This window comes from Herbidospora daliensis (genome assembly GCF_001570585.1).
Taxonomy (GTDB): Bacteria; Actinomycetota; Actinomycetes; order Streptosporangiales; family Streptosporangiaceae; genus Herbidospora; species Herbidospora daliensis.
This window is the reverse complement of the sequence record NZ_BBXF01000002.1, coordinates 736,201-848,121: the sequence shown is the minus strand read 5'-3', so window position 1 is coordinate 848,121 and position 111,921 is coordinate 736,201. Positions and strand designations below refer to the sequence as shown.

Annotated in this window: 109 protein-coding genes (1 of these 109 only partly in view); 55 read left to right on the top strand and 54 right to left on the bottom strand. The window is 71.0% G+C overall.

What is annotated here, in order from left to right; translation table 11 throughout:
* A protein-coding gene (locus AW274_RS10385) for an ATP-binding protein (RefSeq protein WP_063813211.1) crosses the window boundary here: on the bottom strand, positions 1-1,553 show its 5' portion. The gene continues 10 nt to the left of window position 1, outside the view; only the first 1,553 of its 1,563 coding nucleotides appear in the window; it begins with the start codon at positions 1,551-1,553; its stop codon lies beyond the left edge, outside the window.
* A gap of 142 nt (positions 1,554-1,695) precedes the next feature.
* Here AW274_RS10385 and AW274_RS10380 point away from each other — a divergent pair, with 142 nt between their 5' ends.
* From AW274_RS10380 to AW274_RS10370, 3 genes are read left to right on the top strand one after another with little or no spacing between them, the layout of a single operon-like run.
* Complete coding sequence (locus AW274_RS10380) at positions 1,696-2,658, top strand: tripartite tricarboxylate transporter substrate binding protein (protein ID WP_198169122.1); 963 nt, start codon at positions 1,696-1,698, stop codon at positions 2,656-2,658.
* Positions 2,658-3,140 carry a tripartite tricarboxylate transporter TctB family protein gene (locus AW274_RS10375; protein ID WP_062430830.1) on the top strand — a complete coding sequence of 161 codons (483 nt, stop codon included), beginning with the start codon at positions 2,658-2,660 and terminating at the stop codon, positions 3,138-3,140. Before AW274_RS10380 ends, AW274_RS10375 begins: the two co-directional genes overlap by 1 nt.
* Position 3,141: 1 nt before the next feature.
* The gene (locus tag AW274_RS10370) at positions 3,142-4,641 is read left to right on the top strand and encodes a tripartite tricarboxylate transporter permease (protein WP_062430829.1); all 1,500 of its coding nucleotides are present in this window, start codon (positions 3,142-3,144) and stop codon (positions 4,639-4,641) included.
* Here AW274_RS10370 and AW274_RS10365 read toward each other — a convergent pair.
* Positions 4,620-5,546: a TetR/AcrR family transcriptional regulator gene (locus AW274_RS10365; protein WP_062430828.1), complete on the bottom strand. Its 927-nt coding sequence runs from the start codon at positions 5,544-5,546 to the stop codon at positions 4,620-4,622. The genes AW274_RS10370 and AW274_RS10365 overlap by 22 nt on opposite strands.
* A gap of 92 nt (positions 5,547-5,638) precedes the next feature.
* Here AW274_RS10365 and AW274_RS10360 point away from each other — a divergent pair, with 92 nt between their 5' ends.
* Positions 5,639-6,769: a cytochrome P450 gene (locus AW274_RS10360; protein WP_062430827.1), complete on the top strand. Its 1,131-nt coding sequence runs from the start codon at positions 5,639-5,641 to the stop codon at positions 6,767-6,769.
* On the opposite strand, the gene AW274_RS10355 is transcribed toward AW274_RS10360, so the two are convergent.
* Both AW274_RS10355 and AW274_RS10350 read right to left on the bottom strand, forming a co-directional pair.
* Entirely contained in the window at positions 6,766-7,053 is a 288-nt protein-coding gene (locus tag AW274_RS10355; RefSeq protein WP_062430826.1) for a hypothetical protein, read from the bottom strand. The genes AW274_RS10360 and AW274_RS10355 overlap by 4 nt on opposite strands.
* On the bottom strand, positions 7,050-7,442 hold the full coding sequence (locus tag AW274_RS10350) for a hypothetical protein (RefSeq protein ID WP_198169121.1): 393 nt from the start codon (positions 7,440-7,442) through the stop codon (positions 7,050-7,052). Before AW274_RS10350 ends, AW274_RS10355 begins: the two co-directional genes overlap by 4 nt.
* 54 nt (positions 7,443-7,496) lie before the next feature.
* On the opposite strand from AW274_RS10350, the gene rraA reads away from it, so the two are divergent.
* Genes rraA through AW274_RS10335 form a run of 3 tightly spaced genes read left to right on the top strand, consistent with a single transcriptional unit; the run spans position 7,497 to position 8,901 of the window.
* Positions 7,497-7,973, top strand: coding sequence for a ribonuclease E activity regulator RraA (gene rraA, locus AW274_RS10345; protein ID WP_062430825.1), 477 nt, complete (start codon positions 7,497-7,499; stop codon positions 7,971-7,973).
* A gap of 5 nt (positions 7,974-7,978) precedes the next feature.
* Positions 7,979-8,470 (top strand): DinB family protein, encoded by a 492-nt coding sequence (locus AW274_RS10340; protein WP_157519984.1) that lies wholly within the window; start codon positions 7,979-7,981, stop codon positions 8,468-8,470.
* Positions 8,471-8,526: 56 nt separating this feature from the next.
* On the top strand, positions 8,527-8,901 hold the full coding sequence (locus AW274_RS10335; protein WP_062430823.1) for a DUF2255 family protein: 375 nt from the start codon (positions 8,527-8,529) through the stop codon (positions 8,899-8,901).
* Here the strand turns inward: AW274_RS10335 and AW274_RS41890 are convergent.
* Entirely contained in the window at positions 8,898-10,175 is a 1,278-nt protein-coding gene (locus AW274_RS41890; RefSeq protein ID WP_232320058.1) for a C40 family peptidase, read from the bottom strand. The genes AW274_RS10335 and AW274_RS41890 overlap by 4 nt on opposite strands.
* Positions 10,176-10,357: 182 nt before the next feature.
* Between AW274_RS41890 and AW274_RS10325 the strand changes: the two genes are divergently transcribed.
* Positions 10,358-10,732, top strand: coding sequence for a DoxX family protein (locus tag AW274_RS10325; protein ID WP_062430821.1), 375 nt, complete (start codon positions 10,358-10,360; stop codon positions 10,730-10,732).
* Between the two features lies 1 nt (position 10,733).
* Here the strand turns inward: AW274_RS10325 and AW274_RS10320 are convergent, their stop codons facing one another.
* Complete coding sequence (locus AW274_RS10320) at positions 10,734-11,525, bottom strand: alpha/beta hydrolase (RefSeq protein WP_062430820.1); 792 nt, start codon at positions 11,523-11,525, stop codon at positions 10,734-10,736.
* A 113-nt stretch (positions 11,526-11,638) separates the two neighbouring features.
* Entirely contained in the window at positions 11,639-12,367 is a 729-nt protein-coding gene (locus AW274_RS10315) for an alpha/beta fold hydrolase (RefSeq protein ID WP_198169120.1), read from the bottom strand.
* 96 nt (positions 12,368-12,463) lie between these two features.
* Here AW274_RS10315 and AW274_RS10310 point away from each other — a divergent pair, with 96 nt between their 5' ends.
* Complete coding sequence (locus tag AW274_RS10310; RefSeq protein WP_062430818.1) at positions 12,464-15,070, top strand: AAA family ATPase; 2,607 nt, start codon at positions 12,464-12,466, stop codon at positions 15,068-15,070.
* On the opposite strand, the gene AW274_RS10305 is transcribed toward AW274_RS10310, so the two are convergent.
* Positions 15,007-15,642, bottom strand: a complete 636-nt coding sequence (locus tag AW274_RS10305) for a phosphatase PAP2 family protein (RefSeq protein ID WP_198169119.1) — start codon at positions 15,640-15,642, stop codon at positions 15,007-15,009. The two genes, AW274_RS10310 and AW274_RS10305, sit on opposite strands and share 64 nt — an antisense overlap.
* 90 nt (positions 15,643-15,732) lie before the next feature.
* Between AW274_RS10305 and AW274_RS10300 the strand changes: the two genes are divergently transcribed.
* Positions 15,733-16,962 carry a sensor histidine kinase gene (locus tag AW274_RS10300; protein WP_062430816.1) on the top strand — a complete coding sequence of 410 codons (1,230 nt, stop codon included), beginning with the start codon at positions 15,733-15,735 and terminating at the stop codon, positions 16,960-16,962.
* 1 nt (position 16,963) lies between these two features.
* On the opposite strand, the gene AW274_RS10295 is transcribed toward AW274_RS10300, so the two are convergent.
* A complete protein-coding gene (locus AW274_RS10295) occupies positions 16,964-17,647 on the bottom strand; it encodes a response regulator transcription factor (RefSeq protein ID WP_062430815.1) in 684 nt (227 codons plus the stop codon).
* 82 nt (positions 17,648-17,729) lie between these two features.
* Between AW274_RS10295 and AW274_RS10290 the strand changes: the two genes are divergently transcribed.
* Genes AW274_RS10290 through AW274_RS10280 form a run of 3 tightly spaced genes read left to right on the top strand, consistent with a single transcriptional unit; the run spans position 17,730 to position 20,574 of the window.
* On the top strand, positions 17,730-18,752 hold the full coding sequence (locus AW274_RS10290; protein ID WP_083973970.1) for a sensor histidine kinase: 1,023 nt from the start codon (positions 17,730-17,732) through the stop codon (positions 18,750-18,752).
* Entirely contained in the window at positions 18,749-19,417 is a 669-nt protein-coding gene (locus tag AW274_RS10285) for a response regulator (protein ID WP_062430813.1), read from the top strand. The genes AW274_RS10290 and AW274_RS10285 overlap by 4 nt, the downstream gene beginning before the upstream one ends.
* 32 nt (positions 19,418-19,449) lie before the next feature.
* Positions 19,450-20,574, top strand: a complete 1,125-nt coding sequence (locus AW274_RS10280; protein ID WP_062430812.1) for an alpha/beta hydrolase — start codon at positions 19,450-19,452, stop codon at positions 20,572-20,574.
* A 74-nt stretch (positions 20,575-20,648) separates the two neighbouring features.
* On the opposite strand, the gene AW274_RS10275 is transcribed toward AW274_RS10280, so the two are convergent.
* The 3 genes from AW274_RS10275 to AW274_RS10265 are packed head-to-tail and all read right to left on the bottom strand — an operon-like array spanning position 20,649 to position 23,183.
* Entirely contained in the window at positions 20,649-21,401 is a 753-nt protein-coding gene (locus tag AW274_RS10275) for a hypothetical protein (protein WP_062430811.1), read from the bottom strand.
* Positions 21,402-21,432: 31 nt separating this feature from the next.
* Positions 21,433-22,521 carry a sensor histidine kinase gene (locus AW274_RS10270; protein WP_063813207.1) on the bottom strand — a complete coding sequence of 363 codons (1,089 nt, stop codon included), beginning with the start codon at positions 22,519-22,521 and terminating at the stop codon, positions 21,433-21,435.
* Positions 22,522-22,535: 14 nt separating this feature from the next.
* The gene (locus tag AW274_RS10265; RefSeq protein ID WP_062430810.1) at positions 22,536-23,183 is read right to left on the bottom strand and encodes a response regulator transcription factor; all 648 of its coding nucleotides are present in this window, start codon (positions 23,181-23,183) and stop codon (positions 22,536-22,538) included.
* Between the two features lie 88 nt (positions 23,184-23,271).
* Between AW274_RS10265 and AW274_RS10260 the strand changes: the two genes are divergently transcribed.
* Together AW274_RS10260 and AW274_RS10255 are read left to right on the top strand one after the other, a co-directional pair.
* Positions 23,272-24,621: an MBOAT family O-acyltransferase gene (locus AW274_RS10260; RefSeq protein WP_062430809.1), complete on the top strand. Its 1,350-nt coding sequence runs from the start codon at positions 23,272-23,274 to the stop codon at positions 24,619-24,621.
* An 11-nt stretch (positions 24,622-24,632) separates the two neighbouring features.
* On the top strand, positions 24,633-25,604 hold the full coding sequence (locus tag AW274_RS10255) for an alginate O-acetyltransferase AlgX-related protein (protein WP_062430808.1): 972 nt from the start codon (positions 24,633-24,635) through the stop codon (positions 25,602-25,604).
* Positions 25,605-25,690: 86 nt separating this feature from the next.
* On the opposite strand, the gene AW274_RS10250 is transcribed toward AW274_RS10255, so the two are convergent.
* From AW274_RS10250 to AW274_RS10200, 11 genes are all read right to left on the bottom strand, one after another.
* Entirely contained in the window at positions 25,691-26,425 is a 735-nt protein-coding gene (locus AW274_RS10250) for a hypothetical protein (protein WP_157519982.1), read from the bottom strand.
* A gap of 151 nt (positions 26,426-26,576) precedes the next feature.
* Positions 26,577-27,293 carry a DUF1684 domain-containing protein gene (locus AW274_RS10245; protein WP_062430806.1) on the bottom strand — a complete coding sequence of 239 codons (717 nt, stop codon included), beginning with the start codon at positions 27,291-27,293 and terminating at the stop codon, positions 26,577-26,579.
* A complete protein-coding gene (locus AW274_RS10240) occupies positions 27,290-28,405 on the bottom strand; it encodes an LLM class flavin-dependent oxidoreductase (RefSeq protein WP_062430805.1) in 1,116 nt (371 codons plus the stop codon). Before AW274_RS10240 ends, AW274_RS10245 begins: the two co-directional genes overlap by 4 nt.
* Positions 28,402-29,436 carry an LLM class flavin-dependent oxidoreductase gene (locus tag AW274_RS10235; protein ID WP_062430804.1) on the bottom strand — a complete coding sequence of 345 codons (1,035 nt, stop codon included), beginning with the start codon at positions 29,434-29,436 and terminating at the stop codon, positions 28,402-28,404. Before AW274_RS10235 ends, AW274_RS10240 begins: the two co-directional genes overlap by 4 nt.
* Entirely contained in the window at positions 29,433-30,512 is a 1,080-nt protein-coding gene (locus AW274_RS10230) for an LLM class flavin-dependent oxidoreductase (protein WP_062430803.1), read from the bottom strand. The genes AW274_RS10235 and AW274_RS10230 overlap by 4 nt, the downstream gene beginning before the upstream one ends.
* Positions 30,509-31,831, bottom strand: coding sequence for an NtaA/DmoA family FMN-dependent monooxygenase (locus AW274_RS10225; RefSeq protein WP_063813205.1), 1,323 nt, complete (start codon positions 31,829-31,831; stop codon positions 30,509-30,511). The genes AW274_RS10230 and AW274_RS10225 overlap by 4 nt, the downstream gene beginning before the upstream one ends.
* Entirely contained in the window at positions 31,752-33,329 is a 1,578-nt protein-coding gene (locus AW274_RS10220) for a dipeptide ABC transporter ATP-binding protein (protein WP_062430802.1), read from the bottom strand. The genes AW274_RS10225 and AW274_RS10220 overlap by 80 nt, the downstream gene beginning before the upstream one ends.
* Positions 33,326-34,108, bottom strand: a complete 783-nt coding sequence (locus tag AW274_RS10215) for an ABC transporter permease (protein ID WP_062430801.1) — start codon at positions 34,106-34,108, stop codon at positions 33,326-33,328. The genes AW274_RS10220 and AW274_RS10215 overlap by 4 nt, the downstream gene beginning before the upstream one ends.
* Positions 34,105-35,028, bottom strand: coding sequence for an ABC transporter permease (locus AW274_RS10210; RefSeq protein ID WP_062430800.1), 924 nt, complete (start codon positions 35,026-35,028; stop codon positions 34,105-34,107). The genes AW274_RS10215 and AW274_RS10210 overlap by 4 nt, the downstream gene beginning before the upstream one ends.
* Positions 35,025-36,659 (bottom strand): ABC transporter substrate-binding protein, encoded by a 1,635-nt coding sequence (locus tag AW274_RS10205; RefSeq protein WP_062431859.1) that lies wholly within the window; start codon positions 36,657-36,659, stop codon positions 35,025-35,027. The genes AW274_RS10210 and AW274_RS10205 overlap by 4 nt, the downstream gene beginning before the upstream one ends.
* Before the next feature lie 67 nt (positions 36,660-36,726).
* The gene (locus AW274_RS10200; RefSeq protein WP_062430799.1) at positions 36,727-37,497 is read right to left on the bottom strand and encodes an SDR family NAD(P)-dependent oxidoreductase; all 771 of its coding nucleotides are present in this window, start codon (positions 37,495-37,497) and stop codon (positions 36,727-36,729) included.
* A gap of 89 nt (positions 37,498-37,586) precedes the next feature.
* Between AW274_RS10200 and AW274_RS10195 the strand changes: the two genes are divergently transcribed.
* From AW274_RS10195 to AW274_RS10185, 3 genes are all read left to right on the top strand, one after another.
* Positions 37,587-38,159: a TetR/AcrR family transcriptional regulator gene (locus AW274_RS10195; protein WP_062430798.1), complete on the top strand. Its 573-nt coding sequence runs from the start codon at positions 37,587-37,589 to the stop codon at positions 38,157-38,159.
* 115 nt (positions 38,160-38,274) lie between these two features.
* Positions 38,275-39,036, top strand: a complete 762-nt coding sequence (locus AW274_RS10190) for a hypothetical protein (protein WP_157519980.1) — start codon at positions 38,275-38,277, stop codon at positions 39,034-39,036.
* A 91-nt stretch (positions 39,037-39,127) separates the two neighbouring features.
* A complete protein-coding gene (locus tag AW274_RS10185) occupies positions 39,128-40,795 on the top strand; it encodes a choice-of-anchor P family protein (protein ID WP_157519978.1) in 1,668 nt (555 codons plus the stop codon).
* 58 nt (positions 40,796-40,853) lie between these two features.
* Here the strand turns inward: AW274_RS10185 and xynA are convergent, their stop codons facing one another.
* The 6 genes from xynA to AW274_RS10160 all read right to left on the bottom strand — a co-directional run bounded on the left by xynA (position 40,854) and on the right by AW274_RS10160 (position 47,540).
* Positions 40,854-41,780, bottom strand: a complete 927-nt coding sequence (gene xynA, locus AW274_RS10180; RefSeq protein ID WP_439648755.1) for an endo-1,4-beta-xylanase XynA — start codon at positions 41,778-41,780, stop codon at positions 40,854-40,856.
* Positions 41,781-42,118: 338 nt separating this feature from the next.
* Positions 42,119-42,910, bottom strand: a complete 792-nt coding sequence (locus AW274_RS10175) for an alpha/beta hydrolase (RefSeq protein ID WP_062430794.1) — start codon at positions 42,908-42,910, stop codon at positions 42,119-42,121.
* A complete protein-coding gene (locus AW274_RS10170) occupies positions 42,907-43,728 on the bottom strand; it encodes an alpha/beta fold hydrolase (RefSeq protein WP_062430793.1) in 822 nt (273 codons plus the stop codon). The genes AW274_RS10175 and AW274_RS10170 overlap by 4 nt, the downstream gene beginning before the upstream one ends.
* Positions 43,729-43,782: 54 nt before the next feature.
* Positions 43,783-46,500: a helix-turn-helix transcriptional regulator gene (locus AW274_RS10165; protein WP_062430792.1), complete on the bottom strand. Its 2,718-nt coding sequence runs from the start codon at positions 46,498-46,500 to the stop codon at positions 43,783-43,785.
* A gap of 7 nt (positions 46,501-46,507) precedes the next feature.
* Positions 46,508-46,663, bottom strand: a complete 156-nt coding sequence (locus AW274_RS40145; protein ID WP_157519976.1) for a hypothetical protein — start codon at positions 46,661-46,663, stop codon at positions 46,508-46,510.
* Positions 46,664-46,682: 19 nt separating this feature from the next.
* Positions 46,683-47,540, bottom strand: a complete 858-nt coding sequence (locus tag AW274_RS10160) for a hypothetical protein (protein ID WP_062430791.1) — start codon at positions 47,538-47,540, stop codon at positions 46,683-46,685.
* A gap of 292 nt (positions 47,541-47,832) precedes the next feature.
* Here AW274_RS10160 and AW274_RS10155 point away from each other — a divergent pair, with 292 nt between their 5' ends.
* From AW274_RS10155 to AW274_RS38595, 3 genes are all read left to right on the top strand, one after another.
* Positions 47,833-48,774: an SDR family NAD(P)-dependent oxidoreductase gene (locus AW274_RS10155; protein WP_062430790.1), complete on the top strand. Its 942-nt coding sequence runs from the start codon at positions 47,833-47,835 to the stop codon at positions 48,772-48,774.
* 70 nt (positions 48,775-48,844) lie between these two features.
* A complete protein-coding gene (locus tag AW274_RS10150; protein ID WP_062430789.1) occupies positions 48,845-50,122 on the top strand; it encodes an esterase-like activity of phytase family protein in 1,278 nt (425 codons plus the stop codon).
* 197 nt (positions 50,123-50,319) lie between these two features.
* Complete coding sequence (locus AW274_RS38595) at positions 50,320-55,947, top strand: ThuA domain-containing protein (RefSeq protein WP_198169118.1); 5,628 nt, start codon at positions 50,320-50,322, stop codon at positions 55,945-55,947.
* A gap of 40 nt (positions 55,948-55,987) precedes the next feature.
* Here the strand turns inward: AW274_RS38595 and AW274_RS10140 are convergent, their stop codons facing one another.
* Complete coding sequence (locus AW274_RS10140) at positions 55,988-57,172, bottom strand: ROK family transcriptional regulator (RefSeq protein WP_062430788.1); 1,185 nt, start codon at positions 57,170-57,172, stop codon at positions 55,988-55,990.
* 131 nt (positions 57,173-57,303) lie between these two features.
* On the opposite strand from AW274_RS10140, the gene AW274_RS10135 reads away from it, so the two are divergent.
* The 9 genes from AW274_RS10135 to AW274_RS10095 all read left to right on the top strand — a co-directional run bounded on the left by AW274_RS10135 (position 57,304) and on the right by AW274_RS10095 (position 66,411).
* The gene (locus AW274_RS10135; protein ID WP_198169117.1) at positions 57,304-60,114 is read left to right on the top strand and encodes a PQQ-dependent sugar dehydrogenase; all 2,811 of its coding nucleotides are present in this window, start codon (positions 57,304-57,306) and stop codon (positions 60,112-60,114) included.
* Positions 60,114-62,216, top strand: coding sequence for a ThuA domain-containing protein (locus AW274_RS10130; RefSeq protein ID WP_157519974.1), 2,103 nt, complete (start codon positions 60,114-60,116; stop codon positions 62,214-62,216). Before AW274_RS10135 ends, AW274_RS10130 begins: the two co-directional genes overlap by 1 nt.
* A 234-nt stretch (positions 62,217-62,450) precedes the next feature.
* A complete protein-coding gene (locus tag AW274_RS10125) occupies positions 62,451-63,203 on the top strand; it encodes an SDR family oxidoreductase (RefSeq protein WP_062430786.1) in 753 nt (250 codons plus the stop codon).
* Positions 63,204-63,207: 4 nt separating this feature from the next.
* Positions 63,208-63,591, top strand: coding sequence for a cupin domain-containing protein (locus tag AW274_RS10120; RefSeq protein ID WP_062430785.1), 384 nt, complete (start codon positions 63,208-63,210; stop codon positions 63,589-63,591).
* Positions 63,588-63,776, top strand: coding sequence for a hypothetical protein (locus AW274_RS10115; RefSeq protein WP_062430784.1), 189 nt, complete (start codon positions 63,588-63,590; stop codon positions 63,774-63,776). The genes AW274_RS10120 and AW274_RS10115 overlap by 4 nt, the downstream gene beginning before the upstream one ends.
* Positions 63,773-64,471: an alpha/beta fold hydrolase gene (locus tag AW274_RS10110; protein ID WP_062430783.1), complete on the top strand. Its 699-nt coding sequence runs from the start codon at positions 63,773-63,775 to the stop codon at positions 64,469-64,471. The genes AW274_RS10115 and AW274_RS10110 overlap by 4 nt, the downstream gene beginning before the upstream one ends.
* A 10-nt stretch (positions 64,472-64,481) precedes the next feature.
* On the top strand, positions 64,482-65,351 hold the full coding sequence (locus AW274_RS10105) for an RNA polymerase sigma-70 factor (protein ID WP_198169116.1): 870 nt from the start codon (positions 64,482-64,484) through the stop codon (positions 65,349-65,351).
* Positions 65,348-65,980 carry a sigma factor gene (locus tag AW274_RS40140; RefSeq protein WP_062430781.1) on the top strand — a complete coding sequence of 211 codons (633 nt, stop codon included), beginning with the start codon at positions 65,348-65,350 and terminating at the stop codon, positions 65,978-65,980. The genes AW274_RS10105 and AW274_RS40140 overlap by 4 nt, the downstream gene beginning before the upstream one ends.
* Positions 65,977-66,411, top strand: coding sequence for an Ohr family peroxiredoxin (locus AW274_RS10095; RefSeq protein WP_083973965.1), 435 nt, complete (start codon positions 65,977-65,979; stop codon positions 66,409-66,411). The genes AW274_RS40140 and AW274_RS10095 overlap by 4 nt, the downstream gene beginning before the upstream one ends.
* On the opposite strand, the gene AW274_RS10090 is transcribed toward AW274_RS10095, so the two are convergent.
* Both AW274_RS10090 and AW274_RS10085 read right to left on the bottom strand, forming a co-directional pair.
* Positions 66,383-67,564, bottom strand: a complete 1,182-nt coding sequence (locus AW274_RS10090; RefSeq protein ID WP_062430779.1) for an ROK family protein — start codon at positions 67,562-67,564, stop codon at positions 66,383-66,385. The genes AW274_RS10095 and AW274_RS10090 overlap by 29 nt on opposite strands.
* 9 nt (positions 67,565-67,573) lie before the next feature.
* The gene (locus tag AW274_RS10085) at positions 67,574-68,041 is read right to left on the bottom strand and encodes a lamin tail domain-containing protein (RefSeq protein ID WP_062430778.1); all 468 of its coding nucleotides are present in this window, start codon (positions 68,039-68,041) and stop codon (positions 67,574-67,576) included.
* Between the two features lie 130 nt (positions 68,042-68,171).
* On the opposite strand from AW274_RS10085, the gene AW274_RS10080 reads away from it, so the two are divergent.
* Genes AW274_RS10080 through AW274_RS10070 form a run of 3 tightly spaced genes read left to right on the top strand, consistent with a single transcriptional unit; the run spans position 68,172 to position 69,911 of the window.
* The gene (locus AW274_RS10080) at positions 68,172-68,633 is read left to right on the top strand and encodes a PPOX class F420-dependent oxidoreductase (protein ID WP_062430777.1); all 462 of its coding nucleotides are present in this window, start codon (positions 68,172-68,174) and stop codon (positions 68,631-68,633) included.
* A gap of 35 nt (positions 68,634-68,668) precedes the next feature.
* The gene (locus AW274_RS10075; protein WP_062430776.1) at positions 68,669-69,331 is read left to right on the top strand and encodes a DUF6461 domain-containing protein; all 663 of its coding nucleotides are present in this window, start codon (positions 68,669-68,671) and stop codon (positions 69,329-69,331) included.
* The gene (locus AW274_RS10070; protein ID WP_062430775.1) at positions 69,318-69,911 is read left to right on the top strand and encodes a DUF6461 domain-containing protein; all 594 of its coding nucleotides are present in this window, start codon (positions 69,318-69,320) and stop codon (positions 69,909-69,911) included. The genes AW274_RS10075 and AW274_RS10070 overlap by 14 nt, the downstream gene beginning before the upstream one ends.
* A 6-nt stretch (positions 69,912-69,917) precedes the next feature.
* On the opposite strand, the gene AW274_RS10065 is transcribed toward AW274_RS10070, so the two are convergent.
* The 4 genes from AW274_RS10065 to AW274_RS10050 form a co-directional block, all read right to left on the bottom strand.
* Entirely contained in the window at positions 69,918-71,312 is a 1,395-nt protein-coding gene (locus AW274_RS10065; RefSeq protein ID WP_062430774.1) for an MDR family MFS transporter, read from the bottom strand.
* A 268-nt stretch (positions 71,313-71,580) separates the two neighbouring features.
* On the bottom strand, positions 71,581-72,153 hold the full coding sequence (locus tag AW274_RS10060; RefSeq protein ID WP_062430773.1) for a hypothetical protein: 573 nt from the start codon (positions 72,151-72,153) through the stop codon (positions 71,581-71,583).
* Positions 72,150-72,845, bottom strand: a complete 696-nt coding sequence (locus AW274_RS10055) for an ABC transporter permease (protein WP_062430772.1) — start codon at positions 72,843-72,845, stop codon at positions 72,150-72,152. The genes AW274_RS10060 and AW274_RS10055 overlap by 4 nt, the downstream gene beginning before the upstream one ends.
* The gene (locus AW274_RS10050; RefSeq protein ID WP_062431857.1) at positions 72,842-73,546 is read right to left on the bottom strand and encodes an ABC transporter ATP-binding protein; all 705 of its coding nucleotides are present in this window, start codon (positions 73,544-73,546) and stop codon (positions 72,842-72,844) included. The genes AW274_RS10055 and AW274_RS10050 overlap by 4 nt, the downstream gene beginning before the upstream one ends.
* A gap of 111 nt (positions 73,547-73,657) precedes the next feature.
* Here AW274_RS10050 and AW274_RS10045 point away from each other — a divergent pair, with 111 nt between their 5' ends.
* The 7 genes from AW274_RS10045 (at position 73,658) to AW274_RS10015 (ending at position 82,436) form a co-directional block, all read left to right on the top strand.
* Entirely contained in the window at positions 73,658-74,476 is an 819-nt protein-coding gene (locus AW274_RS10045; RefSeq protein ID WP_062430771.1) for a sensor histidine kinase, read from the top strand.
* Positions 74,473-75,111, top strand: a complete 639-nt coding sequence (locus AW274_RS10040; protein WP_062430770.1) for a response regulator — start codon at positions 74,473-74,475, stop codon at positions 75,109-75,111. Before AW274_RS10045 ends, AW274_RS10040 begins: the two co-directional genes overlap by 4 nt.
* A 200-nt stretch (positions 75,112-75,311) precedes the next feature.
* Positions 75,312-75,401, top strand: a complete 90-nt coding sequence (gene kdpF / locus AW274_RS10035; protein WP_034385538.1) for a K(+)-transporting ATPase subunit F — start codon at positions 75,312-75,314, stop codon at positions 75,399-75,401.
* A 1-nt stretch (position 75,402) separates the two neighbouring features.
* Complete coding sequence (kdpA, locus tag AW274_RS10030; RefSeq protein WP_062430769.1) at positions 75,403-77,049, top strand: potassium-transporting ATPase subunit KdpA; 1,647 nt, start codon at positions 75,403-75,405, stop codon at positions 77,047-77,049.
* The gene (gene kdpB, locus AW274_RS10025; RefSeq protein ID WP_062430768.1) at positions 77,049-79,103 is read left to right on the top strand and encodes a potassium-transporting ATPase subunit KdpB; all 2,055 of its coding nucleotides are present in this window, start codon (positions 77,049-77,051) and stop codon (positions 79,101-79,103) included. Before kdpA ends, kdpB begins: the two co-directional genes overlap by 1 nt.
* The gene (locus tag AW274_RS10020) at positions 79,103-79,918 is read left to right on the top strand and encodes a potassium-transporting ATPase subunit C (protein ID WP_062430767.1); all 816 of its coding nucleotides are present in this window, start codon (positions 79,103-79,105) and stop codon (positions 79,916-79,918) included. The genes kdpB and AW274_RS10020 overlap by 1 nt, the downstream gene beginning before the upstream one ends.
* A gap of 4 nt (positions 79,919-79,922) precedes the next feature.
* Positions 79,923-82,436: a DUF4118 domain-containing protein gene (locus tag AW274_RS10015; protein ID WP_062430766.1), complete on the top strand. Its 2,514-nt coding sequence runs from the start codon at positions 79,923-79,925 to the stop codon at positions 82,434-82,436.
* On the opposite strand, the gene AW274_RS10010 is transcribed toward AW274_RS10015, so the two are convergent.
* Entirely contained in the window at positions 82,400-82,828 is a 429-nt protein-coding gene (locus AW274_RS10010; RefSeq protein WP_062430765.1) for a hypothetical protein, read from the bottom strand. The genes AW274_RS10015 and AW274_RS10010 overlap by 37 nt on opposite strands.
* A gap of 184 nt (positions 82,829-83,012) precedes the next feature.
* Between AW274_RS10010 and AW274_RS10005 the strand changes: the two genes are divergently transcribed.
* Entirely contained in the window at positions 83,013-86,003 is a 2,991-nt protein-coding gene (locus tag AW274_RS10005; protein ID WP_062430764.1) for a glycosyl hydrolase 115 family protein, read from the top strand.
* Positions 86,004-86,048: 45 nt separating this feature from the next.
* Here the strand turns inward: AW274_RS10005 and AW274_RS10000 are convergent, their stop codons facing one another.
* Positions 86,049-86,936: an LLM class flavin-dependent oxidoreductase gene (locus tag AW274_RS10000; protein WP_062430763.1), complete on the bottom strand. Its 888-nt coding sequence runs from the start codon at positions 86,934-86,936 to the stop codon at positions 86,049-86,051.
* Positions 86,933-88,999, bottom strand: a complete 2,067-nt coding sequence (locus tag AW274_RS09995; RefSeq protein ID WP_062430762.1) for an LLM class flavin-dependent oxidoreductase — start codon at positions 88,997-88,999, stop codon at positions 86,933-86,935. Before AW274_RS09995 ends, AW274_RS10000 begins: the two co-directional genes overlap by 4 nt.
* A 70-nt stretch (positions 89,000-89,069) precedes the next feature.
* Here AW274_RS09995 and AW274_RS09990 point away from each other — a divergent pair, with 70 nt between their 5' ends.
* Positions 89,070-89,525 (top strand): MarR family winged helix-turn-helix transcriptional regulator, encoded by a 456-nt coding sequence (locus tag AW274_RS09990; RefSeq protein ID WP_062430761.1) that lies wholly within the window; start codon positions 89,070-89,072, stop codon positions 89,523-89,525.
* A 92-nt stretch (positions 89,526-89,617) separates the two neighbouring features.
* Positions 89,618-90,562 carry a WD40 repeat domain-containing protein gene (locus AW274_RS09985; protein WP_062430760.1) on the top strand — a complete coding sequence of 315 codons (945 nt, stop codon included), beginning with the start codon at positions 89,618-89,620 and terminating at the stop codon, positions 90,560-90,562.
* Here AW274_RS09985 and AW274_RS09980 read toward each other — a convergent pair.
* Complete coding sequence (locus AW274_RS09980) at positions 90,559-90,912, bottom strand: hypothetical protein (protein ID WP_198169115.1); 354 nt, start codon at positions 90,910-90,912, stop codon at positions 90,559-90,561. The two genes, AW274_RS09985 and AW274_RS09980, sit on opposite strands and share 4 nt — an antisense overlap.
* A gap of 208 nt (positions 90,913-91,120) precedes the next feature.
* Here AW274_RS09980 and AW274_RS09975 point away from each other — a divergent pair, with 208 nt between their 5' ends.
* On the top strand, positions 91,121-91,471 hold the full coding sequence (locus AW274_RS09975; RefSeq protein ID WP_062430758.1) for a hypothetical protein: 351 nt from the start codon (positions 91,121-91,123) through the stop codon (positions 91,469-91,471).
* 71 nt (positions 91,472-91,542) lie between these two features.
* On the opposite strand, the gene AW274_RS09970 is transcribed toward AW274_RS09975, so the two are convergent.
* The 4 genes from AW274_RS09970 to AW274_RS09955 are packed head-to-tail and all read right to left on the bottom strand — an operon-like array spanning position 91,543 to position 93,081.
* The gene (locus tag AW274_RS09970; RefSeq protein WP_062430757.1) at positions 91,543-91,908 is read right to left on the bottom strand and encodes a hypothetical protein; all 366 of its coding nucleotides are present in this window, start codon (positions 91,906-91,908) and stop codon (positions 91,543-91,545) included.
* An 18-nt stretch (positions 91,909-91,926) separates the two neighbouring features.
* Positions 91,927-92,190, bottom strand: a complete 264-nt coding sequence (locus tag AW274_RS09965) for a DUF4235 domain-containing protein (RefSeq protein WP_062341199.1) — start codon at positions 92,188-92,190, stop codon at positions 91,927-91,929.
* A gap of 42 nt (positions 92,191-92,232) precedes the next feature.
* The gene (locus AW274_RS09960) at positions 92,233-92,475 is read right to left on the bottom strand and encodes a DUF2188 domain-containing protein (protein ID WP_062430756.1); all 243 of its coding nucleotides are present in this window, start codon (positions 92,473-92,475) and stop codon (positions 92,233-92,235) included.
* Positions 92,476-92,526: 51 nt separating this feature from the next.
* A complete protein-coding gene (locus AW274_RS09955) occupies positions 92,527-93,081 on the bottom strand; it encodes a hemerythrin domain-containing protein (RefSeq protein WP_062430755.1) in 555 nt (184 codons plus the stop codon).
* Positions 93,082-93,218: 137 nt separating this feature from the next.
* Between AW274_RS09955 and AW274_RS09950 the strand changes: the two genes are divergently transcribed.
* The 8 genes from AW274_RS09950 (at position 93,219) to AW274_RS09915 (ending at position 100,203) form a co-directional block, all read left to right on the top strand.
* Positions 93,219-93,440, top strand: coding sequence for a hypothetical protein (locus AW274_RS09950; RefSeq protein ID WP_062430754.1), 222 nt, complete (start codon positions 93,219-93,221; stop codon positions 93,438-93,440).
* A gap of 45 nt (positions 93,441-93,485) precedes the next feature.
* Positions 93,486-94,721, top strand: coding sequence for a PP2C family protein-serine/threonine phosphatase (locus AW274_RS09945; protein WP_062430753.1), 1,236 nt, complete (start codon positions 93,486-93,488; stop codon positions 94,719-94,721).
* 13 nt (positions 94,722-94,734) lie between these two features.
* Positions 94,735-95,349 carry a dihydrofolate reductase family protein gene (locus tag AW274_RS09940; protein ID WP_062430752.1) on the top strand — a complete coding sequence of 205 codons (615 nt, stop codon included), beginning with the start codon at positions 94,735-94,737 and terminating at the stop codon, positions 95,347-95,349.
* Between the two features lie 119 nt (positions 95,350-95,468).
* Positions 95,469-97,709, top strand: coding sequence for an esterase-like activity of phytase family protein (locus AW274_RS09935; RefSeq protein ID WP_198169114.1), 2,241 nt, complete (start codon positions 95,469-95,471; stop codon positions 97,707-97,709).
* Positions 97,710-97,803: 94 nt separating this feature from the next.
* On the top strand, positions 97,804-98,328 hold the full coding sequence (locus AW274_RS09930) for a sigma-70 family RNA polymerase sigma factor (protein ID WP_083974255.1): 525 nt from the start codon (positions 97,804-97,806) through the stop codon (positions 98,326-98,328).
* Positions 98,325-98,909 (top strand): permease-like cell division protein FtsX, encoded by a 585-nt coding sequence (locus tag AW274_RS09925; protein ID WP_062430751.1) that lies wholly within the window; start codon positions 98,325-98,327, stop codon positions 98,907-98,909. The genes AW274_RS09930 and AW274_RS09925 overlap by 4 nt, the downstream gene beginning before the upstream one ends.
* A 23-nt stretch (positions 98,910-98,932) precedes the next feature.
* Positions 98,933-99,301, top strand: a complete 369-nt coding sequence (locus tag AW274_RS09920; protein ID WP_062430750.1) for a VOC family protein — start codon at positions 98,933-98,935, stop codon at positions 99,299-99,301.
* Positions 99,302-99,342: 41 nt separating this feature from the next.
* Positions 99,343-100,203 (top strand): isocitrate lyase/PEP mutase family protein, encoded by an 861-nt coding sequence (locus AW274_RS09915; RefSeq protein ID WP_062430749.1) that lies wholly within the window; start codon positions 99,343-99,345, stop codon positions 100,201-100,203.
* Here the strand turns inward: AW274_RS09915 and AW274_RS09910 are convergent.
* Positions 100,200-101,267 carry a sensor histidine kinase gene (locus tag AW274_RS09910; RefSeq protein ID WP_083973962.1) on the bottom strand — a complete coding sequence of 356 codons (1,068 nt, stop codon included), beginning with the start codon at positions 101,265-101,267 and terminating at the stop codon, positions 100,200-100,202. The two genes, AW274_RS09915 and AW274_RS09910, sit on opposite strands and share 4 nt — an antisense overlap.
* A complete protein-coding gene (locus tag AW274_RS09905) occupies positions 101,260-101,931 on the bottom strand; it encodes a response regulator transcription factor (protein WP_062430747.1) in 672 nt (223 codons plus the stop codon). The genes AW274_RS09910 and AW274_RS09905 overlap by 8 nt, the downstream gene beginning before the upstream one ends.
* An 87-nt stretch (positions 101,932-102,018) precedes the next feature.
* On the opposite strand from AW274_RS09905, the gene AW274_RS09900 reads away from it, so the two are divergent.
* Together AW274_RS09900 and AW274_RS09895 are read left to right on the top strand one after the other, a co-directional pair.
* Positions 102,019-102,492 carry a M15 family metallopeptidase gene (locus AW274_RS09900; RefSeq protein ID WP_083973961.1) on the top strand — a complete coding sequence of 158 codons (474 nt, stop codon included), beginning with the start codon at positions 102,019-102,021 and terminating at the stop codon, positions 102,490-102,492.
* Positions 102,441-103,466 (top strand): endonuclease/exonuclease/phosphatase family protein, encoded by a 1,026-nt coding sequence (locus tag AW274_RS09895; protein ID WP_157520241.1) that lies wholly within the window; start codon positions 102,441-102,443, stop codon positions 103,464-103,466. The genes AW274_RS09900 and AW274_RS09895 overlap by 52 nt, the downstream gene beginning before the upstream one ends.
* Here the strand turns inward: AW274_RS09895 and AW274_RS09890 are convergent.
* Entirely contained in the window at positions 103,442-103,882 is a 441-nt protein-coding gene (locus AW274_RS09890) for an MEKHLA domain-containing protein (RefSeq protein ID WP_062430744.1), read from the bottom strand. The two genes, AW274_RS09895 and AW274_RS09890, sit on opposite strands and share 25 nt — an antisense overlap.
* 274 nt (positions 103,883-104,156) lie before the next feature.
* Here AW274_RS09890 and AW274_RS09885 point away from each other — a divergent pair, with 274 nt between their 5' ends.
* Positions 104,157-105,533, top strand: a complete 1,377-nt coding sequence (locus tag AW274_RS09885; protein ID WP_062430743.1) for an extracellular catalytic domain type 1 short-chain-length polyhydroxyalkanoate depolymerase — start codon at positions 104,157-104,159, stop codon at positions 105,531-105,533.
* Positions 105,534-105,539: 6 nt separating this feature from the next.
* On the opposite strand, the gene AW274_RS09880 is transcribed toward AW274_RS09885, so the two are convergent.
* The 7 genes from AW274_RS09880 to AW274_RS09850 are packed head-to-tail and all read right to left on the bottom strand — an operon-like array spanning position 105,540 to position 111,891.
* Positions 105,540-106,139 carry a DUF1775 domain-containing protein gene (locus AW274_RS09880; protein WP_062430742.1) on the bottom strand — a complete coding sequence of 200 codons (600 nt, stop codon included), beginning with the start codon at positions 106,137-106,139 and terminating at the stop codon, positions 105,540-105,542.
* On the bottom strand, positions 106,136-107,827 hold the full coding sequence (locus tag AW274_RS09875) for a copper resistance protein CopC (protein WP_062430741.1): 1,692 nt from the start codon (positions 107,825-107,827) through the stop codon (positions 106,136-106,138). Before AW274_RS09875 ends, AW274_RS09880 begins: the two co-directional genes overlap by 4 nt.
* The gene (locus AW274_RS09870) at positions 107,824-108,543 is read right to left on the bottom strand and encodes a YcnI family copper-binding membrane protein (protein ID WP_062430740.1); all 720 of its coding nucleotides are present in this window, start codon (positions 108,541-108,543) and stop codon (positions 107,824-107,826) included. The genes AW274_RS09875 and AW274_RS09870 overlap by 4 nt, the downstream gene beginning before the upstream one ends.
* Positions 108,544-108,603: 60 nt before the next feature.
* Positions 108,604-109,080, bottom strand: coding sequence for a hypothetical protein (locus tag AW274_RS09865; RefSeq protein WP_157519970.1), 477 nt, complete (start codon positions 109,078-109,080; stop codon positions 108,604-108,606).
* Between the two features lie 41 nt (positions 109,081-109,121).
* On the bottom strand, positions 109,122-109,904 hold the full coding sequence (locus AW274_RS09860) for an ABC transporter ATP-binding protein (protein ID WP_062430738.1): 783 nt from the start codon (positions 109,902-109,904) through the stop codon (positions 109,122-109,124).
* Positions 109,901-110,920 (bottom strand): FecCD family ABC transporter permease, encoded by a 1,020-nt coding sequence (locus AW274_RS09855; RefSeq protein ID WP_062430737.1) that lies wholly within the window; start codon positions 110,918-110,920, stop codon positions 109,901-109,903. Before AW274_RS09855 ends, AW274_RS09860 begins: the two co-directional genes overlap by 4 nt.
* Positions 110,917-111,891, bottom strand: coding sequence for an ABC transporter substrate-binding protein (locus AW274_RS09850; RefSeq protein WP_083973958.1), 975 nt, complete (start codon positions 111,889-111,891; stop codon positions 110,917-110,919). Before AW274_RS09850 ends, AW274_RS09855 begins: the two co-directional genes overlap by 4 nt.
* Positions 111,892-111,921: the final 30 nt, after the last annotated feature.

Sequence of the window (111,921 nt, the reverse complement as noted above, 5' to 3'; positions counted from 1 at the left end):
CGCCTCGGCAGGAACGCGGTGAAGACGGCGCCGCGCTCGTTGTGCACCTTTACCCAGCCGCCGCGACGTAGGCAGGCCTGCCGCGTCAGCGCGAGGCCCAGGCCGCGCGGGCCCGACTGGGCGGCCTTGGTGGTGAAGCCCTCCCTGAAGACCTCTTCGGCCAGGTCGGCCGCTATGCCGGGGCCGTCGTCGCCGACCCGCACGTGCAGGCCCTCCTCGGTCGTCCGGACGCAGACCTCGACCGTGCCGCCCGTGTCGTCGAGGGCGTCGAGGGCGTTCGCGACCAGGTTGCCGACGACGAGGACGGCGTCGTGGGGGTCGCCCAGGGTGCCCTCGTCGACGCGGGCGTCGTCGGCCAGGCGCAGGGCCGCGCCGCGTTCGGCCGCCTGGGCCGACTTGGCCAGCAGCAGGGCCGCCAGGGTCGGGTCCTTCACGTGTTCGCGGATGTCGGCGGCGTACTGGCCGCCGGCCGATTCGGTGATGTAGCGGACGGCCATCTCCTGTTCGCCCAGTTCCAGCAGGCCGACCACGGTGTGCATGCGGTTGGCGAACTCGTGGGCCTGGGCGCGCAGCATGTCGGTGGTGTTGCTGGCCTCGTCCAGCTGATGGGAGAGGCGGATCAGCTCGGTGCGGTCGCGCAGCGTCACCACCCAGCCGCGGTGCTGGCCGCGCACCTCGACGGGGGTGCGGTTGAGCACGAGGGTGCGGCCGTGGCGCAGCACGATCCGGTCGTCGCCGACGTCGTCGCCGGCCATGACGTCGCGGAGGCGGTCGTTGGACGGCAGGTCGTCGAGGGAGCCCGGGACGTCGCCGAGGAGTTCCTGCGCGGCGTCGTTGATCAAGGTCATCCGGCCGTCGAGGTCGAGGGCGACCACGCCCTCCTTCACGCCGTGCAGCACGCCCTCACGCTGTTCGAGCAGGCCGGCGATCTCCTTGGGCTCCAGGCCGAAGGTCTGGCGGCGCACCCGCCGGGTGATGAACGCCGCCGCGGCCGAGCCCAGGACCACCACGCCGAAGACCGTCCAGATGAGCGGCGGGAGGGCGTCGCCCAGTTCGGCGGCGACCGTCTGCTCCAGTATCCCGACGCTGGCCAGGCCGATGACCTGGCCGTCGAGGCCGAAGATCGGGGCCTTGCCGCGGACCGAGGTGCCGAGGGTGCCGGTCTGCACGCCGGTCCACTCCTCGCCCGTCTTCATCACCTCGCTGCCGTCGGTCGACAACTTCTGGCCGATCAGGGCGGCGTTCGGGTGGGCGTAGCGGATCTCGTCGCGGTTGGCGATGACGACGTAGTCGGCGCCGGTGGCCTTCTGCACGCTCAGCGCGATCGGCTGGAGCGTCTGCTCCGGGTGGGGGTCGTCGAACGCCTCCCGGACGCCGGGCAGCCCGGCCACCGACTCGGCGATGGCGAGGGCCCGCTGCTCGTGCTGCTCGTTGAGCTGGCGGCGGGTGTGGCCGACCCAGACGGTCGCGGTGCCGACGACCGTGAGCAGCACGATCACCATCTGGAGGACGAAGAGCTGGGTGCCCAATGAGGCGTTGAGCAGCCGTTTCACGCGTTCACTATAGGTGCGGGCGCCGAAATCCGGGTCGTGACCAATACGACCTATATGACGTCAATCACATAAAGGATCGACGGATCGTGCGGGTTCGCTCAGCATCCTCACCACGTTCAGGTAGACGGTGTAGGAGTCGGCGATGCGACTGAAACTGATATTGGCGGCGGCTCTGCTCACCGCCGCCACGGCATGCGGTGCGGGCTCGTCCGGCGGCGGGACCTCGGCTCTCAAGATCATGGCGCCGGCCGCGCCGGGCGGCGGATGGGACACCACGTCCCGGACCGCCGAGCAGGCGTTCAAGTCGGCCGACCCGAACCTCAAGGTCGAGGTCTACAACGTGCCCGGCGCCGGCGGCACGATCGGCCTCACCCAGCTCGTCGGGGAGAAGGGCAACGGCAACCTGCTCATGACGATGGGCCTGGTCATGGTGGGCGCCATCGAGCAGAACAAGTCCCAGGTCACCCTGGCCGAGACGACGCCGATCGCCAAGCTGACCGAGGAGTACGAGATCGTCGTCGTCCCGGCGAACTCGCCCTTCCAGAACCTGCGCGACCTGGCCGCCGCCTGGCAGGCCGACCCCGCGAAGGTCGCCGTGGCCGGCGGTTCGGCCGGCGGCACCGACCACATCCTGGCCGGGCTGATGGCCAAGGCCGCCGGGGTCGACCCGAAGCTGGTCAACTACATCGCCCACTCGGGCGGCGGCGAGGCGCTGAACTCGCTGCTCGGCGGCAAGGTCGCGATCGGCATCTCGGGCATCGGCGAGTTCGCCGAGCACGTGAAGTCGGGCAAGCTGCGCGCCCTGGGCGTCTCGTCGCCCGCGCGTCTCGAGAGCATCGACGCGCCGACGCTGAAGGAGGGCGGGCTCGACGTCGAACTCGCCAACTGGCGCGGGTTCGTGGCCCCGGGCGGGCTCGACGACGCCGCCAAGCAGTCGCTCACCGACCTGGTCACCAAGATGCACGACTCGGCGGCGTGGAAGGACGCGGTGGCCAAGAACGGCTGGAGCGACGTCTTCCAGACCGGGCAGCCGTTCGCCGACTACCTGGCGGCCGAGGAGACCCGGGTGAAGGGCATCATCGCCGAGATGGGGCTCGTGTCCTGATGCGGTGGAAGAACCCGGAACTGCTGCTCGCGGGGGCCGTGCTGGCCCTGGGCGTGTTCGTCATCGTCGGCACCGCCGACGTGACGGCGGCGGCGTCGACGCTCGGGCTGGGACCGCGGTTCTTCCCGATCATCGTCGGCTCCGCCATGATCGCGACCGGCGTGTTCTACGTGGTCGACGTGCTGCGCGGCGGTCAGGGCGACCCGGAGGAGAGCGAGGACGTCGACCCGTCGGCGACCTCCGACAAGAAGTCGGTCGCCCTGATCAGCGTGATCTTCCTGGCGTTCGCCGTGTCGGTCGACCTGCTGGGCTGGATCATCGCGGGGGCGTTGTTGTTCTTCGGGGTGTCGTGGGTGCTCGGGGCCGAGAACCGGCTCCGGGCCGGGGCGCTGGCGATCGTGCTGGCCGTGGCGTCCTACCTGGCCTTCGTGAAGGGCCTGGGCGTCACGCTGCCCGGCGGGCCGCTGGAGGGGCTGATCTGAGATGGACTCCTTCCAGCTCCTGCTCGACGGCTTCGCCACGGCGTTCACGCCGGTCAATCTCCTGTACGCCCTCGTCGGCGTCACCCTCGGCACGCTCGTGGGCGTGCTCCCCGGCATCGGCCCCGCGATGACCGTGGCGCTGCTCCTGCCGATCACCTTCAACGTGCCGCCGGCCAGCGCGTTCATCATGTTCGCCGGGATCTACTACGGCGGCATGTACGGCGGTTCGACCACGTCGATCCTGCTGAACACGCCGGGCGAGAGCTCGTCCATGATCACGGCTCTCGAAGGCAACAAGATGGCCCGCCGGGGCCGCGCCGCCCAGGCGCTGGCCACGGCGGCGATCGGTTCGTTCGTCGCCGGTACGATCGCCACCGCCCTCCTGGTGGTGGCGGCCCCGCTCGTGGTCGACTTCGCGATCTCCTTCGGCCCGGAGGACTACTTCGCGCTGGCGATCCTGGCCTTCACGGCCGTGTCGTCGGTGTTGTCGCGGTCGGTCGTGCGGGGTCTGGCGTCGCTCGGCATCGGCCTGGTCATCGGCCTGATCGGCATCGACCAGCAGACCGGCCAGGCCCGGCTCACCCTGGGCATCCCGCAGCTGCTCGACGGCGTCGACGTCGTCGTGGTGGCCGTGGGCCTCTTCGCACTCGGCGAGGTCCTGTACGTCGCCTCCCGGCTCCGCCACGGCCACCCCGAGGTGATCCCGGTGGGCCGCGCCTTCATGGGCCGCTCCGACTGGGCCCGGTCGTGGAGGCCGTGGCTGCGGGGCACCGCGCTGGGCTTCCCCTTCGGCGCGCTGCCCGGCGGCGGGGCCGAGATCCCGACCTTCCTGTCGTACTCGGTGGAGAAGCGCCTGGCCAAGGGCCGGGAGTTCGGCGAGGGCGCGATCGAGGGCGTGGCCGGGCCCGAGGCGGCCAACAACGCCTCGGCGGCCGGCACCCTGGTGCCGCTGCTGACCCTGGGCCTGCCGACGTCGGCCACCGCGGCGATCCTGCTGGCCGCCTTCCAGCAGTACGGCCTGCAGCCCGGACCGCAGCTCTTCGACCACAACCCGGCCCTGGTCTGGGGCATGATCGCGTCGCTGTTCGTCGGCAACGCGATGCTGCTGGTGCTGAACCTGCCGCTGGCCCCCCTGTGGGCCCGGGTGCTGCACATCCCCCGGCCCTACCTCTACGCGGGCATCCTGCTGTTCGCCGCCCTGGGCGTCTACGCGCTCAACGCGTCGTGGGTGGACCTGGTGGTCCTCTACGTGCTGGGCCTGATCGGCTTCGCGATGCGCCGCTTCGGCCTGCCGCTCGCCCCGGCGGTGATCGGCCTGATCCTCGGGCCGATGGCCGAGATCCAGCTCAGGCGCGCCCTCGCGATCGGGGCGGGCGACGCGACGGTGCTGGTGACCAGCCCGATCGCGGCCGTCCTGCTGATCCTGTCGGCGCTGATCCTGGGCGTCCCCCTGGCCCGCCGTCTGCTGGCGAGACGGCGTCAGGTCGACGCGACGGCGTGACAGGAGCCGAAACCCTCGGCCCTGGCCACGATGCGGCCGTTCGCGACCCGGACGGCCGTCTCCGTCGTGTCTCCTCCCGGCGGCCCGTAGAGCACCCGCAACGACGGCGCCGCCCCGAGGGGCCGCAAGCAGTTGACGGTGTCGCCGATGACGAGCTCGGCCAGCAGCGCCAGTTCGTCGCCGGCCGCCAGGATGAGGGTCACGTCGTCCGGCGTGGCCCTCATCGCCTCTTCCACGGCCGACACGCGGTGGGGCGCGAGGGTGACGACGACCCCCTCGGGCAGGCCGCCGGCCGGTTCGTCGACCACGTCGACCTGGGCCGCGAACGCCAGGTGGGGCGGCGGCCAGGAGTCGTCGAGGTCGAGGGCGGCGAGGTGCTCGCAGGCGCGGACCACGTCGAACAGGTCGGCGAAACCGCTGAACTGGCCGGCGCCGTGGAGGATCGTGAGGGCCTGCTCCGCGACGCGGACCTGACGGCCGGCGGCGGGGTCGAGGCGTTCGAGGGTCAGCCCGAGCAGGATCGCGCTCAACTTCACCAGCTGGGCGAATGGCTTGCGGGTCGTCTCGTCGGCCATGACCTCGGGCAGCAGGTCGCGGCCCAGCCAGGGCTCGGAGCTGATCGGCACGCCGGTCAGCCAGGCGCGGGCGAAGGCGCGGAGGGCCTCGGCCCGGGTGGTCGCGGGGTCGGCGGTGACGACCGGACGCCCGGCGGCCAGCACGGCGAAGTAGAGCGCCCGTTTGCCGGGGAAGTTGGAGTAGACCGCGCCTCGGGTGAGCTCGGCCCGCTCGGCGATGTTGTCGATCTTCGCGTCGCGGAAGCCGTACAGGAGGAATTCGGCCCGCGCGGCGGCGAGCACCTTCTCGCGGGTGAGCCGTTGGTGCTCCACACGGGACAACCGCGCCATTTCGCCTCCGCCTTGCCGGATCTACCCGGCCAGAATAGCGTCGCCATCCAGATGTTCTCATCATCTGAGTTCCGAAAACATCCGGAGAGCCGATGTACGAGATCGACCTCGCCGCCACCATGGGCGACCCCTTCGGCGTCTACGGCCAGGCCAGGGAGGCGGGCCCGCTCGCGGTCCTGCGTATGCCCGGCGCGCCGGAGTGGATGGTGGTCACCCGCTACGACGACATCCGGGCGGCGCTCTCCGATCCCCGGCTGGAGATCCGGTCGGACAGCTTCATGCGTCCCGAGGTGCCCGACGACTGCCTGCCGTACATGCGGACCATGAGCGAGATGAACGGCGCCGAGCACGCCCGCCTGCGCAAGGCCGCCACCCCGGCCTTCACCCCGCGCCGGGCCGAGGCGTTCCGCGCCCGGATCACCCGGATCGTCGCCGGGCTGCTCGGCCCGCTCGACGGCGAGACCGACCTGATCCCCGCCTTCACCCGCCCGCTGCCCATGGACGTCATCTGCACCCTGGTCGGCGTCCCCGACGACGACCGCGAGCGGTGGCGCGCCTACGGCCGGGTGGTCGACACGCCCGGCGGCCCCGGCTTCGCCGAAGCGATCCCCGGCATCATGGCCGGGGCGAAGGCGGCGGTGGCCCGGCGGCGCGCCGAACCGGGCGACGACCTGCTGTCTGATCTGGTGGCCTCGGAGCTGACCGACCAGGAGCTGGTGACCCTGGTCTGGCACCTGATCCTGGCCGGTCAGACCCCCACGAACCTCATCGCCAACGCGGCGCTGGCCCTGCTCACCCACCCGGAGCAGCTGGCCCTGCTGCGTGACAAGCCCGAGCTGATGCCGCGCGCGGTCGAGGAGCTGACCCGCTTCTGCGGCCCGACGTTGTTGTCGATCCCCCGCTACGCCCGCGAGCCCATGGAGCTGTGCGGCGTCGAGATCGCCGCCGGCACCCCGGTGACCTGCGCGCTCGCGGGCGGCAACCGCGACCCGAGGGTGTTCGAGGCCCCCGACGAGCTCGACGTCACCCGCGACCGCGCCCCGCACCTGGGCTTCGCGCACGGCCCGCACTTCTGCGTCGGCGCCGCCATCGCGCGGGTGACGACCCAGGTCGCGCTGACCGAACTGCTCAGGCGCGACCTGGAGCTGGCCGCCGACCCGGCGACCCTGCGCACCCCCGACCCGGGCACCTACCGGCTGACCTCGCTGCCGGTCAGGCTCTAGCGTTTCCGCTTGCCGCCGATCACGATGATCTTCTGCCGGCCGTCGGCGAAGTTCGAGGCGACCGACGCGTTGACGCTGTTGGCCGACCCGTTCACGTTGGAGAAGTTGCCGCTGTTCACGCCGTTCTTGCGATTGCGGTAATTGCCGCTGTTGTAGCTGTTGCCGACGTTGGTGATGGCGCCGCGGTCCTTGGTGACGTTGGTGATGCCGGCCGACGCGATCGGCCCCGGGCCGCCCCCGGCCATCAGGGCCGGGACGATGGCCAGCGTCGCGATGATCATCATCTGCGCTCCCCGATCTTCGTCTTCTGCGGCCCGTTGGCGAGGTTGGCGCTGTTGGCGGAGTTGTTGCTGCTGGTCGACCCGTTGGCGTTGGAGAAGTTCCCGCTGTTCACCGGGTTCCCCTTGTTGAAGTAGTTCCCGCTGTCGGTCGAGTTCCCGCTCGCGATGGCGCCGTTCACGCAGAGCGTCGGCGAGTTGTCGACCGGCGAGTTGTAGTTGATCAGCCGGTTGCCGCAGACGAGGCTCGGCACCAGCCCGACCACCGTGCCGAGGTCGGCTCCGACGAGCCCGCCCAGCAGCGAGCCGTCGGGGTCGGCATGGGCGGCGGGCGCGCTCAACGCCACACCGCCGGCGGCCACGAGGGCCACGAGAGCCCGGAGCAAGAACCTCATGGTCCGGCACCCTAGTGACCGGACGATGACCGAGGGTGACGGCATGCGAGGATCATGCACATGTCCACCGCCGATCTTTACGACGAGCATGGCGAGGCCCTGCAGTCGTGCAGCCTCCAGTTCCGTCAGTACGGCTCCCGCCGCGCCTTCCACGGCACGATCACGACGCTCCGCTGCCACGAGGACAACGCGCTGCTCAAGTCGATCCTGGAGGAGCCCGGCAACGGCCGCGCCCTGGTCGTCGACGGCGGCGGCTCCCTGGAGGCCGCCCTGCTGGGCGACGTGATCGCCGGCACGGCCGCCGCCAACGGCTGGGCGGGCGTGGTCGTCAACGGCGCCGTCCGCGACGTCGTCGCCCTCGCGGCCATCGACCTGGGCGTCAAGGCCCTGGGCAGCAACCCGCGCAAGAGCCACAAACACGGCCTCGGCACCCGCGACGTCGCCGTCATCTTCGGCGGCGTCATGTTCCACCCGGGCGCCACGATCTACAGCGACGACGACGGCATTCTCGTGACCACCCGAGGAAGATGACCGACATGACCACAGACCAGGAACGCGCCGACCTCCTCGAGTCCCTCGCCGCGCAGCGCCGTTTCCTCCGCCACGCCGCCACCGGCCTCACCGACGAGCAGGCCCGCCTCCGCCCCACGGCGAGCGACCTTTGCCTCGGCGGCATCGTCAAGCACGTCACCCTGATGGAGGCCGGCTGGGCCCGTTTCGCCTCGGGCGGCGCGGCCGCGATGCAGGCCGTCCAGGTCGACTGGGCCAGCCAGTTCCGCATGGAGGACGACGAGAACCTCGACGACCTGCTCGCCATCTGGGAGGGCACCGCCGCCGCGACCGACGAACTGGTCCGCACCCTCGACCTGGACCTGGTCCACGAACTGCCCAAGGCACCGTGGTTCCCGCCGGGCGCGACCCGCTCGGCCCGCCGCGCCTTCATCCACCTGGTCGGCGAGATCGCCCAGCACGCGGGCCACGCCGACATCATCCGCGAGTCGATCGACGGCCAGAAGACGATGGGCTGACCGGCGTCGGCGAGCCTCCGGCCCAGGTCGGGTGTCGCGTCAGAGCATTGACGACCATGACATGGACTCAGGCCGAGCTCACCGCCATCGCAGAGGCCGAGGAGCTCGAGATCTCGCCTCAGCGAACCGACGGCAGCTTTCTCAAGCCCGTCACCGTCTGGGTCGTGCGGCACGACGACGACCTCTACGTCCGCTCCTACAAGGGTGAGGACGGGCGGTGGTTCCGGGCCGCGCGGGAGCGGAGCGAGGGGCACGTCTCCGCCGGCGGGGTGGGCAAGGACGTGCGGTTCGTGCCGGAGGACGACTCGATGGTCAACGACGGGATCGACCTGGCGTACCGGATGAAGTATCGCGACCAAGATCCGGCCTACGTCGATCCGATGGTCGCCGGGCCGGCGAAGGCGACGACCATCCGGCTCGTGCCCCGTTAGGCCGCGACGCGGTAGAAGCCCGGCAGGCGGTCTCTGCTCACGTCGATCGGGTCGACCCTGATGACCGTGCCGGTGCGCAGGGCGTTGATGACCTTGCCGTCGCCGATGAAGACGGCCACGTGGCGGGTGTCCGACGGGCCGCGGCCGTAGAAGACGAGGTCTCCGGGGCGGCCCGTCGCCGACCTGGTCAGCTTCCTGAGCTGGCCGTTGGTGTTCTCGCCGCCCAGGACGTCGCGGCCGTAGGCCAGGTGGTAGACCCAGCGGGCGAAGCCCGAGCAGTCGACGCCGAAGGTGACGTTCGCGCGGCACGGGAGCGGGCCGGAGTACCAGTTGCAGGTGCCGAACGACGGGCCGGGGGCCGAGCCGTGGCCGCCGCCCCACGCGTAGGGGACGAAGCCGCCGGCCCAGCCCTGCATGGCCTGGCCGTCCTTGATGGCGGTGGCGATCTTCACGATCTCCGAGCCGGGGGTCGGCTCGGGCGGGGCGCAGTCGGCGGCCGTCGTGACGGCGTTGCCCATGAAGCCGTCGGTGCCGAAGGTGAAGACGGCGCCGTCGCCGGCCGCGAGGGTGTAGCCCTCGGCGGTGGCCGCCGCGACGCCGATGATCGGTTCGGCCAGCCGCAGGGGCGCCGCCGAACCGTGGAAGGCGGCTCCGGCCAGCGCGAACACCGCGCCGTCGGCCCCCGCGAGGACCAGCCCGGCGCCCGCCGAGGTCGCGGAGACGATGGGCGCCTTCAGGTCTGAGGGCTTTTTCGGTACGGCCGCCGCGTCCCCGTAGGCCCAGACCGAGCCGTCGGCGGCGACGAGCCAGTAGCCCTTCCCCGACGCGGTCGCCACGATGTCGACGACCGCGTGCTTGCGGGCCGTGCGGCTGCCGTCGGGGGCGACCACGGTGCCGTCGGCGGTGGTCAGCCAGAGGCCGGTCTCGGTCCGCGTCGACCCGACGACCGGTGAGGTGAGCGCGGGCGCGGCGGTGCGGGCGGGCTTCGCGTCGCCGTACGCCCACACGGTGCCGTCGGCCGCGGCGAGCCAGTAGCCCTCGCCCGACGCGGTCGCCTCGATCGCCACCGCGGGCTTGCCCGGGAAGCCGAACAGCTTCGCGGTGCCGTACGCGTGCACGCGGCCGTCGCGGCCGGCCAGCCAGTAGCCGCCGTCGACGGACGTGATGCCCGCGATCTCGCCCGGCGGGCAGTCGTCGGCCGGCGCGGCGGCGCGGGCCGGGACCGCCACGAACGTGGCGAGCAGCAGGACACAGGCGAGCACGATCCTTCGCATGAAGCGGAGCATGCCGGGCCATCACCGGCCTTAAGGGTCACTGGTGACGATTGGTATGACAGGGAACCCGGCAGCCGCGCCACGACGTCTGATCCGGGTGCGCCTAGGGCATGCCCGCCTCGACGCCCCGTGTGAAGGGGGACTAGGTTTCGGTTGAATCTTCAAGTCACAAAGGAAGCTCCATGAACATAGCCCTCTGGGTCGTCACGGCCCTCCTCGCCCTCACCTTCCTCGGCGCGGGCGCGATGAAGATCGGCCGCCCGAAGGAGGAGCTGGCGAAGTCGGGCCTCGCGTGGACCGAGGACTTCACGGCCGGTCAGGTCAAGGCGATCGGCGTGGTCGAGGGGCTGGGGGCGTTCGGGCTGGTGCTGCCGGGGGTGACCGGGATCGCGCCGATCCTCGTCCCGATCGCGGCGGCCGGGCTGGCCGTGGCCATGGCGGGCGCGGTGCTCGTGCACGTGCGCCGCAAGGAGCTGCCGCAGGCCATCCCGGCGACCGTTCTGCTGGTGCTGACGGTGTTCGTCGCGTGGGGCCGCTTCGGGCCCTATCCGCTCTGATTCACTTGGCGTGCTTGAGCGCCCACTCCAGGACGTAGTCGGCGATCCCCTCCCAGCCGGGGGCGGCGGGCAGCAGGTGCGGGTAGCCCTCGTAGTGCTTTACCTCGGTGATCGTGTCGGACTTGTAGTGCTTGGCGTTGGAGTTCTGGATGGCCGGGGGCATGATGTGGTCTTCGCCGGCTGAGACGAAGAGCAGGGGCGCCCGGTCGTCGTTGTGGTAGTCGACGGCGACGGCCTGTTTGCCGGGCTGGAAGTTGGCCAGCACGCTGTCCCACAGGATGCGGCCCGACACCGGGATGGCGTAGCGCTCGTACAGGGCGCGGGACTCGTCTTCGGGGAAGGTGTTGGTGAAGGCGTACTTCCACTGGTCGTACTCGATCGGCACGGCCTTGTGGTGGTTGGCCGGGCTCTTCAACACCGGGAAGGTCGACTTCACCTGGGTCAGCGGGACGACCCGCACGCCCTCGGTGGGGGCGGAGTTGAGCGCGACGCCGGCCGCGCCGTAGCCGTGGTCGAGCAGGATCTGGGTGAACGCGCCGCCGGCCGAGTGGCCGATGATGATCGGCTGCTCGTCGAGGTCGCCGATGACCTTCTCCAGCTTCTCGATGATCTGCGGGACGCGCAGGTCGACGATCGGCGTCGGGTCGGCGCGCAGCGCCTCGACCTCCACCTCGAAGCCCGGGTAGCCGGGGGCCAGGACGCGGAAGCCCTTGGCCTCGTAGTGTGTGATCCAGTGCTCCCAGGAGCGGGGCGTGACCCAGAAGCCGTGGACGAGGACGATGGTGTTCGTCATTTCGGGGTTCCCTTCGCCGGTCGGGCTGACGTCTACGAAGTTAGGCCGGGGCGTTTCCGGCGGAATCTGTCAGATGACTGCATCCGCGTACTGATGGGACAATCGGCGGGTGGTCACGCCAGGAAGGCCAGCACCTGTTCGTTCCACTGCTCGCCGTGCGTGAGCGGAGCCCCGTGGGGGGCGTCGGCGATGGTCAGCAGGGTCGCGCCCGGCACCCGCTGCTCCTCGGCGGGCACGAACGCGTCCGCCTCCCCCGTCACGACCAGGGTCGGCGCGTCGAGCCGCTTCAGGTCGGGCTCCGGGTCGGCGTCCCGCCAGGCCAGCAGCGCGTCGGCGGTGCCCTTCGGCGACGCCTCCGAGGCGTGTCTCAGCAGGTAGCGGCGGGTCTGCTCGTCGAGCGCCTGGTCTCCGTCCACGGCGAACATGCGCAGCAGCACGTCGTCGAGCATGGGCAGGCGGTGCCGCACGGCGGCGTGCAGGTCGGCCGCGAGCGGGTCGGGGAACAACACCGGGCTCGCCAGCACGAGACGGCGCACCCGCGCCGGAGCCGAGACGGCGTAGCCCACGGCCTCGGCCGCGCCGGTCGAGAAGCCGACCAGCGACACCCGGTCGAGCCCCAGCGTGTCGACCAGCACGCCCAGGTCGGCGAGGAGGGTCGGCGGGTCGTAGCCGTCCCAGGGTTGCGACGACCGGCCGAAGCCGCGCCGGTCGTACGCGATGACCCGCTTCCCGGCCGCCACGAACGGCCCGGTCTGGGCCTCCCAGAAGCGGTGCGACAGCGGCCAGCCGTGGATCAGCACGACCGGCTCCCCCTCGCCGAAGTCCTCATAGAAGAGGCGCACGTCGGAACCCACTCGTAGCCAGGACATTCGACCAGCGTTCCCGTCCGGGCCGGCGCTGCAATCAGTCAATTGACTGCACCTCGGAGGAGACGCGCGATGGACCTGATCGGCCGGGAGCGGGAGCTGGCCGTCCTCCGGGGCGCGATCGACCGCGCGCCGGGGGTGCTGCCCAACGTCGTGCTGCACGGCGATCCGGGGGTGGGCAAGTCGGTGCTGCTGGAGGCGGCGCTGGCGTACGCGCGCTGCCGCGGGATGACGATCCTGGGCGGCACCGGGTTCGAGAGCGAGGCCCAGCTCGCCTTCGCCGGGCTGCACCAGCTGTTCGCGCCGGTGATGCACCACCTCGACCGGATCGAGCCGTTCCACCAGGACGTGCTGCGCCGGGTGCTCGGCCTGCGCGAGGGCCCGGCCCCCGACCGGCTGGCGATCTCGGTCGCGTCGCTGGCCGTGCTGGCGGCGGTGGCGCAGGACGGGCCGGTGCTGGTCGCCGTCGAGGACGCCCACTGGGTCGACCATCCGACGCGTGAGGTGATGATGTTCATCCTCATGCGGCTGCGCGCCCACGACCTGCGCGCGATCTTCGCCCGCCGGCCCCTGACCGCGACCGAGCGGGTGACGCCCGGCATCAACATGGTCGAGGTCGGCCCGCTCGACGACGAGGCGTCGGGCCGGCTGCTCGACCTGCTCCACCCGGGGCTGCCCGAGTCGGTACGGGCGCGGGTGCTGGCCGAGGCGGCCGGCAACCCGCTGGCGATCACCGAGTTGCCGCAGACGTCGGTCGGGGTGGAGCTGCTGCCGAGCGGCGCGCCGCTGCGCACCCGGCTGGAGACGGCGTTCGCGGGCCGGGTGTTGTCGCTGGAGCCGAGGGTGCGTACGACCCTGCTGGTCACCGCCCTCGACGGCGACCGGCTGGAGCACCGGGCCGAGTTGTCGCCCCACGACCTCGTCGAGGTCGAGCGGCTCGGGCTGGTCACGCGCGACTCGACGCCGTCGGGCATGCGGTTCCGGCATCCGCTCGTCCGGTCGGCGATCATCAACACGGCCGCGCCCGACGAGACCCGGCGGGCCCACGCGGCGCTCGCCGACCAGCACCGCTCCGACCCCGAACGCCGGATGTGGCACCTGGCCGCCGCCGCCGTCGAGCCCGACGAGCACCTGGCGGCCGAGATCGAGGCGGCCGCCCGCGCGGTCAGCCTGCGCGGCGGCTCCGGCCTGGCGGTGAAGGCTTTGCAGCGGGCCGCCGAGCTGACCCCCGACCCGGCCGCGAAGGCGGCCCGGCTGGCCCACGCCGCCGAACTGGCCGGGGAGTCGGGGCAGCTCGGCCTGGCGCAGGAGCTGCTCGACGAGGCCCATCGCGGCGACCCGGCCCGCGCGCTGGTCACCCGCGCCCAGATCCTCCTGCTGCGCGACGGCGACCTCGACGCGGCCCGCCGCCTGCTGCGCGGCTCCCCGGGCGCGGGCCCGCTGGTACGGGTGATGGCCGCCTCCTACGCCCAGGACGCCGACCACTGGGCCGAGGTGAGCGACGCCGTGGCGGGCTGCGACGACGACCACGTGCGGCTGCTGCACGACGTGCTGCGCGGCGACGGCACGGCGGGCCGGGTCAGGTCGGCCTTCGACACGCTGCCCGCCGACACCCCGCCCGGCCGGATCGCGGCGCTCTGCCGGGCGGCCACCCATCTCGACCTGCTGCCCGAATACCGCGACCGGATCAGGGCCCTGATCGACGGCGAGACCGGCCAGGGCGCGGTGACCCACGCGGCGAGCGGCTACTGGCTGGCCGCCCACGACCACTTCCTGGCCGGTCGGTGGGACGCCGCCGAGAGCGCCGCCAACGACGGCCTCGACCTGTGCGTCCGGCACGACCTCGAACTGCTCGCCCACGACCTGCGGTGCAGCCTGGGCTGGATCGCCGCCGGGCGCGGCGACGTCGACAGCGCCCGCGAGTACGCCCGCACGGTCGACCACTGGGCCGCCCCGCGCGGGTGCGCGCTGCACCTGTCCCTGTCGGCCCGCAACCTGGCGCTGGCCGCGATGGCACATGGCGACTACGAGACGGCGTACACGCACTGGACCGCGGTCAGCCGCCCGGGAGAGATCGACCCCTTCGTCGCCTACGCCCCCTGGGCGGTGTTCGAGCTCGTCGAGTCGGCCGTGCGGACCGGGCGTCTGGAGGAGGCCAGGGCCCACGTCGCGGCGGCCTCGGCGCTGACCGACCGGGCGCCCCGGTTGCGGCTGCACGTGCTGGCCGCCCAGGCGCTGGTCGCGCCGGACGACGAGGCGGTGGCCCGGTTCCGGGCGGCGCTGACCCTGCCGCGGACCGAGCGGTGGCCGTTCGACCACGCGCGGGTGCGGCTGGCCCTCGGTGAGCTGCTGCGGCGGCGGCACCAGCCGGGCGAGGCCCGGCCCGAGTTGCGCCGGGCGGCCGACCTGTTCGCCGGGATCGGCGCGACGGCCTGGCGGCAACGGGCCGAGCAGGAGCTCCGGGCGACCGGCGTGGCGGTGACGCAGACGCCGAACGCGGCCCACGGGCTGACCGCGCAGCAGCTGGAGGTGGCCCAGCTGGCGGCGTCGGGGCTGAGCAACAAGGAGATCGGCGAACGCCTCTTCCTGTCGCCGCGCACCGTCAGCGCGCACCTCTACCGCATCTTCCCCAGGCTGGGGATAACCTCGCGGGCGGCCCTGCGCGACGCCCTGGGATGACCCGGCCCGCCGTTGAGCACGATGACCGACGACGCCGCCACCGCGACGACCGCCGCCAGCACGTCGGTGGGATAGTGCACGCCGAGATAGACGCGGGCCAGCATCTGCCCCGCCACGAGCACCATTCCGACCGCGACGACCCACCGCCGCCCGACCAGTACCCAGGCGGCGACCGCGACGGCGGCCGTCAGGCAGACGTGCCCCGACGGGAAGCTCGTGTCGCCCATGTCGCCGAGCATCGAGAAGCCGACCGGCGGCCGGGGCCGGTCGAAGAGGATCTTCAGCAGCGCCCCGAGCCCCCACCCGGCCAGCACCACCAGAAGCGCCCGCACCGCCTCGGGTGTGCGTACGACCAGGGCGAACACCCCCATGGCGAGCGAGATGACGACCCCCGCCTCGGTGCCGAAGAGCAGGTTCAGGAGCAGGGCGACCCCGGTGAGGAACGGGTTCCTCGCGTCGTGGACGATCTGGGCCAGCGCCCCGTCGACGGCCGTCCAGGCCGGGATCTCGGCGACGATTCCGAGCACCGTCACGAGAACCAGCAGGGGCAGCCCGACGACAAACCTGATCACCATTTCACGCTAGGGATGACCTGGTCAGCGGCCGATGAGGGTTTGGTTAACCCTCCGTTCACTTTCTCTACCAGCTGGGACGATACCGGCATGACGCCCGAAGGGACCCCGCTGCGGCAGCGCGCGCTCGCCGCGATCCTCGGGGTGACCGCCCTCGCGATCGTGTTGTTCGCGGTGCCGCTCGCGGTGCTGACGAACGACCGCTACCACGACCGGACCGCCTCCGACCTGGCCCGCAGCGCCTCCCGGCACGCCACCGCCCTCCGCGACGACCCGACGGTGCTGCCCCGCGAGGACGACGAGGACATCCTCATCGGCCTCTACTCGAAGGAGGGCCGGCTCACGGCCGGGGCCGGCCCGGCGACCTCGCCCCTGGCGGCCCGCACCGTCCGCGACGGCCTGCCCCACCAGGGCGAGGAGGGCGCCGACTACGTCGCGGCGGCCCCGATCCCTTCGGGGACCGGCGTGGTCAGGGTGGCGACCCCGGCGGAGGAGGTCGACGAGGAGGTGTACGAAGCCTGGCAGCTCATCGCGATCCTCGCGCTGGCCGCGCTGGGCGTCGGCGCGGCCGTGGCCATCTACCTGTCGCGGCGGCTGGCGATCCCCCTCGAACGGCTCACCGGCGCCGCGCAGGCCCTCGGCGACGGCGACTTCACCGTACGGGCCCCCAAATCGGGTGTCCTGGAGGTCGACCAGGCGGGCGAGGCCCTCGCGGCCACGGCCGGGCGGCTCGGCGAGGTGCTGGCCCGGGAGCGGGCGTTCAGCGGCGAGGTGTCCCACCAGCTCCGGACCGGTGTGACCGGCCTGATGCTGGGCCTGGAGTCGGCGCTCGACCGGCCCTCGCCCGAGAAGGTGGCCAAGGCCATGGCGCGGGCCGAACGGCTGCAGACCATCATCGAAGACCTCGTCACCCTCTCCCGCGACAGCGGCCACACCCCGCTCGACCTGCCGGTCCTGATCGCGGAGATCCGGGCCGACTGGGAGGAGGTGACGATCCGCGTCGACGACGACCTCCCGGAGGTGACGGCCTCGACGGCGGCGGTCCGGCAGATCCTGCTCGTCCTGCTCGACAACGCCCGCCGCCACGGCGCGGGCCAGATCGCCCTGACCGTGACCGACGTCGGGGCGGGCATCGCGCTGAACGTGTCGGACGAGGGCGAGGGCGTGCCCGAGGGCCGCGACATCTTCGGCCGCATCCCGCGCGACGGCCACGGCATCGGCCTGGGCCTGGCCCGCTCGCTGGCCGAGGCCGAAGGCGGCCGGCTGATCCTGCGGCGCGACCGCCCGCCGACCTTCAGCCTCCTGCTGCCGAGCCGCTGAGTCAGGGCTCCATGCGGTAGCCGCGCCCCCGGACCGTCGTGATGCGGGGCGCCCTGCCGCCGGGCTCCTCCAGCTTGCGGCGCAGCGCGAACACGTGGACGTCGAGGGTCTTGGTCGAGCCGAACCAGTTCTCGTCCCAGACGCGGTCCATCAGCTCCTCGCGCGTGACGACCTCGCCGGGCTGCCCGGCCAGCACCGCGAGCAGGTCGAACTCCTTGGGCCGCAGCGACAGCTCGATCCCGTCGAGGTAGGCCCGCCGGGCCGCCACGTCGAGCCGCAGCCCGCCGACCGACAGGGCCCGTCCCGGCGACACCACCGCCTGCCGCCGCAGGTGGGCGCGCAACCGGGCCATCAGCTCGGCCAGCCGGAACGGCTTGGTCAGGTAGTCGTCGGCCCCGGCGTCGAGGGCGACCACCACGTCGAGCTCCTCGGTCCGGGCGGTCAGTACGACGATCACCGCCTCGGGCGCGGCCAGCCGCAACTTCCGGCAGACCACCACGCCGTCGACGTCGGGCAGCCCGAGGTCGAGCAGCACCAGGTCGGGCGCCCCGTCGTGGGCGGCCTCGATGGCCGCCCGCCCGGTGACCGCCAGTACGGGGACATAGCCGTTGACGCCGAGGGCCTCGACCAGTTCGGTCCCGATGACCGGGTCGTCCTCGACGACGAGGACCTTCGCAGCTGCCACCCGTTCATCCTGCCGGATCACTCCCACCACCCCTACCTGAGAGTGACGCGGACCAGCCGCCGCTCTTCCTACCGTTGGAGCCATGAGGTTCGGACCGCTTCCCCGCGCACTGGTCGTCGTGGCCGCCGTGCTCCTGGCCATGACGGGCGACGACCAGCTCGCCCAGATCGTGGCCGTCGTGCACGCCGCGATGCTGGTCGCGGCCCTGTGGTGGCCGGTGCCCGCCTGGGCCGCGTCGAGCGTGCTGCTCGTCTGGGTGCAGCTCACCCATCCGCCGGGCTCCAACGACACGATGTACGGATGGCTCGTGCAGGCCGGGATCGTGCTGCTGCTGGCCCTGAATCTCGACACCGGGAAGACCGCCCTGTTCACCGCGGCCGGCGTGCTGCCGGTCCTGCCCGGCGGCCCGGTCGCCGTGGTCGCGGTCGCGGGGGCCGGGGCGGCCGGGTGGCTGATCCGCAGCCGCCGGGACGCTCAGGCCGCCCTCGCCGAGGAACGAGGTGAGCGGGCCCTGCTCGAAGAGCGCGCCCGGATCGCCCGGGAGCTCCACGACGTGGTCGCCCACCACATGTCGGTGATCGCGATCCAGGCGGACGCGGGCCCCCACCGGGTCGCCGACCCGCCGCCGGAGCTGACCGAGGCGTTCGCCACGATCCGGTCCACCGCGCTGGAGGGGCTGGGTGAGCTGCGCCGACTGCTCGGCGTGTTGCGGGCCGAACCCGGCGTCGCCCCGCAGCCGTCGCTGGCCGACCTCGACCGGCTGGCCTCGGGCGCCACTCTGGAGACCACCGGCGACCTGGCGAACGTCCCGCGCGGGGTGGGGCTGAACGCGTACCGGATCGTGCAGGAGGCGCTGACCAACACGATGCGGCACGCGCCCGGCGCGGCCGTCACGGTGCGGGTCGTCCGCGACGACCGCGAGCTCCGGATCGGCGTCGTGAACGCCCGCCCGCAGGACGGGCCCAGGGCCTCGGCCGGGGCCGGGCACGGCATCCTGGGCATGCGGGAGCGCGCGGCCATGCTGGGCGGCACCCTCACCACCGGCCCCACCGCCGACGGCGGCTTCGCCGTCAGCGCCGTGTTGCCCCTCACGGAGACGTCATGACCATCCGCGTGCTCATCGCCGACGACCAGGCCATGGTCAGGGAGGGCTTCTCCATCCTGCTCGGCGTCCAGCCGGGGATCGAGGTGGTCGGCACGGCCGTCGACGGGGCCGACGCCGTGGCCAAGGCCGCCGAGCTGGCGCCCGACGTGATCGTCATGGACGTCCGGATGCCCGGCGTGAACGGCATCGAGGCCACCCGGGAGATCACCCGCACCCTCCCGGCCCGCGTGCTCATCCTCACCACGTTCGACCTCGACGAGTACGTCTACGAGGCGCTGCGCGCCGGAGCCGGCGGCTTCCTGCTGAAAGACGCCTCGGGCGACCGGCTCGCCGAGGCGGTCAGGGTCGTCGCGGCGGGCGACGCGCTGCTCGCGCCGACCGTGACCCGCCGCCTGATCAGCCAGTTCGCCCGGCAGGGCGGGGTCCCGCTGCCCGACGTCAGCGAACGGATCGCCGGCCTGACCGAACGGGAGACCGAGGTGCTGGTCCTGGTCGCCCGGGGCCTGTCGAACACCGAGATCGCCGCCGCCATCCACGTGGCCGAGCAGACCGTCAAGTCCCACGTCGGCCGCATCCTGTCCAAGCTCCACCTGCGCGACCGCACCCAGGCGGCCGTCTTCGCCTATGAGACCGGCCTGGTCACCCCCGGCCGGATGACCTTCTAAGGAACCCCCTCATGACAAGAGTTCTCTTTCGCATGCTCAGAATCCTGATCGCCCTCGTGGCCTCGCTGCTCGCCTTCGTGGCCGGGGCGCTCGTCCTCGGCGGCTACGTGCCCGCGATCCCGAAGGCCGGCGTCATCGGCCCGGTCCTGACCGGCCAGTATCCGCTGCACGTCGCCCTGATCGGGCTGGCCGGCCTGCTGCTCGGGCTGCTGGCGCTGCGGCTGGGCCTGCGGCGGTGGGGCCGCGTGCTGACCGTGGTCACCTCGGTCGCCACCGCCGGGGCGGTCGTCGTGGCGGGCCTGCAGGCCAAGGCGGCCTACGAGGCCGGGACCGACGTCCAGTGGGCGGAGATGTTCACCCAGATCGCCTACCCCGGCGCGAAGCCCGACGTCACCGAGACGTTCACCGCCGACCTGCAGGCCGACGTCTACCTGCCGCGCGGCGCCTCGGCCAGGACCCCGGCGATCGTGCTCGCCCACGCGGGCGGCTTCCACACCTTCGACCGCGCCGACCTGCGCGGCACCGGCCGCTGGCTGGCCGACCACGGCGTGGCCGCCGTCGCCGTCGACTACCGCCTGTCCGCCCCGGGCGCGCCCACCTGGGACAGGGCCCCGCAGGACTTCGTCTGCGCCCTGGCCTGGACCCGCGCCAACGCGGCCCGCTTCAACCTCGACGTCGACCGGTTGTCGATGGGCGGCATGTCAGCCGGTGGCGGCCTGGCCCTGAACGCCGCCTATCGTCTGCGGGCCGGGGAGATCACGTCGAGCTGCGGCGACGTCCCGCCGCCTCCGGCGAGCGTGGTCGGGTTCTACCCGGTCACGGACGTGTCGGAGATGTGGACCCGGAACATCGACGGCAGCCGGAACGCCGCGGTGCTCTACACCGGCGGCAGCCCGTCGGAGTTCCCCGGCCGCTACCGCGAGGTCTCCCCGAAGACGTTCGCCCGGCCGGGCCTCATGCCGACCCTCCTGGTCGTCGGAGACCGGGACCGCAGCGCCCGCCCCCAGGACGTGACCGCCTTCGCCCGGCTGCTGGAGGACCACGGCGTCCCGGTGACGACGGAGATTTTGCCGTTCGCCGAGCACGCCCCCGACGACGCCTACGGCAGCCTGCCCGCCCAGCACAGCCGCCGGATCCTCCTGGACTTCCTTTTATAGAGTTATTGATTTGGTTACCATACAAACTAAGGCGTAAGGCCCCGCCGCACGCTCCCCGGCGGGGCCTTTACACGTCACTCGTTCGGCAGCAGATACCGCCACGACAACACGAACACGCCCGCCTTCGTCTCGAAGATCGGCAGCCCGGCGTCCGGGACCGGCGGCGCGACCTTGACCAGAGCCGGGACCTCCGCCCCCGTCAGGTCCTTCTGCCACACCGGGTCGATCTGCCCCGACGGCTCCGGCACGCCCGCCGGCCACGGGGTGCGCTTGCCCTCGGCGGTCGGCACCGACTCGGCGGCCAGCCGGATGCGGTCGGCGGTGTAGGGCTCCTTCTTCTCGGCGGCCTTGGCGGCCAGGCCGTCGAAGAGCTTCTTGGCGTCGACGAGCTCCTTGGGGTAGAAGTCGGCGACCTGGTCGAGCGCCTCGGCCTTGACCTCGATCATCTTGCCGTCGTCACCCACGACGCCCAGCACCGTCGCCGGGATGTCGGTCACCATCGGCGCGCCCGGCTTCGGCGTGGCGGTGGGGGGCTGCCCGGTCAGGTACTTCTTCAACGCGTCCACGGTCTGGGTGACCTCGGCCGCGGAAATGGTCATCTTGTACGCCGCGTCGGCGATCACCAGGCCGTCGCCGTAGACGACGACCCGGGGGGCGCGCAGCACGTTCGTGCTGGCGGTGACGAACCCGCCTTCGGCCCGCAGCACCGCGACCGGCGTGGCCGGCGCGTTCTGCTCCGGCTCGGCCGCGGTCGCGGCGAGTTCGCCGCCGCCACAGGCCGTGACCAGCGACAACAGGGCCACCAGCAGGGTGGTTCTCAGTCTCATGCCCCAGAGACGTAAGGCCGGTCGTGGTGGTTCACCGGGTCCGCGGCAGCCGTACGGTGACCGCGAGCCCGCCGTCCTCCCTGGGCCGCGCGGCGACCGTGCCGCCGTGGGCGGTGGTGATGGCCCGCACGATCGACAGGCCGAGCCCGGTGCCGCGCTCCGACCGGCGCCGGAACGGCTGGAAGATCGTCTCGACCTCGTACGCCGGCACGACCGGGCCGGTGTTCTCGACGGTCAGCTCGACCTCGGCGCCGGCCGCCCGCGTCGTCAACCACGCCCGCCCGCCGGGGGCGTTGTGCCTGACGGCGTTCTCGAACAGGTTCTGCACCAGCCGCTCCACCAGCACCGGATCGCCCTCAGTCGGCGCTTCGGCCACCTCGTGGACGACCGTCACCTCGCGGTCGAGGGCCTCGGCCGCGCCCAGGTCGACGACGTGGTCGACCACGTCGGCCAGGTCGAACGCGGTCGTGTCGGTCAGCGCCTGCTCCCCCTGCGCGAGCGCGAGCAGCCCGTCGATGAGCCGTTCGTGCCGTTCGTTGACGACCAGCAGCGACTCGCCCAGCCGCACCACCTCGTCACCGGCCCCGGCGCGGCGGACGGCCACGTCGACGAGGGTCCGGTTGACGGTGAGCGGGGTGCGCAGCTCGTGGGAGGCGTTGGCGATGAAGCGGCGCTGGCCGTCCTGGGCGCGGACCAGCCGCCCGAGCACGCCGTCGAAGATGTCGGCCAGCTGCCGGATCTCGTCGTCGGGGCCGTCGTAGCCGATGCGTTCGGTCAGGTCGTGGCTGAGCGCCACCCGCCGCGCCGCGACGGTCACCCGGCGGGCGGGGCGCAGCGCCCACCCGGCCGCCTGCCAGCCGGCCGCCGCCGCGATCAGGGTCGCGGCCAGCACGACCAGGCCGCCGAAGCCGCGCACCCGCTCCTGGGTCTGCTCCAGATAGACGCGCTTGACCGCCTGCTCGTAGAGGCCCGACAACGACGGGCCGCCGCCGTCGGAGGAGAAGACCAGCGTCGTCGTCTCCTGCGGCAGCGGGCCCATCGTGCTCTGCACGACGAGGAACACGCAGGTCAGCAGGGCCGCGCCGATGAGCAGCATCACCCCGCCGAACAGCAGCGCCATGCGGGCCCTGATGCTCAGGGCAGGCGGTAGCCGACGCCGGGCACGGTCTCGATGACCGCCGGTTCGCCCAGCTTGCGGCGGAGTTTCATCATCGTGGTCCGCACCGTGTTGGTGAACGGGTCGGTCTGTTCGTCCCACACCTTCTCCAGGAGTTCCTCGGCCGACACCACGCCGCCACGCGCCCGCAGCAGCACGGCCAGCACGCCGTACTCCTTGCGCGCAAGCGGCACGTACCGCCCGCCCCGGAACACCTGCCGGTGGGCCGAGTCGAGGCTCAGATCGCCGCGCCGCAACACCGGCGGGTCGGCGGGGCCCGAACGGCGGCCGAGGGCGCGCACCCGGGCCACCAGTTCGGCGAACGCGAACGGTTTCGGCAGGTAGTCGTCGGCTCCCAGGGCGAGCCCGGCGATCCGGTCGTGGACGCCGCCCAGCGCGGTCAGCATCAGCACCCGCACGCTCCCGGCGACCGCGCGGCAGATCTCGTCGCCGTGCACGTCCGGCAGGTCGCGGTCGAGCACCAGCACGTCGTAGTCGCGGGCGGCGAGCAGGGTCAGCGCGGCGGCCCCGGTGTAGGCGACGTCGGCGGTCATCGACTCGGCGGCCAATCCGGCCACGACGGCGTCGGCGATCATTCGTTCGTCTTCGGCGACCAGCACCCGCATTCGGCCCAGGATGTCAGAAGGCGAATAACGGGGGCATAACCGATTCTCGTCACGCCGCCCCTACGAGAATGCTGGTGGACTCCCGGCGATGTCATTCGCCTCACCACTGTTCCTGTGGTTCTTCATGCCGGCCACCCTGGTGGCCTATTGGCTGCTGCCCAAGTTCAGGAACGGCGTCGTCGCGGTGGCCAGCCTGGTTTTCTACGCGTGGGGCGCGGGGGCGTACACGCTGCTGCTCTTATCGGCCATCGCGGTGAACTACGCCGCGGGCCGGGTGCTCGACCGGATCGAACCCCACCGCGCGGCCGTGCTCGTCGCGGCCGTCACGTGGAACCTGTCGATTCTGGCGATCTGGAAGTACGCCGGATTCGCCACCGAGCAGATCCGCGCCCTCGGCATGGAGGGCGTGCCACTCGTCGAACTGGCGCTGCCGATCGGCATCTCGTTCTTCACCTTCCATCACATCTCCTATGTCGTGGACGTCTACCGGCGCAGCACGCCGGCGCAGACCAGCGTGGTCGGGTTCGTGACGTACATCGCGATGTTCCCGCAGCTCGTGGCCGGTCCGATCGTCAGATATCACGAGATCTCGGGGCAGCTCTCGAAGCCCGTGGAGGGCGGGCTCGCGGCCGGCTTCCCCCGGTTCGCGCTCGGGCTGGCGAAGAAGGTGGTCATCGCCGACTCGCTCGCGCCGATCGCCGACGCCGCGTTCGCGCCCGGCGCGGAGATGTCGACCGCGACGGCCTGGGTGGGCGCGCTGGCGTACACACTGCAGATCTATTTCGATTTCTCCGGCTACTCGGACATGGCGATCGGCCTCGGCCTGATGATCGGATTCCGGCTTCCGGAGAACTTCGACCGGCCCTATTCCGCGCATTCGATAACCGAATTCTGGCGTCGCTGGCACATGTCGTTGTCGAGATGGTTCCGCGACTACGTCTACATTCCGCTCGGCGGCAACCGGCACGGCCCGTGGAAGACCTATCGCAATCTGCTCACCATTTTCGTGTTGTGCGGCCTGTGGCACGGCGCCGACTGGACCTTCCTCGTCTGGGGCCTCTATCACGGCTTTCTGCTGATCGCCGAACGCCTGCTGCGTTTTCCGCCGGGCCGCGCGATCACGTTCCTGCTGGTCGTCTTCGGCTGGGTGCCGTTCCGCGCCGAGAGCCTGCCGGCCGCCTGGAACATGCTCGGCGCGATGGTGACCTGGCGGCCCGGCCCGCTCGACGAGTTCGTCGCCCACGCCGCCAACCCGCAACGTCTGGCCGTCTTCGCCTTGGCCCTGCTGATCGTCTTCCTGCCCGCCCGCCCGCTCGGCCCGCTCGTCGCGACCGGCCCGCGCCCGCTCCGCGCGGCCCTGATCTGGCTGGCCGCCCCCTACGCCGCCCTGCTGGTCGCCGCCGGCACCTTCAGCCCGTTCCTCTACTACCAGTTCTGAGGTGGACGCCCATGCGAACCCGCCTGGCCGCACTGCTGTTCTTCTTCCTCCCGGCCGTCGCCTTCGCCGCCGGCGCCCGCGCCGTGGAGATGGAGAACAAGCCGCTGCCCCCGCTGCCCGCCCTGGACGGCGACTGGACCGGTTGGGCCACCGCCCACCTCCCGTTACGCGACCAGGCGGTACGCGCCAACGTCGCCCTGACCGAAGCGGTGTTCGGCCACGCCCCCGCCTACGGTCACGGCTACCCGAAGGTCATCGAGGGCGAGCAGGGCTGGCTCTACTTCGGCGACGACGTGACCGAAGCCTGCGAGCAGGAACGCCCGATCGGCGAGACGATGGAGGCGCTGCGCCGCCTGGCCGAACGCGTCGAGGCGGCCGGCAAACGCTTCGTCCTCACCGTCGCCCCCGACAAGACGACGATCTCCCCGCAGTGGCTCCCAGCGCGTTTCCCCGGCCAGAAGTGCCTCCACGCGCACAAAGCCGAATTCTGGGCCGCCCTCGAAAAAGCCGATCTCCCCGGGTACGTCGACCTGCGCACCCCCTTGGAACGACTCCAGCAGACCACGGGGCGACCGGCGTACTGGCGCACCGACAGCCACTGGACCGACCGCGCCGCCGCGACCTACGCCGCCGAGTTGGCCCACGCCCTGGATCCGGCCCTGGCGGCCGACACCCGGTTGCGATTCACCGGCCGCGCACCCCGCGAGGGAGACCTGGGCGTGCTGCTCGGCGCCCCCCGCGAGGAGACGATCGACCGCTACCGGCTCGACCGGGCGGGCGCGGCACGGTACGAACCGAAGACGGTGCTGATCGGCGACTCGTTCACCCGCAACTCGATGCCCTGGCTGACGCCGTACTTCGCCGACCTGTCCTACCAGCGCAACGACGGCCCGGTGACGTGGGCCGACGCCGAAACGGTGATCGTGGAGATAGTGGAACGGCATCTGGTCGGCGGCACGTCAGCGATGCTCGGCCCGGACTAGGGCCTGTTTCTTGGGTCAGGTGCGGAGCCGGCTCGGCCCCACGCGAACCGGCCGCTCCGACGTACCGGACCCGGCCGTCGTCGCCGTCACACGTCAGCCGAGTCGATCACCTGGTCAGCCGGCGGCGCGGTGACGACCAGGGGGAACCCCCAGTCGAGGAAGCGGGTGTCGTAGCTGTGGCCCATCTTCGGCTCCCGGCCATAGACGAGGTCCGTGGTCCGGAGCCGGGTGGGCAGGCCCGTGGCGTCGGTCCAGAGCGACCAGTGGATCTCGTCTTTCACGTCACCGGTGGGAGGAAGCCCCAGCCGCTTGTGGCTCACGACGCCGCGATAGACATACCCGCCGGAAACGGCCTTGCCGGTGACCCCGCGCAGCAGAATGCGCAGAACACGTTCATCGAACACGTTGATCGCCTGATCGCTGAAAACCGCGACCTCCGGCGCCTTCCAGTCCCACCGGATCCACGACTTGCCGTCGGGGAGACTGCCGGGCGGTTCATGCGTGTACGTGACCCCGCCGACGTGCGTGGTGTCGTCCCAATCGGCCCCGCCAAGAGCGGTCCGCCAGGAGCTTTCCGGAACGAGAATGGAGTAAATGGTGGCGTCGTAGGCGACCGGCCCCTTCGGGCTCAGTTGCACCCGACCGCGTGTGCGGGCCGCAGCGGTGGAGCGTGTCCCGTCGATCATCGCGGTGAGCTCGGAGATCCGCACCCCGTGCCCCTGACGCAACTGCTTCTGCACGGCCCGCACGGGGTCGGGCGGCCGGGTCTGCGTGACCGCCGCAGCGGGCGCGGCCACCCCACCGGCCAGCAGCGCGGCCACGACCAAAGCCAACGATCGCCTCATCACGACTCCGTCCATCCCAGAAGACGTGGCCATCGTCGCAAGCGGCGATAACGAAAGCGATCAGCATCGGCCTCGAACCAGCTGCACGAGTTCCGGGCGGCGGCCGCATCCTCCTCGGGGCTCCGATCTAAGAACCTAGGCGCTTCTCCCCTGCGGTCACCCGTACGTCGAGGCGGTTGCCGGGAGGGGGGAAGAAGCAGAGGAAGTGGTCGGTCAGGGCGCACGGCGGCAGGTGCGCCCTGTTGAAGTCGGCCTCCAGGCTTCCGTCCGGGCCCGGTGACGGCAGTGGCAGGGTGCGGAAGCGGTAGGTCTCCTCGCCGTTCGTCAGGTCGCCGAACTGGGCCGACAGGCCGGTCGTGGTCTCGGTGACCGCGAGGGTGCGGCTGCCGCCCGGGAGGTCGATCACCACGTCGCCGATCAGGAGGAGGTCGCGGTCGCGGCCGTCGGCGGTGGGGACCGTCTCCGGGCGGGTCTCGCCGTAGGTGCGGAAGACGGCCGGGCGGATCCACGCCGGGTCGTGGTCGTAGGACTCGATGCCCTGGAAGGCGCGCAGGGTCTCGGCGTCGGGGTCCCAGGTGCGGATCACCGGGAGGCCGTCCCGGACGAGGGCCTGGATCTTGACGCGGCCGTAGCGGAGGGCCGACGCGTCCGGGGTGATGACGACCGGGCCGGTGACCGGCTCGCCGTCGATGGTCAGGCCGTCGTCGAGGCCGGCCTTCAGTTCGACGCCGCCGCCGGCCGGGGTCCACACGCCGGGCAGGCCCGGGACGACGGTCTCGCCGTCGATCCAGGTCGTGCCCGTCAGGGTGAGCAGGTCGCGGACTTCGTCCTCGCGGGTGGTCATGAGAGCTCCTTCCAGGCCCGGCCGAGCAGTTCGGCCGAGCGGACGCGGTCGGCGTGGTCGTGGGTGATGGTGGTGACGAGCAGTTCGTCGGCGCCGGTGACGTCGCGGAGCACGCGCAGGCGGTCGGCCACCTGGGCGGGCGTGCCGACGAACTGGGTGTCGACGCGGTCGGCGACCAGGTCGCGGTCTTCGGGCGTCCACTCGTGCGCGAGCGCCTCCTCGGGCGTGGGGAAGGGGATCGCGCCCTGTCCGGTACGGATGCTGCGCACCCACAGGCCGTAAGGTGCGGCGATGCGCTTCGCCTCCGCCTCCGTATCGGCCACGACGACGTCGGCCGACACCATCACGTGGGGCTTCGGGTGCAGGTCGGAGGGCTTGAAGGCGTCGCGGTAGGCGTCCACGGCCTCCAGCACCGCCGACGGGGCGACGTGGTAGTTGGCCGCGAACGGCAGGCCGCGTTCGGCCGCGACCTGGGCGCTCTGGCCGCCGCTGCTGCCGAGGATCCACAACTCCAGGTCCGCGCCCTCGCCCGGGTTCACGTGGGCCTCGACGCCTTCGGCCGACCGGTAGGAGCCGGCGATGAACGCCCTGATGTCGTCCACCTGCTCGGCGAAGTCGGGCGACTGCGCGCCGGGCTGCTGGAGCAGCTGCGCCCACAGGGTGAAGATCGACTTGTCGGCGATGGAGGCGAACGAGAACGGCTTGGGGATCAGCAGGCCGTCGACCACCCGCGCCTCCTGGGGTGGTGGCGGCGGCGCGTCCTTGAACTCCTTGGCGCGCTGGCCCGACCGGCCCAGCCCCAGGTCGATGCGGCCCGGGTGGAGCGCGTCGAGGGTGCCGAACTGCTCGACGACGCCGAGCGCGGTCTGGTGGCCGAGCTGCACCGCGCCCGAGCCCACGCGGATGGTGCTGGTCGCGGCGGCGACCGCGCCGATCAGCACCGCCGGGGCGGAGCTCGCTACGCCCGGGGTGAAGTGGTGTTCGGCCAGCCAGTAGCGGTGGTAGCCGGCCGCCTCCGCCGCGCGGGCGAGGTCGAGGGTGTCGGCGAGGGCCTGCCGGGCGTCGCCGCCGGAGACGATCGGGGCCAGGTCGAGGATGGACAGCCGGGTCATGCGAGCCCTCCCAGGGGTCTGCTGGGGATGTCGGCGCGGAGCACGGGCGCGATCTCCGCTTGGAACAGTTCGAGCGAGGCGCGGTGCTTCGCGGCGGGCAGCCCGTCGGCCTCGGCCGAGATGTGCATCACCTCGTGGCCGAGCCGGTCGTGGTAGCGGTGGACCTTGTCGACGATCTGCTGGGGGCTGCCGACCAGGATCGAGCTGCGCTCGATGGCGTCCTCCAGGCTGTGGAAGACCGGGTCGAGGCCGCGCTGGGCGAAGAACTTCAGCCGCGCGTCGAAGATCGGCCGGTACGTCTCGATCGCGTCCTGCGACTTCGGGGCGCCGTAGTAGCCGGCCGTGCCGGCGCCGACCACGGCGTCCTTCGGGTCGTGGCCGTGGTGCTCCCAGCGTTCCCGGTAGTGGGCGACGAGGTCGGCGTACGGCTCGACCGGGTTCGAGACGTTCGCGGAGAACAGCGGGTCGCCGTAGGAGGCGGCCAGGTCGACCGACTCGCGGCTGGTGGCGCTGCCGTGCCAGACCCTGACCGGCCGCTGGAACGGGCGGGGCAGCACCTCGGCGTCGACGAGCGGCGGACGGAACCGGCCCGACCAGGTCACCCGATCTTCCCGCCAGAGGCGGCGGAACAGTTCGTAGCCCTCGCGGTTGCGGTCCCACTGGTCGGCCTCGGTGACGTGGAACAGTTCGGCCTGCGCGGTGCCGTTGCCCTTGCCGATGATCAGTTCCAGCCGGCCACCCGACAGGTGGTCGAGGGTGGAGTAGTCCTCGAACGCCCTGACCGGGTCGAGCAGCGCGAGCGTGGTGACGGCGGTGAACAACCGGATCGTCGACGTCTTGGCGGCGATGTGGCTCAGCACGACCGTCGGCGACGACGACAGGAACGGGCGTTCGTGGCGTTCCCCGAACGCGAACCCGTCGAAGCCCAGTTCCTCGGCCACGACCGCGCTGTCGACGATCTCGCGGAACCGCCGCTCGACCGGAATGCCGGGGTCGGTGTGGAAGCCCAGCGTGAGGGCGAGGAACTTCACGACACCCTCGCGTACCGGCTGGCCGGACGGCCGAGCCCGAGACGTCCACGCAGGTCGGGGGCCTCGTACGCGGTCCGGAACGCCCCCCGCGCCTGGAGCTCGGGCACCAGGCCCCGGGTGATGGCGGTCAGGTCGTGCGGCAGCACGCCCGGACGCAGCCGGTAGCCCTCGAAGCCCCAGTCGAGCAGCAGGTCGGCGAGTTCGGCGGGGGTGCCCTCGAAGACGTGGGCGTCCGACTCCAGCGGCGCGCCGTCGAGGTCGTCGAGGCGGGCCTTGTGGTCGCCGAGGAAGACGACCAGGTCGGCGAAGACCTTCAGACCGGGGTTGAGCTCCCTGACCTCCCCGGCGATCCGGCGGGCGTCGTCGCGGTCGGCCGGGGTGACGTACAGGACGTCGGCGTTCGCGGCGGCGAACTCGTAGGGCGTGGTCGAGTGGCCCAGCGCGGTGACGAGCGGCTGGCCCTGGGGCGGGCGCGGGGTGATCGACGGGCCCTTGACCGAGAAGAACTCACCCTGGAAGTCGATGTAGTGCAGCCGGTCGCGGTCGATGAAGCGGCCGGTCGCGGCGTCGCGGATCTCGGCGTCGTCCTCCCAGCTGTCCCAGAGGCGGCGCACCACCTCGACGGCGTCGGCCGCCTCACGGAACAGGGCGTCCAGGTCCGGGACCTCCCGGCGGCCGAAATGGGCCGCCTCGTCGGGACGCCCGGACACACGCGGACGCCAGCCCGCGCGGCCCTTGCTGGCGTAGTCGAGCGAGGCGATGCCGATCGCCACGTGGAACGGCTCGGTGTGGGTCACGCTGGTCGTCGGGATCAGGCCGATCTTCGAGGTCAGCGGCGCGACCGCTGCGGCCAGCAGCACGGCGTCGAGCCGCCCGAGCACCTGGTCGTGCCGGGACGACTGCAGGCTGAGGGAGTCTTCGAAGGTGACCCAGTCGAGCAGGCCGCGTTCGGCCTCGATGACCAGGTCGGCCCAGTATCCGGCGGTGAACAGCCGGTCGGGTTGGGCCCCTTCGGCCCGCCAGGCGGCCGGATGCCAGCCGGCGCCGTCGAGGGCGACGGCGAGGTGCAGGCTCATGAGAGCTCCTTCAGTCCGAGGTGGTGGCGCAGGGTCGGGCCGGTGTAGTCGGTCCGGTGGACGCCCTTCTCCTGGAGCAGCGGCACGACCTGGTCCACGAGGTCGTCGAGGCCGCCCGGGGTGAGGTGGGGCACGAAGATGAAGCCGTCGGCGGCGTCGGTCTGCACGAACCGGTCGATCTCCGCGGCGACCGAGCGCGCGGTGCCGACGAAGGTCTGCGGCGCGGCCGTCTCGATGACGAGTTCGCGGATGGAGAGGTTCTTCTCCTCGGCCAGCGCCCGCCACTTGGCCGCCGTCTCGGCGCGGTCGCGGCGGAACTGGGCCCGGCCCTTCGAGACGTCCGTCTCCAGGTCGGGCTCGACGTCGGGGAGGGGGCCGTCGGGGTCGTACCCGGACAGGTCGCGGCCCCAGATCGCCTCCAGGAACAGGATCGCGGTCCGCGGGCCGACCTGGGCGCGGCGGATCTCGGCCGCGCGTTCCTCGGCCTCCTCCTGGGTGTCGCCCAGCACGTAGGTGACGGCCGGGAGGATCTTCAGGTCGTCGGCGGTGCGGCCGTACTTCGCGAGGCGGCTCTTGACGTCGCGGTAGAAGACGCGTCCCTCGTCCAGCCTGCTGTGCCGGCTGAAGATGACGTCGGCGGAGGCGGCGGCGAACTCGCGGCCCTCCTCCGAGTCGCCGGCCTGGATGATCACCGGGTGGCCCTGCGGCGGCCGGGGCACGTCGAACCGGCCGCGGATGTCGAAGTGCTGACCCGTGTGCTCGAAGGAGCCGATGCCGCCGGGCCGGGCGAACCGCCCGTCCGACCTCGGCAGCGCGTCGGGGGCCCAGGAGTCCCACAGTTCGCGGGCGGTCTGCAGGAACTCCCTGGCGCGGGTGTACCGGTCGGTCTCAGCCAGGTATCCGCCGCGCCGGAAGTTCTCGCCGGTGAAGGCGTCCCAGCTGGTCACGACGTTCCAGGCGGCCCGGCCGCCCGACAGGTGGTCGAGGGTGGCCAGCCGCCGGGCCACCTCGTAGGGCTCGTTGAAGGTGGAGTTGACGGTCGCCGCCAGGCCGAGGTGGGTGGTCACGGCCGACAGGGCCGACAACACGGTCAGCGACTCGGGCCGCCCGACGACGTCGAGGTCGTGGATGCGGCCCTTCATCTCGCGCAGCCGCAGCCCTTCGGCCAGGAAGAAGAAGTCGAACCTGCCCCGTTCGGCGGTCTGCGCCAGGTGCTTGAAGGAGTCGAAGTCGATCTGGCTACCCGACCTGGGGTCGGACCAGACGGTCGTGTTGTTCACGCCCGGGAAGTGCGCGGCGAGATGGATCTGTTTGGTCATGGTGCCCTCCTGGCACGGCGGCGAGCAGTTCCCGGGTGTACGGGTCGGCCGGCGCCGTGAAGATCTGGTGTACGTCGCCCGACTCGACGGCCCGGCCGTCCTTCAGCACCAGCACGTGGTCGCTGACGTGGTGCACCACCCCGAGGTGGTGCGAGATGAACAGGTAGGCGAGCCCGAGTTCGGCCTGCAGCCCGGTGAGCAGGTCGAGCACCTGGGCCTGGATCGACACGTCGAGCGCCGACACCGGCTCGTCGCAGACGATCACCCGGGGGCGGGGGGCCAGCGCGCGGGCGATGGCCACCCGCTGGCGTTGCCCGCCGGACAGTTTCAGCGGCCGCCGGTCGAGCACGCTCTCGTCGAGCCCCACCTGTTCGAGCAGCTCGACCGCCCGTCTGCGGCGTTCGTGCCGGGGGGTGCCGCCGACCTCCAGGGCTTCGTCGATGATGCGGCGTACCGAGAACCGGGGGTCGAAGGAACTGAGCGGGTCCTGGTAGACGACCTGCGTCTGCCGCCGGTCGACCTCGACGGTCCCCCGGTCGGGTTTGAGCAGGCCGAGCACCAGCCGGGCCGTCGTCGTCTTGCCCGAGCCCGACTCGCCGACGACGCCGAGCGTCTGCCCGGCCCGCAGCTCGAAGGAGACCCCGTCGACGGCGGTCCTCCCCTTGAACGCCTTGACCAGGCCCTCGGCCCTGATCACCACGTCACCGGGCACGGTGGTGCGGTTGCCCGGCCGCGGCACGGCGGCGAGCAGGCTCTTGGTGTACGCGTGCTCCGGCGCCCCGAGCACCCGCCGGGCCGGGCCGTCCTCGACGACGACACCGTCCTTCATGACGAGGATCCGGTCGGCGAGCTCGGCCACCACCGCGAGGTCGTGGCTGATCAGCAGCAGCGCCTGACCGGCCTGTTTGCGTTCGGCCAGCAGCCGGAGGATCTGCGCCTGCACGGTGACGTCGAGCGCGGTGGTCGGCTCGTCGGCGATGAGCAGCCGGGGCCCGCACGCGATGGCCGAGGCGATCAGGGCCCGCTGCCGCAGGCCGCCGGACAGTTCGTGGGGATACTGCCGGGCCCGGACCGTCGGCTCGGGCACGCCGACCTCGGTCAGCAGGTCGAGCACCCGGCCGGGGATCTCGGGCCGGGGCGCGGCGCGGTGCAGCTTCAGCGTCTCGGCGATCTCCCTGCCGACCGGGCGGAGCGCGTCGAGCGAGACCAGCGCATCTTGGAGGACGTAGCCGATCACGCGTCCCCGGATCGACCGCCACTGGCGTTCGCGGAAGCCCGACGCGTCCACGCCCTCGATCGCCAGCCGCCCGGCGGTGACGGTCGCCTCCTCGCCGGTCAGCCCGAGGAGGGTGCGCGCGGTGACGCTCTTGCCCGACCCCGACTCGCCCACGACGGCCACGCACTCGCCCGGGTGGACGGCGAGCGAGACGCCCCTGACGGCGTGCACGCCCGGGAAGCTCACGTGCAGGTCGGTCACCTCGACGACGGGGATGCTCATACGATCCTCCGCTGCAACCGCCGCCCGACGACGGTGACGGACAGGACGGTCAGCGTGATGGCCACGCCGGGGAAGACGGCGATCCACCAGGCGACCGAGAAGTAGTCGCGTCCGGCCGAGAGCATCGCCCCCCATTCGGGCGCGGGCGGTTGCGGCCCCAGCCCGAGGTAGCTGAGCGAGGCGGCGGCCACCAGGGCGGTGCCGACCTCGATGGTGGCCAGCACGGCCAGCGGCTCGAACGCGTTGGGCAGCACGTGCCGGGTGATGATCCGGCCCCTGCCGAGCCCGAGCGAGACGGCCGCCTCGACGAACCCCGCGTTGCGGATCACCATGGTCTGGGCGCGCACCAGCCGGGCGTAGCCGGGCGCGGTGTAGAGGGCGATGGCGAAGATCACGTTGACCGTGCCCGGCCCGGTGACGGTGATGACGAGCAGCGCCAGCAGCAGGGTCGGCAGCGACAACACGATCTCGACCAGGCGGATCACGATCTCGTCGACGACCCGCCCGCCGAGGGCGGCCAGCAGCCCGAGCGCGGTGCCGACGACCACCGCCAGGGCCGTCGCGCCGAGCCCGGCCAGCAGGGAGGGCGCGGCTCCGTACACGATGCGGGTGAGGACGTCGCGGCCGTTGGCGTCGGTGCCGAGCGGGTGGTCGGCGCTGGGCCCCTGGAGGGCGGCGAGCGCGTCGGCGGCGTCGGGGGTGACGCCTCCGGTGAGCAGGGAGGGCGCGAGCGCGGCCAGCGTGACCAGGGCCAGGAAGGCGACGGCGAAGACCTTCACGCGGCACCCCGCAGCCGGGGGTCGATGAGGAGGTAGAGCAGGTCGACGACGACGTTGACGACGACGTACAGGACCGCGGTGAGCAGCACCACGCCCATCACGATCGGCAGGTCCTTGCCGCCGACGGCGGTCAGGGTGAGCTGGCCGACGCCCGGACGGGAGAAGATCTGCTCGACCGCGACCATCGCGCCGACCGTCAGGCCGACCAGCCAGCCGATCAGCGTCACGGTCGGCACCAGCACGTGCCGCAGCGCGTGCCGGAGCCGCACCCCGAGGTCCGACATGCCGCGGGTGCGGGCGGTCAGCACGAAGGGCTGTTCCAGCACGAGTTCCAGGCCCTCGCGCATCATCTGGGTGAGCAGGGTCGTGATCGGCAGCGCGACCGCGATGACCGGCAGCACCAGCGCGGCGGGGCCGTCGGCGCCCACGGCGGGGAACCAGCCGAGCTGGAACGAGAAGATCGTCAGCAGCAGGATCGCGGTCCAGAACGTCGGGATCGACACCCCGACGAGCTCCAGGCCCGACGACAACCCCCTGATCCACGGCCTGCGCCGCGCGGTCAGCACCGCGAGCGTCGTCGACACCACGACCGCGACCAGCAGCGAGACCCCCGCGAGCTGCAACGACGGCCCGAGCTGCGCCCCGATCGCCGAGACGACCGGCTCGTGCAGCTGGTACGACCGCCCGAGGTCGCCCCGCAGCACGCGCCCCAGGTAGGTGGCGTACTGGACGACCAGGGGCTCGTCGAGCCCGTAGTCGGCGATGATGCGGGCCCGCACCTCGGGGGTCACGACGCTGCTGCCGATCAGCACGTCGACCACGTTGCCGGGCGTCAGGTGCAGGGCGGTGAAGGAGACCGTCACCGCCCCCCAGAGCACCAGCACCGAGGTGCCGAGCCGGGTGAGGATGCGGCGGATCATGCCTTCGACACCCAGGCGTCGTAGAAGGTCGGGAACGCCTGCGGCTCGAAGGTGACGTCCTGGACGTGCTTCGAGGCGCCCAGCAGGTAGGTGAAGACGTAGACCGGGACGATCGTGGCGTTCGTGTTGGCCTTCTGCTGGACCTTGGCGTAGAGCGCGGCCCGTTCGGCCGGGTCGGTGGTGCGCAGCGCGCCGGTCAGCCAGCCGTCGGTCTCGGGGTCGTGCCAGCGGGCCAGGTTCTGGCCGAAGAAGTCGGGGCGGGGGATGTTGGAGATGGCGAACAGGTTGCGCAGCGCGTCGCCGTCGGCCCGCTGCCAGCTGAAGTCGATGAGGTCGTAGTCGCCGGCCAGCGCCTTGGGGGTGAAGTCGGCGGGCGTGACGTCGACGAACTGGACGTCGAACCCGGCCTTCTTGGCCTCGGCCTGCACCTGTTCGGCCAGCGTGCCGCGCTGCTCCCGGGCCAGCGCCTTGAGGAACGGCCACTTCACCGTCAGCCGCCGGCCGTCCTTGGTGCGGTAGCCCTCGGCGTCCCTGGCCGACCAGCCGGCCTCGTCGAGCAGCCGGGCGGCCCCTTCGGGGTCGTACGTCCACTGCGTCTCGGTGGTCTTGTCGTATCCGGCCGTCGCCGGGGAGATCGCGCTGGACGCCGGGTCGAAGGCGCCGAAGTAGAGCTTCTCGACGACGGTGGCGAAGTCGATGCCGTCGCGGAAGGCCTGCCGGACCTTCTGGTCGGCGAAGACCCCCTTCTCGTTGTTCGGGTAGTAGTTGTAGTTCCCGCCCGGGGCCTGCTTGCGGAGGACGGTCAGCTTGGGGTCGGCCTCGACCTGCTTGACGTTGACCGGCGGCACGCTCGCGATGGCGTCGATCTGCCCGCTGGTCAGCGCCCCGAGCCTGACGGCGTCCTCGACGATGACCTTGAACTCCAGGCGTTCGAGGTGGGCCGGCCCGGAGTGCTTGGCGATCGGGGGCGCCCAGTCGTAGTCGGGGTTGCGGCGGTAGGTGATGCCTTGGTGCGGCACGTAGGCGTCGATGACGAACGGGCCCGTCCCGACGACCTTCTTGGCCAGCGCCTCGGGCCCGAGCGCCAGCTGCCTGGGCGACTGGATGCCGAAGTAGGCGGTGGCGAGCGCCGCCAGGAAGGGCGAATAGGCCTCCTTGAACGTGACCTCGATGGTCTGCGGGTCGACGACGGTGCTCTTCTCGTACGGCCCGAACGCCGCGGCCGCCAGCTGCGACTTGGTCGCCGGGTCGACGATGTGGTCGAGGTTGGTCTTCACGGCGGCGGCGTCGAAGGGCGTGCCGTCGCTGAACTTCACCCCGGTCCGGAGCTTGAAGGTGTAGGTCAGCTGGTCGTCGGAGATCTCCCACGAGCTGGCCAGCCACGGGTGGACGTCGCCCTTGTCGTCGAGGGCGACCAGGGAGTCGAGCACGGGCCGGGTAAACAGGCCGGTGACGTCCTGCGGGCTGGCGTGGGGGTCGAGGTTGGCCGGCTCGGTGTTGACGCCGAAGACGAGCGAGCCGCCCTTGGCGGGCGGGCCGGCCGGGGCCTGCTCGGGTGCGCTGGTCCCGCCGCAGGCGGCGAGCAGCGGAAGTAGGAGTAGTGCGGCTAGGGGGGCGCGGAACCGGCGCACGGAGATCACCTCTCAGTTTCCTACTTTTAATGTAGGAAATAGGGGAATCTCCGTCAAGCGGTATCGATCAGTGCCATCCCCCGTCGACCCGCAACGTCGCGCCGGTGACGTAGTTCGAGCGCGGGCTGGCCAGGAAGGTCACCATGCCGGCGTACTCCTCCGGCAGGCCGATCCGGCCGACGTCGACCATGGTGGTGAGGCGGCGGCCGGCGGTCTCGGCCATCTCCTCCCAGGTCTCGCCCCAGCCCGACTGCCGCCCGAGCTCGGTGAGCCGGACCTTCGCGCTCGGCGTGAGGATGCCGCCGGCGGCCACCGCGTTCGAGGTGACCCCCGAGTCCTTCAGCTCCCGGGAGAGCGAGGCGGCCAGGTTGTTGCGGGCGGCGTTGGTCGCGGCGTAGTGGGGCTGGGTGTCCATCGGGTGGTCGGAGAGGGCGCTGCTGATCTGGATGACCCGCCCCCAGCCCCGCTCCTTCATGCCCGGGACGAACCTCTTGATCATCCGTACCGACGCGACGACGTTGACGTTGTAGATGTCGTTCCAGTCGTCGGCCGTCAGCACGTCCCAGGTCAGCGAGGGGTCGAAGACGCCCAGGTTGTTGACGAGGATGTCGACCTCCTTGGCCGCCTCCGCCACGGCGTCGGCGCCCTCGTCGGTCGCGAGGTCGCCGATCGCGACGGTCCCGCCGATCTCCTCGGCGAGCGCCTCGGCCCGCGCCCGATCCCTTCCGTGGACGACCACCGTCACCCCCTCGGCGGCGAGGGTGCGGGCGATCTCCGCGCCGAGGCCGCCGGTCGATCCGGTCACCAGGGCGCGCTTGCCGGTGAGCTGCAGGTCCATCTGAGGTTCCTTCCGTGGATTGGACTGTGCGGTCCAAAATGCCACTCCAAAAATGGACTGTCAAGTTCACTTTTTGCTAGAGTACCCAGGTGAGAGCACTGACTCCGAAGGGCGCCGCCACCCGGCAGCGAATCGTCGAAGGCGCCGCCAAGCTCATCCGCGACCACGGCCCCGCCAACGTGGGCCTCGACGACATCCGGGCCGCGACCACCACGAGCAAGAGCCAGATCTTCCACTACTTCCCCGACGGCAAAGCCGACATGCTGCTCGCCGTGGCCGCCCACGAGGCCGAACTCGTCCTCGCGGAGCAGGAGCCCTACCTGAGCGACCTGACCTCCTGGGCGCAGTGGGAGGCCTGGCGCGACCGCGTGATCGCCCGCTACGCCGCCCAGCGCCGCCGCTGCCCGTTGTCGGCGCTGACGGCCCAACTGGGCCTGGCCGACCCGGCGGTCGAAGGCATCATCACGGGCATGTACGCCCGCTGGCACCGCCACGTCGCCGACGGCGTGCGATCGGTCCGGCCCGACGCCGACGCAGAGCGCGCGGCGACCCAGATCATCGGAGCCATCGTGGGCGGCGCGACGATGCTGGTCGCGACCGACGACATCCGCTATTTGGAAATCGGCCTGACCGAAGCCATCGAAAGCCTCAAAAACGCATAATCAACGCGATCCCTTCGTAATCAAGGGCTGTGACCATCAGAGTCACCGCATTCGGTGCGGCGAAAGGATGGGTCGAATGCAGCGCTTATTCCGAATCGCCGTCACCGCGACGGCCATGGCGTCGATCACGTTTTCCACCACGGCTTTCGCCACGGTATTCACCACGGTGTCCACGACGCCGCCCGACGCGCTCCGGGCCCAGTTCGTGGCCGGTCGAGGCGTCTCCATGACGACGGCCGTCTCCACCGTGGAAGAGGAGGACTCCGACTATCGGCAGAAATCCCGCGTCGAATTCGGTCCTGACGGGGTCGTGGCGGTCGACCGGCGCGACGTCGCCGATCCGAGATACCCCGACCCACCGCTCCGTTACCTCATCTTCAAGGACCGCTCCTATTGCCAGGGCTGGTGGTGCCTGACTCCGCCGACGAAGACGTGGGTCAAATACGAAGAACCCGGCTCGATCCCGCACTTCTCGGCGGGCGACATCGCCATGGACGAGCCCGCCACCCTGAAGGCGCTGCTGGCCCGCGCCGTGAGCAAGAGCGCCGGCGGGGTCTACGACCGCACTCCGACCACCCTTTACCGAGGCGTCATCAGTCACCCCGATCTCTATCGGGTCTCTCCCGCGTTCCAGCGCAACTATGGCGGCAAACGACCGACCGGAAACGACGCGAAGCAGAAAATCGTCTGGCGGATCTGGATCGGCAAGGACGGGCTGGTCCGCCGCGTCTGGACGTCGGACGCCGAGAAGATGGGCCCTACCCGCGTCGTCACCCGGATCACCGACTCCCTGCTCAGAGGCTGGGGCGCGGAGACCCACATCCAGGAGCCGTCGGCCAGCGATTCGGCTGAACCCGACGAATGGCGTGACTACTGACAATTGCCTCGGTTTCTTGACAGGGAGTAGTTCGTCGGAGACTTTGTGTACGAACTGAGGACCGCCAGTTCGCCACGAAGGGATTCCACCTTTGCGACGAATCGTCCCTGCGGTCGTGCTCACCCTCATCCCGCTGACCGCCGTCTTGGCCCCGCGGGCGGCCGCCGCCGCGCCCGCCGATCCGCAGGTCATCTTCAGCGAGGAGTTCGAGAACGGGGTGAGCACGGCGCCCGTCATGGTCACCGACTACACCGGTCCGGCGCCCCACGCCATGACCTACACCGCCGACCCCGCCTGGCTGACCTCGTGCAACGGGCTCATCGCCAGCCGGCTCAACCCGGCCGTCGCGCCTCCGCTGGCGCAGCAGTGCGGCGGATGGTGGCCGGTCGTCCGTGATCTGGCCGGGGCCCTGGGTCAGTGGGCCGGTGGCGACCCCGCCACCAACCACGCCGTGACCGCCTTCACGCACACGCCTCCCGGCCCCAACAAGGTGCAGCTGGAGACGGAGAGCCCGGTGTCCATCGGGAGCGGCAACCGGTTCGTCACCTTCTCGGTCGACGCGGCGGCCGTCAACTGCAACGTCGTCCACCCGCTGATGGTGTTCTACCTGCTCGACGGGAACACCGCGATCCCGACGTTCAGCCAGCCCATCGACACCTGCGCAAACCCGGGGGCGGTGATCAGCGGCATCTCGGTCGGCACCTACACGAGCGACGCGCCCGTGTTGTTCTCCGGGTCACAGCTCGGCATCCGCCTGGTCAACACGCAGGGCGGCACCAACGGCAACGACGGGGCGATCGACAACGTGCGGGTGCTCGACGTGACCCCGCAGCTCGGCCTGTCCTACACGCCGGGCAGCCCGGCGATCGGCCAGACCGCCACGCTCAAGCTGACCGTCACCAACACCTCCGAGCTGCGGGAGAAGAACGGCTGGTCGTTCAAGACCGCGCTGCCCGACGGGCTGACCCCGGCCGGGGCCGCGACGAGCGACTGCGACCAGCCGTCGGTCTCGGTCGTGAACGGGGTCGTCTCCGCCGGGGGCGGCATCGGCGACGGCGTGACCAGCTGCACCGTGAACATCCCCGTGAAGGCCGGGGTCATCGGCGAGTACTCGACCTGCCCGGCCGACGTCTCCGACCGGGTCGGCATCAACCCGCCGGCGGCGTGCGCGTCGGTGTCGTTCGTCGCGCCGGAGCACAAGTTCGACGCCCACGCCCACGCGGCGAAGGTGACCGCGCCGCTGATCGGCGGGGCGGCGCTGGTGCCGTCAGACGTCACCTGCACGGCCACGCCCGGCTCCGACAACGACTCGCTGCTGACCGCGATCCTCCCGGCCGTCGCCTCGCTCGGGGTGCTGACCACGGAGGCCGCGGGCACGGTGGGGCCCGACGGGCTGCGTACCGCGCGGGCCAAGGCCACCACCGCGAAGCTGAACCTGCTCAACGGCCTGATCACGGCTGAGGAGATCACCGCTCAGGCGACGGCGACCGCGACCGAGAGCGGGACCGTCACCACCTCGGGCACGACCACCTTCACCACGCTCAAGGTCAACGGTTCGACGATCACGAACCCGCCGGTGAACCACACGATCACGATCCCGCTGGTCGCCAAGATCGTGCTGAACGAACGGGTGCCCTACGGGAACGGCACCGGACTCAAGGTCAACGCCGTCCACGTCACCACCGTCGCCGGGGTGGACGTCGTCATCAGCCACGCCCGCGCCTCGCTGACCCTCCCGGGTCAGACCTGCCCGGCCTGACCCGAGGACGGCGGAAAGCCCAGGCACCGATCACCTGGGCTTTCCGCTGGTCGATAGGTCAGCCTGCCTGGCAGGAGACCGTCGGCCACGTGCTGTTGCCGTTGCGCATGATCGTCACGCCCCAGTTGTTGCCACTGCCGTTGGGCCGTGCCGTCAGGGTCTGCGCGTTCGGGTAGGACGCGGAGATGTTCCACGTCGAGCTGATCTTCGCGGGCGACGGCACGTTCATCGTGACCGTCCAGTTGCTCGACCCGCTCACCGAGACGTTCAGGTTGTAGCGGTCACTCCACGACTGGCCCGCCGAGAGCGACGCGGTGCAACCGCCGCCGCCTCCGCCGCCGCCGTTGGTGGGGGTGGGCGTCGGGTTGCTGCCGCCGCCGCCACCGCTGCTGCCGACCGTGATGTTGGAGCTGCCGCTGCTCTGGTAGCCCTCGGTCGCCATGATCATGTAGTCGTGGTTGCCCATCTGCATGCCGGCCCGCGACCACGCGTCGAAGTGGTTGCCGGAGGTGATGGTGCCGCCGGTCTTCTTCTGCTGCCGCACGCTCCAGAACTGCTTGAACGTCCGGGTCCCCTCGATGGAGGGCGCGTTGGTGCGGGTCGTCTCGTAGATGTCGTAGGTGCCGCCGTCGCTCGTCACCGTGCCCTTGTAGGAGCCGGTCGGGCGGTAGGTGCCCCAGTTGTCGACGATGTAGTACTCGACCAGCGGGTTGCGGGTCCACCCGTAGAGGGTCAGGTATGCGTTTCCCGACGGGTTGAAGCTGCCCGAGTACGAGACCGTGCGACGGCTGCCGGTCTGCCAGCCCTTGCCGGCGACGAAGTTGCCGGTGTTGCGCCACGAGGTGCTGTAGTTGCCCCCGGAACCGAGCTCCATCGAGACCGTGCCCTGGGCGTCGGTCCAGAAGGAGTACCAGTAGCCGTTGTTGTTACCGGTCTGGTTCGTGGTCACGGCCGCCTGGGCGACGCCCGGCAGAAACGTGATCATGGCCATCACCGTGGCCCAGATTCCGGCGGCCGCTAAGCCTTTTTTCATGGGTGTGCTTCCTCCCTGCCTAAGGGGCTCGGAACGACCGACGGGAGCGGATCGGTTTCCCCGAAAGTGTCAGCGGGGACCTCGGAGCTGTCAACAACTTTCAGAAACATCTCCGAAACCTGAACCCGCAGCTCACAGGCGAATACGCAGGTCAGAAGCCATCAATTTGAGACGTGTTCACAATGCAACCAGATGAATGCAGCGATCTACTGGCGCTTTCGAGAGAAACTTTCGGCCGGGTAGCGAAAAGCCCGCTCCCCCGGCAGGGGGAGCGGGCCGGCTTCCTGAGGTCAGCGCTTGTGCTTCAGCGCCCACTCCAGGGCGTGGTCGGCGACGGCCTCCCAGCCGGGCGCGCCGCAGGTCCAGTGGTCGCGGCCCTCGAACTCGTGGTACTCCGTCAGCGCGGGCGAGTTCTTGTAGTGCTTGGCGTTCGACCGGTTCACCGACGGCGGCATGATGTGGTCCTTCTCGCCCGCGATGAACAGCAGGGGCGCGCGGTCGGCGTCGAAGTCGACCCACGTGTCCTGGTGGCCGGGCTTGAAGTTGGCGAACAGGCCGTACTCCCAGACCCAGTAGCCGGGGGCGGCGATGGCGTACCGCTCCCAGACCGCGCGGGAGTCCTCCTCCGACAGGGTGTTGGTGAAGGCGTAGTGCCACTCCTCCGGCGTGAAGCCGACGGCGCGGTGCCGGTTGGCGGGGTTCTTCAGCGCCGGGAACAACGACCTGGCCTGCGAGATCGGGTTGACCCGCACACCCTCGGTCGGGGCCGAGTCGATCACCACGCCGGCCGCGCCGAGGCCCTTGGCCAGCAGCAGCTGGGTCAGCGTGCCGCCGAACGAGTGACCGATGATGATCGGCGGCTCGGGCTCGGCCTCGATGACCGACGCCAGGTGGGCGACCGTGTCGTTGACCGTCAGGTTGGCGATGACGTCGGGGTTCTCCCGCAGCGCCTCGACCTCGATGTCGAAGCCGGGGTAGGCCGGGGTGAGCACCTTCACGCCCTTGGACTCCAGATGGGGGACCCACTGCTCCCAGCTGCGCGGGGTGACCCACAGGCCGTGGACGAGGACGACGGTGGTCATGAGATGAACTCCAGGATGTCGGCGTGGAGGCGGTCGCGGTCGGTGTCGGGCAGGGCGTGGCCGCTGCCCTCGTACACCTTCAGAACCGCGCCGTCGATCAGGGCGGCGGAACGTTTGCCGCCGACCTCGAACGGCACGATCTGGTCGTCGTCGCCGTGGACGATCAGCGTCGGGACGTCGATCTTCGCCAGGTCGGGGCGGAAGTCGGTGGCCGAGAACGCGGCGATGCACTCGTAGGCCGCGCGGTGGCCGCAGGCCATGCTCTGCAGCCAGAACGCGTCTCTGAAACCCTGCGCGACGTCGCCGCGCCGGTTGTGGCCGAAGAAGGGGCCGTCGGCCAGGTCGCGGTAGAGCTGCGAACGGTTGGCCGCCTCGCCGGCGCGGATGCCGTCGAACACCTCGATCGGCAGCCCTTCGGGGTTGTCGTCGGTCTTGAGCATCAGCGGCGGGACCGCGCCGACGAGCACGACGCGGGAGACGCGCGAGGTGCCGTGCCGGCCGATGTAGCGCACGACCTCGCCGCCGCCGGTCGAGTGGCCGACGAGGGTGAGGTCGCGCAGGTCGAGGTGCTCGATCAGGCAGGCCAGGTCGTCGGCGTAGGTGTCCATCTCGTTGCCGTGCCAGGTCTGCGAGGAACGGCCGTGGCCGCGCCGGTCGTGCGCAATCGCCCGGTGGCCGTGGTTCGCCATGAACAGCGCCGAGGCCTCCCAGGCGTCGGCGTTCAGCGGCCAGCCGTGGCTGAACAGCACCGGGGACCCCTCGGTCCCCCAGTCCTTGTAGAAGATCCGTGCACCGTCGTCCGCGGTGACAAAGGCCACTGTGGCCTCCTTCGCTCGAGTGGGATGACTCGAGCGTCGCTTGGAGGCGGGGGGCTACGTACCACGCGATTCACGTAGTTTGTCGGCCAGTTGGCGGCGGGAGGAGATGCCGAGCTTCTGGAACACCTTCCGCAGGTGGTAGTCGACGGTGTTGACGCTGATGAACAGGTTGGCGGCGATCTCGGCGTTGGTGCGGCCCACGGCGGCCAGCCGGGCGATGGTCAGCTCCTGCGTGGTCAGGTCGGGCATCTCCGACCCGGCGGCGGTCGCGGCCTTCAGCCCGGCCGCCTCCAGTTCCGCCTTGGTCCTCGGTACGAAGATGTGCGCGCCCGCCCGCTCGAAGAGCCTGGCCGCGATGTGAAGCTGCTCTCCGGCCTCTCTCCTGCGGCGCTGGCGGCGCAGCCATTCCCCGTAGACCAGGTGCGCCCTGCCGAGCTCGATCTCCGCGTGGGTCGGCCCGAGCGCCTCGATGGAGGCCACGTGGTCGGCCTCGGGGTCGTCGCTGAGCAGCGCCCGCGAACGCAGGGCCACGCCCCGGCACCAGCTCGACCCGTTGACCTCGGCCGTCTCCATCAGCCGCTCGGTGAGCGGCCGCGCCTCGGCCGCCCGGCCGCTGCGCACGGCCGCCTCCACGAAGTCGGTGTACTGCGTCGAGGTGACGTGCAGGAAGGGGTCGTCGATGAGCGGCTTGAGCAGGTCGTACGCGTCGCGGTAGGCCCCTTCGGCGACGTCGCGCAGGCCGAGGGCCGCGGCGGTGGCGCTGCCGACCCCGCCGTAGCCCATGGCGTTGGCCCCTTCGCCGATGGCCAGCACGACCTGCCGGGGCTCGCCCGTCCAGGCCATCAGGGCGGCGTTGATGACGTTCACCGCGTCGTAGCCCATGGCCAGCCGGACGTCGCGGATCTCGGCGAGCGACTCCTCGGCCCGGCGGACCGTGCCGCCGGTCAGCTCGGCGAGCGAGGTGACCCAGAGCAGGGTGTCGAGGGCCTGGAGGGCGCCCGCCTCCCGGGCCGCCGAGGCGGCGCGGGCCAGGCCGGACCGGCGGCCGGCGTCGTCCCAGAGGAAGGTGCCGAGGGCGGCGATGACCGAGCCCATGTGCATCATCTCGTGGTCGGGCAGCGCCATGATCGCGTCGAAGGCCGCGCGGGCGCGGGGCACCGCCTCGGCGTAGGGGCGGAGCACCACCGAGGCGAAGCCGGCCAGGATGCCGGCTTCCGGGCCGCCGCCGGCCACCCCCGCCTCCATGCGCAGCCCGAGTTCCCGCTGGGTGATGCCGGCCATCAGCCGCTCGGTGACGGCGCACGCCTCGTAGGCCCGCAGCAGGGCGTCGCGTTCGCGCTCCGGGTCGTGCCCGCGGAACGCGTCGGCCGCCGCCACCAGGTGGGCGGCCGAGTGGGGCAGGATGCTCACGTCGCTCGCGAACATGCCGAGCGCGCACCGCACGACGATGGCCCGGCCGTGTTCGACCGGCCCGGCGGTGGCGTCGTCGACGTGGCCCAGCAGTTCGCCCGCGACCTGCACCGCGCCCACCGCGAGCGCCGCCTCGGCCGCGCCGACCAGGCGGGAGTTCCTGACCGGCCCCGACGGGGTGAGCTCGGCGGCGCGGGTGAGGATGCTGGCCCGGGAGGCGAGGCCGCCCCGGCGGGCGGCCAGGTCGGCGGTGTGTTCGAGCCGGTCGGCGACGCGGGCGTCGGTGCCGATGGTGGCCTTGGCGGCGTGCCAGGCTTCGAGCTCGACCATGCCCAGCCCGGCCGCCGCCTCGGCCAGGCCCCGGTGGGTGCGCCTGCGGTCGGTGCCCGACGAGGCGTTGTAGGCGGCCGACCTGACCAGCGGGTGCCGGAACCTGACCGTCTCGTGCAGCTCCACCAGCCCGATCGCCTCGGCCCGCTCGGCCACCTCGTCGTCGAGGCCCAGCGCGCGGGCGGCCGAGGTGATCAGGTCGACGTTGCCGGTGGTGTCGGCGGCGGCGAGCAGCACCCAGAGGCGTACGTGCGGGTCGGTCTGGCCCAGCCGGCGGGCGTAGTGGGCCTCCAGGCGGCGGCCGACCGGGATCGGGTCGCCGCCGAAGCCCAGGCCGGTCATGTCGCGGGCCTCTTCGGCCAGGTCGATCAGCGCGAGCGGGTTGCCGCCCGAGGCCCGCGCGATGGCCGCCGCCGACGCCGGATCGATCGGCGCCGACAACGACCGCAACAACAACGCGGTCGCCGGCTCCTGGGTGAGCCCCTGGAGCAGCAGCTCGGGCACCCCGGCGAGCCGGGACGCGATGCCCTGCTCGTCGCGGCCCGCGAAGAGCAGCGCGACCGGCTCGACCGCGATGCGCCGGGCCGTGAACGCCATGACGTCGAGGCTCTCCTGGTCGAGCAGGTGGGCGTCGTCGACGGCGCAGACGATCGGCACGTCGCCCGCCGCCGCCGCGAACAGCCCGAGCACGCCGAGCCCGACCAGGAACCGGTCGGGCGGCGGCCCCTCGGCCAGGCCCGAGGCGACCCTGATCGCCTCACGCTGCCGGTCGGGCAGCGCGGGCAGGTGGTCGCTCAACGGGATCGTCAGCCGCTGGATGGCCGCGAACGGCAACTCCATCTCCGACTCGAAGCCGTCGAGCCGGATCAGCCGGAGCCCGGCCACGCCGGTGGTCGCCGCCTCCAGCAGCGCCGTCTTGCCTATCCCGGGCTCCCCGCTGATCAGAAGCGAACCGCCGTGACCGTTGCGGGCGTTGCCGAGCAGCAGATCCAGCCGCCGTCGCTCGTCATCCCGCCCGAGGAGCCTCAACACGGACCAATCACACCAGATCTCTCCGGCGTCCCGGAAGACAGCGCCAGGCGGACACCAGCCCGCCGAGGACCGGGCCCACCCCGGTGCCCGCCGTGATGGCCGCCTGGTATCGGCCGCCCAGCTGGGCGCCGGCGCGGATGTCGTGCACAGCGAGAAGGCTCATGTCCCGGAGCCTGGGAAGTTCAGGCGCGGACCGGGCCGATCAGTGCCCTGACCAGGGCGATCCCGGCGAGCGAACGGCTGGTGCGCCAGACGTGGCGGTATTCGTACGGCCACGCGTACACCGGGAAGTCGGCGCAGTGCAGGGTGGCCACCCTCGGTTCGCCGAGATCCTCGGCGGCGGCCAGATAGAGCGGTTCGAGCCTCGGCACGATGACGCCGTAGTCGAAGACCCGGCCGAGGAAGTTCTCGCCTTCGAGGATCTTCTCGATCGGCTCGTCGCCGAGGGGATAGGTGTCGGGCAGCACGTCCGAGAGCGACAGGAACAGGTCGGCGCCCCTGCGCCGCGGGTCGCCGAGCAGCGGCCCCAGGCGGGCCAGCCGTCCGAGGGCCAGCCCGGGACGGACGAGCAGGCAGTGGGCGTAGAACACGCGCAGCAGGGCGACGTCCATGAAGAAGCGTTCGAGCGCGGTCTCCCGTTCGACGAGCGCCCGGTGCGCGAGATATCCGGCGACGATGCTGGCGTTGTGGGCCAGATACCAGCCGCTCGGAGAAGGGGCACGCAGGAACCTGGTCCAGTGGGTGACCGCCGGGCTGCTCGGCTCGCCCGGAACCCCGTCGACCAGCAGTGACGCCTCGGTGGTGTCGTGAAGCAGGGTCTCGTTGACGGCGCGCCACCATGGGCTGCCGGTCTCGGGAGCCATCAGGCCCCGGTTGACCTGCCAGCGCATGAACGCCAGCTCGGCCCGCCGGTAGGCCCGCAGGCCACGCGGCCGCTCGTAGCTCCGGGCGGCCAGCTTCAGCCGGCTCGTCGGGTCGTCGCGGGCCGCCGCGACCAGCTCGGCCGCCTGAGCGGCGGCGTCGGCCGGCACACGGGACATGGGGTCAGCATCCCCCAAAGGCCGATGAGCTCGCAGGTGCACCGTGTGCGGTCCTCGATCAGTGACCGCAGCGCGGAAGCAGTCGGATGGCGAGAACGGTCCCGTCATCCTGCACCGAGACGGGACCGCCCCATGATGCGTCCCAGGTCTTCTCGGGCCGGTTCCCCCGATGCGCGAAGATCGCCTTGCGGTATTCCTCAACGCCTCCGTCCTCTTCTGGTCCTGCGGCCGGAGGATCCGGCGGGTCCCGGAGCAGGAGGTGCGTGCGCCTTCGGAAGGCGACGCTGAGCCCATGAGCGATGAACCACTGACTGAGAAGCCACGCAAGCCCGCCCGCCGGGCCGTGCTCGGGCTCGCCGCCGCCGGGGCCGGGGCCGCGGCGCTGGCCGGGGCCGTCGTCGTCCCGCCGTTCCTCCGTGACCCGCCGACCAGTCCGGCCGCCGCCGCGCCGCCCAGTGGGCGGTTCGCCGGGAAGGTGGTGCTCGTCACCGGGGGCACCTCCGGCATCGGGGAGGCCGCCGTTAAGGCGTTCGCCGCCGAGGGGGCCCGGGTGGGGTTCTGCGGGCGGCGGGAGGCGGAGGGCGCCCGGGTCGCCGCCGCGACCGGGGCCCGTTACGTGCGGGCCGACGTCCGCGATCCCGTGCAACTTCAGAGGTTCGTGGACGACACCGTGCGGGCGTTCGGCCGTCTCGACGTCGCGTTCAACAACGCCGGCATCACCAAGACCGGTCCGCTGCACGAGCTCTCCGTCGCCGACTGGGACGACGTGCAGAACACCAACGCCCGAGGCGTGTTCCTGGCCATCAAGTACGAGGTCCCGCACCTGCTGGCGAACGGCGGCGTCATCATCTGCACGACCTCCGAGTCGCGCCGGCCGGGAGGGGCGGCGTACACGGCGAGCAAGCAGGCCATGAAGGGCATCGTGGAGACCGCCGCGATGGACTACGGCCCACGGGGGATCAGGGTGAACGCCATCGCGCCGGGCACCACCGACACCGCGCTGGTGCGGCCCGATCTGCCCGGTCCGGTCTGGGAGGGGTTCAAGAAGGCGTGGGGGCCGCTCAACGTCCCGGCGCTGGGACGCATGGCGACGCCCGAGGAGATCGCGCGGGCGGTGGTCGCGCTGGCGACCGACGAGTTCGGCTACATGGCGGGGTCGACCGTGCTGGTCGGCGGCGGGCCGTTCGGGGGCGGGCCGATGCGCATGCCCGCCGGTTTCCCTTCATCGGGATGAGGCCCGGCGTTCAGAATCGGTCATTACGGTGGTCGGCTGGCAATCTTGTGACATAACGGAAGGTACGCCGATGCTCCGTCCCGCTCTCGCCGGTCTGGCCCTGGCCGCCGCGACGCTCGTGGTTCCCGGTACGGCCACGGCGAAGCCCGCCCCCGCCCCGGTCGTCGTCTCGGACGTGACCATCCCCTCGGTCCCGCTGAAGGAGCTCCAGTCGTCGATCCAGGACGACCGCGGCGTCAAGCTCGGCGGCATCGGTTCCGGGTTGTTCCCCGCCTCCCGGAGCGGCGAGTTCTGGATGGTCACCGACCGCGGCCCCAACGGGCAGCCGACCGTGGCGGGCGAGAAGCGGCGCACCTTCCCGATCCCCGAGTTCGCCCCGGCCATCGCCCGGGTGTCGACCCGGTTCGGCGTCGAGGTCAAGCAGTGGATCCCGATCACCGGCCGGTCGGGCCGGCCCGTCACGGGCATGTCGAACCAGGCCGGGCACGACGAGCTGCCGTACACCTGGGACGGCCTGACCAAGCTCGGCTACAACCCGAGCGGCGTCGACACCGAGGACGTCGTGGTCGACCGCCACGGCGACTTCTGGCTGGTCGACGAGTACAGCCCCTCGCTGATCCACGTGTCGCCGAAGGGCCGGGTCATCGCCCGGTACGTGCCCCAGGGCCTCAACCTGACCGGCGCCGACTACCCGGTGAAGGACGTGCTGCCCGGCATCCTGTCGCTGCGCCCGCAGAACCGCGGCTTCGAGGGCCTGGCGATCAACGGCAACACGCTCTACCTGGCGGTGCAGAGCCCGCTGCAGAACCCGACGAAGGCCGTCGGCGACGTCTCGCGCACCGCGCGCATCCTCACGTTCGACATCCGGCGCGGCCGGGTCACCGGCGAGTACGCCTACCAGTTCGAGGACATCACGACCTTCGACCCGTCGTACAACGGCGACCAGAGCCAGATGAAGATCTCCGGCCTGGCCCACGTCGCGGGCGACCGGATCCTGGTCGACGAGCGCACCGACAAGGTCGCGCACGTCTACGAGATCAACCTGGCCAAGGCCAAGAACCTCCTCGGCGGCCGGTACGACCGCACCTCGACCACCCCGTCGCTGGAGGCGCTGACCGACCTGACGCAGGTGCGCCCGGCCCCGAAGACGCTGGTCGCCGACCTGTCGAAGGTCGCCCCGACGCTGCCCGGCAAGGTGGAGGGCCTGGCGATCCTCGACCCGCGCACCATCGTCGTGGCCAACGACAACGACTTCGGGCTCGGCGAGTTCGGCACGGACGGACGCCTCGTCGACAGCGGGGTGAAGAGCCGCATCGTGACGATCAAACTGCCGAAGCCGCTGCACTGATCGCAATCGTTACCTGATCACCCCTGGGCCCAGCGGAAACATCCGTGTTACAAACCTCCTTAATCACCCGGGGAGTGGCATCTCCGGCTAACTGAATACGTGGCAGCGTGATCGGCGCGCGCGCTTTGCCTGACTGTCTCCCTCCTGTCAGGAAAGGTCTCTTCATGCCTTTTCGAAGGCTGGCCAAGGTTCTCCTCTTGGCCGCTGCCCTCGTGCTGCCCTTGACGCCCCCGGTGGCCGCGCACGCACAGGCGCAGGCCGCCGCGGCGGCCGATCCCGAGTTCAAGGTCCTGGTCTTCTCCAAGACGACCGGGTTCCGGCACGACTCGATCCCCGACGGCATCGCCGCCATCCAGAAGCTCGGCACGGAGAACAACTTCGCCGTCGACGCGACCGAGAACAGCGCGGCCTTCACCGACGCCAACCTCGCGCAGTACGCCGCGGTCGTCTTCCTGTCGACCACCGGCGACCCGCTGAGCAACGCGTCCGAGCGTGAGGCGCTGGAGAAGTACATCCAGGGCGGCGGCGGTTTCGCGGGCATCCACTCGGCCTCCGACACCCACTACGGCTGGGAGTGGTACGGCAAGCTGGTCGGCGGCTACTTCAAGAGCCACCCGGCCACCCAGCAGGCCACCCTCCGGACCGAGGACCCCGCCCACCCCTCGACGGCCCACCTGCCGACGACCTGGACCCGGGTCGACGAGTGGTACGACTACCAGACCAACCCGCGTAGCACCGTGCACGTGCTGCAGTCGCTCGACGAGAAGTCGTACACCGGCGGCACGATGGGGATCGACCACCCGATCTCCTGGTGCCAGGACTACGACGGCGGCCGCTCCTGGTACACCGGCCTCGGCCACACCAAGGAGAGCTTCGTCGAGGCGAACTTCACCAAGATGCTGCTCGGCGGCATCCGCACGGCGGCGGGCGTCGAGAAGGCCGACTGCGCGGCCTCCCAGTCCGGCAGCTACGAGAAGATCACCCTCGACGACAACACGTCGAACCCGATGATGATGGACGTCGCCAAGGACGGCCGCGTCTTCTTCGTCGACCGCCTCGGTGACTTCAAGATCATCAAGCCGAGCGGCGCCACGGTCACGGCGGCGAAGTTCAACGTGCACACGGCCAACGAGGCCGGCCTCATGGGCATCGCGCTGGACACGAATTTCGACACCAACAACCAGGTGTTCGTCTACTACTCGCCCGCCGGGGTCAACGTCGACCGGCTGAGCCGTTTCACGGTCGTCGGCGACACCCTCGACATGGCCAGCGAGAAGCAGGTCCTGAACATCCCGGTCCAGCGCGCGGAGTGCTGCCACCACGGCAGCCAGATCCTGCTCGACCACAAGACCGGCGACCTGTGGCTCTCGACGGGTGACAACACCAACCCGTTCGCCTCGGACGGTTACGCCCCGATCGACGAGCAGGCCGGCCGTGCCACCTGGGACGCGCAGCGCACCTCCGCCAACACCAACGACCTGAGCGGCAAGCTGCTGCGCATCCGGGTCCAGCCCGACGGCACCTACACGATCCCGCCGGGCAACATGTTCCCGCCGGGCACCGACAAGACCCGTCCCGAGATCTACGCGATGGGCTTCCGCAACCCGTTCCGCATGGGCCTGGACGCCAAGACCGGCCACGTGATGGTCGCCGACTACGGCCCAGACGCCGGCGCGAGCAACCCGCAGCGCGGCCCGCAGGGCACCGTCGAGTGGAACCTGGTCAGCAAGACCGGCTTCTACGGCTGGCCGTACTGCGTGGGCAACAACACGCCGTACATCGACTGGAACTTCGCGACCAAGACGGCGGGGCAGCCCTTCAACTGCGCCAACCCGGTCAACGAGTCGCCGAACAACACCGGCCTGACGCAGCTCCCGCCGGCCGTCCCGGCCACGATCGACTACGTCAACAGCGTCAACCCGAACCGGTTCCCCGAGCTCAACGGCGGCGCGCCGATGGCCGGCCCGGTCTACCGCTACGACGCGGCCTCCGAGTCGACGGTCAAGTGGCCGGCGTACTGGGACGGCAAGGCCATCATGGGCGAGTGGAACACGAACAAGATGTTCTCGTTCCTGCTCAACGAGGCCGGCGACGCCCAGGTCAAGATCAACCAGATCCTGACCGGCATGAGCTTCAAGCGCCCCATGGACATCAAGTTCGGTCCTGACGGCGCCCTGTACCTCATCGAGTGGGGCTCCGGCTTCGGCGGCGACAACGCCGACTCCGGCATCTACCGCATCGAGTACGTCAAGGGCACCCGCCCGCCGATCGCCCGGATCACGGCCGACAAGACCGACGGCCCGACCCCGCTGGCCGTGCAGTTCTCCAGCCAGGGCTCCAGCGACCCCGACGGCAAGCCGCTCACGTACGCCTGGGACTTCGACGGCGACGGCACGACCGACTCGACCGCGCAGCACCCGAGCCACACCTACACCCAGGCCGGCCAGTTCAGCGCCGTGCTCAAGGTGAGCAACCCCGACGGCCTGACCGGCACCGCCAACCTGCCGATCAACGCCGGCAACACCCGCCCGACCGTCACCCTCGACCTGCCCCCGAACGGCGGCTTCTTCGAGTTCGGCGACCAGGTGAACTACAAGATCACCGTCACCGACCCCGAGGACGGCACGATCGACTGCGCCAGGGTGCAGATCCAGGCCTACCTGGGTCACGACAGCCACGGCCACCCGCTCGACCAGCACGAGGGGTGTGAGGGCACCATCCAGACCCTGACCGACAGCGGTCACGGGATCGACGACAACCTCTTCTACATCCTCGAGGCCACCTACGCCGACAAGGGCGGCCAGGGCGGCTCGCAGTCGCTGACCGGCCGGGCCGAGGTCATCCTCCAGCCCAAGCGCAAGCAGGCCGAGCACTTCTCCGGCACCGGCCGCGTCGCCGACGGCGTCGGCACCGACCCGGCGGGCGTGCAGATCGAGGCCACCGGCGACAGTCAGGGCGGCAACCAGAACATCGGGTTCACCCAGGACGGCGACTGGTTCTCCTTCAGCCCGGTCAACCTGGGCGGCATCTCCCAGATCCGGTTCCGCACGGCCTCGGCCGGCGTGGGCGGCACGGTCCTCGTGAAGACCGGCAACCCCGACGACGGGCCGGTCGTCGGCCAGATCGACATCACCCCGACGGGGGCGTGGCAGACGTACAAGGACGTCACGCTGAACCTGACGAGCGCTCCGGCGACGACCGGGCCGCTGTTCTTCGTGCTGCGCAAGCCGGCCAGTGCGGCGGCGGGCGACTCGCTGCTGAACTTCAACTGGATCGACTTCATCGGCAAGGGCGTCACCGAGAACCAGCGCCCGGCCGTGACGGTCACGGCCAGCCCGCTGTCGGGCACGGCCCCGCTGAAGGTCGACTTCACCGCCACGGCGACCGACCCCGATGGGGACACGCCGCTGACGTACAAGTGGAACTTCGGGCCGACGACCGCGACGGCGAGCAACACCTACGCGGCGCCCGGCACGCACACCGCCTCGGTGACCGTGACCGACGCCCGCGGCGCGGCCACCACCGCGTCGGTGTCCATCAGGGTCGACGCGGTCACCAGCACGTGCTTCTCGGGTCGTTCCGACGACTTCCTGGGCACCGCGCTCGACCGCGACCGCTGGTCGGTCGTCCGGGAGGACCAGAACCTCAGGGTCCAGGACGGCAAGCTGGTCCTGCCGACCTCGCAGACCGACATCTACGGCACCAACAACACCGGCACCCCGAACCTCGTGCTCCAGCCGGCGCCCTCCGGCGCCTGGACGGCCACCGCCAAGCTCACGATGAACGCCCGCGACCAGTACCAGCAGGCGGGCCTGCTCATCTACGGCGACGACGACAACTACGCCAAGATGGTCCTCCAGGCTCGCGCCACGAACGACCACTCGCAGCGGCTGTTCCAGTTCATCCGCGAGGAGAACGGCGTACCGAACGAGGTCGCGGCCAGCAACTCGCCGAACCTCGGCGACGCCTACGCCGACACCGTCTACGTGCGGTTCGTCAGCGACGGCGCCAACATCACCGCGCACTACTCGCAGGACGGCGCGACCTTCACCGCGATGACGCAGACCAAGGCGCTGGCCGGGATCGCCAACCCGCGCATCGGCCTGGTCTCGCTGGCCGGTTCGGGCACCCGCCCGATCGTCGACGCCGCCTTCGACTGGTTCCACATCACCCCCGACGACAAGGCCGTCAAGCCGGGCCCGAACGACGAGTTCGACGGCACCGCGCTGGACGTCTGCCGCTGGAACGCGGTCGTCCGCCCCGACGCCGCCACCAGCCGGGTCGCCGGCGGCAACCTGGAGATCGACACCGCGCAGGGTGACATCTACGGCACGGCCAACACCGCGCCGAAGAACTTCATCCTCCAGACCGCGCCCTCGGGCGACTGGACCCTGGAGACCAAGCTCGACGGCTCGGCGTTCAACGAGCAGTACCACCAGGGTGGTCTGATCGTGTACGTCGACGACGACAACTACGTGAAGATGGACTTCCTCACCGACAACACGGCCGGCTCGGCGGTCACCCGCCGCATCGAGCTGCGCAGCGAGGTCGGCGGTTCGGTGCAGAACCCGCAGCCCGGGGCGAACAACCTCACCCAGGGCGTCTGGTACCTGCGCCTGCAGAAGACCGGCACCACCTTCCGCGGTTCCTACTCGTCCGACGGCACGACGTGGACGACCATCGCCGAGGCCGTGACCAACACGGCGGTCGGCGCCGGCAAGATCGGCCTGTTCGCCCTGGGCGCCAACCAGACGGCGGCCAAGCCGGCCAAGTTCGACTACTTCAAGGTGACCCAGCCGAGCAGCGACGTCACCGCCCCCGTCACGACCGCGACGCCGAACCCGGCGCTCCCGGCGAGCGGCTGGTTCACCAGCCTCGTCCAGGTGGCCCTGGCCGCCACGGACGCGGGGTCGGGCGTGGACAAGACCGAGTTCCAGCTCGACGGCGGGGCGTGGACGACGTACGTCGAACCGGTCACGGTGACCGGCGACGGCCCGCACACGCTGAACTACCGCTCGGCCGACAAGACCGGCAACGTCGAGACGGCGCGGTCGCTCGCCCTGAAGGTCGACGCGACCACCCCCCTGACCACGGCGGACTTCCTGCCGGGCAACCAGGTGGCGCTGGCCGCGACCGACGCGACGTCGGGCGTGGAGAAGATCGAGTACAGCCTCGACGGCGGGGCCTGGACGACCTACACCGCCGCGGTCCCCGTGACCGGCGTAGGCGACCACGAGCTCCGCTACCGGGCGATCGACAAGGCCGGCAACGTCGAGGAGACCAAGGCCGCGACGATCACGATCGAGGACACCGAGCCGACCATCGTGATCACCGGCCTCCAGGACGGCGGCTCCTACGGCGACGGCGGCGACGTCACGATCGGCTGGGAGGTGACCGGCGCCGGCGTCAAGACGGTGACCGGCGCCCTCGACGGCCAGCCGTACGTGTCGGGCTCGATCCAGCCGCTCTACAAGCTCGCCCTGGGCGAGCACGTCCTCCTGGTGACCGTGACGACCGACGCGGGCGGGACGTACACCAAGGAGGTCAGGTTCACGACCACGACCTCGACCGACGACGTCTCGCTCCTGATCGAGCGGTTCCAGGCGGCCGGGAAGATCTCGGCGACCGGGGCCGCGAAGCTCCAGGACGACATCGCCAAGGTCATGGTGTCGGAGGACAAGGGCCGTGACCGCGACAAGCCGAAGATCATCAAGAAGCTCGAACGGTTCGTCGAGGCGGTGAACGATCCCAAGATCGTGAACGACGCCGAGGCGAAGGCGACCTTCCTCAGGGACGCCGAAGCGCTGATCGAGTTCTACAGCTAGTCATCTGAACCGGGGTGCCTTCCACAGGCACCCCGGTTTTCTATGCCGAATAGACGTGGTCGCTGATCAGCCGGGCCGCCCCGACCACCCCCGCGACGTCCTCCAGCTCCGACAACACGATCGGCAGGTTGCCCGTCGCCAGCGGCAGCGAGCGCCGGTAGACCACGCTGCGGATCTCGGCCAGCAGGATGTGCCCCAGCCGCGCCACCCCGCCCGCGATGATGACCAGGCCCGGGTTGAAGAAGCTGACCAGGCCGGCGAGCACCTGGCCGACCCGGCGTCCGCCGTCTCTTATCAGCTGGATCGCCACCGGGTCGCCCTGGGCGGCGGCGTTGGCGACGTCCTCGGCGGTCACCGTGCCCGTCGCGGCCAGGCGGGCGGCCAGGTGGGGGGAGACGCCGCTGCGGGCGGCCGCCTCGGCCTGGGCGGCCAGCGCCGAGCCGCCGAAGTAGGCCTCCAGGCAGCCGATGTTGCCGCACGGACAGACCGGGCCGTCTTCGTCGACCATCATGTGGCCGATGTCGCCGGCGCTGCCGGACACGCCCCGGTAGATGCGGCCGTCGACCACTATCCCGCAGCCGACGCCGGTGCCGATCTTGACCAGCAGGAAGTCGTCGACCTGGCGGGCGACGCCGGCGTGCAGTTCGCCGAGCGCCATCAGGTTCACGTCGTTGTCGAGCATCGCGGGGCAGCCGAGTTCCTGGCTGACCGTCTCGCGCAGCGGGTGGCGGTTCCAGCCGGGCATGATCGGCGGCACCACCGGCACCCCTTCGGCGAAGCTGACCGGCCCCGGCACGCCGATTCCGGCGCCGTTGAGCTGGGTGTAGAGGCCCTGCTCGCGGAGTTTGCCGACGAGGTCGAAGACCCGGTCGAGCACCGGCGCCGGGCCGTTCCTTATGTCGATCGGCTCGCTCACGTGGCCGAGCACGTTCAGCTCGCCGTCGGTGACGGCCACGTCGACCGAGGTGGCGCCGATGTCGATGCCCGCGAAGCGGGTGGTGGCCGACAGCCTGACCAGGCCGGATCTCCGGCCGCCGCGGGATTCGGCGAAGCCGTCGGGTTCGGCGAGGCCGAGCTCGATCAGGCGGTCGAGCTCGCCGTTGAGCTTGGACCGTGACATCCCGTCGGAGGTGAGGTCGTTGAGCTGGGCTCGGGACCTCGGCCCGTCGCGGAGGAGGCGCAACAGCGCGGCCTGGTGGGGGTTCTCCGGGCGGTTGGTCTTCACGGGAAAAAACTACCTCACCAGCTACTTTTGTCTGAAAAATCAAAAGATTAGTTGGACCGTACGTAACTTCTAGACCATATCCCCGAAACAACTTACGCTTCGATCGAGTCAAGTCCGGCTTAAGGATGCACATGAAACACCGCCGCAGGTGGCTGATCGCCACCGCATCACTGCTCGTCCTGTCGGGCGTCACCGCCGTCCCCGCACAGGCCCACACCATCAACGCGACCGACTTCCAGCAGGTCGCCCTCGCCAAGGGCGAATCCGAGATGGGTGAGCCGATGTCGCTCGCCGTGTTACCCGACCGCTCGGTCCTGCACACGGCCCGCAACGGCACCCTGCGGCGTACCGACGCCTCGGGGAACACCTCCGTCATCGGCACGCTGCCGGTCTACACGCACGACGAAGAGGGCCTGCAGGGCGTCGCCGTCGACCCCGGATTCGCCACCAACCGCCACGTCTACCTCTACTACGCGCCGCCGCTGAGCACCCCGTCGGGTGACGCCCCCGCGTCCGGCAGCGCCTCGACCTGGACGACGTGGACCGGCGTGAACCGCCTGTCCCGGTTCACGCTCAACGCCAACTTCACCCTCAACATGGGCAGCCAGGTCAACGTCCTGGACGTGCCCGCCAACCGCGGCATGTGCTGCCACGTCGGCGGCGACATGGACTTCGACGCGGCCGGCAACCTCTACCTGTCGACGGGTGACGACACCAACCCGTTCGAGTCGGCCGGCTACTCGCCGCTCGACGAGCGCACCGACCGCAACCCCGCGTACGACGCCCAGCGCAGCGCCGGCAACACCAACGACCTGCGCGGCAAGCTCCTGCGCATCAAGGTGAACGCCGACGGGAGCTACTCGATCCCCTCGGGCAACCTGTTCGCCCCGGGCACCGCGAACACCCGTCCCGAGATCTACGCGATGGGCTTCCGCAACCCGTTCCGGATCAGCGTCGACAAGGCCACCGGCATCGTCTACGTCGGCGACTACGGCCCCGACGCGGGTTCCACCAGCTCGACCCGCGGGCCTTCGGGCCAGGTCGAGTTCAACCGGGTGACCAGTCCGGGCAACTACGGCTGGCCCTACTGCACCGGCACGAACACCACGACCGAGACCTACAACGAGTGGAACTTCGCCACCAACTCGACCGGGTCGAAGTACAACTGCGCCGGTCAGCCGACCAACAACTCCTTCCGCAACACCGGCCTGCAGACGCTGCCGCAGCCGCGCCCGGCGTGGATCCGCTACGGCGGCGACGCGGGCACCCCGTCGGCGTTCGGCGGGGGCAGCGAGTCGCCGATGGGCGGCCCGGTCTACCGTTACGACGCCGCGAACACCTCGGCCACCAAGTTCCCGCAGGCGTTCGACGGCCAGTTCTTCGCCACCGAGTTCGGCCGGGGCTGGGTCAAGCCCATCCACGTGAACTCCGACGGCTCGGTCGGCACGATCGACACCTTCCCGTGGAACGGCAAGCAGGTCATGGACTCGGCGTTCGGCCCCGACGGCGCCTACTACGTCCTCGACTACGGCACCGGCTACTTCAACGGCGACGCCAACAGCGCCCTCTACCGGTACGACTACGTCGGCGGCGGCAACCGCGCCCCGAACGCCGTGGCGGCCGCCAACCGGACCTCGGGCGCGGCCCCGCTGTCGGTGACGTTCTCCTCGGCGGGCAGCAGCGACCCCGAGGGCGGCACGCTGACCTACTCGTGGGCGTTCGGCGACGGCACCACGTCGACGGCGGCGAACCCGACCAAGACGTACTCGGCCAACGGCACCTACACGGCCACGCTGACCGTACGCGACCCGCAGGGCGCGACCGGCACCGCGAGCGTCGTGATCAGCGTCGGCAACACCGCCCCGACCGTGACGATCAACCTGCCGGCCTCGGGCCAGCTGGCCTCCTTCGGCGACAGCGTGCCGTGGAGCGTCACCGTCACCGACCCCGAAGACGGCACGGTCGCCTGCTCCCGGGTGACCATGACCTACCTGCTCGGGCACGACCAGCACGCCCACCAGATCACCGCCCAGAACGGCTGCTCCGGCACGATCACCATCCCGGTCGACGGCGAGCACGACGACGCGGCGAACATCTTCCCGATCTTCGACGCGTCGTACACCGACAACGGCGGCCTGACCACGCACGCGCAGAACCTGCTCCAGCCGCGCAAGCGCCAGGGCGAGCACTACAAGACGTCCTCGGGCGTCGCCCCGATGACGAAGACCACCGCCGAAGGCGGGCGCACGGTCGGCGACATCCACAACGGCGACTGGATCCAGTTCGACCCGTACAAGCTGAACAACGTGACGTCGTTCACGGCCCGGGTCTCCTCGGCCGGCATCGGCGGCACCCTCCAGTTCCGCACCGGCTCGGCGACCGGCCCGATCATCGGGCAGGCGGCCGTCGCGCCGACCGGCGGGTGGGAGACGTTCGTCAACGTCACCGGCACGATCTCAGGCGCGCCGTCGACCGCGACCTCCCTCTACGTGACCTTCGCCGGCACCGGCACCGGGGCCCTGTTCGACCTCGACAGCTTCACCTTCGCGACCGGCACCCCGCCGGCCAGTGGCCGGGTCACCGGCCTCGGCGGCAAGTGCCTCGACGTCCGGGGCGGCACCGCCACCGACGGCACCCAGGTCCAGATCTACACGTGCAACAGCTCGGCGGCGCAGACGTGGACCCGTACCGGACAGACCCTCCGGGCCCTCGGCAAGTGCCTCGACGTGTCGGGCGCCAGCACCGCCAACGGCGCGAAGATCCAGATCTACACGTGCAACGGCACCAACGCCCAGAACTGGACGGTGAACAGCGACGGCACGATCCGCAACGTCGGATCGGCCAAGTGCCTCGACGTGACGGGTAGCAGCACCGCCGACAGCACCGTCGTGTCCCAGCAGACCTGCACCGCAGCCGCGAACCAGAAGTGGACGGTTTCCTGATGCGGAAAGCGCTGATCGCGGCCGGGGCCATCGCCCTGGCCGCCACCACCCTGACGGCGTCACCGGCCCAAGCGGCCGACGCCCCCTATGACGTGCTCGTCTTCTCCAAGACGGCCGGCTTCCGGCACGACTCGATCGCGGTCGGCACCCAGGCGATCCGCGACCTGGGCGCGGCCAACAGCTTCTCGGTCACCGCCACCGAGGACGCCGCCGCGTTCACCACGTCGAACCTGGCCCAGTACGAGACGGTGGTGTTCCTCAACACGACCGGCGACGTGCTGAACGCCGGCCAGCAGACGGCGTTCGAGAGCTACATCCGCGGGGGCGGCGGCTACGTCGGCGTCCACGCGGCGGCCGACACCGAATACGGCTGGTCGTTCTACAACACCCTCGCCGGCGCCTACTTCGCCAGCCACCCGGCGATCCAGCAGGTGACGTCCAGGACCGAGAACCGGGCCCACCCGGCGACCGCGCACCTGGCGCAGGCGTGGACCCGCACCGACGAGCTGTACAACTACCAGACCAACCCGCGCTCGACCGCCCGGGTCCTGGCCACGCTCGACGAGTCGACCTACTCGGGCGGCTCGATGGGCGCGGACCACCCGATCACGTGGTGCAAGGGCATCGACAACGGCCGCTCGTTCTACACGGGCTTCGGCCACACCCAGTCGACCTACGCCGAGGCGGGCTTCCGCAACCAGCTCCTCGGCGGCATCCGGTACGCAGCCAAGCGCGCCGACGCCGACTGCCGCCCCGAGACGGGCTACACGACCCTCTACAACGGCTCGACCACGGGCTGGTCGCAGTCGGGGCCGGGCAGCTTCGCCAACTCCGACGCGACCCTGTCGTCCGTCGGCGGCATGGGCCTGTTCTGGTACAACGCCAAGCAGTACGCCAGCTACTCGCTGAAGGCCGACTGGCGGCTGACCGGCGACAGCAACTCGGGGATCTTCATCGGCTTCCCGAACCCCGGCGGCGACCCCAACGTCGCCGTCAACCAGGGCTACGAGATCCAGATCGACGCCACCGACACCGCCGACCGGACGACGGGCTCGATCTACGGCTTCAAGTCGGCCGACCTCACCGCCCGCGACGCCAACCTGAACCCGCCGGGTGAGTGGAACACCTACGAGCTGCTGGTGGAGGGCCAGCGGGTCCGGGTCTACCTGAACGGCGCGCTGATCAACGACTTCACCAACACCAACGCCGTGCGCAACCTCGACGGCTACATCGGCCTGCAGAACCACGGCTCGGGTGACCAGGCCGCGTTCCGCAACGTCCGGATCAAGGAGCTGGGCGGCGCGCCGATCTGCGACGTGCGCGTCCACGCCGAGTCGTTCACCTCGGTGAACGGCGCCCAGGCCTTCACCAAGGCGGGCGCCAACAACGGCCAGACCCTCGGCTACATCGAGCCGGGCGACTGGGCGGGCTACAACAACATCACCGTCGGCGGCGCGACCGCGATCCGGGCCCGCGTCGTCTCCGGCGGCAACGGCGGCCAGATCCAGGTCCGCACCGGCTCCCAGACCGGCACGATCCTGGGCACTCTGACGGTCCCGAACACCGGAAGCTGGGACACCTACGCCGACGTGACCGCCTCCCTGAGCAACGTCCCGTCGGGCAGCGCGAACATCTTCCTCACCTTCACCGGCACGGGCACCGGCCTGTTCGACGTCGACGACTTCACCTTCCTCAGGTCCTGTACGCCGACCGTCACCAACCTCGCCCTCAACAAGACCGCCACGGCGTCGAGCGTGGAGGCCGCCCAGTACCCGGCCTCCGCGGCCGTCGACTCCTCGGCCACGACCAGGTGGGCCAGCGCCTTCGCCGACCCGCAGTGGATCCAGGTCGACCTGGGCCAGACGTACACGATCAACCGGGTCCGCCTGCTGTGGGAGGCGGCCTACGGGTCGGCGTACCAGATCCAGACCTCGACCAACGGCTCCACCTGGGCCACGGCCAGAACGGTGACCGGCGGCAACGGCGGCGAGGACGACAACACGGGCCTGAACAACCAGGCCAGGTACGTCCGGATCTACGGCACCACCCGAGGCACGGCCTGGGGCTACTCGCTCTTCCAGTTCGAGGTCTACGGCAGCTAATCAAGATCACAAAGGGGGCGCCGGCCAACCGGCGCCCCCTTTTTCAGCGACCATCCCACCACGAACCGCCGAGCTGAGGACCGGATGCCGGCCGTGCCGGTCGGGGCCCTGTGGGAGGCGGCTGTCATATAACGCCAGGTCGCTGGGTATCTGAAAAGAAGTTCGCGGCTTTTGTCACAACTTCTGGCTCTCCCCTGTCCTAGCTGACGTCCGGCAACGAGAAAAGGGGAAGCTATGAAGATCGTCGTCATCGGGGGCACCGGGCTCATCGGGTCGAGGCTCATCGAGATGGTGAAGGAGCACGGCCACGAAGGGGTCGCCGCCGCGCCCAGCACGGGGGTGAACACCCTCACCGGCGAGGGGCTCGCCGAGGTCATGAAGGGCGCCGACGTCGTGGTCGACGTGTCGAACTCGCCCTCCTGGGCCCGCGACGACGTGTGGAACTTCTTCACCACGTCCACCTCGAACCTGCTGGAGGCCGAGAAGGCCGCCGGGGTCGGGCATCACGTCGCCCTCTCGATCGTGGGCAGCGAGCGGCTGCCGGAGAACGACTACTTCCGGGCCAAGATCGCCCAGGAGGAGCTGATCAGGAACTCCGGGGTGCCCTATTCCCTCGTCCACGCCACCCAGTTCCACGAGTTCGTCAAGGGCATCGCCGACGAGGCCACCCGCGAAGACGGGGTGCACGTCGCGCCGGTCAGGTTCCAGCCCATCGCGGCGGCCGAGGTGTCGCAGAACGTCGGCAAGGTCGCCGTCGGCGCGCCGCTGAACGGGCCGTTGGAGATCGCCGGGCCCGACCAGTACCAGATGGACGAGTTCATCTCCGAGGTGCTCAAGGCCCTCGGCGACCCCCGCACGGTCGTGACCGACGTCCACGCCCGCTACTTCGGCAGTGAGCTGGAGCAGCGGTCGCTGGTGCCCGGAGACGGCGCGACCCTCGGCCGGATCGGCTATTTCGACTGGCTCAAGGACAACCAGGGGAAGTGATCACATGTCCGAAGCATGGAAGACCGCGCTGACGGTGCTCCAGGAGGTCGACCCTCCGTTCATCCCGGAGGGGGCGCACGCCTCGACCATCGTCATCGAGTATCCGCCCGGCGACCCCGGCACGCCGCCCCACCGCCACTCGGGGCCGGCGTTCGGCTACGTCATCGAGGGGGAGATGCGGTTCGAGCTGCAGGGGGAGCCGGTCAGGATCGTCAAGGCCGGGGAGGTCTTCTGGGAGCCGGGCGGCGACCCCATCCACTTCCAGGACGGCAACGCCCGCGACGACATGCGGCTGAAGTTCACCGTCACGATGTTCTGCGCCCCCGGCACGCCCATGCTCACCTTCGTCGAACAGGACGAACTCGACCGCCTGGGATGGAAACGATGAACGAGGAGTTCCTCGAGGCCGAGCTGGCCATGGCCGAGGACAGCCACCCGGAGGAGCTGGCCGAGGAGCCGATCACCGAGTGGTTGTACGACCCGGCCGACGCCGAACGCGAGGAGATCGGCCTGCGCGGCCTCATCGGCGCGGTGGAGGTGCTCGAAGAGGACGTCATCTGGGAACGGCCATGAGTCCCACCGTCGTCCTGGTGCACGGCGCCTTCACCGGCTCGGGGAGCTGGAAGCGCGTCATCCGGCGGCTGCACGCGGCCGGGCTGCCGGTCGTCACGGCGGCCAACCCGCTGCGCGACCTGGAGGGCGACGCCGCCTACGTGCGCGACGTGGTCGACGGCGTCGGAGGGCCGGTCGTGCTGGCCGGCCACTCCTACGGCGGCATGGTGATCAGCGAGGCCGTGCATCCCGCGGTCAAGGCGCTCGTGTACGTCTCGGCGTTCGCCCCCGAGACCTGCGAGAGCGCCCTGACGCTGGCGGAGAAGTTCGAGGGCGGCACCCTGGCCGACGCCCTGGTCTCCTATCCGGTCGCCACCGGCGGCCGCGAGTTCCGCATCGACCCCGCCCGGTTCCAGCAGCAGTTCTGCCACGACGTCGACCCCGAGTCGGCGGCCGTGATGGCGGTGCTGCAGCGCCCGGTCACCGAACGGGCGCTGACCGACCTGGCCACCAAGGCGGCCTGGCGGGACACGCCGTCGTGGTTCGTGTTCGGCGAACGCGACGCCAACATCCCGGTCGAGGCGATGCGCTACATGGCCGAACGGGCCGGGTCGATGGGCACCCGGGAGATCTCCGGCGCCTCGCACGCGATCCCGGTCTCGTGGCCCGACACCGTCACGCGGACCATCCTCGACGCCGTCACCCACGTGCGGTGAAGTGATCAGCGTGGATTCCCTGGAGAACGCCGCATCGGTCTTCACCGAGCTTCGGCCGCGCCTGTTCGGCATCGCCTACCGCATGCTGGGCAGCGCGGCCGAGGCCGAAGACGTCGTACAGGACGTCTGGTTGCGGTGGCAGGGCGCCGACCGGACCGCCGTGCAGAGCGCGCCGGCGTTCCTGGCCACGATCGCCACCCGGTTGTCGATCAACGTGGCGCGGTCGGCGCGGGTGCGGCGGGAGTCGTACATCGGGCCGTGGTTGCCCGAGCCGGTCGACACCAGCGCCGATCCCACGCTGGGGGCCGAGCGCGGGGAGGCGCTGGAGTTCGCCTTCCTGCTGCTGCTCGAACGGCTCTCCCCGACCGAACGGGCGGCCTATGTGCTGCGGGAGGCGTTCGTCTATCCGTACGAGCAGATCGCGGAGATCATCCAGGTCAGCGCGGCCAACGCGCGCCAGCTCGTGAGCCGGGCCCGCAAGCACCTGGCGGCCGGGCGACACGAGCCCATCGACAAGACCGAGCACCGGCGGCTGCTGGAGACCTTCCTGGACGCCGCCCAGACGGGTGACGTCGTGGCGCTGGAGCACCTGTTCGCCGAGGACGTCGTGAGCGTGACCGACGGGAACGGCGTCCGAGGCGCGGCCCGACTGGTGATGCACGGCGTGCCCCGCGTGACCAAGTTCATCACCGCCTTCGCCCCCCGCTTCTGGCCCGGCGCGACGGTCACCTTCGTCGAGGCGAACGGCGCCCCGGCCGTGTTCGTGCCCGCCAGGGAGAAGATCGGCGGGGCCCTGCTCGTTCTCGACGCTTCCCCCGACGGCATCCACCAGCTGCTCTGGCTCATGAACCCCGACAAACTCGCCGGTTACGCCACATGACCGGCTCGCTGACGGAGCTGCTCGACGAGCGCCGCCACCTGATCGACGTCGCCACCTGGTTGTTCGGCTCCGAGACGGCGGCCGACCAGATCGTCCAGGAGACCTACCGCCGCTGGTACGCCCTCACCGACCCCGAACGCGCCGCGATCACCCGGCCCCGGGCGTGGCTGACCCGCGTGGCGGGCGGCATCTGCCTGGAGCTGCTGGCGTCCGGCACGCCCCACCCGCCACCACCGGCCCGGAAGGCGCCCCCGCCCCGGTCAGGCCGCGTGACGCCGGCCCGGCCCGACCACGTCTCTCTTCGCTTCGCCGCCGCCTGCGCCGCCGGTGACACGCCCGCGCTGCGGGCGATGCTCTCACCGGACGTCCTGGTCGTCAGCGACGGCGGCGGCAAGATCCGCGCCCCGCTCGGGCCCACCCTCGGCCCCGACGCGGTCGCCGGTTTCCTCTCCCGGCTGGTGGCCGGAGTGGAGGTCTGCGCCGAGCCGGTGAACGGCCGGACCGGCCTGGTCCTCCGCCACGGCGGACGGGCGGTCGCGGTGGTGAGCGTCAGCGTGGCGGCGACCGACGTGACGGCGGTGTGGATCGTGCTCAACCCCGACAAACTGGAGGGCTGGCACCGGCCATGACCTTGTACGCCACGACCGTCACCGTGACCGGCGGCAGTTCGGCCCACGGCCGGGCAACCGGCCGGGCGGTCTCCCCCGACGGCGCGCTCGACCTGGAGCTCCGGCTGCCCCGGGAGCTGGGCGGCGACTCGGGCGGGCCGAACCCGGAGCAACTCTTCGCGGCCGCCTACGCGGCCTGCTTCCAGGCGGCGCTGAGCCTGGCGGCCCGGCGGCGCCGCCTCGACCCCGCGCCGATCAGCGTGGCCGCGACGGTGACCTTCGGCCGCGACCCCGCCGACGACGGCTATCGGGTGGACGTGAACCTGGCGGTCCGCTGGCCGGACGCCGACCCCGACGTGGCGGCCCCTCTCGTGGCGCGGGCGGCGGCGCTCTGCCCGTACACGAAGATGAGCCCGCCGGCGATCAGCCTCTCGGTCGATGGGCCCCTCTGACGGCCTCCGCCGGATCGTCCAGCAAGCCCGCGAAGCCCAGTTCCGCCCCGCCGACCAGCGTCGTGTCGTCGCCGAGGGCGGCGATGCGCAACTCCACCCGCTCCCGCGACACCGGCAGCACGTTGGCCTCGATGCGGTCGCGCACCTGCTCGGCCGACCCCCGGTAGACGTCGCGCAGCATGCCGCCGAAGACCACCACGCCCGGGTTGAACAAATTGATCAGGTTGGCCACCCCGACGCCCAGCCAGTCGCCGACCCGGTTCAGCGCCTCGCGGGCGGTCTGGTCGCCGCGTTCTGCGGCGTGCACGACCGAGGCGACGGCGTCGCGGCCGACGCTGCCGTGGGGCCAGCCGGCCAGGTCGAGCAGCGCGCTCTCGCCCACCTCGGCCTCCAGGCAGCCGCGCGACCCGCACAGGCACGGCCGCCCGTCGAAGGGGTTGACCACCATGTGCCCGGCCTCGGCGGCGTAGCCGTCGTCGCCGCCCAGCCGCTTGCCGTCGACGATCACCCCGCCGCCCACGCCGACGTCGCCGTGCAGGTAGATGAGGTTGCGGAAGCCGATCCCGGCGCCGCGCTCGTTCTCGGCGACCGCGCCGAGGTGCGCCTCGTTGCCCACCCTGACGGGCAGGTCGAGCGGGAGCCGGCGTTCCAGCTCGGGCCCGAACGCCTGGTCGACCCAGCCCGTCTTGGGGCCGTAGCGGACCGTGCCGTCGTGGGGCCGGATCATCCCGCAGAACGAGGCGCCGACCCCCACGCAGACCGCGCCGTCGGGCACGTCGCGCAGCAGCTGGCGGGCGAACTCGGCCAGCGTGCCGACGACGTCGTCGAGGTCGGGGAACCGCCGCTGCCGCACCGCCGCCCGCCGGTCGAGGATCACGCCCCCGAGCCCGACCCGCGCCGCGACCAGCCAGTCGACCGCGACGTCGAAGGCGAGCACGAACACCTTCTCGCTCTCGGGGCTGACCACCAGCGACGGCCGCCCCGCCTTCTGGACGTCGTCGGGGAGCTCCTCCCTGACCAGGCCCAGCGCGGCGAGTTCGGCGGTCAGCGCCATGGTCGTGCTGCGGTTGAGCCCGAACTCCTCCGTCAGCGCTGCCCGCGAGGTCGGCCCGTTGAGGTGGATGTGCCGCAGCAGCGCCCCCAGGTTCTTCATGACCCGAGTTCAGCAGATGACGTAGTCGTCCCGCGACGAGTTGTAGGAGCACGAGTCGACCAGCTTGCCCGACGCGTTGTGCAGGTAGCCGGTGTCGGACGTCTGGTTCCAGATGTAGGTGAACGTCCCCTGGCCGCTGCGCTGCCAGTAGCGGGTCGTAGCGGTGTTCGTGCCCTTGCCGCTCCGCAACGTGACCGTCTTGCCGGGCTTCAGGGTGAACGCGGTGAACGTGTAGACGTGGTCGGCGGCCTTCGTCGCGTCGCGGACCGTCCAGCCCCGGAGGCTGACGGCCTTCTTGGAGACGTTCCTGATCTGGATCCACTCGCCGTTGACGCTGGCGTTCGCGCCGTTGTCGGGCGAGCCGGGCGAGTCATAGAAGATCTTGGTGATCCGTACGGCCGGAGCCTGCGCCTGGGCCGGCTGGGTGAGACCGGCGGCCGTTAACAGGGCGACGGTGAGCAGAACTCGTACACGCATTGGAACGCTCCAGGGGTCAGGGGAGACGAGCCGGACCTCGAATGATATTTCTGGGATGAGATGTTCTATTGGGGATTCTCGTATCGTTTCGATATCCGCCGCCCCATTTGCCACGCCTAGAGTTGGCCCCATGAGCCCAAAGATCGCGACGAACGACACCGTCACCCGGGAGCAGCTGCTCGACTTCGTGCGCCCCCGCCACCACGCGATCGTCATCACGGCCCGGCGCGACGGCCGCCCCCAGGCGTCCCCGGTCTCCTGCGGCGTCGACGCCGAGGGCCGGATCGTCGTCTCGACCTACCCCGAACGCGCCAAGACCGCCAACGCCCGCCGCAACGAGCAGGTCAGCGTGATCGTCCTGTCGGACGACTGGGACGGCCCGTGGGTCCAGATCGACGGCGACGCGGAGGTCCTCGACCTGCCGGAGGCCCTCGAACCCCTGGTGGAGTACTTCCGCTGCATCTCGGGCGAACACCCCGACTGGGACGAATACCGCGCCGCGATGGTCCGCCAGGGCAAGTCCCTGCTCCGCGTCACCCCGACCCGCTGGGGCCCGGTGGCGACGGGCGGCTTCCCGGCCCGCCTGGCTTGATCGTTTTTGTCGGTCGCCGCTGACACCATGCCCGCATGACGACGACCGGCCCCCTGGCCCCGTTCGAGTGGCTCGACGCGCCCGAAGGCGAAGGCGAACTGGACTCCATCTTCACCATCGCCTGCATCCGGGGTCTCACCCCGGCCGAGATCGCCCTCCGCTTCAGCCGAGGCGCCGACGCGGGCCAGACCCTCGACTTCGCCGCTCTCAACGAGCGGTCCGGGGACTTCCTCGTCTCGACCGACGGCGGCGAGGGCGGCGGCCACGTGGGCATCCTCCAGGTAGGGGAATGGTGCGTGGTCATCGAACCCAACGGCTGGATGTGCACCCTGCACGAGGTGCTGCTCCGGCTGTCGCAAGGCTGCGAAGTCGTGACCGCCACCCGCCACGACTACGCCGAACACAGCTTCGCCTATGCGGTCGACGGCACCGTCGTCATGGAATACAACCTCTTCTCCCCCTACGAACGGTCCGGCGCCGACCCCGACAGGCTGAACGCCCACATGCGTGACCTCGGCATGGCCCTGGAGGAACCGGAGGACGACGACGGGGACTACGAAAAGGCCGTCGCGCAGGGCTTCGCCCTGGTTTCGGAGGTCAGCGGGGTCCCGCTCACCTCCGGCATCCTCGACCGCCCGATGCTCGTGACCCCCTTCGTCTCGCCCCTCAAGAGGGAAGTCCCGAATGACGGATCTTGATCCCGCCGCACCGGGTTACCTCTACGCCCTGCTGGAGTCGACGATCTTCACCGAGGGGCTCGACGAGACGGACCTCGGGGCGCTGGGGTTCGCCGCTCTGTGGGTCAAGGGGTGCGACGTCGCCACCCTCGCCGCGGAGTTCGGTCTCGACGTGACCACCCGCGATCCCTGCCGCCTGAGCGAGATCCTCGATCACCACCTCGACGACGGTTCGCGCTGGATCGCTCAGGTGGGCGAGTGGATCTGCGTCGTGCCGGCGGTCGCCGACGACGAGGCGTCGCTGCGGTCGCTCACCGCCGGTGGCCGCGAGGCCGTCGGCTTCGGCATGGACATCGGCGGCCACGACTACGTCAGATACGCCCGTGACGGCCACCTGCTCACCGGCTTCGAGTCGTCGTCGCCATCACGGGCTCACGGCGACGACCCCCACGCCCTCGACCACCTGATGACCGGGCTGCGCTTCGAGCTCGTGGAGGTCGACGAGAGCGTCAGCTCGGCGCTGGCCCTCATCGGGCGGCTGACCCAGACGGACATGGCCGCCGACTGGATCAGCGCCGAGCACTCCCGCATGAGGCCCTGACGGGACTCAGTGGTGCATGGGGGCCGGGCCGTCGCCGTGGTTGGCGGCGCGGGCCGGGAGGACGACGGCGGCGACGATCACCGCGATCGACAGGGCCGCGCTGATCAGGAACGACAGGCGCATGCCCCCGAGGACCGCCAGGTCTTCGGACACGCCGGTGGCCGCCAGCGACTCGGCGCGCGACGTCATGACCGTGATCACCAGGGCGGTGCCGATGGCCGCCGCGACCTGCTGGATCGTGCTCAGGATCGAGCTCGCGTGGCTGTAGAGCGGTGCGGGGACGGCGCCCAGGCCCAGGGTGAAGACGGGGGTGAAGGTGCCGGCCAGGCCGATCATCAGCAGGGCGTGGAGGCCCAGGATCTGCCAGTAGGGCATCGACATGGTGATCTGGGTGAAGCCCGCCAGCGACAGGGAGATCGCGACCGCTCCCGGGATCACGAGCACCCGGCCGCCGAAGCGGTCGAACAGGCGGCCGACGGTCGGGCCGAGCAGGCCCATCGCGAGGCCGCCGGGCATCACGAGAAGGCCGGTCTCCAGGGTGGTGAGGCCGCGGATGTCCTGCAGGTAGAGCGGCAGCAGCACCATCGAGCCGAGCATCGCCATGAACGCGACCGACATGAGGATCAGCGAGATCGTGTAGGTGCGGTGGGTCAGCGTGCGCAGGTCGAGCAGCGGGCCGCCGCGCTTCTGCAGCCGCAGCTGCCGGAACACGAACACGACGATCAGCAGGACGCCGCCGCCCACCATCGAGCCCGCCACGGTGGCGTCGCCGCCCTCGAAGCGGCTCAGGCCGTAGACCAGGCCGCCGAACCCGGCGGCGGCGGTGACCACGCTGAACCAGTCGATCGTGCCGATCTTGGTCTCGCCGACGTTCTTGAGCTGCTTCAGGCCGAAGTAGGTGATCAGCGCGGCGATCGGGAACACCACGGCGAACAGCAGCCGCCACGGCCCGAACTGGAGGATCACGCCGGAGACCGTCGGGCCCATGGCGGGCGCGACCGAGATGGCCAGCGAGACGTTGCCCATCACCCGGCCCCGCTCGGACTCGGGCACGACCTGCATCAACGTGGTCATCAGCAGCGGCATCATGACGGCCGTGCCGGACGCCTGGACGATCCGCCCGGCGAGCAGCACCTCGAAGACGGGGGCCACCGCCGCCAGGGCCGTACCGAACAGGAAGAGCCCCATCGCGGTCGTGTAGGCCGTGCGCGTGGTCACCCGCTGGAGGAACCAGCCGGTGATCGGGATGACGGCCGCCATGGTGAGCATGAAGGCGGTCGACAACCACTGGGCGGTCGAGGCGGTGATCTGGAGAGCCCTCATCAACTCCGGAATGGCGTTGATCATGATGGTCTCGTTGAGGATGACCACGAACGTGGCCAGCACCAGCAGCCTGATCACGGGCGGGGTGCGACGTGGGGGTTCGGTCGCGGTTTTGGCAGGTGAGTCGAGCTGGTCTAGCTGTGGGCTGGACACGGTACCTCAATCAGGGGAACGGAAATCTGAGTTGCGGCCATGGCCAGGATGACCCGCACCACCGACAAAACTCGTCTCGCTCACCCAGAATTCCGGAACCCGCCTCCGGATGTCACCTGGTTTTCATCCCACCCTGCCGCGTCTCCGCAGGTCAGAAGCTCTCAACCGGGCGACTGTGACGCGCGCCACGTTTTCACGCGTCGCGGCGGCGATAGGTCAGTGCGGCCACGATCAGCAGAACCGGGGTCGAGACGACGAGGGTGACCATGTCGTCCGGCAGGTACTCGTGCACGAACGGCGCCGCGACGAACAGGCAGCCCAGCAGCAGCCCGACCCCGGCGAGGGTGTGCCGCAGCAGCACCCCCACCGCCGCGCTGACCAGCGTCAGCAGGGTCAGGTACGCCGTCGTCTCCGCCACTCCCCACGCGGAGACCGGCGTGCCGGCCACGGCAAGGGTGATCAGCGGGCCCGACAGGGCCACGACCAGGGCGGCCGGGAGTGTCAGCGCCGCCAGGGCGGTGTGCTGGGCCACGAGCTGGGGCACCCGGCGGGGCATCGCGGTCAGGGTGGTCCTGATCTGGCCGCCCGTGTATTCGGAGCAGGTCGCCAGCACGCCCAGGACGACGAACCCGGCCCGCGAGTACGCCACGGGCGCGTCGCCCACGGCGATCACGAAGGTCAGCAGCACGTTCACGGCCAGCGTCCAGCCCAGGGTCGTCCACGTCGCGGGGAGCGAGACGAGTTTCGACAGTTCCGCCCTGATCATGCGTCCCTCCGGACGAAGACGGCCCCGGCGACGGCCAGCAGGCCGGCCACCCAGGCCGACATGACCAGCAGGCCGACGAGCGGGGTGATCACGACGTCGGTGGCGACCTTTCCGACGAACATCCGCACCCCGGCCATGTCGGGGAAGTAGTTCGCCAGCGGGGTGACCTTGGTCAGCAGGTAGGTCACGCTCACCACCGAGGTGTTGACCAGCAGCACCGTCAGCGGCACGATCCCGTGCCGGAGCAGCACCGTGATCGCGAACGCCAGCAGCGCCGTGTACGTCCAGTAGCAGACCACCCCGGCCAGCCGTCCGAGATCGAGCCGCACCTGCACCACCGCCATGGTCACGGCCGTGGCGGCGAAGGCGAGCGGCACGGCGACGAGCACGACCGCGAGGGCCTTGGCCGCGAGGAACCGCAGTCGCGACGGCACCGCCGTGAGGCTGGTCGTGAGCTGCCGGCCGCCGCCCGCGTCGGCCCCTTCGGCGAGGTATTCGCTGCTGACCGCCACGACCCCGAGCACGATCACCCCCATCACGCCGAACGCGAGTTCCTGGTAGCCCCGGTCGGGGCCGGGGACGCCCCTGTTGAGCAGCGCGATCCCGGTCGGCACGACCAGCGCAAGCAGCGTGGCCAGCCACACCGACGGCAGCGTGGCGAGCTTCGCCAGTTCGGCCGTGACGGCCCTCATCGCCCGCCCCCTGAGGTGAGTGCGAAGAAGGCGTCTTCGAGGTTGCGGTGGGCCCCGGTGACCTCGGCCAGGGTGCCGGTCGCCACGATCCGCCCGTGGTCGATCACCACGACGTCGTCGACGGTCTCGGCGAGCTCGCCCATGAGGTGGCTGGAGAGCAGCACGGTCCGGCCCGATCGGGCGCGGTCGCGGAGGAAGGTCCGGACGAACCGGATGCCCTCGGGGTCGAGCCCGTTGAGCGGCTCGTCGAGGATCAGCACGGCGGGGTCGCCGAGCAGGGCGGTCGCCAGCGCGAGCCGCCGGCCCATGCCGAGCGAGTAGCCGCCGACCCGCTTGCGCGCCGCGTCGGCCAGCCCGACGAGGGCCAGCACCTCCTCGACCCGCGACGGCGGCAGGCCCGCCGACCGGGCCACCCAGCGCAGGTGGGCCCGGCCGGTGCGCGACCGGTGGGCGCCCGAGCCGTCGAGCACCGCGCCGACCGTGCGGACCGGGTCGGGCAGGGCCGGGTAGGGCACCCCGTCGACCAGCGCCGTTCCGGCCTGGGCGCGGTCGAGGCCGAGCAGGATGCGCAACGTGGAGCTCTTCCCGGCCCCGTTCGGGCCGAGGAAGCCGGTCACCCGTCCGGGCCGGGCCTCGAAGCCGATCCCGGCCAGGATCTCCTTGCCGCCCCGCCGCTTGACGAGGCCGTCGATGGTTATCACGCCGCCCAGCCAACCGGCGGGCCGCCGCGACCGCATCGGACCGGGGTCGGGACCCGCGTCTCGGACCCTGGTCCGATGCGCCGTACCGGAAACGGTTCCTAGACTTCTGACGTGGTGGCGATTCCGAAACGTGAGCGGCGGGTCTGGCCTCCGATCGCCGCCGTGTACGTCCTCCTCCTGCTGGTCCTGCTGTCGGCCGGGGGTGACGGCCCCGGCGTGGTGATCGTGCCCGCCGTCATCGCGGCGCTGGCGCTGGCCACCACGGTCTGGGCGCTGATCCGGGCCCGCCGCCAGCGTGCCGCCTACGAGGCCCAGCTGACCGCGTGGGCGGGCGAGCGGGCGGCCCAGGCCGAGCGGCTGCGCATCGCCCGCGACCTGCACGACCTCGTCTCCCACGGCCTCGGCCTGATCACCGTCAGGGCGACCACCGCCCGCTACGTCCGCGACGAGCCCGAGGCGGCGCTGGCGGACATCGAGCGCATCGGCCGCGAGACCACCACCGAACTGCGCCGCATGCTCGGGGTGCTGCGCGACACCGGGGCGGCCGCGCCGCTGCGCCCGGCCGACACGCTCGGCGACCTGCCCGCCATCGCCGCCGAGGCGCGGCGGGCGGGCCTCCGGGTCACCCTCGATCTCGACGACCTCGGCGAGGTCAGCGCGGGGGCGCAGCTGACGGTCTGCGCGGTCGTCCGCGAGGCGCTCACCAACACCGCCCGGCACGCCGGTCCGACCGGCGCGGCGGTCCGGGTGCGCCGCGACGGCGGCTGGATCGTCACGACCGTCTCCGACGACGGGCCGGTCGACGGCTGGGTGGCCCATCCGGGGGCGGGCCGCGGCCTCGAAGGGCTCAGGGAACGGGTGACCACCCTCGACGCCGGGCCGGTCGACAACGGCTTCCGGGTCAGCGCCCGCATCCCCGAGGCGTCATGACGATCCGCGTGCTCATCGCCGACGACCAGCCGCTGCTGCGGCACAGCCTGGCGGCCGTGATCGACGCCCAGGCCGACATGGCCATGGCGGGCGAGGCGGGCACCGGCGACCAGGCCGTCGCCGTGTGCGAGCGGACCCGGCCCGACGTCGTGCTCATGGACATCCGGATGCCCGGCATGGACGGCATCGAGGCCACCCGCCGCATCCTGGCGGCCCAGGCCACGGTGAAGGTCATCGTTCTGACGATGTTCGAGCTCGACGAGTACGTGCGGGCCGCGCTGCTGGCCGGGGCGAGCGGCTTCCTGCTCAAGGACGCCCACCCCGACCGCCTCCTCGACGCCGTCCGCCGGGTCGACCAGGGCGAGTCGCTGCTGGCCCCGAGCGTGCTGGAGCGCCTGATCGAGTCGTACGTCAGCCGCCCCGCCCCGGCGAAGTCGGTCAAGAGCCTGACCGAGCGGGAGACCGAGGTGCTCACGCTGGTCGGCCACGGCCTGTCGAACGACGAGATCGCCGCCCGGCTGACGATCTCGATCAAGACGGTCAAGACGCACATCGGCCACCTGCTGAGCAAACTGCACGCCCGCGACCGGGCCCATCTCGTCATCGCCGCCTACGAGAGCGATCTCGTGGGTTAGCCGTCAAGAATTCCGGCGCCTGCATATGGAAGCCATCAAGATCTGCTGAACCGCCCGAAAGTGCCGTTTTCCTGGACGTTGTACCGCCCTGAAAACGGAACTGAGGAGCAGTGAACAGAGATGGGTGACCTCATCTTCGTCGCCCTGACGATCGCGATCTTCGTGGTCTTCGGGTTCGTGGTGAAGGCGGTGGAGCGCCTGTGAGCGCGATCAACGCCGCCGGCCTCGTCGTGGCCATCGGCCTGGTGATCTTCATGGTCGCCGCCCTGCTGTTCCCGGAGCGGTTCTGACATGGGCTGGCTCTTCATCCTGTCGCTGATCGTCGCCCTGGCGCTGGTCTACAAGGTGCTCGGCGACTACATGCACCGCGTCTACACCGGCACGAAGCACAACGCCGTCGAACGCGTCGTCTACCGGCTGCTCGGGGTCCGCCCCGACACCGAGCAGCGCTGGGGCGCCTACGCCCGCAGCCTGCTGGCCTTCTCGATCATCTCGATCTTCTTCGTGTACGCCCTCCAGCGCGTCCAGGACAAACTCTGGTTGTCGCTGGGCTTCGCCCCGGTGCCCGACCACATCGCGTGGAACACCGCCATCAGCTTCGTGACCAACACGAACTGGCAGGCGTACTCGGGTGAGAGCACGATGGGCCACCTCACCCAGATGGCCGCGCTCGCCGTGCAGAACTTCGTGTCGGCGGCGGTCGGCATGGCGGTGGCCATCGCGCTGGTGCGCGGGTTCGCCCGCCGCAACAGTGACACGATCGGCAACTTCTGGGTCGACCTGGTGCGCGGCACGCTGCGCATCCTGCTGCCGATCGCCTTCGTCGGCGCGCTCGTGCTGGTCGCGGGCGGCGTGGTGCAGAACTTCGTCGGCCCCCACGAGATCACCACGCTGACCGGCAACGTGCAGAACGTGACCGGCGGGCCGGTGGCCAGCCAGGAGGTCATCAAGGAGCTGGGCACCAACGGGGGCGGTTTCTACAACACGAACTCCGCGCACCCGTACGAGAACCCCACCGCCTGGACCAACTGGTTCGAGATCTTCCTGATCCTGCTCATCCCGGTCGCGCTGACCCGGACCTTCGGCCGGATGGTCGGCCAGCTGCGCCAGGGCTACGCGATCCTCGCCGTGATGGGCGTGATCGCCATCGCCAGCATCGTGCTCACCAACGTGTTCGAGCTGGCCGGGAACGCGACCGTGCCGCAGGCCGTCGGCGCGGCGATGGAGGGCAAGGACGTCAGGTTCGGGGTCGCCAACTCGGCCACGTTCGCGGCGGCGACCACGCTGACCTCGACCGGCGCGGTCAACTCCTTCCACGACAGCTACACGCCGTTCGGCGGCATGATGACGCTGTTCAACATGATGCTGGGCGAGGTCGCGCCCGGCGGGGTCGGCGCGGGCCTCTACGGCATGCTGATCCTGGCCGTCATCACCGTGTTCGTCGCGGGCCTGATGGTCGGCCGCACGCCCGAATACCTGGGCAAGAAGATCGGCGCCCGCGAGATCAAGCTCGCGTCCATGTACTTCCTGGTCACCCCGGTGCTCGTGCTGGTCGGCACGGCGCTGGCCATGGGCAACGAGGCGGGCCTGGCCGCGATGCTCAACAGCGGGCCCCACGGGTTCTCCGAGATCCTCTACGCCTTCACCAGCGCGTCCAACAACAACGGCTCGGCGTTCGGCGGCGTCACGGTGAACACGCCCTGGTACGACGTGGCGCTCGGCATGTGCATGGTCCTGGGCCGGTTCCTGCCGATCATCTTCGTGCTCGCCCTGGCCGGGTCGCTCGCCAAGCAGACGCCGGTGCCCGAGTCGGCCGGCACCCTGCCCACGCACCGGCCCCAGTTCGTCGGCCTGGTCGTCGGCGTGACGGTCGTCCTCGTCGCCCTGACCTTCCTCCCCGCCCTCGCGCTGGGCCCCATCGCAGAAGGACTGTTGTAATGGCCACCCCGATGACGGTCCAGCGGGTCGGCGGCGGCCTGCTCGACCCCAAGCAGATGATCCGATCCCTGCCCGACGCGGTCAGGAAACTCAACCCCGCGACGCTCTGGCGCAACCCGGTCATGCTGATCGTCGAAGCCGGCGCGGTGTTCACCACCGTCCTGGCGATCCTCGACCCGAACTTCTTCGCCTGGGCGATCGTCGTCTGGCTCTGGCTGACCGTGATCTTCGCCAACCTGGCCGAGGCGGTCGCCGAGGGCCGGGGCAAGGCCCAGGCCGCCACGCTGCGGGCGACCAAGCGCGACACGACCGCGGTGCGCACCGACGGCCGGGTCGTCTCGGCGACCGAGCTCAAGCAGGGCGACGAGGTCGTGGTCGTGGCCGGGGAGATCATCCCCGGCGACGGCGACGTCGTCGAGGGCATCGCCTCGGTCGACGAGTCGGCCATCACCGGCGAGTCCGCGCCGGTCATCCGCGAGTCGGGCGGTGACCGGAGCGCGGTCACCGGCGGCACGAAGGTGCTGTCGGACCGCATCGTCGTCAAGATCACGCAGAAGCCGGGCGAGAGCTTCATCGACCGGATGATCGCGCTGGTCGAGGGCGCCAACCGGCAGAAGACGCCCAACGAGATCGCGCTGAACATCCTGCTCGCGGCGCTGACGATCATCTTCCTCACCGCGACCGTGACCATGCAGCCGATGGCCATCTGGGCCAAGGGCGCCAACCCCGGCATCCCCGACTCGCTCGCCCTCACCGGCGACGGCGTCAGCGGCATCGTGCTGGTCTCGCTGCTGGTCTGCCTGATCCCGACGACGATCGGCGCGTTGTTGTCGGCCATCGGCATCGCCGGCATGGACCGGCTGGTGCAGCGCAACGTGCTGGCGATGTCGGGCCGCGCCGTCGAGGCGGCCGGCGACGTGTCGACGCTGCTGCTCGACAAGACCGGCACCATCACGCTCGGCAACCGGCAGGCCGCCGAGTTCCTCCCGGTCGCCGGGGTCGGCGAGCAGGAGCTGGCCGAGGCCGCGCAGCTCTCGTCGCTGGCCGACGAGACCCCCGAGGGACGCTCGATCGTGGTCTTCGCCAAGGAGCGTTACGGCCTGCGGGAACGCGAGATGCGCGACGCCGAATGGGTGCCGTTCACCGCGCAGACCCGCATGTCCGGCGTCGACTTCCAGGGCCGCCAGATCCGCAAGGGCGCCGCCACCGCCGTCATGAAGTGGGTGCGCGACAACGGCGGCCACCCGACCGAGCAGGTCGGCGCCATCGTGGACGCCATCTCCGGCAGCGGCGGCACCCCGCTGGTGGTGGCCCAGAAGGACCAGGTGCTCGGCGTCGTCCACCTGAAGGACACCGTCAAGCCCGGCATGCGGGAACGCTTCGACGAGATGCGCCGCATGGGGATCAGGACCATCATGATCACCGGCGACAACCCCCTCACGGCCAAGGCCATCGCCGACGAGGCCGGGGTGGACGACTTCCTCGCCGAAGCCACCCCGGAGGACAAGCTCGCCCTGATCAAGCGCGAGCAGGAGGGCGGCCGGCTCGTCGCGATGACCGGCGACGGCACCAACGACGCCCCCGCGCTCGCGCAGTCGGACGTCGGCGTCGCCATGAACACCGGCACGAGCGCCGCCAAAGAGGCCGGGAACATGGTCGACCTCGACTCCAACCCGACCAAGCTCATCGAGATCGTGGAGATCGGCAAGCAGCTGCTCATCACCCGCGGCGCGCTCACGACCTTCTCGATCGCCAACGACATCGCCAAGTACTTCGCCATCATCCCGGCGATGTTCGCGGCGGTGTACCCGGGCCTCGACGCCCTCAACGTCATGCGCCTGGACTCGCCCCAGTCGGCGATCCTGTCGGCGGTGATCTTCAACGCGGTCGTCATCGTCGCGCTGATCCCGCTGGCGCTGCGCGGCGTCAAGTACCGCCCGTCGAGCGCCTCGAAGCTGCTCAGCCGCAACCTCCTCGTCTACGGCCTGGGCGGCATCGTGGCCCCCTTCATCGGCATCAAACTGATCGACCTTCTGATCGCGGGGATCGTGTGATGAATCGTCTGCCCAGCTGGATCAGGCAACACGTGGCGGCCCTGCGGGCCGTGGCCGTGCTGACGCTGATCCTCGGCGTGGCCTACCCGCTCGCGACCATGGGAGTGGCCCAGGCCCTGTTCAACGGGAACGCCAACGGCGATCCCGCCCTCATCGGCCAGAGCTTCACCGACGCCGAGGGCGCTCCGGTCACGAAGTACTTCCAGTCCCGCCCCTCGGCCGGCGGCTACGACATGCTCACGACCGCGGCCAGCAACCTCGGCCCCGAGGACGTCGTCGACACCCTGCCGGTGCCCGGCGGCGAGGAGGGCAGCCAGTCGCTGCTCACTCAGGTGTGCGCCCGGTCGGCGGCGATCGGTCAGCTCGAAGGCGTCAGCGGGGCCCGCCCCTACTGCACGCCCGACGGGGTCGGCGCGGTCCTGAAGGTCTTCCCGGCCCTCGGCACTCCGACCCGCGTGGTCAGCGTCAACCAGGCCTGCCCAGCCCAGCCGTTCATCGCCGCCTACCAGGGCGTGAAGGTCGAGTGCGGCAAGCCCGGTGAGGACTACGCGGCGGGACGCACCGTCCCGATCAGGGGCGACGCCCTGGCCGTCGTGCCGGCCGACGCGGTCACGGCCAGCGGTTCGGCGCTCGACCCGCACATCTCCGTCACCTACGCCGAGATCCAGGCGCCCCGGGTGGCCAGGGAGCGCGGTCTGCCGGTCGAGCGGGTGAAGGAGCTGGTCAGGGAGCACACCACCGGCCGCGCGCTCGGCTTCATGGGCGAACCGGTGGTCAACGTGCTGGAGCTCAACCAGGCGCTCGACAAGGGGTGACGACGTGCCGCGCGGCCGGCTGAGGGTGTATCTGGGCGCGGCGCCCGGAGTCGGCAAGACCTTCGCGATGCTCGGTGAGGGACGCCGGGCGAAGGAGCGCGGCCGGGACGTGGTCGTGGGGATCGTCGAGACCCACGGCCGCGTCCAGACCGCCGCCCAGCTGGAGGATCTGGAGATCGTCCCGCGCAGGTTCATGGAGTACCGGGGCGGCGCGTTCACCGAGCTCGACGTCGACGCCGTGATCGAACGCGCGCCGAAGGTGGTGCTGGTAGACGAACTGGCCCACACGAACGTGCCGGGCTCCCGCAACGCCAAACGCTGGCAGGACGTCGAAGAACTGCTGGACGCCGGCATCCACGTGGTCACCACGGTCAACGTGCAGCACCTGGAGTCGCTGAACGACGTCGTCCACGAGATCACCGGCGTGCCCCAGCTGGAGACGGTGCCCGACGAGATGGTCCGGCAGGCCGACCAGATCGAGCTCGTCGACATGTCGCCCGACGCGCTGCGGCGGCGGATGGCCCACGGCAACATCTACGCGCCGGAGAAGGTCGACGCGGCGCTGTCGAACTACTTCCGCGTCGGCAACCTGACCGCCCTGCGGGAACTGGCGCTGCTCTGGGTGGCCGGGAAGGTCGACGAGCAGCTCGACCGCTACCGCACCGAGCACGGCATCCAGGGGAAATGGGAGGCCCGCGAGCGGGTGGTGGTGGCCCTGACCGGCGGCCCCGAGGGCGACACGCTGATCAGGCGGGCGGCCCGGATCGCCGACCGCAGCAAGGGCGCCGACCTGCTGGCCCTGCACGTGATCAGCGCCGACGGCCTGACCGGCGGCGACCCGGCCAACCTGGCCCGGCAGCGCACCCTGACCGAGTCGCTGGGCGGCAGCTACCACCAGGTCGTCGGCGACGACATCCCGACGGCGCTGCTCGACTTCGCGAGCGGGGTGAACGCGACCCAGCTGGTGCTGGGGGCGTCGCGGCGCGGCCGGTTCGCCCAGATCCTCTCCCGTGGCGTGGGGGTCGAGACCACGGCGCAGTCGGGCTCGATCGACGTCCACATGATCACCCACGCGGAGGCGAAGCAGGGCCGCGCGCGCCGCCAGCGCTCGCGGGCCGCCCTGACCCGACGGCGGCGCGTCTCCGGCTGGGTCCTGGCGCTGGCCGGCATGCCCGCCCTGGCGGGCGTGCTGCTGCCGTTCCGCGCCGAGTTGTCGCTGCCCAGCGAGATCCTCTTCTTCCTGATGCTCACGGTGGGCGTGGCCCTGGCGGGCGGCATGTGGCCCGCCGTCACCGCCGCCGTCGGCGGCTCCCTGCTGCTGAACTACTTCTTCACCCCGCCCCTGTACGAGTTCACGATCAACGACCCCGAGAACCTGTTCGCCCTGGTCGTCTTCGTGCTCGTCGCGGCGGCCGTGGCCGCGATAGTCGACCTGGCCGCCCGGCGGACCCGGCAGGCGGCCCAGGCCAGCGCCAACGCCGAGATCCTGTCGGCCCTGGCCGGGCACGTGCTGCGCGGCGAGTCGGCGCTGCCGTCGCTGCTGGCCCGGCTGCGCGAGACCTTCGGCCTGACGTCGGTGACGCTGCTGGAGCGGGCGGCCGAGACGAAGGCGTGGGCCATCATCGCGACCACGGGCGGCCCGCCGTGCGTGAAGCCGTCCACCGGCGACACCGACGTGACCATCGACGACGACCTGGTGCTGGCCGTGCGGGGCGGGCCGCTCGACGCGTCCGACCGGCGGGTCCTGGAGGCGTTCGCGGCCGAGATCGCGGTCGCGCTGCGCCAGCAGCGGCTGGCCGAGGCGGCCGAGAAGGCCAAGCCGCTGGCGGCGGCCGACAAGATGCGCACCGCGTTGCTGGCGGCGGTCAGCCACGACCTGCGCACCCCGCTGGCCTCGGCGAAGGCGGCGGTCGAGTCGCTGCGCAGCGCGGAGATCGTCTGGTCGCCGAACGATCGCGCCGAGCTGCTGGCCACCGCCGACGAGTCGCTGGTGAAGCTCGACCGTCTGGTGGCCAACCTGCTCGACATGAGCCGCCTCCAGGCCGGCGTGCTGGGCGTGACCCTCGAACCGCTGGCCCTCGACGAGATCGTGCCCCGTGCGATCGACGACCTCGGCGCCCGCATCGACACGACCGTGCCCTACGACCTGCCGGAGGTGGTCGCCGACGCCGCGCTGCTGGAGCGGGTGCTGGTCAACGTGATGGGCAACGCCGTCCGCTACAGCCCGGCCGTGCTGGTCACGGCGAGCTCGGTCGGCGACCAGGTGGAGGTCCGGGTGATCGACCGGGGGCCGGGCATCCCGCCCGACGCGCACGACCGCGTCTTCCAGCCGTTCCAGCGCCTGGGCGACCGCGACAACCACACCGGGGTCGGCCTGGGCCTGGCCCTGTCACGGGGGCTGACCGAGGCGATGGGCGGCACGCTCACCCCCGAGGAGACGCCGGGCGGCGGCCTCACCATGGTGCTGCGCCTGCCGGCCCGTCAGGGCAGGTGGCCGCAGTCGGGCTCGCCGACGTAGACGTTGACGCCCCACCGGCCGGAGACCTCGTTGGTCTTCACGTAGTAGAGCTTGTAGTCGGGGGTGCGCATGCGGGCCTCGACGTAGATCTCGTCGCCCGCCAGATCCTCGTTGAGGAGCTGCGAGTCGATCACGCGGGTCCACAGGTTCGAGTGGGCCTGGCAGACCTTCTGGGTGTCGTCGCCGTCGGGCCAGTCGGCGCCCTTGACGGTGACGTAGTCGATGCGGTCGCCCGTGGCGCGCGGGGTGCACTGGACGGTGATCACGGTGTCGTGCTCGGTGTCCTTCGGGCTGATGGTGAGCGTGCACTTGGCCGTCGCGGCCGCCTCGGCGTGCGGGACGACCACCAGGCATAAGGCCAGTGTGCTGAGCAGGGCGATGACGCGTTTCATCTCTCCATGGGAGCAAGCGCCCCCCGCTCGCGGCGAGCGCCACTGCGGCGGGGGAACGGGCGGCCAGCGGCCCGGGGTGAACCGTACATTCCTGACCTCGGCCCTTGCTGTCGGTGGTTGACGATGTCAGGCCGCTGTTAGAAAGTTTCTAGCCCATGGCGAAAATTTCGAAGGAGCCACTCGGATGCTCTTACGGACGCTGCTCGCCGCCACCCTCGTGTTCACCACACTGGTGGCGCCCGCGCAGGCCCACGACGTCTCATCCACGTCCTACATCAAGACCGGCCCGGGTCACGGACGGTTCCCGCTGGTCGCGGGCGGCAAGGCCGCGCCGATCCACGTCAGCCAGGCCGACTTCCCGGGCGTGACCCGGGCCGTCGGCGACCTCCAGACCGACGTCGAGAAGGTCGCCGGCGTCAAACCGGCCGTCTCCACCGCCGCGCCCACCCGGGGCGAGGTCGTCATCGTCGGCACGCTCGGGCGCAGCCCGCTGATCGACCAGCTCGTCGCACGCGGCAAGCTCGACGTGTCGGGCATCAGAGGAAAGTGGGAGACCACGATCGAGCAGGTCGTGCCCGATCCGCTGCCGGGCGTGCGCAGCGCGTTCGTCATCGTGGGCAGCGACCAGCGCGGCACCATCTTCGGGGTCTACGACGTCTCCAAGGAGATCGGGGTCTCGCCCTGGTACTGGTGGGACGACGTGCCCGTACAGAAGAAGAACGCCCTGTACGTCGAACCGGGCCGGCACACCCAGGGCACCCCGGCGGTCAAGTACCGGGGCATCTTCATCAACGACGAGAACCCGGCGCTCGGCACGTGGGGACCGGAGTTCTTCGGACCCGGCCTGGCCCCCGGCCACCCGGGCGGGTTCAACCGGCACCTCTACGCGAAGGTCTTCGAGACCATGCTCCGGCTGAAGGCCAACTACCTGTGGCCCGCCGTCTGGGGACGCGCGTTCGCCGAGGACGATCCGGCCAACCACGCGACGGCGAAGGCGTACGGGATCGTGATGGGCACCTCGCACGAGGCGCCGATGATGCGCGGCATCGAGGAGTGGAACCGGCACGCCGTCGCGGGCACCAGCGACCCCTACGGCGGCAACGGCGACTGGAGCTTCCGCCGCAATCGGAACGCCATCACGGAGTACTGGCGCGACGGGATCGAGCGCATGAAGACCGAGGACTTCGAAGGTGTGGTCACCCTCGGCATGCGCGGCAACGGCGACGTCAGCCTGCCCGACGGCGACGGCATCGACCTGATGACCGACATCGTGAACACCCAGCGCGAGATCCTGGCGAGCGAGGGCATGACCGGCGCGCCGCAGGTGTGGACGCTCTACAAGGAGGTCCAGCGCTACTGGGACCGCGGCATGCGGGTGCCCGACGACGTGACGGTCGTCTTCACCGACGACAACTGGGGCAACATGCGCAAGCTGCCCGACCGGAGCGCGCCGCCCCGGGCCGGCGGTTACGGCCTCTACTACCACTTCGACTACGTGGGCGGCGGCCGCAACTACAAGTGGGTCGACACCAACCAGCTGCCGAACATCTGGGAGCAGCTCAACCTGTCGTACACCTACGGGGTCGACCGGCTCTGGGTGGTGAACGTCGGCGACTTCAAGAACGAGGAGCTGCCGACGCAGTTCTTCCTCGACTACGCCTGGAAGCCGATCCCGCTGGAGAAGGTCACCGACTGGGAGCGCGGCTACGCCGCCCAGAACTTCGGCGCCGGCCAGTCGCGCGAGATCGCCGAGGTGCTGCACGACTACGCGGCCCTGCAGTCGCGCCGCAAGCCCGAACTGCTCAACCGGCTGATCAGCGTCGACTCGTCGAAGGACCTGTCGACCGACTCGACGGCCGTGGTCTACGACGACCAGGCGAGCCCCTACAGCCTGACCAACTACCGGGAGGCCGAACGGGTGACGGCCGAGTGGGCGGAGGTGTCGGCCCGCGCCGAGAAGATCGCGAGAAGGCTGCCGCAGAACGCCCAGGACGCCTACTTCCAGCTGGTCCTCTACCAGGTGAAGGCGACCGCCAACCTCTACGCGCTCCGGCTGGCCCAGTTCACCAACCTCCGCTACGCCGACCAGGGCCGGGCCGCCACCAACGACCTGGCCGACCTCGCCGAGGCCCGCTTCGCCGACGACCAGGCCATGAACGACCACTACAACACCGGCCTCGCGGGCGGGAAGTGGCACAACTGGCAACTCCAGCCCAAGATCGGCTACGGCGACGTCGCCCGCTACGGCCCCAACGCCCCCTGGCAGCAGCCCGAGCTGAACAACGTCGCGCTGCCCGACGCCCTCTATCCGGCGCTGCGGCGCATCACCGTCCCGGCCGTCGCCGAGATGGGCGTGGAGCCCGCGGCGCTGCCGGAGTTCAGCCCCTACCAGAGCGGGCCCGACCAGCACATCGAGGTCTACAACAAGGGCACCGTGCCGTTCGACTACCAGATCAGGCCGTCGGTGCCGTGGTTGCGCGCCGAACCGTCGCGCGGCCGGCTCGACAAGCAGGTCCGCAGCACGCTGAAGGTCGACTGGTCGCGCGCCCCGCGCGGCACGACCGAGGTGCCGATCACCGTGACCGGCCCCGACGGCGCGGCCTCGGTGGTGCGGGCCGTGGTGAAGAACCCGTCGGGCCCGGTGAAGGGCTTCGTCGAGGCCGGCGGGTACGTCTCCCTCGACGCCGCCCGCCCGTCGAAGACGGTCGGGCAGTGGAAGAGGATCCCCGGCATCGGCCGCACCGGTGACGGCCTCACCCCGTGGCCGGTCACCGCGCCCCGCCAGACCCCCGGCGGGAACAGCCCCCGGCTGGAGTACGACCTGCACCTGTTCACGACCGGACCGGTCAAGGTCTGGGCCTACCTGTCGCCGCGCAACAACGTGCTGCCGACCGAGGGCCTGAAGTACGCCGTCTCCGTCGACGACGCGACGCCCCAGGTCGTCGACGTCATCGCGGCCACGGGCGCCGACGACACCCGGATGAACAAGCAGTGGGAGCGCAACACCTCCGACAACGTCAACCGGACCGTCACCACCCACACGATCACCGGCGCCGGGTCGCACACGCTGAAGTTCTGGATGGTCGACCCGACGGTGGTCGTCCAGAAGATCGTCGTGGACACCGGCGGGCTGCTGACCAGCTACCTCGGCCCGCCGCCGAGCCGCCACTTCTGAGCACCGCCCCCGGACCGGGTCCGGTCGGACCGGTCCGCGGGGACCTCAGGGGCGGACCAGTTCGCGGACCGCCGGGGCGACCTCGGCCGCGAACAGTTCCGTCTTGGCCAGGTCGTCGGACATCAGCAGGAAGCCGCTGACGCCGTAGTCGGTCGTCAGCCCGGCGATCTCCGCCACCCACTGCTCAGGCGGCCCCTGCAGGAAACCCCGGTTCGCGGCGGTGAACTCGCCGGAGATGTTGAGCAGCCGCCTGATCGCGCGCGGCTCGCGTCCGGCCGCGAGGGCGGCCTCGTCGATGTGCCGGTTCATCTCGGCCAGGTCGGCGGGGCCGCCCGGCAGGTAGGGCAGCGACGGGAGCCACCCGTCGCCGGCCCGCCCCGTCAGGGCCAGCATCTTCGGCTTGTACGCCCCCACCCAGATCCCCACGTCGTGAGCCGGGGCGGGGCCGCGCTTCGCGCCCTTCACCGGGTAGTAGGGCCCGTCGGACCTGACCCCGCCGCGCTCGTCGGCGGCCCAGATCTGGCGGATGATGCCGATGCCCTCCTCCAGCGCCTCGATGCTCTGGCCGGGGGTGAGCCGCCGCCCGCCCATCGCCTCGATGGCGTCCCAGAACCCGCCCGCGCCGATGCCGAGCTCGATCCGCCCGCCGCTCAGCTGGTCGAGGCTGGCCACGCTGCGCGCCAGCACGGCGGGCTGGCGCAGCGGCAGGTTGGTCACGTTGCCGCTCAGCCTGATCCGCTCGGTCTGGGCCGCGATGTACGACATCAGCGTCCAGGTGTCGTGGAACCGCGGCTGGTAGGGATGGTCCTGGAAGGTGACCAGGTCGAGCCCGGCCCGTTCGGCCGCCTTGGCGTGGTCGACGGCGTGCCTGACCGGCTGGATCGCCGGGCTGACGAAGGTGCCGAACAGCAGGTCGTGCCCGTAGTCGCTCATTTCTCATCCCTGATGTTGAAGTTGTCGCGGAAGACGTTGGCCGGGTCGTGGCGGCGCTTCAGGGCCCGCAGCCGGTCGAGGGTCTGCGGCGGGAACGCGTCGGCGACCTTGCCGAGGCCGGTCTCGAAGCTGAGGTAGAGGCCGTCGAAGTGCTCGCGGCTCGCCTCCCACAACACGTCCATCCGCGTGTCGTCGATCCCCATCGCGGTGACCTGGAAACCGGCGTCGCGGTGGGCGTAGGCCGTGGCTTCGGCCGGGACGTCGGCGACCGCGCCGCCGACGGTGCGGATCTGGAAGAAGTACACGACCCCGCTGGCCAGCATCTTCGCCGCCGCCGCCGCGAACGCCGGGGTGATCTCCCGGACGAACGCCGACCGCGCCACCGGCTCCCCCTGCCCGTGGTGGTCGCCGTCGTGGGCGTTGTCCATGACGTCGGCGTACGCCGCCACGACGACCTGCTGCTGGTAGAGGCCGGAGATGCCGGCGAACGGCTGGAGCTGCTCGACGATGACCTCGGGGTCGCCGGAGTCGACCATGGCCATGATCTGCGCCACGGCGGGCTGCCCGCGCCGGGGCGGCCCCATGATCAGGAAGGCCGTGGTGTCGCGCGGGGCCGTGGACGCCACCTCGCCGAAGCGCCGCAGGAAGCCGGCCGGGTCGGCGGCGTCCATGACGAGCTGGGCCCAGCCGACGTCGGTGACCTCGTCGGCCTCGAACTCGAAGGAGGTGACGATCCCGAAATTGGCGCCGGCGCCGCGTACCGCCCAGAACAGATCGGCGTTCTCGTGCTCGTCGGCCCTGACCAGCGAGCCGTCGGCCAGCACGATCTCGACGGCCCGCAGGCGGTCGATGGTGAGCCCGTGCTTGCGCGACAGGAACCCGATGCCGCCCGCGGTGGCCAGCCCGCCGACCCCGACGCCGCCGTAGTCGCCCGACCCGATCGCCCACCCGTGAGGGCGCAGGGCGGCGGCGACCTCCTTCCAGCGTGCGCCCGGACCGATCCTGACCCGGCGCTCGGCGTGATCGAGCACCTCGATCGAGTTGAGGTGACGCAGGTCGACGACGATCCCGCCGTCGTTGGTCGACCGGCCGCTGACGCCGTGGCCGCCGCTGCGCACGCCCAGCGGCAGCGCGGGGTGGCGGCGGGCGAAGGCCAACGCGTCGGCGACCTCGGCGGCGTCGCGCGGGAACAGCAGCACCCCGGGAGAGCCGCCGCGCAGGTAGTTCGACCTGACCCGCCCGTAGGCGGCGTCGCCCGGTTCGACGGCCGTGGCGGCCAGCGATTCGGGCACCCCGTCGTAGTCGATGCCCGCACGCCTTTTCGCCAGCGCGGCGGCCCGCCTGACGGGCCGGTCGGAGAGCCCGTCGGGGGCGGCGGCGCGCAGGGCCGGGATCGTCTCGCGGGCGAACCGCGTCAGCACGGCCTCGTCGTCGCTCCGCAGCACGATCGTGCCGAACCCGTCGCCGAGCACGCTCGACGGCACGTCGCCCGTGACGACGAGGATGCGCCGGATCTCGCGCGGGTCCCGTCCGGCCGCCACGGCGGCCTCGTCGACCAGCTTGTTGCCGGTACGCGGGCATTCGGGCCGCTCGGGGTCGTAGGCGAACACCCACCCGTCGGCCTGGCGTCCGGCCAGCTCCAGCACGGCCGGATCGTCGCCGGTCACCCAGAGGGGCACGGCGTGCGCCGGCGCGGGCCCCGGCTCCGCCCCGGCGAGCCGGTGGTGCACGCCGTCATAACTGACCCGGGGCGCCGAGGTGTCCCAGACCGCGCGGATCACGTCGATGGCCTCGGCCAGCGCCGCGACGTCGCCGGAGGTGCCGAGCGTGAGCGAGACCCGCCCGCCCGACAGCAGATCGAGCCCGGCGGCCGACCGCCCGAGCACGGCGGCGTTCCATTCGGCGAGGTCGACCCGGCCGACCAGGCCGACCCGGTCGGTCCGGCCGGCCAGCCAGGACAACCGGGTCCACTCAGGGACCATCGCCAGGTCGTAACCGAGCTGTTCGACCAGCTCAGGGCGGCCGGTGAGGGCACCGAACCGCAACGCGTGGCCGTAGTTCATGGGGGACTCCCTTAGGTTGATACGTCAACCAATATACGACAAGGTTGACGCATCAACTAATCTGGGTCTCATGGCCGCTCTCACCGACCCCCAGGCCGCCGCCTGGAACAGCTACCAGCGCATGCGCGTCCGGCTCAGCGGCGTCCTCGGCCGCGAACTCGCCGCCGCCACCGGCCTGTCCGAGGCCGACTTCGACGTCCTGGTCGCCGTCAACGAACGCCCCGACGAGACCGTGCGCTCACTCGCCCTGCGCTGCGGCCTGGAGTGGGAGAAGAGCCGCCTGTCCCACCAGCTCCGCCGGATGGAACAGCGCGGCCTGATCACCCGGGAGGCGTGCGAGGAGGACAGCCGGGGCTCGGCCGTCCGGCTGACCGAACGGGGCCGCGAACTGGCCTGCCAGGCCAGGAAGCACTACGACGCGGCGGTCAAGCGCTACGTCATGGACTCGCTCACACCCGAACAGATCGCGGCCCTCACGGAGATCTCCGGCATCCTGCTCGACCGCATCGAGATCACCCACAGATGAGCCGGCCCGCCATCGTTTCCGATCTGTGACCAACCCGCCACCCTCTGCCCGCATCCAAGGTTGTGACGGGGAACACAACCAGGGGGTTACAGATGAAGTTCAGGGTTCTGGTCGCGGTGGCGGCGATGGCCGCGGCCGTCGTGACGGTGCCGGCGGCCGCGCAGGCGGAGCCGCATCACGGGGGCGACAGCATCCGCTACGCGTCGGCCAAGGCGTGCAAGGTGAAGAAGCAGGTCGTGCTGTGCGGGAACTGGCGGCTCGTGACGCACCACGGCGAGATCATCCAGCTCAAGGACGCGCAGCTCGAAGCGCTCGACGGCAAGCGCAAGCCGGTCGGGTTCACCGCCGCGCCGGTGGCGATCAGCGGTGACGGGCAGAAGATCGTCTACTTCCGCAAGGACGGCCGGATCGCGGTCCGCACGATGGGCGGCGGGGTCACGCTGCTGCCCGCCGACACGCTGCCGAAGAACGTCGTGCAGTACAACGTGTGGTTCCGCCTGTCCGACGACGGCGCGACCCTCGCGGTGACCGACCGGCGGACGATGATCTTCGACACGAAGAAGGGCAAGCGGCTCGGCCTGCTGCCGACCAAGCGGGAGTTCGTCGGCTTCAGCGGCGACGGCAAGGAGGTGCTGACCAGCGCGACCGACGAGGTGTTCCGCGTCTACGACCGGTCGGGCCACCTCCTGCGCCAGGGCCGTCCGGCCGAGGCCGTCAACGGCTGGGGTCCGAACGCGCTCCACTCCGACGCCCGGACCCTGGCCACTCTGGTGTCCGACAACAAGATCGTCGTCTCCGACGTGGAGACCGCCCAGGTGGAGGGCGACAACCCGATCAAGCTGCCCAAGGGCGGCACCGTCGAGATGCTCGACTGGACCGGCCCCACGCAGGTCACCCTGCACGTGTCGCAGAACCTGCCGAAGGTGCCCAACCGGATGACGGTCCTCCAGCACGACACGAAGACCGGCGTGACCGTGGTCCGCGACCGCTACGACATCCTGAAGGACACCTTCACCTACGCCGCCTGCGGCGGCTAACGGACCGGCTTGGCCCTGCCCAGCTGCTTGATCGTGGCCGGGTCGACGCCCGCGGGCAGATCGGCGGCCTTCAACGGGCGGGTCCCCTTGGCGACCGCCGTGTTGCCCGAGCAGAGGCCGGTCACCAGACGGCCCTCGGACTTCCCGGCGAACACCAGATAACGGGCGCCGCGTGTGAACTTCACCCCGCACGCGGCGCTCTCGGTGTTGGTGACCACCTTCACGGTCACCTTCGGCTTCCCCTTGTACGAATGGTCGGCCCGAAATGTGTAGGTGTGCTGCCGGAGGGGCGACTTCGCGGCCCTGAAACCGGTGGCCACCCCGGTGAACACCAGCGCGGAATTACTCACCCGCTCCTTCACCGGAACGAGGGCGCACTTGCAGGCGTACGCGGGCACGGAAGAAAAGACGAGCGTCCCCGCGGCCAGCGCGAGGACGAGAACAAGACGACGCCACATGCCCCTGAAACGGAACCGGAGATCAATCGGTTCGCGGCACGTTTGCCGGTCGCGCGTCGGGTAGCGGCCCTGTCAGCAGCGTCCAACGAAAGGGGCTTACATGTACGAGCCGTGGAGCTACCAGGAAGGCGTCGCGTCCGGCGCCGGGGTGAGCGTGATCGGGTTCGACGTCGAAGCCGTCGACGGCAAGATCGGCGAGGTCGACGAGCAGAGCGACGCCGTCGGCGACGCCTACATCGTCGTCGACACGGGCTTCTGGATCTTCGGCAAGAAGGTCATCATGCCCGCCAGCACGATCACCGAGATCGACCCGCAGCAGCGCAAGGTCTTCCTCGCCCGGACCAAGGAAGAGATCAAGAACGCGCCGGAGTTCGACCAGGACACCTACAAGGACCCGGCGTACCGGGAGCAGGTCGGCAACTACTACACCGGCTACAACCAGCTTCCGTGACGCGGCGAGACCCGCATCCGGCGTTCGGCGACAGGGGGTCAATCGAACGCCCGGATGCGGGTCTTCGCACGTCAGCGCTCCCAGGGAGCGGTCTCGCCCATCTTCTCGTAGTACTTCGCGAGGTGGGCCTTGACCCGGTCGACGTCGCCCTTGGGGATGTCGACGCCGCCGCGCGCCCCCTGCATGATGCCGCCGGCCGCCATCACGGCGCGCGGCACCGCCTTCAGTTTTCCGTCGACGACGTCGGCGATCAGCAGCTTGTAGCTGCCGAAGTTCTGCGGGGCGTCGCCGTCGTACCAGACATGGGCGTCGCGGTAGGCGGCGTCGGGTTCGTCCTCCGCGCCCGCCCAGTCGCGGACGCGGCTGTCGGCCGCGCTGCCGTCCCATTCGCGTGAACGGTCGGCGAGCGGCAGGTCCTTGAATCGTGTCACGGTCATCCGGTCGTCATCCTCCCGTCAGTCTCTGACCCATTCGCCGGTCGAGCGCCGGTAGGCCTCGGCCCCGGCCCGGTCGATGGCCGCCTTCACCGCGGCGAAGATGGCCCCCTGGATCGCGGCGGCCACGACCACCTCGCCCCATCCGTAGTCGGGGGAGGTCGCCTGCGGCGCCTCGTCCTCACCGGCGGCCAGCTTCCAGACCTGCTTGAAGATCAGGCTCGCCACCGCGCCGCCGATCATGCCGCTGAGCGCGCTCGCGCCGCGCACCGCTAGTTTGTTCATGCCGGTACGTGCTACCCGAGGCGCCCAGCGGTAGTCGGCCGATCACCCGGCGGGCGGGTGGGGGTCGTTGCCGGGGGCGATCGTGCGCTGGTCGCGCACCTTGCCGTCGGTGCCGTGGACGCGTAATTCACCACCGCCGTCGGCCGCGAGGATCTCGGCGGCCCGTTTGACCGCCTCGTCCTGGGTGCCGAACAACGCGCTGGCCCGGCTGCCGCCCGGCTTGGTGACGGCCCACTGCCCGTCTTCCTGTCTCACCACGTCGCGTGAGTTGGCCTGTCCTGCCATCACTGCTCCTCCGATTCGGGGTGCCTTCGCCGCTACCCCGAATCGGTGCGATCAGTTGCCCATGGCCTTGCGGATGGCGTCGCGGGCCCGGTCCATGATGGCGACGGGCGCGCCGAGCAGCATGTTCTTGGCGGCCGACTCGACGCCCGGGTGCGGGTGGGTGGGGGCCATCTTCTCCGCGGCCTTGACGCCGGCCGTCATCTTGCGGAGGCGGTCGGGGTCGCCCTCGGCTTCGAGCTGCGGGAACTCGAACCTCTCCTCGGCCTCGGCGTGGTCGATCACGTCGGTGCGCAGGGCGTCGAGGTGCTTGAGGAAATCGGGGTTGTCGGTGCCCATCTCGTCGAGGTCGGACAACGCCTGCTTGGCCTCGTTCTCCTCCTGGAGCCGCTGGTCGATGATGGCGTCGCCGCCCGGCACGACCTTGCGGGCGTAGGGGTGGACGAGCTCCTCCTCGGCGGTCTCGTGCACGGCGAGCAGGTGGACCAGCCTGCGGAAGGCCTCTTCGCGGGCGTCGCCCTGGGCCGACTCGACCTCGGTGAACAGGGTCTTGATCTCTTCGTGCTGGTGCTTCAGAAAGGTGACGACGTCACTCTGCCGGGTGTCCACGGCGGACTCCCCTCACTGGTCGGACAACTCATCGCCCCTTACCCCTCTCACGTGCGGCGATGTCCGGGAGACCTTAACTTTTGTCCTTTATGTCTGGTTGGCGGCATAGCCGGGGCCTGCTCGGGCAGTGGGCACCCATGACCCGGAACAGACACGGCCGGCCGCGATCGTGGATCTACGCCGGCGTCTTCGTGGCCGTGTTCACCCTCGGCGGCGTCGGCCTCATCATCGGCTCCGCCGCGCTGTTCTGGACCTGCCTGATCCTGCTGGTCGTGCTGCTGCCGGTGGGCAAGCTGATCGGCGTCATGGACGACACCGTCATGGCCCCCACCGACCCCGAGGAGCCGGGCCACGGGTAGGCCCCCTCGTTTCTGCTGATCAGAGGAGGGTAGGCCGAAGACATCATGTCTGCGGGCTACGAGCGAATGCTGGCCGGCCTGATCGAGAGCAGTCACCTGCGCACCGTCGACGACCTGCCGTCGCTCCTGGCCATCCACACCCCGCAGGCGGGGTTCACCCATGTCCTGATCTACCTGGTCGACCTCCAGCAGCAGGTCATGCGGCTGCTCAAGGGCCCAGGGGTCGACCTGTCCGGCGTACCGGAGGAACTGCCCGTCGAAGGCGGCCTGCCCGGCCTCGCCTTCCAGGAGGTCCGCACCCTCGTCCAGCGCGACGAGGCGGGGGAACCCCTCTACTGGTGGATCCCCATCCTCAACGGCACCACCCGGCTCGGCGTGCTGCGGGTCAGCACCGGCCGGCCGACCCTCGACCACATGTCCGCCCGCCACCTGTCGTCGGTGCTCGCGCTGCTGCTGACGAGCATGCACGGCTACAGCGACACCTACGCGCGCATCGTCCGCACCCGCGAGATGAACGTGGCCGCCGAGATGCAGTGGCGGCTCGTCCCGCCGCTGACCTTCGCCAGCGACCGCGTGACCGTGTCGGGCATGCTCGAACCCGCCTACGAGGTGGGCGGCGACGCCTTCGACTACGCCGTCGCGGGCGACACCCTGAACATCGCCGTCTTCGACGCGATGGGCCACGACGTCTCGGCCGGGCTGACGGCCAACCTGGCGATCGCGGCCTGCCGCAACAACCGCCGCCAGGGCGCGACGCTGGCCAGGAACAGCGAGGACATCGAGGCGGTGCTCATCGAGGAGTTCGGCCGCGCGCAGCGGTTCGTCACCGCCGTCATCGGCGACCTCGACCTGCGGACCGGCCTGTTCACCTGGGTCAACCGGGGCCATCCCCCGCCCGTCCTGCTGCGCGGCGGACGCTGGACCACCATGCTCGAATGCATGCCGGCCCACCCGATGGGCCTCGACCTGGGCCTGTCGGTCACCACGTGCCGAGAGCAGCTGGAGCCCGGCGACCGGCTGATCTTCTACACCGACGGCATCACCGAGATCCGCGACGCCTCCGGCCGTGAGTTCGGCGTGCACCGGTTCGTCGACTTCGTGATCCGCAACCACCAGAGCGGGCTGCCGGTGCCCGAGACGCTGCGGCGGCTCATCCAGGCCGTGCTGGTCTACCACAAGGGCGTGCTGCGCGACGACGCCACGGTCGTCATCGTCGAATGGCGCGGCCCCGACCCCGACCCCGAGCTCGAACACGCCGACTGGCCGATCCCCCGAACCTGACGGAGACAACCGCATGGGCCTGATCCACATCGACCTGTTCGCCACCCTCGACCTGGTCGCCCAGGCGCCCGGCACCCCCCAGGAAGACCCAGAGGGCTTCCCCTTCGGCGGCTGGCAGGCGCCCCTGTTCGACGACACCGTCGGGAAGCAGGTCGGCGCCGGCATGACGGCCATGGACGCCCTGCTCCTCGGCCGCCGGACCTACGACATCTTCGCCGCCCACTGGCCCAACCAGGCCGGCGACATCGCGGCCCTGTTCAACCGCCTCCCCAAGTACGTCGCCTCCCGAGGCGAGCCGTCCCTCGACTGGGCCGGATCGACGCTGCTGGGCCCCGACCTGGTGAGCGCCGTGCGGCAGGTGCGCGACCGCCACGAGCACGTCCACGTGATCGGCAGCCTGAACCTGGTGCAGACCCTGCTGCGCGAGCGGCTGTTCGACGAGCTCAACCTGTGGCTCTTCCCGATCGTGCTCGGCGTGGGCAAGAAGGTGTTCGACGGCGGCGCGGTGCCCGCGAACCTGACCCTGCTGGAGCCGCCGGCCACCTCGGCCAAGGGCGCGGTGCTGCTCCGCTACGGGCTCGGCGAGGGGGTCCCGGCCGTCGGCGACATGGGCGGCCGCGCGTCGTGAAGCCCGAGCGCAGATGTTCATGATCTGTTTGACGCGTCGTTCTGCTCTGGCGGGCTGCGGGGACTTCGCTCATCTCCAGCGGGTGTCTCACCCCGCATCACGATTTTTCGGAGGTACTTGTGCCCAGCACAAGGTGGCCCGCCCCCGCCTTCGCCGCCGCGGCGGTCATCGCCATGCTCGGCGTGACGGTCCCGGCAGCCGGCGCGGCGTCGTCCAATGATGTGAACCTCGGCGCGCCCTGCTCGGCCGACGTGGGCCTGCGCGGCTTCACCGACAGCCTCGACAAGAAGACGTTCGAGGGCACCCCCGTCGGGGGCCTGTCGGCCATCGCGCGGCTGCGCGACGACCGCGTCCTGGCGCTGTCGGACAACACGGGCACCGTGCCCGCGCGGGTCTACGACGTCGCCCTGTCCGGCGACGGCGCCGAGGTCGTCGACATGACGACGCTGAAGCGGCCCGACGGCACCGCCTACAACGGCACCGACTTCGACGGCGAGGGGCTCGTCGTCGAGCCCCACGGCCACACCATCCTGGCCAGCTCCGAGACCGAGCCGTCGATCCGGCGGTTCCGCCTGTCAGACGGCGTGCAGACCGCCTCGTTCGAGGTCCCGGCCCGGTTCCGGATCACCCCTGCGGGCGAGTCGCCGGTCAACCTGGCCTTCGAGGCGCTCACCACCTCGCCCGACGGCACGTCCCTGTACGCCGGCATGGAAGGCCCCCTGCTCGCCGACGGCCGTGAGGCCTCGGGCGCGGGCCGCCAGCGCATCCTGCGCTACACCGGCACGCCCGGCGGCGACTACACGCCGGCCGCGCAGTGGGCGTACAAGACCGACCCGAACCTCGGGCTGGTCGAGCTGGTGGCGCTCGGCGACGACCAGTTCCTCGCGATGGAGCGCGGCTTCACCGCCGGCGTCGGCAACACCGTGCGGATCTACCGGGTCACCGCCACCGGCGCCCCCGACGTCTCGGGCGTCGCGTCGTTGTCGACGCTGACCGACCCGCGCGCGTGGCTCGGCAAGAAGCTGCTGGCCGACATCGCCGACTGCCCGCCGTCGGGCGCGACGACCAAGCAGCCGCAGCCGAACCCGCTGCTCGACAACATCGAGGGCATGGCGCTCGGCGACCGTCTCGACGACGACACCCGCGTGCTCTACCTGGTGTCCGACGACAACAACAGCGCGACGCAGATCACCCGCCTCTACGAGCTGAGCGTCAACGTGCCCGACGAGGCCACGCTGCGCGACCGCGCGATCCTGTCGGCGACCGACTACCAGCCCGGCCCGATCTCCGGCAACTTCATGCCGAAGACCCCGGTCAACGGCATCACCCCGCCGTTCCCCGGCCAGCCGATCCCCGGCTTCTCGGCCGTCATCCCGCACACCCGCGGCTCGAAGAACGCCAACCGCCTGCTCGGCATGCCCGACAACGGCTTCGGCTCCAAGGACAACTCGCCCGACTTCCTGCTGCGCGCCTACTACATCGAGCCCGACTACAAGTCGGGTCAGATCGAGGTCGGCAGCCACATCAGCTTCCGCGACCCCGACCGCAAGGTGCCGTTCCCGATCGTCAACGGCGACACCGCCGAGCGCCTGCTGACCGGCGCCGACTTCGACATCGAGTCGCTCCAGTGGGACGCGGACGGCACCCTGTGGATCGGCGACGAGTTCGGCCCCTACCTGGTGAACGTCGACAAGACCGGCAAGGTCCTGCGCGCCCCGATCCCCCTGTTCGACGGCACCAAGTCGCCCCAGTCGAACGAGCTCAAGCCGGGCGAGACCCCGTCGCTGCCCGGCAGCGGCGGCTTCGAGGCCATGGCCGCCAGTGAGGACGGCTACACCCTCTACCCGATCCTCGAGCGCGCCAAGACCGCCGACCCCGACCAGCGCCGCCGCGTCGTGTACGAGTTCGACGTCCGCACCGCCGCCTACACCGGCAAGACCTGGATCTTCCGCGTCGACGACCCGACCCTGTTCGTGGGCGACGCCCAGGTCCTCGACGGCAAGCGCCTGCTGCTGATCGAGCGCGACAACGGCATGGGCCAGACCTCGTTCGTCAAGAAGCTGATCGTCACCGACCTCGACAAGGCCGACGCGAACGGCGTGCTCCCCCGCCGCACCGCCGTCGACCTGATGCGCATCGCCGACCCCAAGGGCGTCTCCACCCCGGCCCGCCCGAACGAGTACGGCGTCGGAGACCTGTTCTCCTTCCCGCTCCAGTCGGTCGAGTCGGTCCTGCCCCTGTCGGGCGACCGCGTCGTCGTGGCCAACGACAACAACTTCCCCGGCAACGACGGCCGCATCCCCGGCCGCGCCGACGACACCGAAGTGATCGTCATCGACGTCCCCGGCCTGCGCGGCTGACGTCACCGTAGGAAAGGCCCAGGCCGGGAAACACCCCGGTCTGGGCCTTTCGCGTATGAGGCAGCGGATCGGCGACCCGGTGCGTTCCTTGGGCATGGATGGTGACACCGTGCGGCTGTCGCGGCCCGCCCGCGACGAACCGGCCCATGAGGCCGAACTGACCGCCCTCTACCGAGATCACCGGCCTGGTCTCGTACGTCTGGCGGTGCTCCTCCTCGGCGATCAGGAGACGGCCGAAGACGTCGTCCAGGACGTGTTCGCCCGGCTCCACGGCCTGGCCCGCCCCGGCGTCGTGACCCTCCCGTACGTCAGGACGTGCGTGCTGAACGGCTCCAGGTCGGTGCTGCGCCGCCGGGCGCTGATCCCCCGCCGCACCGACCGGCCCGGCGACGTCCAGTCGGCCGAGACCGCCGTGCTGATCGGCGAATCGCGGCAGCGCATGCTCGCCGCGCTGGCGCGCCTGCCGAGAAGGCAGCGCGAGGCGCTGGTGCTGCGTTACTACCTCGACCTGTCGGACGTCGAGATCGCCGAGGTCATGCGCATCCGGCCGAGCACGGCCAGGTCCACGATCGCCCGAGCCCTGAGCAGGCTCCCGCACGAACTGGGAGACAACACGTGAACCCGATCGAAGACGACCTCCGCGCCGCCCTGCACGCCCGCGCCGACTCGGTCCTGGTCCGGGAACGCCCGCTGCCCCGCCCCCGGCGGCGTCGCGCCGCCCTGTTCTTCAAGATCACCGCCGCCGCGGCCCTGGTCGCGACCGGGTTCGTCGGGCTGAGCAGCCGCCCCGAGCCGGTTCCCGAGGCCATGGTGCTGGCCATGGCCATGACCGACGTGACCGACGCAGGCGCCCCCGAGATCGTCGTGTATCTCTGCAAGCCCGGTGGCCCGGTCGAGCAGTGTGCGACCCGTGACGAACGGGAGGAGCTCCAGGTGATGCTGAACGGGCATCCGGGAGTGGAGTCGGTGGCGTTCAGGAGCCGGCAGGACGCCTGGGACGCGTTCATCGCCAAAGACGGGAACGCGGCCTTCGCCGACGTGCTCAGACCCTCCGACATGTCCGAGTCCTACGTGGCCCGGCTCCGGCCGGACGCCGACCTGCCGGCGCTGGCGAGATCGGCGGCGGAAATGCCCGGGGTGTCCGCGGTGATCGACCCGGCCTGCGTCGCCGCGGCGCGGGGCGACTGCGGATACCCGTGAGGTTGCGGGGTAGCACCCGCGACATGGCGTGCCGTATCAGTGAACTGGTGATCGACTGTCGCGACCCCGAGGCGCTGGCCGCGTTCTGGTGTGAGGTGCTCGGTTACGTCGTCGTCGGGCGGAAGGACGACTTCATCGAGATCGGGCCTGCTGACGAAGGTCACCGGCCGGTGCTCGTGCTCAGCGCGAGCGACGATCCGAGATCGGGGAAGTTGCCGCTGCACATCGACGTCAGCCCGACCGACCGCGATCAGGACGCCGAGCTGGAGCGGCTGCTGGCCCTCGGCGCCAAGCCCGCCGACGTCGGGCAGACCGGCGAGGAGAGCTGGCACGTGCTGGCCGACCCCGAAGGCAACGAGTTCTGCCTGCTCCGCACCCGGGTCCCTGGGTAGGGGCCACCAGAGGGGACGTTTCCTGTCTGAGGGGGCAGATCATGGCGAAGCACACCACTCGCCTGCGGGAACTGCTGGCCGCGCCGGAGATCCTGGTCGCCCCCGGCGCCTACGACGGCACGGGGGCCCGGCTGGTGCGGGAACTGGGCTTCCGGGCCGTCTACCTGAGCGGCTTCCAGACCTCGGCGAGCCTGCTGGGCCAGCCCGACGTTGGCTATCTGACGTCCACCCAGATGGAGGCCCGGGTGGCCGTGTTCGCCGAGGTCTCCGGGCTGCCGTTGATCGCCGACGCCGACACCGGCTACGGCAACCCGCTCAACGTCCGAAGGACCGTGCGGGCCTACGAGCGGGCGGGCGCGGCGGCCCTGCACATCGAGGACCAGACCTTCCCCAAACGCTGCGGCCACATGCTGGGCCGCCATGTCGTGGCCCGCGACGAGATGGTCCAGAAGATCAAGGCGGCCGTGGACGCCCGCCGCGACCCCGACTTCGTGATCGTCGCCCGTACCGACGCCCGCACCACCCTGGGCCTCGACGAGGCGATCGAGCGCGGGATGGCCTACCACGAGGCGGGCGCCGACCTGCTGTTCGTCGAGTCGCCCGAGTCGGAGGAGGAGATGCGGCGCGTCTGCGACGCCTTCCGCGGCGTGGTCCCGGTCCTGAGCAACCAGATCGAGGGCGGGCGTACACCCCAGCTGGCGGCGGGGGAGCTGGAGGAGATGGGGTACTCGCTGGCGATCTTCTCGCTGGGGGCGGGGTTCGCCGCGGCGGCCGGGATGCGCGACTACCTGCGGAGCCTGGCCGCCGACGGCCGGGCCCGGCCCGCGCTGACCTTCGACGAGTTCAACACCCTGATCGGCCTCGACGAGCACGACGCCCTGGAAACCCGCTACGAGAGCTAGCGCGGCAGCTCCACGGTGACGCGCATGCCTCCGGCGGCGCGCGGGCTGAGGGTGAGGGTCCCGTCGTGGGCGTGGGCGATGGTCTTGACGATCGCCAGGCCGAGGCCGACGCCCGCGTGGTCGGCGTGGAGACGTTCGGTGCCGCGCTGGAACGGCTCGGTCAGCGTGGCGGCCCGCTGCGGGGTGATCACCGCGCCGGTGTTCTCGACGGCCAGCACCACGCTCCGGGGCCGCACGCCGGTGCTGACCCACACGCTGCCCTGGCCGGTCAGGTTGTGGACGATCGCGTTCTGCACCAGGTTCGTGGTCAGCTGCAGCAGCAGCGGCGGCGATCCGACCGCCGGGGTGATGTCGCCCGAGGTCTCGACGGTGACGCCGCGTTTCTCCGCCAGCGGGAGCAGCGTCTCGGCGGCCTCCTCCGCCAGCAGCGACAGGTCGACCGGCTCCCGGGTGAACGACCGCTGGTCGGCCCGGCTGAGCAGGAGCAGCGCCTCGGTGAGCTCGATCGCCCGGGTGTTGACGGCGTGCAGGCGTTCGACGAGTTCGCCGGCGTCGTGGTGGGGGTCGGTGCGGGCGACGTCCAGGAGGGCCTTCGAGACGGCGAGCGGGGTGCGCAGTTCGTGGGAGGCGTTGGCGGCGAACCTGCGCTGTTCGGCGACGTGGGCTTCGAGCCGTTCGAGCATGCCGTCGAAGGCGTCGGCGAGTTCGCGGAACTCGTCGTGGGGGCCGGGCAGCCTGATCCGGTGGGCGAGCGAGCCGGTCGTGGCCAGCCGGGTGGCGTCGGTGATGCGGGTCAGCGGCGCGAGCATGCGTCCGGCCAGAAACCACCCGCCGACCAGGCCGAAGATCAGCAGGAAGAGCAGCACCGCCCCGGTGGCCGAGGCGAAGTCGCTCAGCAGCGTCGGCCTGACCAGCACACCCCCGTCGACGCTGGTGTATTCGGGCAGGTGGCGCAGGGTGAAGACCCACACGGTCCCGATCAGCAGGACGCCGGCCAGCATCAGGAACGCGGCGTAGCTGAGGGCGAGCCGCAGCCGCACGCTCATCCCGGGCGCTCTATCCACGGTCCCCTCCCTCGATGCGGTAACCGGCGCCGGGCACGGTCGCGATGATCTGCGGTTCGCCGAGCCGCTTGCGCAGCGCCGAGACGGTGATGCGCACGGCGTTGGTGAACGGGTCGGCGTTCTCGTCCCAGGCCCGTTCCAGCAGCTCTTCGGCGCTGACGACGCCGCCTTCGGCCGCGACGAGGACCTCCAGCACGGCGAACTGCTTCCTGGTCAGCGCGACGTAGCGGCCGTCACGGTAGACCTCCCTGCGGAACGGGTCGACCCGCAACCCGGCGACCTCGCGCACCGGCGGCCGGGTGCGGGCCCGCCTGCGGTCGAGCGCCCGCAGCCGCAGCACGAGCTCCCGCATCTCGAACGGCTTGGTGAGGTAGTCGTCGGCCCCCAGCTCGAAGCCCGACGCCTTGTCGTCGAGCCGCTCGGCGGCGGTGAGCATGAGGATCGGCAGGCCGCTGCCGGAGGCCACGATGTGCCGGGCGATCTCGTCGCCCGACGGGCCGGGGATGTCGCGGTCGAGCACGGCGATGTCGTAGTCGTTGACGCCCAGCAGTTCCAGAGCGGTGTCGCCGTCGCCCGCGATGTCGGCCGCGATGGCGGCCAGCCGCAGCCCGTCGCGGACGGCTTCGGCCAAATAGGGTTCGTCCTCGACGATCAGCACGCGCACGCCCTCGATGCTACGAACCGGCACATATCGTCCACGTATCGAAAACCGGATACGCAGCGGCAACACCGGTTTCCCTTCACTGGCGGCATGCCTCGATTGCTGCTTCTCCTCGTCGTGGCCCTCACCCTGCTCGTCCCCGCCGCCTGGGCCGACGGCGTGACGGTGTTCGACGACGACCATCCAGGAGTGCGCGACCTCGACCCCGATCTGCTGCACGCCCTCCGCATGGCCGCGACCGACTCCGGGATCGCCTTCCACGTCAACAGCGGCCGGCGTTCCCCCGCGCAACAGGAACAGCTCCTCCGCGACGCGGTCAAGCGGTACGGCTCGGCGGAGGAGGCCGCCCGCTGGGTCGCCACCGCGGACACCTCCCGGCACGTGTCGGGCGACGCCGTCGACCTCGCCCCGACCGCCTGGTTGTCGCGCCACGGCGCCGCCTACGGCCTGTGCCAGATCTACGAGAACGAACCCTGGCACTACGAACTGCGCCCCGCCGCCGTCGAAAGCGGCTGCCCGCCCATGTACGCCGACCCGACCGACGACCCGAGGATGCACCGGTGACCGTATGGCGACGCGGGCCGGTGCTCACGGCGCTGGCGCTGCTGCTCGGCCTGCTCCTGCTTTTGCACCCGCAGGTCACCGAACGCGGCGGCCTGGGCAACCTGGTGGACACCGCGCTGCCGTGGTCGGGCGCGTTCATCCCGGTGCTGCTGGCCGGCGCGCTGCGACGCCGCTCCATCAGCGCGGCGCTCGCCCTGCTGCTCCCGGCCGGCGTGTGGCTGGGCCTGTTCGGCGGCCTGCTCCTCGACAAGTCCCGGCCGGGCGGCGACCTCGCCGTGGTCACCCACAACGTCGGCGCCGAGAACCCCGACCCCGCGGGCACCGCCCGCGCCCTGGCCGCCTCGGGCGCCCACCTGCTGGCCCTGGAGGAGATCACCCCGCAGGCCAGACCCGTCTACGAGAGGGAACTCGCGGCGACGTACCCGCACCACACGGTCCAGGGCACGGTCGGCTTGTGGAGCCGCCTGCCGTTGGGCGACACCCGCCCGGTCGACCTGGAGATGAACGCCGGCCCCATGGCCGAGGCGGGAACGCCTTCCGACGACCGGGCCCTGCGCACCACCGTGACCACGGGGAAAGGCCCATTGGTGGTGTACGTCGCCCACCTCGGCTCGGTGCGGGTGTTCCCCGCCAACGGCTTCTGGACCGACAGCCGCGACCGCGGCGCACACGCCCTCGCCAAGGCCGTCGCGGCCGACGGGAGCGAGCGGATCGTCCTGCTCGGCGATCTCAACGGGACGACCGGCGACCGCGCGTTCACCGGGCTGACCGCACAGCTGCGCTCAGTCCAGGAGGCGGCCGGGGAGGGCTTCGGTTTCAGCTTTCCGGCGGCGTTCCCGGTCGTCCGGATCGACCAGGTGCTGGTGCGCGGGGTGGAACCGACGAGGTCGTGGACGCTGCCCTCGACCGGCAGCGACCACCTGCCGGTCGCGGCCGTGCTCGCCTGGGATCAGGCGTCGCGCCAGCGCCGGTAGGTCGCCGCCTGGCCCACGAGCACGCCGTCGTCGACCAGGTTCCACATGGTCACGTCCTCGATCCAGAACCGGCGGCCCGACTTGGCGATGCGCAGGCCCCGGTAGCCCGTGGCGAAGCCGTCGCGGTGCACGGCGTCGAGCAGCTGCTGGCGGTCCTCCCGCCGGTCGGGCTCCGCCGAGAGGCGGGACGGCGTGCCGACGAGCTCGGCCCAGTCGTATTCGAAGCAGCGCTGGGCGGTGCGGTTCGCGTAGGTGAAGCGCGGGTCGGCGGACGTGTCGTGGGCCAGCACGCAGAAGGGCGCGTCTTCGTAGAGCCACTCCGCCGTGGCGTCGGGCCCGCCGAGCGGGGCGCCGACGAGGCGGAGGTGACAACTGCTCAGCAGATCGAAGAAATCCTGGTTCACCCGCACAGCCACCGAGGATAGGCCACGCTGATGAGCGGGCTTATCCGGCGCGTTCGGCTCTCCCGCCTCTCGGCGTCCTCCTCTGCTCAACACCATGATCACGGTACGACCGTCTCACCGATCAGCAGATGAGTATGAAGCTTTCACCTTCCGGAGAAGCCACACACTGCGACCCATCCCGTCTGCCTGCCGAAACTCACCGCTGCTCGGCGTACCGCAACCGGCCTTCTTGACAGCGGAAAAGCGGTTCCTACCCTGAGGTCCGCACGAGAGAAATGGGAGACACATGAAACGCATGCGCGAAGCGGTGTTGACGGCCCTCGTCTTATGCCTGGCCTCCGCCGGGGCCCTGTTCGGGTTGCAGTCGGCCTCCGCCGCGTCCCTGACCCAGGTGACGAACTTCGGCAACAATCCCACGAACCTCAACATGTACATCTACGTGCCCGACCGGGTCGCCGCGCAGCCCGCGCTCCTGGTGCTGGTGCACTACTGCGGCGGGTCGGCCGGCGCCATCTTCAACGGCAACGGGCGCGACTACGTGACCGCGGCCGACCGGTACGGGTATGTCATCGTGATTCCGGAGGTCACCCGTACCGAGAAGTGCTTCGACGTGTCGACCTCGGCGGCGCTGCGCCGCGACGGCGGCAGCGACTCCACGGGCGTCATGTCGATGGTCTCCTGGGCGCGGCAGCGCCACAACGTCGACCCCTCCCGGATCGTGGTCAGCGGCTTCTCCTCGGGCGCGATGATGACCAACGTGCTGGCCGCCCAGTACCCCGACGTGTTCGCCGCCGGTTCGGCGTTCTCAGGCGTCCCGGCGGGCTGCTTCGCGACCACGAACGGGTCGTTGTGGAACAGCCAGTGCTCGGGCGGGCAGCTGATCAAGACCGCGCAGCAGTGGGGTGACCAGGCGCGGGCGATGTACTCCGGCTACTCCGGCCGCCGTCCGCGCATGCAGTTCTGGCACGGCACCACCGACACGACGCTCCACTACAACAACTTCGGCGAAGAGCTCAAGCAGTGGACGAACCTGCACGGTCTCAGCCAGACCCCGGCCTACACCGACCAGCCGCAGTCGAACTGGACCCGGACCAGGTACGGCACCACCTCGACCCAGGCCACGATCGAGGGCATCAGCATCAGCGGGGTCGGCCACCAGCTGCCCATGAGCGGCCAGCTCGCCTACGCGATCAGCTTCCTCGGCCTCGACGGCACGACCTCGCCCTCCCCGTCGCCGTCGCCCTCCGCTTCGCCCTCCCCCTCTCCCTCGACCGGCACGACCAGCGCCCTGAGGGGCGTCGCGTCGAACCGCTGCCTGGACGTCAGCGGAGCCTCCCAGGCCAACGGCGCGACGATCCAGCTCTGGGACTGCAACAGCCAGGCCAACCAGCGGTGGACCACCACCTCGGCCGGTGAGCTGCGCGTCTACGGCGGCAAGTGCCTCGACGTGAGCGGCGCGGGCACCGCCGACGGCACCGCGGTGCTCATCTGGGACTGCAACGGCCAGAACAACCAGAAGTGGCGGCTCAACTCCGACGGCAGCATCACCGCCGTCGGCGCGAACAAGTGCCTCGACGTGTCGAACTACGGCACCGCCAACGGCTCCCGCATCCACATCTGGTCGTGCCACGGCGGCACCAACCAGAAGTGGACCCGCGTCTGAGCCGGCTCAGGATCTGATCCGTCGCCGGGTGAGGTGGGCGACCAGCGCGGCCAGCGCGGTGAAGGCGCCCAGCGCCACGGCCACCTGGACGTCGCCCGCCCCGTCCGCCCCCACCGCCGGGGGCGGGGCGGGGCCGAGGGCCGGGTCGAGGACGGCGGCGGTGGCGATCAGCCGGGGCGCGGGCTCCTCCGACGCGTCGTCGACGCCGATCCACTCGTAGCCCTTGCCGCCGCCGCACTTCTGGGTGGTCGGGAAGAGCAGCGGCGTGCCGACCTTGCCCGACAACCGCGCCTTCACGGTGAAGGCCGCCTTGGCGCCGTCGGCGATCCCGGGGCCGGTCCACTCGACCGTGTTCCCCTTCACCGCGCCGCGCCAGCCGGCCGGCTGCCCGGCCGACACGACCGAGGAGCCGGCCGGCACCCTGACGACGAGCGCCTCGGTCGGCGTGCCGTCGCAACCGTGGTCGAAGGAGAAGGTGAGGGTGACCGAGCCGTCGCCGTTGGGCTGGGCCGACTCCAGCAGCACATGGGCCAGCGCCGGACCGGCCGGGAGCAGCGCCAGCACGACCGCCGCCAGCGCCACGCCGACGGCACGGGAGATCCTCACGGGATCACCACCTCCTGGGAGACGACCGGGCTCTCGAACTCCGACAACCGCACGACCAGCGTCACCGTCCACGTTCCGTCGAGCGGGAAGTCGACGGTCGCCTCGTAGGTGCCCTTGCCGGTCGTGGACAGCGGTTTCTTGAACGGCCCGAGTTCGTAGGCGGGCAGCCGTACCGACAACTCCGGGGTCTCGTGCGGCACCAGCGGCACGCCCTCGGCGTCCACCAGAGACAGTTGCAGCGCGTTGACCCCGCGCTTGCCGGGGCTGATCACCATGGTGGCCTTGGCGTCGCCGACGGCGGCGGTGAGCGTCTTCGGACCGGAAGAGGCAGCCGGCGCGGCGGCCACGGGCGTGGCGGCGGCCTCCTCGCGCGGAGTCTGGGAGACGAGCACGCCGGTGACGGCCACCACCACGGCCAGGCCCGCCGCCTCGACGCCGACCGTGCGGCGCAGCGCGTCGAGGGTGGCCCGCCGGCTCGCGCCGACGAGCACCGCAGGCACCAGCCGGTAGCGGTTCCAGGCGGCGACGCCGATGACGGCGAGCACCAGCACCAGCTTCACCAGGACCAATCGGCCGTAGGCGGTCGTCCAGAGGCCCTCGACGCTGTCGGCGATCCGCCACCACAACACGACGGCGCTCACGCCGAGCCCGGCGACCAGCCACAACGCGGCGGTGGAGAAACGGCCGACCGCCGAGGCGACCTCGGCCGTGCGGTGGTCGGGGTCGGGCACGAACAGCAGGCACAACCCGAGCAGCCCGCCGACCCAGAGCGCGGCGGTGGCCAGGTGCAGCAGGTCGGCGGCGAGCACCAGCCAGCCCGGCCCGTACACCCGGGTGTGGCCGACCACGGCGAGGGAGCCCAGCGCGAGCGCGGTCCCGGCCGCGGCGGCGACCGGCGACCGGCGGCCCGCCGCGACCAGGGCGAGCCCGGTGCCGACGGCCAGCAGCGCCGCGGCGGCGGCGGGCGCCGTCGACAACGCGGCGGGCCACACCGAGCCGGAGAACAGGTCGCCGAGACCGGTGCCGTCCTGCCAGAGCTTGACCAGCGGGATCAGCACGACCGCGCCGAGCACCGCGGCGGCGGCCAGCGCGTCGCGGACCCGCCGGACCCGCCGCGCGAACGTCGCCGACCTGCGCACACTCGGCTCGGCGATGAACAGGCCGAAGGCGGTCAGGCCCGCGAACCCGAGCACGCCGCCGTAACGCAGCACCTCGGCGCCGATCCGGAGCAGGTTCACCTCGCGGTCGGCGACCTGGGTCGGCACGGCGACGGAGTTCGCGCTGGGTCTGCCGACGGAGAAGCTGATGCCGCCGCCGACGGGGTGGGTGTCGGCGGAGACGACCCGCCAGCTCACGACGTAGGTGCCCTCGGCGAGGGTCGACGCCGGGGTGTAGACGACGGTGTCGTTCACCGAGCGGACCTCGGCCGGCACCGGGCGGCCGGTCGAGTCGAGCAGCAGGTTCCCCTTCGGCGCGAGGCTGATCGCCTCGTTGAAGGTGGCCGTGATCGTACGCGGCGCCTGGGCGAGCACCTGGCCGTCGGCGGGGTCGGTGCTCTTGAGCACGGCATGGGCGTCGGCCGTGCCCGGCAGCAGGAGGACCACGACGGCGGCCAGCAACACGACCGCCCAGGTGGGCGTGGCCGACGGCCACGCCCACGCGGGTGCCCGGCGAACCGGACGGATCAAGAGGTCTTCCTGCCGCGCAGGAGCGCGGTCACGCCCGCCGCGGCCCCGATCGCGCCCAGCACCAGCCCGGCCCAGCCGACCAGGCCCGAGCCGCCCGAGCCGTCGGAGTCGGCGGACGCCGACTCGGCGGACGCCTGCACGGGGGCGATCGTCGGGGCGGCCGACGCCGTGTTCTCCGCCGGAGCGGGCTCGGCGGCGGTCAGCACGATGAACGGGGCGGGGTGCTCCGGCTCCTCCGCGCCTTCCTCGGTAACCTCGGTCCAGGGCGTCTCGCCCTTCTCACACTTCTGGATCGCCGGGAAGACGAGCTTCGCGCCCGCCTCCTCCGGCAGCTTCAGCGACAACTCGAAGGTGTCGCGCAGCCCTTCGGGCAGCGGGGTCTTGGCGGTGTAGACGACCTGGTCGACCCGCTCGGTGTACTGCCCGCCGTGCCCATTGTCGACGGGGGTGTCGAGCTTCTCCATCTTCTTCTCGACGTCCCAGCCCGGGTTCACCGTCGGGGTGACCGCGATGATCTGCTCGGGCATCGAGACGGCGACCGAGGTGGTGGACGATCCGTCGCACCCGTGCGGGACGGAGAAGGTCAGCACGGTGTAGCTGCCGGCCACGGTGGTGGACGGTGTGACGGTGACGTGGGCCGACGCCGGGCTCGCGCCGAGCAGGACCAGCCCGAGGGCGGCGGTGCCGACGGCGACGCCACGCAGAACAGAACTCATGGGGGGTTTCTCCTCAGAACAGATCATGGCCGGACCCGTCTGGGCCCGGTCGTAGGGATTTCAGACCTGCGTGAGGAGAGGTGGAGCCCGCGTCCCGACCGCCCCGGCGCAGAGCCGGGTCAGCAGCGGGACCACGCGGGAGGCGACCGGCACGGTACGCCGGACCGGCGGCGGCAGCTCGCCGAGGTGGATCGTGCGGTGGCGCAGCCCGAGGAGGGACAGCAGCCCCCACCAGATCCGCTCGCCGTATTCCAGCAGCAGCGCCGTGAGCACGGTGGCCGCCGCGTGCGAGAGCACCCCGGACGAGGAGGTCTCGTCGTGATGGACGTCGCCGGTCAGGTAGACGCTCAGCCCGTGGATGCCGAGCTGGGCCGCGCCGAGCACGCCCAGCAGTTCGCGCCGGTTGAGCCGGCGCCCCGCCAGCCCGTAGGCGACGCCCCACGCCGCCAGGACCACCGGGACCAGCGCCAGCAGAGGCGGCGTGGTGCCGTGGGCCCCATGGGCCGCGACCGCGATGAGGGTGGTGCTGAGTGCCACCAAAGCCGAGCGCAGACCGCGCATCGACCTTTTCCGGCACATCATGGCCGGAGCCTAGCAACGGTCGGCGCGAGGGTCACCTGTGGGACGCCGGTCTCCGGATGGAGCGTGACGTCGGCGTCGACCCGGTAGACCTCGGCCAGCATCACGGGGGTCAGCACCTTCGCGGGGGTGCCGAGGGCGACGAGCCGGCCGGCGTCCATGACGGCGATGCGGTCGCAGAAGGCGGCGGCCATGGTGAGGTCGTGCAGGGCGACCACCGCCGTGACGCCGAGGCCGCGCACCAGGTTGAGCGCGTCGAGCTGGTGGCGCAGGTCGAGGTGGTTGGTCGGCTCGTCGAGCACCATCGTGGCCGGTCGCTGGGCCAGCGCGCGGGCGATGAGCACCCGTTGTTTCTCCCCGCCGGACAACCGGTCGAAGGGCGCGTGGGCGAGCCCGGCGACGTCGAGCCGGTCGAGGGCGTCGGCGATGATCGCCCTGTCGTCGGCGTCGTCGCCGTCGAAGGCGCGTTTGTGCGGGGTGCGGCCCATCGCGACGATGTCGTGGACCGACAACTCGAAGTCGCCGCCGGTCTCCTGGAGCACCGCCGCCAGCCGCCGGGCCAGCATGCGGCCGGGCATCTTCCAGACGTCCTCGCCGTCGAGAAGCACCCGCCCCGAGGTCGGCTTGCGGGCCCGGTAGAAGGTGCGCAGCAGCGTCGACTTGCCGGCCCCGTTCGGCCCGACGAGCCCCAGCACCTCGCCCTCGGCCACCTCGAACGAGACGTCGTGGACGAGGTCCCGGCCGCCCACGCGAACCACGACGTTCTCGACGATGAGCGTCATTTCGACCGCCTCCGCATCAGCCACAGGAAGAACGGACCGCCGACCAGGGCGGTCAGGATGCCGACCGGGATCTCCTCGGGCGCGATCAGAGTCCGGGCCAGCAGGTCGGCCAGGATGAGGAACGACGCCCCGAGCAGCGCCGTCGCCGGAAGCGCCCTGCGGTGATCCGCGCCGATCAGCAGCCGCACCACATGAGGCATGATCAGCCCGACGAACCCGATCGACCCGCTGACCGCCACGATCGTGCCGATCATGACCGCGACCAGCACGAACAGCGCCGCTCTGAACCGGTGCACGTCCAGCCCGAGCGAGGCCGCCGCCTCCTCCCCCGCCAGCAGCAGGTTCAGCGGCCGGGACACCCCCAGCAGCACGACGGTCCCGGCCACGACGGCCGCGGCCGGGATCCACACCATGGTCCAGGTGGTCCCGGCCAGCCCGCCGAGCATCCAGCGCACCGCCGACTGGGTCTTGTGGGGGTCGTTGGACGTCACCACCAGGAAACTCGCCACCGCCGACAACACCTCGGCCATCGCGACCCCGGCCAGCACCAGGCGGACCGTGGTCATCCGGCCGCCCTGCCTGGCCAGGAAGTACACCGCCACCAGAGCCGTCAGCGCGCCGGCGAACGCCGCGATCGGCAGCGAGAACACGCCGAAGAACCCCAGCCCGAACACCAGCACGCCGACCGCGCCGACACTCGCCCCCGAGGACACGCCCAGGAGCATGGGGTCGGCCAGCGGGTTGCGTACCAGAGCCTGAAGAGCCATGCCGCAGACGGCCAGGCCCGCACCCACGACGGCCGCGAGCAACACCCGCGGCAGCCGCACGTCCATGACGATCGTCTCCCGCGCGGCGGTCCAGGTCGGCTCCGCCAATGCGGGGTGGACGTTGTGCAGCAGGATCGCCCACACCTGCCCAGGCGGCAGCGGCACCGACCCGGCGGCGACGGCAGCGGTGACCGCCCCGGCCAGCAGGGCGAGCAGCAGGCCGAGGACGATCGGGTAGCGCCGGGTCACTGGAACTTGTCGGCGTGGATCTGCCTGGCCAGCGCCTCGACCGCGCTCGGCGCGCGGACCCCGAGCACGACCGACGACAGCGGCAGCACCGCGAACCGCTGCTCCTTGATCGCCGGGACGTCCTTGAGCGCGGGATTGTCCAGGAGGAACTTCTTCTTGGCGTCGACGGGGTCGCTGCCGTAGTCGTAGACGACGATCCAGTCGGGGGCGCGTTCGGCGACCTGCTCGAAGGAGACGTCGCCCCAGACCTTGTCGACGTCGGCGAAGACGTTCTCCGCGCCCGCGAGCTTGATGATCTCGTTGCCGATGCCCTTGCCGCCGGCGGTGAAGGCGGTCTTGTCGCCGGAGTCGTACACGAAGACCTTCACGGGCGCGACCCTGGCCAGCTTCTCGCGGACCGAGGCGAGGGTGCCGTGGAGTGCGGTGAGCAGCGGCTCCGCCCGGTCCTGGACGCCGAAGATCTTCGCGACGTTGCGGATCTCCTGGTCCATCAACTGCATCGTGACCGGGCCTTCGGCGCACTCCTCGACGTTGAGGTAGGTCTTGATCCCGGCCTCCTGGAGGGCGGCGCGGCCGCGGCCCTCCTTCTCGTCGAAGGTGCTGCCGAAGCCGCCGTAGACGAAGTCGGGCTCCTCCGCGAGGAGCGCCTCGTAGGAGGGGTACTCCTTCGCGACGACCTTTATGGCGTCGTAGGCGGCCTTGTACTCGGGGAGGACCTGGTCGTCGAGGTAGGCGGTGCCGATCATCGACTTCTCCAGGCCGAGGGCGAGCATGACCTCGGTGGCGTGCTGGTTCATGGAGATCGCCCGGGTCGGCGGGGCGTCGTAGGTGGTGGTGACGCCGCAGTTGACGAGCGCTTGTCGTTCAGCCTTGGCGGCCGGAGCCTGTTCCGGCGGTGCGCCGCCGCAGGCGGCCAACACCCCGGTGACCAGCAGGGCGAGCAGGAGGGACGTGGGACGTCTGCCCGTCATGACATCTTCCTCTCAAGGAATGAGCACAAC

What these genes read in the sequence shown, in the direction of transcription:
- AW274_RS10380 (WP_198169122.1), top strand. Translation starts at nt 1,696, where the DNA reads ATGCGACTGAAACTGATATTGGCGGCGGCTCTGCTCACCGCCGCCACG.
- AW274_RS10375 (WP_062430830.1), top strand. Translation starts at nt 2,658, where the DNA reads ATGCGGTGGAAGAACCCGGAACTGCTGCTCGCGGGGGCCGTGCTGGCC.
- AW274_RS10370 (WP_062430829.1), top strand. Translation starts at nt 3,142, where the DNA reads ATGGACTCCTTCCAGCTCCTGCTCGACGGCTTCGCCACGGCGTTCACG.
- AW274_RS10365 (WP_062430828.1), bottom strand. Translation starts at nt 5,546, where the DNA reads ATGGCGCGGTTGTCCCGTGTGGAGCACCAACGGCTCACCCGCGAGAAG.
- AW274_RS10360 (WP_062430827.1), top strand. Translation starts at nt 5,639, where the DNA reads ATGTACGAGATCGACCTCGCCGCCACCATGGGCGACCCCTTCGGCGTC.
- AW274_RS10355 (WP_062430826.1), bottom strand. Translation starts at nt 7,053, where the DNA reads ATGATGATCATCGCGACGCTGGCCATCGTCCCGGCCCTGATGGCCGGG.
- AW274_RS10350 (WP_198169121.1), bottom strand. Translation starts at nt 7,442, where the DNA reads ATGAGGTTCTTGCTCCGGGCTCTCGTGGCCCTCGTGGCCGCCGGCGGT.
- rraA (WP_062430825.1), top strand. Translation starts at nt 7,497, where the DNA reads ATGCACATGTCCACCGCCGATCTTTACGACGAGCATGGCGAGGCCCTG.
- AW274_RS10340 (WP_157519984.1), top strand. Translation starts at nt 7,979, where the DNA reads ATGACCACAGACCAGGAACGCGCCGACCTCCTCGAGTCCCTCGCCGCG.
- AW274_RS10335 (WP_062430823.1), top strand. Translation starts at nt 8,527, where the DNA reads ATGACATGGACTCAGGCCGAGCTCACCGCCATCGCAGAGGCCGAGGAG.
- AW274_RS41890 (WP_232320058.1), bottom strand. Translation starts at nt 10,175, where the DNA reads ATGCGAAGGATCGTGCTCGCCTGTGTCCTGCTGCTCGCCACGTTCGTG.
- AW274_RS10325 (WP_062430821.1), top strand. Translation starts at nt 10,358, where the DNA reads ATGAACATAGCCCTCTGGGTCGTCACGGCCCTCCTCGCCCTCACCTTC.
- AW274_RS10320 (WP_062430820.1), bottom strand. Translation starts at nt 11,525, where the DNA reads ATGACGAACACCATCGTCCTCGTCCACGGCTTCTGGGTCACGCCCCGC.
- AW274_RS10310 (WP_062430818.1), top strand. Translation starts at nt 12,464, where the DNA reads ATGGACCTGATCGGCCGGGAGCGGGAGCTGGCCGTCCTCCGGGGCGCG.
- AW274_RS10300 (WP_062430816.1), top strand. Translation starts at nt 15,733, where the DNA reads ATGACGCCCGAAGGGACCCCGCTGCGGCAGCGCGCGCTCGCCGCGATC.
- AW274_RS10290 (WP_083973970.1), top strand. Translation starts at nt 17,730, where the DNA reads ATGAGGTTCGGACCGCTTCCCCGCGCACTGGTCGTCGTGGCCGCCGTG.
- AW274_RS10285 (WP_062430813.1), top strand. Translation starts at nt 18,749, where the DNA reads ATGACCATCCGCGTGCTCATCGCCGACGACCAGGCCATGGTCAGGGAG.
- AW274_RS10280 (WP_062430812.1), top strand. Translation starts at nt 19,450, where the DNA reads ATGCTCAGAATCCTGATCGCCCTCGTGGCCTCGCTGCTCGCCTTCGTG.
- AW274_RS10275 (WP_062430811.1), bottom strand. Translation starts at nt 21,401, where the DNA reads ATGAGACTGAGAACCACCCTGCTGGTGGCCCTGTTGTCGCTGGTCACG.
- AW274_RS10270 (WP_063813207.1), bottom strand. Translation starts at nt 22,521, where the DNA reads ATGGCGCTGCTGTTCGGCGGGGTGATGCTGCTCATCGGCGCGGCCCTG.
- AW274_RS10265 (WP_062430810.1), bottom strand. Translation starts at nt 23,183, where the DNA reads ATGCGGGTGCTGGTCGCCGAAGACGAACGAATGATCGCCGACGCCGTC.
- AW274_RS10260 (WP_062430809.1), top strand. Translation starts at nt 23,272, where the DNA reads ATGTCATTCGCCTCACCACTGTTCCTGTGGTTCTTCATGCCGGCCACC.
- AW274_RS10255 (WP_062430808.1), top strand. Translation starts at nt 24,633, where the DNA reads ATGCGAACCCGCCTGGCCGCACTGCTGTTCTTCTTCCTCCCGGCCGTC.
- AW274_RS10245 (WP_062430806.1), bottom strand. Translation starts at nt 27,293, where the DNA reads ATGACCACCCGCGAGGACGAAGTCCGCGACCTGCTCACCCTGACGGGC.
- AW274_RS10240 (WP_062430805.1), bottom strand. Translation starts at nt 28,405, where the DNA reads ATGACCCGGCTGTCCATCCTCGACCTGGCCCCGATCGTCTCCGGCGGC.
- AW274_RS10230 (WP_062430803.1), bottom strand. Translation starts at nt 30,512, where the DNA reads ATGAGCCTGCACCTCGCCGTCGCCCTCGACGGCGCCGGCTGGCATCCG.
- AW274_RS10225 (WP_063813205.1), bottom strand. Translation starts at nt 31,831, where the DNA reads ATGACCAAACAGATCCATCTCGCCGCGCACTTCCCGGGCGTGAACAAC.
- AW274_RS10220 (WP_062430802.1), bottom strand. Translation starts at nt 33,329, where the DNA reads ATGAGCATCCCCGTCGTCGAGGTGACCGACCTGCACGTGAGCTTCCCG.
- AW274_RS10210 (WP_062430800.1), bottom strand. Translation starts at nt 35,028, where the DNA reads ATGATCCGCCGCATCCTCACCCGGCTCGGCACCTCGGTGCTGGTGCTC.
- AW274_RS10200 (WP_062430799.1), bottom strand. Translation starts at nt 37,497, where the DNA reads ATGGACCTGCAGCTCACCGGCAAGCGCGCCCTGGTGACCGGATCGACC.
- AW274_RS10190 (WP_157519980.1), top strand. Translation starts at nt 38,275, where the DNA reads ATGGCGTCGATCACGTTTTCCACCACGGCTTTCGCCACGGTATTCACC.
- xynA (WP_439648755.1), bottom strand. Translation starts at nt 41,780, where the DNA reads ATGATCACGTTTCTGCCGGGCGTCGCCCAGGCGGCCGTGACCACGAAC.
- AW274_RS10175 (WP_062430794.1), bottom strand. Translation starts at nt 42,910, where the DNA reads ATGACCACCGTCGTCCTCGTCCACGGCCTGTGGGTCACCCCGCGCAGC.
- AW274_RS40145 (WP_157519976.1), bottom strand. Translation starts at nt 46,663, where the DNA reads ATGAGCCTTCTCGCTGTGCACGACATCCGCGCCGGCGCCCAGCTGGGC.
- AW274_RS10160 (WP_062430791.1), bottom strand. Translation starts at nt 47,540, where the DNA reads ATGTCCCGTGTGCCGGCCGACGCCGCCGCTCAGGCGGCCGAGCTGGTC.
- AW274_RS10155 (WP_062430790.1), top strand. Translation starts at nt 47,833, where the DNA reads ATGAGCGATGAACCACTGACTGAGAAGCCACGCAAGCCCGCCCGCCGG.
- AW274_RS10150 (WP_062430789.1), top strand. Translation starts at nt 48,845, where the DNA reads ATGCTCCGTCCCGCTCTCGCCGGTCTGGCCCTGGCCGCCGCGACGCTC.
- AW274_RS10135 (WP_198169117.1), top strand. Translation starts at nt 57,304, where the DNA reads ATGAAACACCGCCGCAGGTGGCTGATCGCCACCGCATCACTGCTCGTC.
- AW274_RS10130 (WP_157519974.1), top strand. Translation starts at nt 60,114, where the DNA reads ATGCGGAAAGCGCTGATCGCGGCCGGGGCCATCGCCCTGGCCGCCACC.
- AW274_RS10125 (WP_062430786.1), top strand. Translation starts at nt 62,451, where the DNA reads ATGAAGATCGTCGTCATCGGGGGCACCGGGCTCATCGGGTCGAGGCTC.
- AW274_RS10120 (WP_062430785.1), top strand. Translation starts at nt 63,208, where the DNA reads ATGTCCGAAGCATGGAAGACCGCGCTGACGGTGCTCCAGGAGGTCGAC.
- AW274_RS10115 (WP_062430784.1), top strand. Translation starts at nt 63,588, where the DNA reads ATGAACGAGGAGTTCCTCGAGGCCGAGCTGGCCATGGCCGAGGACAGC.
- AW274_RS10110 (WP_062430783.1), top strand. Translation starts at nt 63,773, where the DNA reads ATGAGTCCCACCGTCGTCCTGGTGCACGGCGCCTTCACCGGCTCGGGG.
- AW274_RS40140 (WP_062430781.1), top strand. Translation starts at nt 65,348, where the DNA reads ATGACCGGCTCGCTGACGGAGCTGCTCGACGAGCGCCGCCACCTGATC.
- AW274_RS10095 (WP_083973965.1), top strand. Translation starts at nt 65,977, where the DNA reads ATGACCTTGTACGCCACGACCGTCACCGTGACCGGCGGCAGTTCGGCC.
- AW274_RS10090 (WP_062430779.1), bottom strand. Translation starts at nt 67,564, where the DNA reads ATGAAGAACCTGGGGGCGCTGCTGCGGCACATCCACCTCAACGGGCCG.
- AW274_RS10085 (WP_062430778.1), bottom strand. Translation starts at nt 68,041, where the DNA reads ATGCGTGTACGAGTTCTGCTCACCGTCGCCCTGTTAACGGCCGCCGGT.
- AW274_RS10080 (WP_062430777.1), top strand. Translation starts at nt 68,172, where the DNA reads ATGAGCCCAAAGATCGCGACGAACGACACCGTCACCCGGGAGCAGCTG.
- AW274_RS10075 (WP_062430776.1), top strand. Translation starts at nt 68,669, where the DNA reads ATGACGACGACCGGCCCCCTGGCCCCGTTCGAGTGGCTCGACGCGCCC.
- AW274_RS10070 (WP_062430775.1), top strand. Translation starts at nt 69,318, where the DNA reads ATGACGGATCTTGATCCCGCCGCACCGGGTTACCTCTACGCCCTGCTG.
- AW274_RS10060 (WP_062430773.1), bottom strand. Translation starts at nt 72,153, where the DNA reads ATGATCAGGGCGGAACTGTCGAAACTCGTCTCGCTCCCCGCGACGTGG.
- AW274_RS10055 (WP_062430772.1), bottom strand. Translation starts at nt 72,845, where the DNA reads ATGAGGGCCGTCACGGCCGAACTGGCGAAGCTCGCCACGCTGCCGTCG.
- AW274_RS10040 (WP_062430770.1), top strand. Translation starts at nt 74,473, where the DNA reads ATGACGATCCGCGTGCTCATCGCCGACGACCAGCCGCTGCTGCGGCAC.
- kdpA (WP_062430769.1), top strand. Translation starts at nt 75,403, where the DNA reads ATGGGCTGGCTCTTCATCCTGTCGCTGATCGTCGCCCTGGCGCTGGTC.
- kdpB (WP_062430768.1), top strand. Translation starts at nt 77,049, where the DNA reads ATGGCCACCCCGATGACGGTCCAGCGGGTCGGCGGCGGCCTGCTCGAC.
- AW274_RS10020 (WP_062430767.1), top strand. Translation starts at nt 79,103, where the DNA reads ATGAATCGTCTGCCCAGCTGGATCAGGCAACACGTGGCGGCCCTGCGG.
- AW274_RS10010 (WP_062430765.1), bottom strand. Translation starts at nt 82,828, where the DNA reads ATGAAACGCGTCATCGCCCTGCTCAGCACACTGGCCTTATGCCTGGTG.
- AW274_RS10005 (WP_062430764.1), top strand. Translation starts at nt 83,013, where the DNA reads ATGCTCTTACGGACGCTGCTCGCCGCCACCCTCGTGTTCACCACACTG.
- AW274_RS10000 (WP_062430763.1), bottom strand. Translation starts at nt 86,936, where the DNA reads ATGAGCGACTACGGGCACGACCTGCTGTTCGGCACCTTCGTCAGCCCG.
- AW274_RS09995 (WP_062430762.1), bottom strand. Translation starts at nt 88,999, where the DNA reads ATGAACTACGGCCACGCGTTGCGGTTCGGTGCCCTCACCGGCCGCCCT.
- AW274_RS09990 (WP_062430761.1), top strand. Translation starts at nt 89,070, where the DNA reads ATGGCCGCTCTCACCGACCCCCAGGCCGCCGCCTGGAACAGCTACCAG.
- AW274_RS09985 (WP_062430760.1), top strand. Translation starts at nt 89,618, where the DNA reads ATGAAGTTCAGGGTTCTGGTCGCGGTGGCGGCGATGGCCGCGGCCGTC.
- AW274_RS09975 (WP_062430758.1), top strand. Translation starts at nt 91,121, where the DNA reads ATGTACGAGCCGTGGAGCTACCAGGAAGGCGTCGCGTCCGGCGCCGGG.
- AW274_RS09970 (WP_062430757.1), bottom strand. Translation starts at nt 91,908, where the DNA reads ATGACCGTGACACGATTCAAGGACCTGCCGCTCGCCGACCGTTCACGC.
- AW274_RS09965 (WP_062341199.1), bottom strand. Translation starts at nt 92,190, where the DNA reads ATGAACAAACTAGCGGTGCGCGGCGCGAGCGCGCTCAGCGGCATGATC.
- AW274_RS09960 (WP_062430756.1), bottom strand. Translation starts at nt 92,475, where the DNA reads ATGGCAGGACAGGCCAACTCACGCGACGTGGTGAGACAGGAAGACGGG.
- AW274_RS09950 (WP_062430754.1), top strand. Translation starts at nt 93,219, where the DNA reads ATGACCCGGAACAGACACGGCCGGCCGCGATCGTGGATCTACGCCGGC.
- AW274_RS09945 (WP_062430753.1), top strand. Translation starts at nt 93,486, where the DNA reads ATGTCTGCGGGCTACGAGCGAATGCTGGCCGGCCTGATCGAGAGCAGT.
- AW274_RS09940 (WP_062430752.1), top strand. Translation starts at nt 94,735, where the DNA reads ATGGGCCTGATCCACATCGACCTGTTCGCCACCCTCGACCTGGTCGCC.
- AW274_RS09930 (WP_083974255.1), top strand. Translation starts at nt 97,804, where the DNA reads ATGGATGGTGACACCGTGCGGCTGTCGCGGCCCGCCCGCGACGAACCG.
- AW274_RS09920 (WP_062430750.1), top strand. Translation starts at nt 98,933, where the DNA reads ATGGCGTGCCGTATCAGTGAACTGGTGATCGACTGTCGCGACCCCGAG.
- AW274_RS09915 (WP_062430749.1), top strand. Translation starts at nt 99,343, where the DNA reads ATGGCGAAGCACACCACTCGCCTGCGGGAACTGCTGGCCGCGCCGGAG.
- AW274_RS09900 (WP_083973961.1), top strand. Translation starts at nt 102,019, where the DNA reads ATGCCTCGATTGCTGCTTCTCCTCGTCGTGGCCCTCACCCTGCTCGTC.
- AW274_RS09885 (WP_062430743.1), top strand. Translation starts at nt 104,157, where the DNA reads ATGAAACGCATGCGCGAAGCGGTGTTGACGGCCCTCGTCTTATGCCTG.
- AW274_RS09870 (WP_062430740.1), bottom strand. Translation starts at nt 108,543, where the DNA reads ATGAGTTCTGTTCTGCGTGGCGTCGCCGTCGGCACCGCCGCCCTCGGG.
- AW274_RS09860 (WP_062430738.1), bottom strand. Translation starts at nt 109,904, where the DNA reads ATGACGCTCATCGTCGAGAACGTCGTGGTTCGCGTGGGCGGCCGGGAC.
- AW274_RS09850 (WP_083973958.1), bottom strand. Translation starts at nt 111,891, where the DNA reads ATGACGGGCAGACGTCCCACGTCCCTCCTGCTCGCCCTGCTGGTCACC.